The following is a 112,272-nucleotide window of genomic DNA, read 5'->3' as shown; positions in this document are numbered from 1 at the left end:
GGCTGTCGCACTCGGCAACAGCGGCACCGGCTACGAGAGATTGGGCAGCAGCACATCGATCTCCTAGCAGCATTGGGAACGGACAACAGCCCGAGCCCAGCGCATGGACGGGCCTGGTTGCACGTGTTCTGGTGAGCCCCCAGCACAGGGAACCAGCAACGCCCGCCAGGAGACCGCCATGGCCTATGAGCACGCCCACCACCTACATCAGCAGCCACGGCCACCCCGCCCAGGCATGAGCTTCGCCCTGGTCAACGGCTTGACCCTCGGCGTACATCTGGTTCTCGCCTGCTCCGCCGAAGACTTCCTCAGCAACCGTGTCTGGGGACAGACGAACGTCGGCATGCTGGCGCTCCTCCTCCAGGTTTTCCTGCTGCTGTGGACGGCGGCGCGGTACGACCGCCGCAAGGACGGACGCGCCCCGTACGAGCAGGACGTGGAGCAGTACTGATGAACGCTGACAACCTGCTCACCGCGCCCAGCCTCCTGGACACCGACACCCGCGCCCTGGTCCTCGGGGGCTTCCTGGCGTTCATCGTCCCCATCTTGTTCATCTGCGTTCTCAGTGGCCCTGAGAGAGACCGGGTCAACGACTTCTACACAGCCAGTCGCAGATTGCGTCCCGTGCGGGGGGCTCTCGTGCTGTCCGGCGTGTACCTGTCCGCGGCCACGGTGCTCGGGACCACGGGAAGCGTCGCGGTCTTCGGCTACGACGGCCTGTTCATCGCCCTGTGCACCCTGCTGTCACTCGGGGTGCTCCTGCTGCTCGCCACTCCCCTGCGCGAGCGCGTCGGCTACACGCTGGGAGACACCTTCGCCCTGCGGACCCCGGGGCCCGCCGTGCGGATCGCGGCCGCCGTCGTGACCTTGAGCGTCTGCGTGCCGTACCTGGTCGTGCAGCTCTCCGGTGCGGGAGTGACCACCACGACGCTGCTTGGGGTGTCCGGTCCGGGCGCGGAACAGACAGCCGTCGTCATGATCGGCCTACTGGTCGTCTGCGCCACGGTGTTCGGCGGCATGCGTGGCACGGTCGTGATTCAGGTGATCAAGACGGTGGTGCTGCTCGGCGCGGCCCTGGCTGTGACGGCCGTACTGCTCCATCGTTTCCACTGGAACACCGACTCCCTGGTCGACGCCGCCGGAGTGGGCAGCGGCCGTCCCGCCGGCTATATGCGCCCCGGCCTCCGGTTCGCAAGCAGCACCGAGCCGGAAGGCACCCTCGACTTCATCGGCCTGATGATCACCATCGTGCTGGGAGCGGCGTGCCTGCCCCACGTCGCCATGCAGCTCAACGCCGCTCCCGACGCGGCCACCGCGCGCCGCACCGTGCGCCACACCATCGTCATCGTCGGCGGTTTCTGCCTCACCCTGGGGCTGATGGGCCTGGCAGCCGCCGCGTTGATCGGAGCCCCGGCGATCATGGCCGCGGATCCGGGAGGCAACAGCACCCTGCTGCTGCTCACCAGCGAGCTGGCGGGCGGCTCGGCCACCGACACGGGCGGGGCAGTGCTCGTCGTCCTGGTTTCGTCCGCCGTGTTCCTCACCACGCTGGCCGTCGTAGCGAGCGTCACCCTGGCAGCCGCGGGGGCGGTCGCCCACGACCTGTACACGCATGTCCTGCGCCGTGGACGCACAACCGAGGGCCGAGAGGTGGCCGCCGCACGACTGGCGTCCGCCGGCGTCGGAGTACTGAGCATCGGTCTGGCGGTCTGGGTCCAGGGATGGAACGTCCTCTTCCTGTCGGCTCTCTCCCTGGCAGTGGCGGCCTCCTGCCTGCTTCCGGCACTGGTGTACTCCCTGTTCTGGAGCGGCTACACGCGAACCGGCCTGCTCTGGACGCTGTACGGAGGCCTGTTCAGCGCCATCGGACTCCAGATCTCCGGCCCGGTCTTCTCCGGAAGCCCCATGTCGCTCTTCCCCGACTGGCACCTCGACTGGTTCCCGCTCCAGACGGTCGCCCTCGTGTCGATGCCGACGGCCTTCCTGCTGGGCCTGGTGGGCAGCAAGGTGGGCAAGCGGCGGGTGCGGCGGGTGCCGGCGGTCGCGGAGCATGCCAGGGCATGAGGTTCTCGGGCGGCCTGCGAAGCATCCCGCAACACCAACACCCGCAACATCGGCGCAACCTGCCAATCCCCTTCCCTTGCACGGCCGTTCACGGCTCAATACCAGGGTTTGAGTGCATCACCTCTGTCCTTCTCAACACCCTGGGGAGCCGACGGCATGTGCAACGACGAACACTCGGCACGACACGCGGGACAACACGCGGGACAACACGCTATGGGTAGACGCGGACTGCTGGTGACGGGAGCCGCTGCGGCGCTTACGTTGGGCACTGTGAGCTTCGCGAACGCCGTCCCGAACCCGGGCAACGGCGAGAACACCGACGACGAACACACCCAGGTCGTACGCGGCACGCTGCCGCCCGGCTCCCCCGACTTCGTCTATCTGCCCGTCGAGATCCCGCTCGGCGTACGCGAGCTCCACGTCTCGTACACCTACGAACGGCCGGTCGTCCCGGCCGGCACCCAGGGCAACGCCCTCGACATCGGCATCTTCGACGAGCGCGGCACCGAGCTCGGCGGGAAGGGCTTCCGCGGCTGGTCGGGCGGCGCTCGTACGGAGTTCTTCATCCGCGCGGACGACGCGACGCCCGGCTACATCCCGGGGCCGGTGCGCCCCGGGACCTGGAGCATCGCACTGGGGCCGTACACGGTCGCGCCGCTGGGTCTCGCGTACGAAGTCACCATCACGCTGCGCTACGGCGCGCCCGGCAAGACCCCGAGCCCGGTCTATCCGCCGGAGCGGGCCAAGGGGCGCGGCCGCGACTGGTACCGCGGCGACTGCCATCTGCACTCCTGGTACTCGGACGGCAAGCGCACCCCCGCCGAGATCGCCGCGCTCGCCCGCGCCGCGGGGCTCGACTTCATCAACACCTCCGAGCACAACACGCACGCCGCGCACCCGCACTGGGCCGACCAGGCGGGCGACGACCTGCTGATCCTCACGGGTGAGGAGGTCACCACGCGCAACGGGCACGTGGTCGCGCTCGGCACCGACCCGGGGACCTTCGTCGACTGGCGCTACCGGGCCCGCGACAACCGTTTCGGCCACTACGCCCGCGTGATCCGCCGCGCGGGCGGCCTGGTCGTCCCGGCCCATCCGCACGCCACCTGCATCGGCTGCAACTGGAAGTTCGGCTTCGGCGAGGCGGACGCGGTGGAGGTGTGGAACGGCGCGTACACCCCCGACGACGAGGTCTCCCTCCAGTCCTGGGACAACACGCTGGTCGCGTCCGTACGCTCCGGACGGCGCTGGACCCCGGCGATGGGCAACAGCGACGCGCACCGCCACCCGGACCCGGTCGGCACCCCGCAGACCGTCGTCCTCGCCGAGAGTCTCACCCGCGACGCGATCCTCGACGGCATCCGGGCCGGGCGCAGCTATGTCGCCGAGTCGAAGGCGGTCTCGCTCGACTTCTCGGCGGCGGGCGGGCGCGGCCAGCACGCGGGCATCGGCGAGCGACTGCACGTCGAGGCCGACGACCCGGTGACGGTACGTCTGGAGGTCACGGGTGCTCCGGACTGCTCGGTGCGCTTCGTGACCGACCAGGGCGTGCTGCACACGGCGGCGCTCGCGGCGTCCGGGACGGGGACGGTTCAGTGGCGTACGACGGCCTCCTACGCGGCGTACGTACGGGCGGAGGTGCGGCACGCGGTGGTGGTCCCAGGTCTGCCGGGCCCGCTCGCCGCCTTCACCAACCCGATCTTCCTCGGCACGTAGATCGGTGGGAACGAATCGCCGGTTCGGCTCCTCTGTGGGGTGACGCATCCGCTCACCGAGGAGGTCCGATGGCCTTGATGGAGACGAACCGGCGTGCCGCCGCGGCTGTGGCGGCCGTACTGACCGCCGACGGACTGCTGCATGTGTTCTGGGCGACGGGCAGTCACTGGCCGGCCGACGACCCGAAGGCCCTCTCGTACGCGGTGCTCGGCATCGACGCACCGTTCACTCCGCCGGTGCTGCTGCCGCTGGCGGCGCTGCTGTTCACGGCGGCGGGCCTGGTGACCGCGCGGGCGCGGCTCGGCCGGTCCCACCGCTGGGGCCGGCTGCTCCATGCGGGGACCGTGGCGGTGGCGGGTGGCACCGCCGTTCGCGGACTGGCCGGTCTGGCTTGGGCGCTCGGGTTTCGCGCGGGGCTCGAAGAAGGCGCGGGCAGCACCTTCTACTGGCTGAACCTGGCGCTCTACACACCGCTGTGCCTGGCCCTGGCGGCCGCGGCCCTGCGCGTGGCGAGGGAGCGGAGTGAGTGACGTCGTAGAGCGTGACTCCGCAGAGCGTGACGAGGCACGGCGGCTGGTGCGCGCTGCCCAGCGCGGCGACACCATCGCGATGAACGATCTCCTCGACGTCCTCACCCCGTACGTGGGCCGTATCTGCACCCCGATCGCGCTCGCCGACGGCCCGGACGCGGTCCAGGAGACGCTGGTCGCGGTCTTCCACGGACTGCGCTCGCTGCGGGAGCCCGCGGCGCTGTACGGGTGGGTCCGGGCAATCGCCTGCCGCGAGGCGGTCCGGGTGGCGCGCAGGTCCGCCCGTGCCATGCCCGCCGACCTCGAGACGCTGCCGCAGCGCGGCGATCCCCAACTCGCCGCAGACATCGGGGACGTACTGACCCGGCTCTCGCCCGAGCACCGGGCCGTGCTCGTCCTGCGGGACATCGAGGGCTTCGACGAGCAGTCCGCGGCCGACCTGCTCGGCCTGCGCGTCGGCACCGTCAAGTCACGGCTGCACCGGGCCCGGGACTCCTTCAGGAAGGCGTGGTCGTCATGACCGTCAACTGGCCCACGGCCGCTGAACTCGACCCGGTCCGTCGACTGTACGCACTGGCTGCGGGGGTGCGCGGCGCCCGCGTCACCGAACGCGAGATCCCCGCGCCGTATGAGGAGATCTGGCCGCTCCTGTCCGACCTGGACGGCGAGCTGGGCCGCCTGGTCCCGGACATGAGCCGCCTCCGGGTGACCCGGATCGACGGCGACCGCGTGGAGGCGGTGGCACGCAGCCGCTTCGGCATGCGGGCCCGCTTCGACGGCGTACGCCGACCCGGCTGGGTCTGGCTCCAGAGCCGCTTCGTCCTGATCGGAGTGGCGGCGACCCCGTCGGCCGACAGGGCTGCGACGCGGGTGGCCTTCACCGGGGGCATCCGCATCCCGGGCCGCGCGGCGCTGGTGCCGGTGGGGGTGGGGCGAGCGGGGCGGAGGGTGCTGGGGCGATTGGCAGCGCGGGCGGGTTCGGGACGGTGAGCAGGTGCGCACACCCGTCACGGGCACAGCCGGCGTGGGCTGCTCCGCGGCGCCTCGCCGAGCCCGGCGCACAGTGGGGAAGGCCTCAGCCGGGCCACACCACCGCCTGCATCTCGCTGTAGGCATGCAGCGCGTACGACCCCACGTCCCGGCCCACACCGCTCCTCTTGAAGCCCCCGAACGGCGCCTCCATATTGCGGCCGATGGTGTTGACCCCGACGCCCCCGGCCCGCAGCAGGCCCGCCACCCGGAACGCCCGCGCCACATCGCCCGACCAGACGTAGTCGAGCAGGCCGTAGTCGCTGTCGTTCGCCAGCGCCACGCCCTCCTCCTCGTCGTCGAAGGGCACGACCACCACCACCGGGCCGAAGATCTCCTCCCGCACCACCCGCATGTCGTTCGTGCAGTCCGCGAAGAGCGTCGGGGCGACGTAGAAGCCCCTCGCGTGCGCGGGACGTTCGCCGCCCGCGACCAGGCGCGCACCCTCCTTCTTGCCCAGTTCGATGTACGACTCGACCCGGTCGCGGTGGGCCGCGGAGATGACGGGGCCGACCACGGTGCCCTGCTCCGCCGGGTCGCCGACCCTCATGTACGTCAGATAGCCGGTCAGCTTCTCGACCAGGAGGTCGTAGATGCCGCGCTGCGCGATCACGCGCGTCGGCGCCGTACAGATCTGACCGCTGTAGAAGGAGAACGTGGTCCCGATGCCCAGCACCGCGGAATCCACGTCCGCGTCGTCGAAGACAAGTGCCGCGCCCTTGCCGCCCAGCTCCATCAGCTGGCGCTTCATACCGCGGCCGCAGACCTCGGCGATGCGCTGCCCGACGGCCGTCGAGCCGGTGAAGCTGACCATGTCGACGTCCGGGGAGTCGACTGCGGCCTCGCCGACAGCGGGTGCGGAGCCGGTCACCACATTCACGACGCCCGGCGGCGCGCCCGCTTCCATCAGGGCCTCGGCCAGGCGGTAGACGGAGAGCGGATCCTGCGGGGCGGGCTTCACCACGACCGTGTTGCCCATCGCGAGCGCGGGCGCGACCTTGCCGGCCGGGTTGGCCCACGGGTTGTTGTACGAGGTGATGCAGGTGACGACGCCGACCGGGCGGCGTACGGCGAGCGCGCCGAAAACGCCCGCCTTCCCCATCGGGCCCGCGGCGTTGATCTGCGGGGGCAGCGCCTGCTCCACCGGCTCAAGCGCGCCCTTCGCATACCGCCGGAAGCGTGCCGCGCCCACCGCGACCTGCATGCCGCGCGCGGTGGCGGTGGTCGCGCCGCTCTCGGCGCGGGCGAGGGCGGCGTACGGCTCGGCCTCGCGCTGGATGATGTCGGCGGCCGCGTCGAGGATCCGGGCACGCTCCTCCGGTTTCGTGCGCGACCAGCCGGTGAAGGCCTCGCGGGCGGCGTCGGCCGCGGCGTACACCTGCTCGCGGCTCGCTTCCGGTGCGAGCCCCACGACTTCCTCGGTCGCCGGGTTGATCACCTCGTAGTGGCCGCCGTCCGGCTCGACCCACTCTCCCGCGATGAACAGCCGTTGTGGGTACAGCCGCTGTGGGTCGTTCACTTGGCCGTTCACTTGGCTGTTCACTTGGTTGACACCGTCCTTGTGTCACGGCCCGAGCGCAGCACCTTGCCCGGCACCGCGCCCGTCACCCGGTCGTCCCGTATCGTCTCGACGCCGTTGACCCGCACCGACACGATGCCGATCGCCTTCGCGTCCAGGCGCGGGCTGTCGCCCGGCAGATCATGTACGAGCGTCGCCGGGCCTGCCTCGATCCGTGCCGGGTCGAACAGGACCAGATCCGCGTGCCAGCCCTCGTGCACACGGCCGCGCTCGCGCAGGCCGAAGAGGCGCGCGGGGTCGTCGGTCAGCATCTTCACCGCCTCCTCCAGGCCGACGAGCTTGCGGCCGCGCAGACAGTCGCCGATGAAGCGGGTGGTGTACGGCGCCCCGCACATCCGGTCCAGGTGCGCGCCCGCGTCGGAGCCGCCGAGCATGACGTCCTCGTGCTGCCAGGTCCGCCGGCGCAGCTCCCAGGAGGCGGGGTCGTTGTCGGTGGGCATGGGCCAAAGGACCGTACGCAGCTCGTCGTTGGCGCAGATGTCGACGAGGCAGTGGAAGGCGTCCTGCCCGCGCTCGGCCGCGATGTCCTTCACCACCCGCCCGCTGAGGCCCTCGTTCTCCTTGGAGTAGGTGTCGCCGATGACGTAGCGGCCGAAGTCGGCGAGGCGGCGGAAGACGCCGGCCTCCTTGGAGTCGGCCCGCAGGAGCATTTCGGCGCGTACGGCAGGGTCGCGGAGTTTCCCGATCCGCTCGGGGACGGGCAGGCCGAGGATCTCGCCCCAGCCCGGGATCAGATTCAGCGCGCAGAAGGTGCCGAGCGACATGTTCATGGGCGTGAGGATCGGCATGGTGAGGGCCACGATCCGGCCGCCGCTCCGGCGGGCGCGCTCACCGGCGATCAGCTGGCGCGGGACGCGCTCGGGGACGGAGGCGTCGATGGTGAGGACGTTCCAGTTCAGCGGCCGTCCCGCGGCCGCGGTCATCCCGACGAAGAGATCGATCTCCTCGTCGCTGAACTGGTCGAGGCAGCCCGCGACGATCGCTTCGAGCTGGGTGCCCTCGTGCTCGGCGACGGCGCGCGACAGTGCGAGGAGTTCTTCCGGCTCGGCATGGCGCGATGCGACGGGTTTGCCGTCTCCGTCGGAGTGGGTGGAGGACTGGGTGGTGGACAGGCCCCACGCGCCCGCGTCCATCGCGTCGTGGAAGAGCCTGAGCATCTCCTCCAGCTGCTCGAGGGTGGGCCGACCACCGACCGCGTCCGGGCCCATGACGTACCTGCGCAGGGCGCAGTGGCCCACCATGAAGCCCGCGTTGACGGCGATCCGGCCGTCCAGGGCGTCCAGGTACTCGCCGAAGGTGTGCCAGTTCCAGGGCGCGCCCTCCTCGAGGGCGACCAGCGACATGCCCTCGACCTTGGACATCATGCGGCGCGTGTAGTCGGCGTCCCCGGGCCGGGCGGGGTTCAAGGGGGCAAGCGTGAAGCCGCAGTTGCCGCCCGCGACGGTGGTCACGCCGTGGCTCATGGAAGGGGTGGCGTACGGGTCCCAGAACAGCTGCGCGTCGTAGTGCGTGTGCGGGTCGACGAACCCGGGCGTGAGGACGAGCCCGGACGCGTCCTCGCTCGTCACGGCCTCCTCGACGACGGTCCCGGGGGCGGCGATGAGGGCGATGCGGCCGTCCCGTATCCCTACGTCGGCGACGTACGCGGGCGCGCCGGTCCCGTCCACGACGGTCGCCGCGCGAATGAGGTGGTCGAGCATGACGGATCCCTTCCGTACGCGGATGGTTCGTGGCCCCGGCCGGGGCGCCACCGCGGCAGGCCGCTGCCGAGGGGGGCTCCGGCCGGGGCGGGGGGCGGCGGTCCGGGAGGCCGCCGCCGGTCTGTGGGCGGGGGGCTTTTCCCCTACCCGCCCTCCCCCTACGGCCTGGCGGCCGTGTGAGGTACCCCCATCCCGTAACTGGGGGCAAGCCCCCAGACCCCCGAGCGCCGGGTTCGCGGCCTCGGGGCTTCGCCCCCTGGACCCCCGAACGCGACCTTCGGCCGCGTGTCCTCAATCGCCGGACGGGCTTGATTTTCCGGCCCGTCCGTTTTGCAATCGCCGGGAGCCTGCTTGTCCGGCCTGAACACAACCTCGGCCGGGCAAATTAAGCCCCTCCGGCGATTGAGGAGCGGGGGTGCGGGGGCGGAGCCCCCGAGATCAGCCCCGCCGGCGTTTGAGGCGCGGGGTGCGGGGGCGGAGCCCCCGAGATCAGCCCCGCCGGCGTTTGAGGCGCGGGGTTCGGGGCGGAGCCCCGAGAACGCGGCACGGAGCCGGGGCGGGGAAAGGGCACGCGCTACGACCCCGACGCCTCGCGGAACCTCGTCGTCCTGTGCACCGGATCCGTGTCGATCTTCGGGATCACATGCTCACCGATCAGCCGGATCGACCTCAGCGTGTCCTCCCGCGAGATCCCGATCGGCAGCCCGAAGCTCAGCTGGTCCGCCCCCGCCTGCTCCCACCGCTTGCACTGGGTCAGGACCTCGTCCGGGTCGCCGCAGATCAGCAGTTCCTCGGCGATGAGGAGTTCGATGATCTCCTCGTTGAACTCGGGCAGGGTCTCCGGCCACACCGGGAAGCCCTCGGGCCGCGGGAACGTGTCGTGGTAGCGGAAGACCAGCGACTGGAGATAGTGCAGCCCGCCGCCCGCGGCGATGCGCACCGCCTCCTCGTGCGTCGGCGCGCAGATCGCCGTCGATGTCACCATCACGTTGTCGTTGACGAAGTCACCGACCGGCTCCGCCTCGATGATCGCCGTCTTGTACTGCTCCAGCACCCACTCCATGTCGGAGACCTTCTGCACGCTGAAGCCGAGGACGCCGAGCCCCTTCTTCGCGGCCATGGCGTACGACGGCGGCGACCCGGCCGCGTACCACATCGCCGGGTGGGACTTCCCGTACGGCTTCGGCAACACCTTGCGCGGCGGCAGCGACCAGTGCTTGCCCTGGAAGCCGACGTACTCCTCCTGGAGCCACATCTTGGGGAATTCGGCGATGGTCTCTTCCCAGAGTTCCTTGGTGTAGTTCATATCGGTCACGCCCGGTATGAACCCCAGGATCTCGTGCGAGCCGGCGCCCCGACCCGACCCGAACTCGAAGCGGCCTTCGGAGAGATGGTCGAGCATCGCGACCTTCTCGGCGACCTTCACGGGGTGGTTCACGGGCGCCAGCGGGTTGAAGATGCCCGAGCCCAGATGGATCCGGTCCGTCGCGTGGGCGAGGTAGCCGAGGAACACATCGTTGGCCGAGAGGTGCGAGTACTCCTCCAGGAAGTGGTGCTCGGAGGCCCAGGCGTACTTGAACCCGGACTTGTCCGCCTGGATGACGTACTCGGTCTCCTCCATCAGCGCCTTGTGTTCGGCGAGCGGGTCGGTCTCGGCGCGCTTGCCGACGTATCCCTGTACAAAGAGCCCGAATTCCACGGGGGTTCACCGTCCCTACGTTTCTGACGTACCGTCAGATCTCTCGATGCCGTCGACTGTTCCACCGCACACAGGCGCCGTCAATACCTGACGGTGAGTCAGAAGAGGGCGACGCCGGCCAGCCAGCCGCCGTCGATGACGAACGGCTGCCCGGTGATGTACGAGGAGTCCTCGCTGCTCAGGAAGAGGGCCAGCCTCGCCACCTCCTCCGGCTGCCCGATCCGGCCCAGCGGCACCAGCTTCTTGTAGAGCTCGGCCACGGCCTCGGGGTCCACGCCGTCCGGATTGCTCATCGGGGTGTCCACCGCGCCCGGGCAGATCGCGTTGACCCGGATCTTCCTGGCCGCCAGTTCGAGCGCGGCGACCCTGGTCAGTCCGAGGATCGCGTGCTTGGTCGCGGCGTACGCTCCCACGCCCGCCATGCCCGTCAGGGCCGTGTACGAGGCGGTGTTGACGATCGTGCCGCCGCCCGCCGCCTCGATCTCGGGCGCGACACTGCGGATGCCGAGGAAGGCGCCGACCTGGTTGACCTGCGTGATGAGCTGGAACTCCTCCAGCGGGGTGGAGACCAGCTCGTTGAAGCGGAGGATTCCGGCGTTGTTGACGAGGCCGTCGATCTTGCCGAAGGCGTCCTTGGCGGCCGCGACGGCGGCGGTCCAGTCGGCCTCCCGGCTCACATCGAGACGGACGTACGCGGCAGTGCCCTCACCCAGCTCCTCGCCCAGTTCTTTGGCCAGCGCCTCGCCCTGGTCGTCCAGCACATCGGCGAGCACCACCTTCGCGCCCTCCGCCGCGAAGAGACGCGCCTCCTGCTCGCCCTGGCCGCGCGCCGCGCCCGTGATGAGGACGACGCGTCCGTCGAGCTTTCCCATGTCACTCTCCTCGGTTCAGGTGCGGAGCAACGTCCGCGGCGAAGGCCGCCATCTGGTCGGTGAGTTCGGTGCGGCTCCGGCTGCGGAACCGGATCTGGATCTGGTGCACGCCCATCGCGGCGTAGGCGCGCAGCGACTCGGCGATGGCGTCGGGCTTGCCGGTCAGGGTGCGCCGCCCGATGTCCCACGTCGCGTCTCCCACATACAGCGGCTCGGTGATGGCGCCGATCTCGACGGGTTCGGTGATGCCCGCTTCTAGGCGCAGGGCCTTCAGCCTGTCTATCTGGGCGGGGAGTTTCGTACGCGGGTCGCCCTGGGGCAGCCAGCCGTCACCGCGTACGGCGGCCCGGCGCACAGCGGCGGGCGAGGAGCCGCCCACCCAGAGGGGGATCCGCTCCTGGACGGGCCTTGGCCGTTGGCCGAGCCCGCTGAAGGAGAACCGTTCGCCGCTGAACTGCGGGTACTCATCCGGCCCGAGGGCGGCCTTCAGCGCGTCGATCGCCTCGTCGAGCACCCGCCCGCGCCCGGCGAAGTCGGCGCCCAGCGCCTCGAACTCCTCCTGCACATGCCCGGCGCCGACCCCGAGGATCAGCCGCCCGCCCGAGAGATGGTCGACGGTGGCGTACTGCTTGGCGGTCACGAGGGGGTGCCGCAACCCCACGACGGCAACATGGCTGAGCAGCAGGACGCGCTCGGTGATCCCGGCGAGGAAGGACAGGGTCGCGACCGGGTCGTACCAGACCGTCGACATGGCTCCGGCGAGCCGCCGGGGGATCGCCACATGGTCGCAGGTCGCGAGGTAGGCGAACCCGGTCCGGTCGGCGGTCCCGGCGATCTCGGCAAGATCCTCGGCGCCGGCGTCGGCCTCCCACGGCTCGGCGTAGATGGTGCTCTGCGACTGGACCGGGAGCTGCATCCCGTACGACAGCCGTCCCTTGGGCAGTACCTGCACATGCACCGCGAAGCCTCCCCTGCCTGAGCTGACGCTTCGTCAATTGTGACGACGGGGGTCATCGTCGTACCTGACGATGCATCAGACAAGGGGTGTGCGCAGGGGCGCCGGAATCAGCTCACTTCCAACCCCAGCGCGGTGGCAATGACGGCAGCCTGCTCCAGATCGATCTTCGCCCCGGCGAGCTCGACGGTCAGAGGGTCGAGCGAGGACAGATCACTGCCTCGCAGATCGGCTCCTGTGAGCTTGGCGCCGCCCAGCATCGCACCGGACAGATCGACCCCGGTGAGGGTCGCCCCCTCCAGCCGGGCAGCCGTGAGATCTGCCTCCCTCATCCGTACACCCTCGAAGACCGCCTTGCGCAGATCGGCCCCCGGCAGCCCGACGAAGGACCAGTCCCCGCCGGCCACCGCGAAGACGTTGAAGGTGCACCGCTGGAAGAGGCTGCCGACGGTCTTGCACTGCTCGAAGCGGGTGTCGAAGAAGGTGCACCCCTTGAAAGTGCAGTTGGTGAACGCGGCATGGGTGTGCCGCGATGCGTTGAACTTGATCCCGGAGAAGGTGCACTCGTCGAAAATGCCGCCGTCGTTGACGACCTCGGTCCAGTCGGAGTCGTAGAAGGTGTGGCGCGCGAATCTCTGCCCGGACAGATCACGCCCGTACCAGTCCTCGCCCCTGACGACGAGCTCCTTGTCGGGGACAGGAGGCTGGTGGGAAAGGGGATCGACATTGGCACGCTCACGCCTGATGGACATACCTCCGATTGAACACCCCGCCACTGACAACGGCCCATCGGGCAGGAACGGCCGGGCTCAGCCGAGCAGGGCGTAGACCGTGGAGGCTCGGGCCGCCACATCCTCGGAGCCCTCGGCCGTCATCGTGATGTCCGCGAACGCCATCCGCTTGCCGAGCTTGGTGATCCGGGCGTCGACCAGCACATCGGCGCCCATGACCGCGCGCTGGAAGGTACTGGACTGCTGCACGGTGGTCATCGGGATGAAGGCACCGCGCGCCGAGGACACGGCGATCACGGTGGCGGTGTCCGCCGCAGCCATGAGGGCCTGCCCGGAGATTCCGCCGCCCTCGCGGGCCAGCCGGTCCGACCACGGCAGCCGCAGCACGGCGTGGAGTTCACCGGCCTCGACGACAGAGAGGCCCAGGTCGAGCACCCAGGGGGCGAAGTTGTCGGCGAGGATCTTCTCGGCTTCGGCGAGGGGCAGCGTCATGTCCCACATGGTGGCGGCGGCACCGACAAATGTCACGGTGAGACCCCCACCACCGTCTCTGCCCGGGCGCACGCGCCGGGAACGCCGGGAGCGCGGCCGGCGCAAAATCGCCAGGGCGCTGGCTCAGGCGCCGGGACGCTCGGGCCAACCGCCAGGGGCTACGCCCCGGGGCCGGGCCACAGCCCGTCCGCCGTAAGCCCCAGCAGCTCGATCGCATTGCCGCGCACGATCCGCTCCACCACGTCCGGCGCCAGGTGGCCCATCTGTGACTGACCGACCTCCTTCGACTTCGGCCACGTCGAGTCGGAGTGCGGGTAGTCCGTCTCGTACAGGACGTTCGCGACCCCGATGGCGTCCAGGTTCTTCAGCCCGAACGCGTCGTCGAAGAAGCAGCCGTAGACATGCTCGGCGAAGAGCTCGGACGGCGGCCGGTGGACCTTGTCCGCCACGCCGCCCCAGCCGCGGTTCTCCTCCCAGACCACGTTCGCGCGCTCCAGGATGTACGGGATCCAGCCGATCTGGCCCTCCGCGTACATGATCCTCAGGTTCGGGAAGCGCTCGAACTTGCCGCTCATCAGCCAGTCGACCATCGAGAAACAGCAGTTGGCGAAGGTGATCGTCGAACCGACCGCCGGCGGGGCGTCCGCCGAGGTGGACGGCATCTTCGAGGACGAGCCGATGTGCATGGCGACCACCGTCCCGGTCTCGTCGCACGCCCGCAGGAGGGGGTCCCACTCGTCCGTGTGGATGGAGGGGAGGCCGAGGTGCGGAGGGATCTCCGAGAAGGCCACGGCCCTCACTCCCCGCGCCGCGTTGCGGCGGACCTCGGCCGCCGCGAGCTCCGCGTCCCACAGGGGGATCAGCGTGAGCGGGATGAGGCGGCCGTGCGCCTCGGGACCGCACCACTCCTCGACCATCCAGTCGTTGTACGCCCGCACGCCGAGCAGCCCCAGTTCGCGGTCCTTGGCCTCGGTGAAGGTCTGGCCGCAGAAGCGCGGGAAGGTCGGGAAGCAGAGCGCGGACTGGACGTGGTTGACGTCCATGTCGGCGAGGCGCTCCGGCACGCTGAACGAGCCCGTACGCATTTGTTCGTACGTGATGACCTCGAGCTTGATCTCGTCGCGGGAGTAGCCGACGGCGGTGTCGAGGCGGGTCAACGGGCGATGCAGATCCTCGTACACCCACCAGTCGCCTATCGGACCGTCGTCCCCCTTCGCGCCCATCACCGGGGCGAACCTGCCGCCCATGAAGGTCATTTCCTTCAGCGGCGCACGGACGATGCGCGGGCCGATGTCCCGGTACTTCGACGGGAGCCGGTCCCGCCAGACGTTGGGGGGCTCAACCGTGTGGTCGTCCACCGAGATGATCTTCGGGAAGGTCTCCATGTACTCCACCGTAGCGCCGATCTGACGGTTCGTCAGCTAGCAGGAACGCGGGCAGCGACCCCGTGGATTCAACTATAAACCCCGTTTATACACCGTGTGTATAGTTCGATGGCGCACCACCCACGACATCGAGGGGGATATTCGGCATGCCCGAAAACAGCACAAAGTCCAAGGTCACCGCCATGGTGGTGGCCGTGGCCTCGCTCGCGTTGACGCTCGGTGGCTGCTCCATGGAGACCACCTCGCCCGGCGCCGCAAGAGAACAGGCGGCATCGGATGCCAAGCCGCACTCCCTCTCCGCCTCCGCCTCCGCCACCGACTGCGAGAAGGCCAAGTGCATAGCCCTGACCTTCGACGCCGGGCCTGGCAAGGACACCCCGAAACTGCTCGACACCCTGAAGGAGAAGAAGGTCCACGCGACCTTCTTCCTGCTCGGCGAGAACCATGTGCTCAAACACCCCGACGTCGTACGGCGTATCGCCGCCGAGGGCCATGAAGTGGCCAATCACACCTGGTCGCACCGCCGGCTCGACGAGCTCGACGCCGAGGAGATACGCGACGAGCTCTCCCGTACGCAGGACGCCATCGCGAAGATCACCGGCCGCAGGCCCACCCTGATGCGTCCTCCGCAGGGCCGGATCAACGACGACGTCACCAAGGTCAGCCGGGAACTCGGCCTCGCCCAGATCCTGTGGAGCGCCACCGCCAAGGACTACTCCACCACCGACTCCGAGCTCATCAAGAGCCGGATACTCGACCAGGCCGGGCGCGACGGCATCATCCTGCTGCATGACATCTACGACGGGACCGTGCCCGCGGTCCCCGGAATCATCGACGAGCTGAAGAAGCGCGGCTACACCTTTGTCACGGTGCCGGAGCTGCTCGCGCCCGGGAAGGCCAACCCCGGTGAGGTGTACCGCCCTTGAGCCTCAGGGGCAGTGAGCCCTTGAGCAGGCTCGGGGGAAGCCGTGGAGCGGACCGGTGAAGATCGTCATAAGTGGTTTAGCCGACAACCGGACGCGGGCAGGGGGCGAGGTGGAGGTGCCCCGCTGCTGACGGGGCCGCCCCGCACAGGGCAGACTGTCGAGGGCGATACCGGCAGTTCGGGGGCAGGGGGCAGCTATGGACCGTGACAGCGGGCCACGAGTACCGGAGCAGCGCGCTCCAGTGCAGGGCGGCGTCATTGACCTGCGCTTCAGTGTGCTCGGCCCGGTGCGCGCCTGGCACGGCGGGGAGAGCCTGCCGTCCGGGTCGCCGCAGCAACGTGCCCTGCTGGCCGCGCTGCTGCTGCGCAACGGCCGTACCGCGACCGCCTCCGAGCTGATCGACGCGATCTGGGGCGAGGACCCGCCGTCGCAGGCGCTCGCCGCCATCCGTACCTACGCATCCAGGCTGCGCAAGGTCCTCTCCTCGCAGGCCCTGGTCAGCGAGTCCGGCGGCTATGCACTCAGGGTCAGGCGCGACTCACTCGACCTCGCGGTGGCACAGGAGCTCGCCACCGGGGCGGAGAAGGCGCGCGCCGCCGGGGACCGCGGACAGGCCCGCGTCCTGATCAACAAGTCGCTGGGGCTGTGGGACGGCGAGCCGCTGGCCAATGTGCCGGGGCCGTATGCCGAGAACGAGCGCGCCCGACTTGAGGAGTGGCGGCTCCAACTCCTGGAGACCCGGCTCGACCTGGACCTGGAGGTCGGCTGCCACGCGGAGGCGGTCTCCGAGCTGACCGCGCTCACCGCCGCGCACCCGCTGCGCGAGCGGCTGCGTGAGCTGCTGATGCTGGCTCTGTACCGCAGCGGACGGCAGGCCGAGGCGCTCGCCGTGTACGCCGACACGCGCCGGCTGCTCGCCGAGGAGCTCGGCGTCGACCCCCGGCCCGAACTCGCCCAGCTGCAGCAGCGCATTCTGCAGGCCGACGCGGAACTGGCCCGCCCGAGCGAGGAGCGCGCCTCGGCCCCGCAGGTCACCCGGCCGGCGCAACTGCCCGCCACTGTCCCGGACTTCACCGGGCGCGCCGCCTTCGTACGCGAACTGGGCGACCAGCTCGCCACCGCAGAGGGCTCCGTCATGGCCGTCTCGGCGCTCGCGGGCATCGGCGGTGTCGGCAAGACGACTCTCGCGGTCCATGTGGCACACGAGGCCCGGCCGCACTTCCCGGACGGTCAGCTGTACGTCGACCTGCAGGGCGCGGGCAACCGCGCGGCGGAGCCCGAGACCGTACTCGGCGCCTTTCTGCGCGCGCTCGGCACCGCGGACTCGGCCATTCCGGACACCCTCGACGAGCGGGCCGCGCTCTACCGCTCGACGCTGGACGGCCGCCGGATTCTCGTACTGCTGGACAACGCGCGTGACGCCGCCCAGATCCGGCCGCTGTTGCCCGGCACGGCGGGCTGCGCGGCCCTGATCACCAGCCGGGTCCGGATGGTCGACCTGGCTGGGGCGCATCTGGTCGACCTGGATGTGATGTCGCCGGATGAGGCGCTGCAGCTCTTCACCCGGATCGTGGGCGAGGAGCGGGTCACCTCGGAGCGGGAGGCGGCCCTCGATGTGGTCGCGGCGTGCGGTTTCCTGCCGCTCGCGATCCGTATCGCCGCGTCCCGGCTCGCGGCGCGGCGTACCTGGACGGTCTCGGTGCTGGCCGCGAAGCTGGCGGACGAGCGCCGCCGCCTCGACGAACTCCAGGCCGGAGACCTCGCGGTGAAGGCCACCTTCGAACTCGGCTACGGCCAGCTGGAGCCGGGCCAGGCCCGCGCCTTCCGCCTGCTGGGTCTTGCGGACGGCCCCGACATGTCGCTCGCCGCGGCCGCGGCCATACTCGACCGCCCGCTCCAGGAGACGGAGGATCTGCTCGAAGCCCTGGTCGACACCTCCCTGCTGGAGTCGGCGGCGCCGGGCAGGTACCGCTACCACGACCTTGTCCGTCTCTACGCGCGTGCATGCGCCGACCGGGACGAACACCCGCCGGTGGAAAAGGAGTTGGCGCTTTCGCGACTCCTCGACTTCTATCTGGCGACGGCGGCGAAGGTGTACGCCATAGAGCGCCCCGGCGACCGGCTTGTGGACCATGTGGAGCCCACGGCGCACAAAGGGCTGGTCTTCGCGAACCGGCACCAGGCCCAGGACTGGCTCTACGCGGAGGCGAACTGCCTGCTGGCGAGCGCCCGGCAGGCCTCCGGCGGCGCACGGCTGCGGTTCGCCGTCGACCTGCTGTGGGCGGCCCAGGACCTGACCGAGTCGGGCGCCAACTCCAAGCTGTACGAAGCCGCGGCGCTCTCCGCCCGAGACGCGGCCCGCGCCGCCGGCGACGTCCGTACGGAAGGGCGCGCGCGTACCTCACTGACCAGCGTCCATCTGGTGGCCGGCCGCTACGAGGAGGCAGACGAAGAGGCCACACAGGCGGCTGCGCTCGCGAAATCCGTCCACGACCCGGCGCCCATCTACTGGTCGGACAACGACCGCGGAATCATCGCCTTCAACCAGGGACGCCACGCGGAGGCCGAGGGGCATCTGGGCCGGGCGATAGAGGGCTCGCGCGCCGACGGGAACCGGCCGCACGAGGCCAGCGCGTTGTGCAATCTCTCGCGCATTCACCTGTCCCTGGGGCGCACGTCCCAGGCCATCACCATGGCCGAGCAGGGCGTCGAGATCTACGACCGCATCGGACACACCCTGCGGCTGGCCAACGCCCGCTACGCACTGGGGGTCGCGCTCACTCACGCGGGCCGCCACACGGAGGCCCTTGAGCAACTTCTCGAGGCCCTGGAGAGGTTCGAGACGAACCGGCAGCGGCTGTGGGAAGGCACCACACACTTCCGAATCGCACAGGCCCACCTCTCGGCCCGCCGCTCCACGCGTGCCGCCCAGCATGCCGAGCAGGCGCTCGCGATCGGCTGCATCGGCGGCGACCGGACCCGGGCCAATGTGCTCACCACGCTCGGCCGGGCTCTGGACAGCCTGGGCCAGGCCGACCGCGCACGTGCCTGCTGGCGCGAGGCGCTGTCCCTGCACGAGCAGTCGGGTGCGGCGGAGGCCGAGGAGGTACGTGGCCTGCTCGCCCCGCTCAGTGCGGCGTGACGGCTCGCGTGACGGCTCGCGTGACAGCTCCCTGCCAGGACGTTCATCGAATGTTTATGCTCGTCCGACATGCTCCATAGCAGTCGATCCGTCGCGTCGGGGGGCAGTCGGATCACCTGGGACCTACACCTCAGCGGGGGGTGAGCCGGTCCCCCGGCCTTCTGTCCGGCGACCCTCGGGGGAGTTGCCGGGCAGAAGGCCACCTTCGGTAAAGTCGGGCAATCCCATGGGGGACAGAAAGATGAGCAACACCGAGAAGAAGCCAGAAGAGTTCACCACGATGGACCACCACACACCTGCGCCGCCCGTGGACGGTCTCACCACCATGGACCACCACACGCCGGCCCCGCCGTCGGGCGCCGCCATCGTGCAGGACCACCACACGCCCGCGCCGCCGGCTGACGGCGTCACCACCATGGACCACCACACCCCGGCCCCGCCGGTCGACGGTGTCACGACCATGGACCACCACACGCCGGCCCCGCCCCTGGACGGCGTCAGCACGATGGACCACCACACGCCGGTCCCGCCGAAGGGCTGATCAGGACTCAACTCGACGGGGTGCGGCCGCGACGGCGCGGAGGGGAGCCGTCGCGGCCGCGGCATGTCCGGACCCGAACCGGGGAGAGCGGCGCCCGGCAAGGAGCCGCACGTTCAGGCCCGCGACCGCGACCGCAGTTCCCTCTTCAGCACCTTCCCACTCGCATTCCTCGGCAGCTCGCTCACGAACTCGACCTCCCGCGGCACCTTGTAGTTCGCCATCTCCCGCCGCGACCACGCGATCAGATCGTCGGCTGTGAGCGTCGAGCCCCGGTGCCGTACCGCGTACGCCTTGCCCACCTCGCCCAGTCGCGCGTCAGGGACGCCGATCACCGCGATGTCCGCGATATCCGGGTGCAGGCCCAGCAGTTGCTCTATCTCGGCCGGGTAGGCGTTGAAGCCGCCGACGATGAACATGTCCTTGATCCGGTCGGTGATACGGAGATTGCCCGCCGCGTCCAGCACGCCGACGTCGCCGGTGTGCAGCCACCCCTCCTCGTCGATGACCTTCGCCGTCTCCTGCGCGTCCTCGAAGTAGCCCTGCATCACATGGTGTCCGCGCACCAGCACCTCTCCCGGTTCGCCGGGCGGAGCCTCGACGCGGACCTCCGTGTCGGGGATCGCACGGCCCGAGGTGGCCGCGATCGTCGCGGGGGCGTCGCCGCGGCGGCACATCGTGACGATGCCGCTCGCCTCCGAGAGGCCGTACGCCGTCAGCACCGTCGCGATCCGCAGCTCGCTGCGCAGCCGCTCGACCAGCTGCAGCGGAACGACCGCCGCGCCCGTGACCACGAGACGCAGCGCGGACAGATCGTGCTGGTCGCGAGCCGGGTGGTCGAGCAGGGACTGGTGCAGCGTCGGCGGTCCCGGCAGCACCGAGATGCGCTCGGAGGCGATGTTCGCAAGCACCGTGTCCACGTTGAAGACCGGCTGCGGCACCATCGTCGCGCCCCGCGTCAGACACGCGATGATGCCCGCCTTGTAGCCGAAGGTGTGGAAGAACGGGTTCACGATCAGATAGCGGTCACCCTCGCGCAGCCCCGCGAGCTCGCTCCACACGTCGTAGCAGCGCAGCGTCTGGGCGTGGGTGATGACGGCCCCCTTGGGGCTGCCGGTGGTGCCCGAGGTGAAGATGATGTCGGAGGGGGCCGAGGGGTCCACCGAGTCGGCCCGGATGCGTACTTCGGCGGCCGAGACGCCGTCGCCGCCCGCCAGGAAGTCCTTCCAGGTGCGGTAGTCCTCGGGCGCGCTGTCCGCGAGGACCACGACCTGCTCCAGATGCGGCAGATCCACCTCCGCGCGGCGCAGCGAGGCGACGTACGAGGTGCCGAGGAAGGTGCCGGTGACGAAGAGGAGCCTGGCGCGGCTGCGCCGGAGTACGTACGCGGCCTCCGTGCCCTTGAAGCGGGTGTTCAGCGGCACCAGCACCGCCCCGGCCGTGACCGCGCCGAGTGCCGAGACGATCCAGTCGAGGGTGTTCGGGGCCCAGATGGCGACCCGGTCGCCCGGTTCCACTCCGGACGCCATGCACGCCGCGGCCGCGCGCTCGACGCGCTCACCCAGTTCGCCGTACGAGACGCTGGTGCGTCCCTCGACGACGGCCTCCCTGCCCCCGTACCGTCCGGCGGCGCTCCGCACCAGCCTCGGGATGGTGCCCCACTCCAGATCGCCGCGCATCGCAAGCCCTCCTGCCGTCCCCGCAGTAGCCGACCCAGTAGCTGACTCAGTAGCTGACTACCCGTCAGATTAGCTGTACCCTCCCCCACATGGCGAGCCTCAAGGACGCAACCGCGATAGCCGGGATCGGACAGACCGCCTTCGCGAAACAACTCCCCGAATCCGAGAAGACCCTGGCCTGCCGGGCCATCCTCGCCGCGCTCGACGACGCGGGCATCGACCCCTCGGAGGTCGACGGCTTCGCCTCGTACACGATGGAGGAGACGGACGAGGTCGAGATCGCGAAGTCCATCGGCGCCGGTGATGTGACCTTCTTCGCCAAGGCCGGCTACGGCGGCGGCGGTTCCTGCGCCACGATCGCTCATCTCGCCGGGGCGATCGCGACCGGACAGGCGAGCGTGGGGGTCGCCTGGCGATCCCGTAAGAGGGGCTCGGGACCCCGCCCCTGGAAGAACACCGCCGTCCAGCTCCCCACCCCCGGCCAGTGGACCCGCCCCTTCGGGCTGCTGCGTCCCGCCGACGAGATCGGCATGCTGGCGCGGCGCTATATGCACGAGTACGGCGCCACCCGCGACCATCTCTTCAATGTCGCCCTCGCCTGCCGCAACCGCGCCAACCAGAACCCGGCCGCGGTGATGTACGAACGGCCGCTGACCCGCGACATGTACATGACCTCGCGCTGGATCAGCGAGCCGCTCTGCCTCTTCGACAACTGCCTGGAGACGGACGGCGCGCTGGCCTGCGTGATCGTCGGCGCCGAGCGCGCCCGTGACTGCCGCCGGCCGCCGGTGTACGTCCACTCCGTCGCCCAGGGCCTGCCCGCCCAGCACCACGGGATGGTCAACTACTGGAACGACGACCCGCTCACCGGGCCCGCCTGGACGGGCGCCCGACAGCTGTGGAAGCAGGCGGACTTCGGCCCGCAGGACGTGGACGTCGCCCAGATCTACGACGCCTTCACCCCGCTCATACCGCTCTCGCTGGAGGGCTACGGCTTTTGCGGGCGGGGCGAGGGCGCGGCCTTCACCGAGGGCGGCGCGCTGGAGATCGGCGGCCGGCTGCCCCTCAACACCGGCGGCGGCGGCCTGAGCGAGGCATACGTACACGGCTTCAACCTCATCAACGAGGGCGTGAAGCAGCTGCGCGGCAGCTCCACCGCGCAGGTCCCGGACGCCACGACCTGCCTGGTCACGGCGGGCGAAGGAGTGCCCACTTCGGCCCTTCTGCTGAGGAGTTGAGATGCTGACACCGCTGGTCGACGAGGACGGCGCCCCCTTCTGGGAGTACGCCGCACAGGGCGAACTGCGCGTCCAGGCCTGTGCGTCCTGCGGCGAGCTGCGCTTTCCGCCGCGGCCCTGCTGTCCGCACTGCCACTCCTTCGACAGTCAGTGGCGCAGGATGAGCGGCCGCGGCCGCATCTGGTCGTACGTACTCCCCCATCCGCCCCTGCTGCCGGCATACGCCGCCCAGGCCCCGTACAACGCGGTCGTCGTCGAACTCCTGGAGGCCCCCCGCATCCGCCTGGTCGGCAATGTGGTCGCGGCGCCGGACGCCCCGCTCAACTCGGTGGACCCCGCGCGGCTGCGCATCGGCGCCGGGGTCAAGGTGGCGTTCACGACGCTCGCGGACGGCGGCGTCACGGTCCCGCGCTGGCTGCTGGAGCGGGCATGAGTATCCGGGTCGAGGCCGTCAAGGAGACGGGGGTCGCGCTCGTCACGCTGGACCGGCCCGAGAAGCACAATGCGATCGATCTGCAGATGGCGGACGAACTGGCGGCTGTGTGGCGGGGGTTCCGCTTCGACGACACCGTACGGGCGGTGGTGGTGACGGGCGCGGGCACCAAGGCGTTCTGCACCGGCATCGACCGCTCGGTGGACGTGCCGCAGCCCTCGTCCCCGTACACGATCGACGATCCGCTGATCGCGATCGGACCGAAGGCGAACGACCTGTGGAAGCCGGTGATCGCGGCCGTGGAGGGGATGGCCTGCGGCGGGGCCTTCTATCTGCTCGGCGAGAGCGAGTTCGTGGTGGCTTCGCGGGAGGCGACGTTCTTCGATCCGCACACGACGTACGGCATGGTCAGCGCGTACGAGACGATCTATCTGGCGCAGCGGATGCCGTTCGGCGAGGTGGCGCGGATGGCGCTGATGGGAACGGCGGAACGGATCTCCGCGCGGCGGGCGTACGAGACGGGCCTGGTCTCGGAACTGACGGACCCGGGCGAGGTTGCGCGGGCGGCGGTGCGGGCGGCGGAGGTGGTGGCGTCGTACCCGACGGAGGCGGTGCAGGGGACGGTACGGGCGGTGTGGGCGTCGCGGGAGGCGGCGAGGACGCAGGCGCTTGGGCTTGCGCCGCACTTGATTGCGCTCGGGAACGTGTCGCCTGAGCGGCAGGCGGCGCGGTTCGCGGGGCGCGGGAGCGAGTACCGGCTGCGGTGACTTTCGGTGCGCCCTTCGGGCGTGTCCTCAATCTCCCCCCAGACAGCAGCCCGTTCGGCGATTGAGGACTGGGGGGCTGGGGTCTGTGCGCGCTGGAGCCGCCGCCGGTCAGGGAGCCGGTGGAACCGCCCGACGTGGTGGTGTCGTTGTCGTGGCTGCCACCGCTCGTGCCGCCGCTGCTGCTACTGCTGCTGCCTCCGCGGCTGCCGCCGTGGGAGTCGCGTCCGTGACGGCCGTCGTACCAGTCACGGAAGGGGCCCGTACGGCGGCCGTCGCCTCGATGAGAGCGGGGATGGAGCCGATGATGGTGCGGACCACCGCCGACGCCCGACTCGATGTGCCGCTCTCGATCACGACGCTACGCCCGGACGGTTCGGGTTGCCATAGGGAGCGGCTCGCATCCCGGCTGCCCGCATATCGGCTAGCGCGCCCCGCCCCTCCCCGTCGCCGTGCCCTTAACCGCGTCCAGCGCGTACACACAGCGGTCCTTGCTGCACGCGTACACCACACCGCCATCGGCCACCGGGGAGCCCGTGATCTCGCCGCCCGTCGCCAGCTTCCAGCGGAGCTGGCCGCCGCTCGCGTCCAGCGTGTAGAGCACATGGTCCGCGGAGCCGAAGTGGACCCGGCCGTCCGCCACCACCGGTGCGCCGATGACCTCCCCGCCCGCGGCGAAGCGCCACATCGGGGTGCCCGTCACCGCGTCCAGGGTGTAGAGCGCGCTGCCGCTGCCGACATGGACGTTGCCGGCCGCGACGAGGACCGGTTCGGTGGACTGGCGCGACTCGGTGGCGATGCGCCAGCGGTCCTTGCCGGTCGTGGCGTCGAGCGCGTACACCGTGCCGAGGTAGTCGGCGAGGTAGACACCGCCGCCCGTCACCGCCGGCCCCGGTGCGAAGACCGGCGGCGAGAGGAACACCGCGGGCGACTCGAAGTGCCAGCGGACCAAGCCGTTCGCGATGTCGATGGCGAGCACCCGGGTGCCGGCCGAGACGTACACATAGCCGTCGGACGCGGGATGCACCCGGACCGGCACATTGCCGCAGGACGCCGCGTCGCCGACGGGGTACGACCAGCGCTCGACGCCCGTACGGGCCTCCAGCGCGCGCAGCCTCGCGTCCTTCCACACGTACACCGTGTCGCCGAAGATCGCGGGCCCCGCCTCCGGGGTCTCGAAGTCCGACTGCGCCCCGGTGGTCTCCCACAGCTTCTCGCCGTTGGACGCCTCCCAGGCCTGTACGCCACCGCCGCGCGTCCCGGTCAGGACGGTGCCGCGGTCGACCTTGAGGGAGTACACCCAGGCGTCGGTCCCCAGCCGCCAGCGTTCCTGGCCGTTCGCCGCGTCGAGCGCGTACAGCGTCGGCCCGTCCGAGGCGTGGATACGGCCGCCGGCGACGGCCATCGCCCATGCCACGTCCCTGGTCTTGAACTGGCGGCGGCCGCTGCCCACGTCCAGGGCGTGCACCTCGAAGGAGGTGACGTACAGCAGATCCCCGGCGACGACGGGCGTGCCCCAGACGTCGTTCGACATCCGGAAGCGCCATGGGCGCCAGTGTCCCGCCGCCCCGTCCGGGGGCGAGGCGGGCGGCGGCACGGGTGTCGGGGCGGGAGCAGGGCCGGGTGGGGGCAGGGGGCTGGTCACGGCCCCGTCGCCGTTCAGGCCGCCGGGCGGGCGGATCCAGCCGGTCGCGGGACCGGCCTCGGCGACCGCGCTGCGGCCCGGGTCGGCGACTCGGGGGCCGGGTCCGATCGGGACCTTGGCGCCGGGCAGCCGCACCGGTCCGGCAGCCGCGGGCGCGGCCACGGGTGAGGGCGCGGCCTGTCCCGTACGTGGGTCGCTGCCACCGTGCCACGCGGAGTCCCAGTCGGCGCCGCCGGGCCGGGGCGGCTGCTGGGGAGCGGGCGGGGCGGGCTCGGCGGGGCGCTGCACGGGGGCGGGAGCGGGGGGCCGTCCGCCGCGGCGCAGTTCGATCATCGCGGTGGCCCGCTGCGGCAGCCATGCCGATGCGGTCCCGCTGTCGTCGCTGCCGGAGGAGAACAGATGCGGGGCGAGCTGCGCCTGAAGATCCTCGGGCGTGGGCCGCAGTCCGGCCTCCATCTTCATGCAGGACTCGATCAGCGGCCGGAGCTCGTCGGGCAGCCCCTCCACGTCCGGGCCCTCGCGCAGCAGCATGAAGACCGTCTCGACCGGGTTGGCGCCGTGGAAGGGGGCGTGCCCGGTCGCCGCGAAGACCAGCGTGGAGCCGAGCGAGAACACATCGCTCGCGCCGGTCACGCTGCGCGAGTCGCGCGCCTGCTCCGGCGACATGTACGCGGGTGTGCCGACCGCGACATTGGTCATGGTCAGCCGGGTGTTGGAGACGCCGGACGCGATACCGAAGTCGATGACGCGCGGCCCGTCCTCCACGACCAGCACGTTCGACGGCTTGAGGTCGCGGTGGACGAGGCCCGCGCCATGGATGGACTGCAGCGCTTCGGCGATGCCGGCCGCCAGCCAGCGCACCGCCTGGGCCGGCATCGGCCCGCACTCATTCACTATTTCCTCGAGGGAGGGGGCAGGCACATACGCGGTGGCGAGCCAGGGCACGGCCGCCCGCGGGTCGGCGTCCACCACTGCCGCCGTGTAGAAACCGCTGACGGCCCGGGCGGCTTCCACCTCACGGGTGAAGCGGACACGGAACAGCTGGTCCTCGGCGAGCTCGGTGCGCACCGTCTTGATCGCCACCCGGCGGCCGGACGCCGACCGGGCGAGATAGACCAGCCCCATGCCGCCGGCACCGAGCCGTCCCAGTACCTCGAACGGACCGATCCGTCTCGGGTCATGCTGCGTCAGCTGCTCCATACCTGCCTGCCACCTCCCCGTACGGGCCCCAGATCGAAATGGAGCCCGTCCATCACAGCCCCGTGCAGCGTCTCACCACCGAGACCCTCGGCGGTGCAGCGTCTCACCACCGAGACCCTCAGCGGTGCGCCCCCTGATTCTTCCTGTCTCGGGCGACGGTTGCGAACCCGGGGGCGGATCGGGGTGTCTCACCCGGTTTCGGGCACGGGCCGGGAGGCGGAATGGTTCAGCCGCGCGCCTCCAGACGCCCGCTTCCGCTTTTCAGGCCGTCTTGGCCTCGGCCTCCGGTTCCGGCTCCGGTTCCGGTTCCGGTTCCGGCTCCGGTTCCCGTTCCGACTCCTGTCCCGGCACCGCCGCGGACTGCGCCTGCGGCTCGGCGAGCACGGCGAAGGAGGCCCCCTGGTTGTCGGCGAGCACGGCGATGCGCCCGTACGGAATATCGAAGGGCGGCGCCTGGACCCGGCCACCGAGACGGGTGACGGCAGCGGCCGTCTCGTCGCAGTCGTCGACGCAGAAGTAGATGAGGAAGTGGCCGGGCATCTCGGCCGGGAAGGCGTCCGTGATCACGCTCCGGCCGCCGATGGCGGTGTCCTCCCCCGGTTTCGTACCGGCGGGCGACCACATGCGGAAGTCGACGGAGGCGTCGGACAGGTCCGTCCCCTGGAAGCCGAAGACGGACTCGTAGAAGGGGTCGACCCGCTCCTTGTCCCGCGAATAGACCTCGGTCCAGCAGAAGGAGCCGGGCTTGCCCTGCTTCTCGAACCCGTCCCGGTCACCCGGCTGCCAGGCCCCGAAGACCGCACCACCCGGATCGGCGGCGACCACGACGGTGCCGGAGGTGCCGACGGGCTGCCGGTCGACGATCACCTGACCGCCGGCTTCCCTGATCTTCCCGACCAGGGCCGTTGCGTCGGAGGTGGCGAAGTAGACGCCCCAGACGGTGGGCATCCTGCCGTCACTCTTGGGCACCAGGGCGGCGACAAGTTTTTCGTCGCTGTAGGCGTCGAACTGCAGCCCTTCACCGTGACGGAAGGTCCAGCCGAACAGCTCACCGTAGAAGCGCTTGCCCGCCTCTACGTCAGGGAGCGCGGCATCCACCCAGCACGGCGTGCCCTCTGCGAATGCGGCCATGGACGTGGTTCCTTCCCTGTGCGGGATATGGGGGTACCTCCCACGGCCGCCAGGCCGCAGGGGGAGGGTGTGGTGCCCGTCACACTCAAGCTAGCGGGGCGGGGCGCGGGTCGCAGGGGATCGAGTCGAACGGTTGTTCACTTGTCCGGACAATGAGGCATCCGCGCTCCAGCGTCGGCGCCAAGAATCGTTGACTTGTCCACGAAAGTTATCCACAGGCTGTTGATAACACTATTCGTGCACCCCATTTGCAGTCGGCCGAATCGCGCGCCGATCACCCCTCGGTAAGCTGACGGCATGACAGGACAAGTACGCACCGTCGACGGCCGAGTGGCCGGGCGACGCGGCCAGGCGACGCGGCAGAAGCTGCTCGACTGCCTCAGCGAGATGCTCAGCTCCTCGCCGTACCGGGACGTCAAAGTCATCGACGTGGCCCGGAAGGCGGGCACTTCGCCCGCGACCTTCTACCAGTACTTCCCGGACGTCGAGGGCGCGGTCCTCGAGATCGCCGAGGAAATGGCCAAGGAGGGCGCGGGATTGACCGAACTGGTCTCCGGCCGCTCCTGGGTGGGCAAGGCGGCCTGGCAGACGTCGGAGGAACTGGTCGAGGGCTTCCTCGACTTCTGGCGCCGCCATGACGCGATTCTGCGGGTGGTGGATCTTGGGGCCGCGGAGGGGGACAAACGGTTCTACAAGATCCGCATGAAGATCCTGAACTCGGTCACCAACTCTCTTTCGGACGCAGTGAAGGACCTGCAGTCCAAGGGCAAGGTGGACAAGGACGTGAGCCCGGCGGCGGTTGCCGGGGCGCTCGTGGCGATGCTGGCGGCGGTGGCGTCGCATCAGAAGGGGTTTACGACGTGGGGCGTGAAGCAGGCTGAACTGAAGCCGAATCTGGCGCTGTTGGTGAATCTGGGTATCACCGGTAAGAAGCCGACGAAGTAGCTGCGCGCGCCTGCGCCGAGTCCTGTCATGCCGACGGCGGTCCCTGCGGGGGGCGCCGTCGGTGCTTTTTCCCCACCCCGCCCTCCCACAGGGCTCCGCCTGGGTGGGGGTGCCCCCGGCTGCGGCCCGGGCCCCCGGGGTACAGGGGCGAAGCCCCTGCCTTCCCTCGGCGAGCGGGGGAAAGGCCCCGGCACCCCGCGGACATCCCAGACGCCCCCCGCGCGCGGCCACGCCACCGCGTGTGTGGTCTTTATTCGCCTCGCCAGATGTTGTCGAAGGCCGCCCCCTCGATCGCTCGCCGTTGCCGTTCGGCCTCCAATTCCCGCACCGCGTCATGGACGGCGGCGAGCACTGTCGCCACGGCGTCGTCGGCCACACTCGGGGAGTTCCCAGTCCGCCTGTCGTCGATTCCGACGGCCGCCGCAAGGACGGCGAGGATGGGCTCATCTGATGTCCAGCGGTTCGCCGCCAGGCGGCGATCGAGCGAATCGACCAGCTCCGTCTGCCCGGTTCGGGACAGCCCCCAGCGGCGGCGTCGTCCCCGAGTGAGCTGCCCTTCCGCCTCAAGAACGGCCAGATAGGCAGCGGACAGGCCGCGGCCTCTGCGCCAAAGCCAGTCGCCCACCGACTCGTACGGCGCCTGCCGGGCGAACGACGACGCGGCCTCCTCCAACAGGCGATCAGCTATTGCCGGCCGATAGCCCGGCACGATGTGATCGCCTTCCAGCGTGACGGCTTGGGCATCCAGGAGGTCGATCAGCTCGGCCCCGGCGAGCGCAAGCGACAGCTCGCCTCGCTCCGGAGGAGGGCTGGACGCCATGTCTATGGCAACGATCAACAGGTCCCGCGGTGTGGTCATGAATGGCTCCACCTCACCTCAAGAAGCCGGAGGCGAACGGCGTCGTGCGAATGGTGGACCTCGGCCCGTCGGCGACACTCCCGTACACGAGCTTACGGAGCGAGAACGGCAGCTGCATCCCAAGTGTCGGGGGTGCAGGGCCCAGCCCCGCATGACCCAGCGGGGAAGCGCTACCGCCGCGTGAGGCGGAACACGCGGATTTCGCGGGAGACCCGGGCCTGGTACGTCGCGTACGGCAGCCAGAACGTCAGCGCCTCCCGCCACACCGTCTCCCTTTCCCCTTCCCCGGACTTGAGCAGCCGCGCGTGGACCGCGATGGCCTCGCCCCTCCAGTTGATCTCCGCATCGGGGTGCACCAGCAGGTTCGTCGTCCAGGACGGGTGAGCCTCGCGGCCGAAGTTGGATCCGATCAGGATCCAGCCTTCCCCCGACGGCATGCACGCCAGCGGCGTAACCCTCGGCAGACCGCTCTTCGCGCCACGGGCCGTCAGGACGACCCCCGGGAGCATCTGCGCGCTCAGCAGCACGCGCCCCCGCGTCAGCCGGTGCACCGTACGGTCCAACGCCGGGACGAAATGCGGCGCGATCTTCGCGAAGGCGCGCGTCGAGGAGATCTTCTGGACGAGACGGACGCCAGGAGGCATCAGACCCTCACCTCCGCCGCCGCAAACAGGCCCGCCGCCTCCGCCGCCCGCCCGCGCAGCCGGTGCACCGGGCCGAAGAGCAGCTCGTCCCCCGCCGCCCGTTTGAAGTACAGATGCGCCTCGTGCTCCCACGTGAAGCCGATGCCGCCGTGCAGCTGGACCGCCTCCCCCGCAACCACCCGCAGCGCCTCCAGGCACTGCGCCAGCGCCAGGCCGCCGGCCTCCGGCGGGTCCCAGGCCGCGAAGTACGCCGCCGAGCGGGCCGCCTGGATGCGTACGTACAGATCCGCCAGCCGGTGCTTGACCGCCTGGAAGGAGCCGATCGGCCGGCCGAACTGCTCGCGCGCCCCGACGTACTCCACCGTCCGGTCCAGGGCGCTCGCCGCCGCGCCGACCGCCTCCGCCGCCAGCAGGGCCGCGACGCCCGCCCCCGCCGAGGCCAGCGCCCCCGGCACGTCCGCCGCGTCGTCCGCGCCCAGCAACTGTGCGGCGCAGTCGCGCAGTTCGATACGGGCCTGCGGCCTCGTCTCGTCCAGCGATGTCTGCCGCACCCGCGAAAGCCCCACCGCGTCCGCCGCCCGGACGAGGAAGAGCAGCGTACGGCTGCGCGCGAAGCCACCCGTGTGCGCCGCCACCACCAGCAGCTCCGCGCTGTGCCCGTCGAGGACCTGCGCGGCCTCCCCGTACAGGAGCCAGGACCCGCCCTCGTCCGGGCGCGCCTGAACTCCGCCGGCCCGTCCGCCGCCCGCCCACTGTCCCGACCTGTTGTCGCCACTCAGCCCGAGCGCCCGCGCCAGGCTGCCGCCGGGAACGGCGAGTGCGCAGGTCAGCGAGCCGTCCGCGATACGTGGCAGCAGCTCGTCGCGCTGCGCGGCCGTCCCCAGCGCTGTGATCAGCGGCGCCGCGAGCCCCGCCGTGGCCAGCAGCGGCGACGGCAGCAGCGCCCGCCCGGTCTCCTCGCAGGCGAGGGCAAGCTCGGTGAGGCCGCAGCCCACGCCCCCGTACGACTCGGGCAGCGCGAGCCCCGGCAGGCCCAGCTGTTCGGACAGCTGCGCCCACAGCCGCGCGTCGTACCCCGCGGCGGTGCGGACCGCGGCCTTGACCTCGTCCGGGCCGGACCGTTTGGCGAGCAGTTCGCGCAGGGTGCGGCGGATCTCGTCCTGTTCCGCGGTGAAGGCGGTGTCCATGGGATCCCCTCCGATCTGACGGTCCGTCATGTTAGAAGGAGGAACCCCATAAACACAGAGGCGCGTTCAGCAAACATCTCCGGGAGCCGCCGCAGTCGCCCGCAGCAGATCCTGTACGAGTTCGTAGTCGATCGACTCCGTACGCCGGAACCGCAGACACCCCCTGCCCATGTCCTGGTCCGCCAGCCGCTCCTCGAAGCCCTCCCGCACGTCCGGCCGCATCAGATAGAAGGAGACGTACTGCTTCTGATTGGCGAAGGCGATCTCCGGCTCACCACCTTCGCGGCGATAGCAGGGCATGCCCCACGCCATCACCTCCTCGTACCCCACGAGCTGCGTGCGGCACAGCTCCCGGATCCGGATCAGGGCCGTCAGCCGGTCCTGCTCGGCCACCTCGGCGAGGTAGGCGTCAACATCTTCGGCGGCACTTCTGGGCATACACCTCACGCTATCTGATGTACCGTCAGATCCATGCCTTCCACTCCGCGCAAGGTCGCCGTCGTCGGCATATCCCTCTCGGACTGCGGCCGCGTCGACGGCCCGACGCCCTATGCCCTGCATGCCCAGGCCGCCCGCCGCGCACTCGCCGACTCCGGCCTGCACCGCTCGGTGATCGACGGCTTCGGCTCCGCCGGACTCGGCACACTCGCCCCGGTCGAGGTCGCCGAGTATCTCGGCCTCAAACCGCGCTGGATGGACTCGACCGCCGTCGGCGGCGCCACCTGGGAGGTCATGGCGGCGCACGCGACCGACGCGATCGCCGCCGGGCACGCCAACGCCGTGCTCCTCGTCTACGGATCGACCGCCCGCGCCGACATCAAGGCCCGGCGGCGCACCTCCAACCTCTCCTTCGGCAGCCGCGGACCGCTCCAGTTCGAGGTCCCGTACGGGCATACGCTCATCGCCAAGTACGCGATGGCCGCCCGCCGCCACATGCACGAGTACGGCACGACGCTGGAGCAGCTCGCGGAAGTCGCCGTCCAGGCACGGGCGAACGCCGCTGCCAATCCGGACGCGATGTTCCGTGAGCCGATCACGGTCGACGAGGTGCTGGACGGGCCGGTGATCGCGGATCCGTTCACCAAGCTGCACTGCTGCATCCGCAGCGACGGCGGCTGCGCGGTGCTGCTCGCCGCGGAGGACTACGTGCCGGACAGCGCGAAGGACCCGGTGTGGATCCTCGGCACCGGTGAGTACGTCTCGCACACCACCATGTCGGAGTGGGAGGACTTCACCGTCTCCCCGGCGGCGGTCTCGGGCCGCCTCGCCTTCGAGCGCGCGGGCGTCTCCCCTGCCGACATGGATATCGCCGAGATCTATGACGCCTTCACCTATATGACGCTCGTGACGCTGGAGGACCTCGGTTTCTGCGCCAAGGGGGAGGGCGGCCCGTTCGTCGAGAAGGGCCGGCTGCGGCGGGACGGCGAGCTGCCGGTGAATACCGACGGCGGCGGCCTGTCCGCCTGTCATCCAGGGATGCGCGGGCTGTTTCTGCTGGTCGAAGCCGTACGGCAGCTGCGCGGCGAGGCCGGCGGCCACCAGGTGCACAAGGCGGACGGGAGCACGCCGCGGCTGGCGGTGGCGTCCGGCACCGGCGGCTGGTTCTGCTCGTCCGGGACGGTGGTGCTGGGCCGGGACTGAGGCCCCCGGGGGCCTGGAGCGGATGGACATCGTGACCGCGGTGAACGGCGCTCACACAGGGGCGTACGGGCAGCGAGTGAACTGACTCCCCTTTCATGCCGTCTGGGCTCCTAGGGGGAGTCTTGGAGCAGCCGCTCAACCAGGGCCGTGATCAGCTCGGCCGCCTGCTCCTTCGGGAAGACGTCGGGCAGCGTGAGGCGCTCCACCACCAGCCAGTTGGCCGCCAGATAGATCATCCTGATCGCGTCGGCGTCGCCGGGCAGACCGGAGGCCAGATGGTTGGCGACATTCGCCTCGACGTCCTCGCTGACGCGTTCGGTGAGCAACGCGCGCAGCTCGGGGCGGCGGGTGGCCTCCAGCCGCAGTTCGAGCAGGGCGAGGTATCCGGTGCGGAAGGCCGTGACCCGCTCCACCACGTCGCGCACCAGCTCCGCGGTCCGCGCGGCGGTGGCCGGGCCGGTGAACATGGCCTCCATCGTTGCGTCGTCGGGGCGCAGCCGCTCGTAGATGCGGCCGCCGGCCTGGTTGAGCAGATCGTCGCGGTTGGCGAAGTAGTTGGACGCGGTGCCCTTGGGGACCTCGGCCTCGGCGTCGACGGCCCTGAAGGTGAGGCCGCGGGCGCCCTCCCGGGCGAGCACTTCGATGGCCGCGTCCACCAGCGCCGCGCGCCGGGCCAGGTTCTGCCTCATCTGCGTCCTCTCGATCACCGCACCCGGGCTGATGCCACGCACTCGGACTGATACCACTGTGAGTGTAGTACTTTGCCCGTATGGACAACGATCGGCAGGACACCTTCCGCAAGCTCCTGCATGCACAGCGGGTTTGGGACACCACGCTGCCCGCCTTCGACCCGGCCGCCGCGCCCGCCGGCCCGCTGCCGCTCTTCCACCGGTGGTTCGCCGAGGCCGTGACCGCGGGCCAGACCGAGCCGCACACCATGACCCTGGCCACCGTGGACGAGCAGGGGCGTCCCGACGTACGCACGCTGATGCTGCACGACGCGGACGAGCGCGGCTGGCACTTCGCCTCGCACGCCACCAGCGCGAAGGGCCGGCAGCTGGCCGCGCATCCGGAGGCCGCACTGGGCTTCTACTGGGCCGCACAGGGCCGCCAGATCCGCGTCCGCGGCCGGGTGACGGCGGGCGGCTCCACGGAGAGCCAGGCCGATCTGCACGCCCGCTCGACGGGCGCACTGGCCGCCGCGCTCACCGGTCGGCAGAGCGAAGTCCTGGGCTCCCAGGACGAGTTGGAGACGGCGTCACAGGCAGCGTGGGAGCGTGCGCAGGCCAAGCCGGACGCGCCCGTGCCCACCTGGACGCTGTATGTGCTCCAGCCGTACGAGGTGGAGTTCTTCCAGGGCGACGAGCGCAGGCAGCATGTCCGGCTGCGTTACCGGCGCGAAGGGGGCGCCTGGGTACGGGAGTTGCTCTGGCCCTGAGCCGGGCGGCGGAACACCGGTATCATCTCCGCGCCCTCCCCGGCCTTGAAGGCGACCACCAGCTCCATGCCGATGCTCAGCTCGCTCTCCGGGCAGCCGACGACTTCGGTCATCATCCGCGGCCCCTCGGCGAGATCGACGACCGCGGCGGTGTACGGGACGCGGTCACCGAAGGGCGGCAGGTCATTGCGGTGCACGACGGACCAGGTGTAGAGCGTGGCACGGCCGCTCGCCCGCTCCCATTCGACGTCCTCGCTCCAGCAGTGCGGGCAGAACTCGCGCGGATAGTGGTGGGCCTTCGCGCAGGCGCGGCAGCGGCGGATCAGCAGCCGCCCGTCGGCCGCGGCGTCCCAGAACGGGCGGGTGAAGTCGTCGACCTCAGGCTTCGCGGTCATCAGAAGAGCCCGATCGCGCTGTCGAGGGACCAGGTCTGCCAGGACATGGCCACGAGGGCGACGAACGATATGAGCGCCATCATGGCGTTCTGCCCCTGTTCCGCCCAGTCGTGGATCATCAGAATGAGATAGAGCAGATTGAGGAGCAGCCCGCCGACGAGGGCGATCGGGGTCAGGAAGCCGACGATCAGACCGAGACCGAGGGCGAGTTCGGCGTAGACGACGATGTACGCCATCGCTTTGGGGCGCGGCTCGACCACTGCCCTGAAGCCGTTCTTCACCGCCGGCCACTTGTGCTTGCCTGCGACGTCGGCCGCCCAGGCGATGCCGGTGCCGCGCTCGAACCAGCCCTTCTTGTCCTTGTGGCGCCAGCTCTCCAGCCACCACAGGCCGAGACCGATGCGCAGGACGGCGAGCCATTCGGCGCCGGTGAGCCAGACGGTCTCCATCCGGAACTCCCTCTCTCCACTTTCTGACGGTACGTCAGTTCAGCGGATGCGGCGGTGCGCGCGCAAGGGGTCTGCATGCGTGATCGATTCGCAACCGATTCCCGTCTTGACTGAGACCCATCAAGTAATCAGGTGATTACGCTCAGGTTCATGGCGGACGAACAGGACATCGACCTCACGAACGACCGGCCCGTGTACGTCATCGGCGGCGGCCCGGGAGGTCTCGCGGCAGCCGCGGCGCTGCGTGAGCACGGCATACGGGCCGTGGTGCTGGAGAAGTCCGAGTCCGTGGGAGCGTCCTGGCGCCGCCACTACGACCGGCTGCACCTGCACACCACCCGGAAGCTTTCCGGGCTGCCCGGGCTCGCGATGCCGCGGTCTTTCGGGCGCTGGGTGTCCCGGGACGACGTGATCCGGTACCTGGAGAAGTACGCGGAGTTCCACGAGCTGGAGATCGTCACGGGCGTCGAGGTGTCCCGTATCGAGCAGTCGGGCTCCGGCTGGCTGCTGCACGCGACGGGCGGCCGGCAGCTGACCGGGCGCGCGGTCGTGGTGGCCACCGGCTTCAACCACACCCCGCGGCTGCCCGACTGGCCCGGCCGGGACACGTACACCGGGCAACTGCTGCACGCGGGCGAGTACCGCAACGCCGCGCCGTACGCCGGCAAGGACGTGCTGGTCGTCGGCGTCGGCAACACGGGCGCGGAGATCGCGGTCGACCTGGTGGAGGGCGGCGCGGCGCGCGTCCGCCTCGCCGTACGGACGATCCCGCACATAGTCCGCCGCTCCACCGCGGGCTGGCCGGCCCAGCGCACCGGCATCCTGGTCCGCCGGCTGCCGGTACGAGTGGTGGACCGGGCAGGCGGGATCATGAGCCGGATCTCCGTCCCCGACCTCACCGAACGGGGCCTGCCACGCCCGGACACGGGCCTGTACTCCCGGGTCCGCGAGGGCGCGATCCCGGTCCAGGACGTGGGCCTGATCGACGCGGTCCGCTCCGGCACGGTCGAACCGGTCGCCGCGCTGGAGTCCTTCGACGACGGCAAGGCGGTCCTGGCGGACGGCACCCGGATCTCCCCGGACACGGTGATCGCGGCGACGGGCTACCGCCGGGCACTGGAGGACCTGGTCGGCCACTTGAACGTCCTGGACGAGCGCGGCAGACCCCTCACCCACGGCCGCCGCACGCCGGCGCAGGCGCCGGGGCTGTACTTCACCGGGTTCACGAACCCGATCAGCGGGATGTTCCGCGAGCTGGCGATCGACGCGCGCAAAATCGCCAAGGCGCTGTCCAAGGGCTGAATCGCGCCGTCTCCAGAGTGCCCCGGGCGGGTAGTCAATCAGCATGAGCCCGTTCCGCCCCGGCGCCGAATCCGCGGGCCCCCGCCAGGCTTTGCGTGCAGGGATGTTCCTGACAGGTCGTCAGTTCTGTAATCTGACTATGCGTCAGTAACTTGGCCAACGAGCAGGAGCGGGGCTCAGCGATGCTTGGATCTACTCACGGCACCCTCACCTCCGACCTCCGCGCGCGCGTCGTGGCCTGCGGCGAGCACCCCCGCAATGCCGTCCATGACACGACTTCGGTCACCGCGACCGACGGCGATCTGGACGTCAGCGGGCGGCCGCTGTACGCCCCCGTGCCCGATCTCGACCGGTTCTTCCGGCCCGCGTCCGTCGCCGTCGTCGGGGCGTCCGACGGTGACGGGCGGCCCAATACCGGCATCACCCGGCAGCTCATCGACTGGGCCGAGCGCGTCGGGGCGCGGCTCCATCCCGTGCATCCCTCCCGCGCGAGCGTCTTCGGCCTGAGCTGCGTTCCCTCCGTCGGAGACCTGCCCGAACAGGTCGATCTGGCCGTGCTGCTCGTCGCCGACCCGCTGCCCGTCATCGAGGAACTCACCGAGGCCAAGGTCAAGTTCGCCGTCGCCTTCGCCTCCGGGTACGCCGAGACCGGGGCGGAGGGCGCGGCCGCCCAGGCGCGGCTGGCGGCCGCGGTGGGGCGGTCGGGGTTGCGGCTGCTCGGGCCGAACACCAATCTCAACGCCTTCGAGAAGTTCCGGGACGACCTGGAGGGCCCGGCGATCGCGCTGATCACCCAGTCGGGGCACCAGGGGCGGCCCATCTTCACCATGCAGGAGCTGGGCGTACGGCTCTCCCACTGGGCACCCACCGGCAACGAGGCCGACCTGGAGACCGCCGACTTCATCTCGTACTTCGCCGAGCGACCCGAGGTCGGGGCCATCGCCTGCTATGTGGAGGGGCTCAAGGACGGCCGTTCCTTCCTGCTCGCCGCCGACCGCGCGGCCCGGGGCGGGGTCCCGGTCGTCGCGGTCAAGGTCGGGCGGACCGAGACCGGGGCGCGGATGGCCGCGTCGCACACCGGCAAACTGACCGGCGCGGACCAGGTCGTGGACGCGGCGATGCGACAGTTCGGCGTGATCCGGGTGGACGGGCTCGACGAACTCCAGGACACCGCCGCCCTGTTGGCACGAGCCCGCAGGCCCGTGGCTGACGGGGTCGTCGTCTATTCGATCTCGGGCGGCACCGGCGCGCACTTCTCGGACCTGGCGACCACGGCGGGGCTGCGGCTGCCGCGGCTCTCCGAAGCCAAGCAGGCCGAGCTGCACGAGTGGATACCGGAGTATCTGAGCGTCGCGAACCCTGTCGACAACGGCGGGCACCCGGTGGGCGACTGGCGCGGTCGCAAGATCATCGACGCGATTCTGGCAGACCCGGCCGTCGGGGTGCTGATCTGTCCGATCACCGGCCCCTTCCCGCCGATGAGCGACAAGCTGGCGCAGGACCTGGTGGACGCGGCCGAGGCGACGGACAAGCTCGTCTGCGTGGTGTGGGGGTCGCCGCTGGGCACCGAGGAGGCGTACCGCGAGACGCTGCTGGGGTCCTCGCGGGTCGCCACGTTCCGTACGTTCGGCAACTGCATCACGGCGGTGCGCGCCTATCTGGACCACCACCGGTTCACCACCGGCTACCTCTCGCCCTTCGACGAGGCACCGCGCACCGCCTCCCCCTCCTTCCGCAAGGCGCAGGCATTGATGCGTCCCGGCAAGCAGCTGAGCGAGCATGCGGCCAAGTCGCTTCTTCGGGCGTACGGCATCCGCGTGCCGCGCGAACAGCTGGTGACCAGCGCGGCGGCGGCGGTCAGGGCCGCGGGCCTGGTCGGCTACCCCGTCGTCATGAAGGCGTCCGGGACGCAGCTCGCCCACAAGACCGAACTCGGCCTGGTCAAGATCGGGCTGACCTCGGCGAGCCAGGTCCGCGACGCCTATCGCGAGCTGACCGACATCGCCCGCTTCGAGGGCGTCGACCTGGACGGAATCCTGGTCTGCCAGATGGTGGAGCGAGGCGTCGAGATGGTGGTCGGTGTCACCCAGGACGCGCTGTTCGGGCCGACGGTGACGGTCGGGCTCGGCGGGGTGCTGGTGGAGGTGCTGCACGACGCGGCGGTGCGCGTTCCGCCCTTCGGCGAGGACCAGGCACGCGCGATGCTCGGCGAACTGCGCGGCCGCGCCCTGCTCGACGGGGTCAGGGGCGGGCCGCCGGTGGATGTGGACGCTCTGGTGGAGGTCGTGCTGCGGGTCCAGCGGATGGCGCTGGAGCTGGGCGACGAACTGTCCGAGCTGGACATCAATCCCTTGATGGTGCTGCCGCGGGGGCAGGGCGCGGTGGCGCTGGACGCGCTGGCGGTGTGCCGATGAGTTCGGACGTGCTCCACCGCGTGGAGAACGGCGTCTCGTGGGTCACGCTCAACCGGCCCGATGCGATGAACGCGGTGACGTGGGACCAGCGGGAGCGGATCATCGCGCTGCTCGCGGACGCCTCCGCGGACCCCTCCGTGCGGGCGGTCGTGATCACCGCCACCGGCAAGGGCTTCTGCGCGGGCGCGGATCTGCGCGGGGCGCCGGTGGCCGGTGAACGCGTGGCCGGAGACGTCGCCCGTACGATCCGGCTCGGTGCGCAGCGGCTGATCTCCGCCGTCCTGGACTGCGAGAAGCCGGTGATCGCGGCGGTCAACGGCACGGCGGCCGGCATCGGCGCGCATCTGGCCTTCGCCTGCGACCTCGTACTGGCCGCGGAACCTGCCTCGTTCATCGAGGTGTTCGTACGCCGGGGGCTCGTCCCGGACGGCGGCGGGGCGTATTTGCTACCGCGGCTGGTGGGGCCGCAGCGGGCGAAGGAGCTGATGTTCTTCGGCGACTCGCTGCCGGCGTCCGATGCGGAGCGGCTCGGTCTCGTCAACCGGGTCGTCCCGGCCGATGACTTGGCGAAGACGGCGCGCGAGTGGGCGGAGCGGCTGGCGGCCGGCCCGACGCGGGCGCTCGCGCTGACCAAGCAGCTGGTGAACGCGTCACTGGACGCGGACCGGGCCATGGCGTTCGCGGCGGAGGCGGCGGCGCAGGAGATCAATATGACGACCCGGGACGCGAATGAGGGCGTGGCGAGCTTCGTGGAGCGCCGCACGCCTCAGTACCGCGGGCTCTAGCCCCAGCGGGTTCCTCGAATTCTCCGGCAACGCGCCCTGCCCCAAGCGGGGTTGGGCACAGAGTTGTTGCATTCCTGACATGCTCCCGCCATGCTGTACCCGCGAGTAGATCTACTCGTGTAGATCACTCTGTGCCACCGCTCACACGCTCCATCCGAATGCGACCCAGAATCCCCCCACTCGCTTCAGGAGGACCCCTTGAGCAGTAGACGTGCACGACCCAAACTCCTTGCCGGTGCCATCATTTCCGTCACCTGCCTGGCCACCGTCCAGCTTGCCGCGTTTCCCGCGGCAGGTGCCCAGGCCGACACCGCGGCGGCTGACCGGGCGACCGCCTCGGCCCCGTCGTCCCGCGCAGCAACGTCGGCCGCGGTCAGCCGCATCGAGGACCGTGCCGCCCGGGCAGTCGCCGTTTCGCTCGCCGACGCGGGTTGGCGCTCTCAGGTGCGGGACGCTGCCGTGACCGATAAGCAATTGGATCTGCGCGCCCTGACCGGCCGGGCAGCCGCGGCGCAGGCCGGCAAGCGCCTCGCATCCTCATTGGTCTCGGCCGATCGGCAGATCGTCGCCGCCAAGGGCCTCGGCGCGGGCACCGGCTCCCTGCTGCGCCTGCGCCTGGGCGCGGACTCGATGCGCAAGGGCTTAAAGGCGGGCGCCGCCCCGCTCGTCGCCGCCGCCTCGGCCGACGACCACGCCAGGACGATTACCGCGTACGACAGCCGTGGCGCCGCCCACACGCTGGACGCGCGCAAGGCGCCCGACCGGCCCGTCTATGTGCTCGACATCGACGAGTCCAAGGCCCTTGCGGCGGGCATGAAGGTCATGCGCCAGGAACTCGACAAGCACGGCCTGAACGCGCCGCAGGCGAGCACCGCCGGTGCGGGCTTCTGGACCACGCGTATCACCGGCGTGGAGCTCTCGGACGACGAGGAGCCCTGGATCAAGGGAGACGCCGAGATCTACTCGCTCGTGACCGGCTTCGGGCTGGACGGCAAGGTGCGCGTCGACCCGGTCCAGATGCCCTATCTGGACAACGACGGAGTTGCCTACCACCCCAACCAGATCCTGGTGAACTGGTCCAACTACAAGTACAACCTGGCCGACGCCGTGATGATGGAGGAGGACGGCAGCACCAACTACCGCGACCTCGCCAAGGCCATCGCCGGAATCCTGCTCACCATCGCCGACCAGGGCACCTACATCCCCTTGGTGAACGCGGTCCTGGATGCCATTCCCGACGACTGGTGGACCGACGACCCGGACTACGTCGACTCCTGGTACACCCTGGCCAAGAACGACACCGGCCGCCGCGACGGCGCCCGCGCGAATGGCTGGATGACCCTCGAGCCGTACTACGTCCAGGGGTTCTGAGACCTCGCCCGACCCCTCCGCTCGCAGCCTTGGCTCTGAGGCGCTTGCTGTGACGGCCCCTGTGGCCGGCCGATTGTCTGGCCACGGGGGCCGATTGCGCCCCAGCTCACCAGTCGCCTGAGCTCTGAGCGCGGGCCGCGCCGAGACCTTCCCATCTGACGAACCGTCAGGTTCAATGGAGGTGTGATGGGACACGCAGGGATGGCGGCCACCGCCGTCCGATACCTCAGGTCCGTGGGGGCTCCCACGGCCACGGACCCGGCCACCGCCCCGGTCGGCGAGCCCTTCGACGTGCTGCCGCGCCCCGACCTGCGGGCCGTTGGGGACGACGAGCGGCCTCCGGTCGAGCCCGGTGAATTCCGGCGTGTGCTGGGGCACTTCGCGACCGGGGTCACCGTCGTCACGGCGTACGACGAGGACGGGCCGGCCGGATTCGCCTGCCAGTCCTTCGCCTCCCTCTCCCTCGACCCACCGCTGATCGCCTTCATGGTCGCCCGTACGTCGACGACCTGGCCGCGCATCGCCCGCGCCGGGGCCTTCTGCGTCAACGTCCTGGGTGCGGAACAGGGCGAGCTGTGCCGGGGCTTCGCGGTCAGCGGTGCGGACAAGTTCGCGGGGGTCACGTACAACCGCGCTCCGGTCACCGGGGCGCCGCGCCTGGACTCCGTACCGGCCTGGATCGACTGCACGATCCAGACGGTGCACACGGGCGGCGACCATCTGATCGTGGTGGGCCGGGTGGCGGCACTGGGCGCGGTGGACGAGGGTGCGCCGCTGCTCTTCCACCGCGGGAAGTTCGGCCGCTTCACGCCCTAGGCGTACGGCTACCAGTCCTCCGTGGTGATCAGCCGGCCGCCCCCGGTCTCGATCCGCACCGTGCCCCTGTCCCCGTACGCGGCGTGGCGCCAGGCCGCGAACGCGGTGGCCACCCGGTGACCGCTCTGCGTGTCGTCCGCCGTGTAGGAGACGGTGACCACGGCCTGGTTGACCGCTCCCACCTTGCGGACCTTCACCGTGTCGAACGCCAGGCCGTCGTCCGCCTTGGTGCCATGGGCGGCGAGGTGATCGCGGAAGTCACGGGTCATGACGAACCATGTCGCGGACGAGCAGGGGTCATCCGCGGTGTCGTCCGTCGTACGGTCCGGCTGCTCACCGGTGTCCTCGTCGGTGGTCTCCTCCGGTACGCCGCTGTCCTCGTCCGTCGGCTCCTGCGGCTCGCCCGTCTCCTCGTCCGTGGTCTCCTCCGGTACGCCCGTGTCCTCGTCCGTCGGCACCTGCGACGCGTCCCACTCGTCGTCACTCGTGTCGTCCGTCGTGCAGTCCGGCCCGGCGGACGAGGACACCGACGGGGGCGCTGCCGCCCCCTCGGACGTCCGGCCGCCCGCCTGCTGAGAACCGCACCCGGCCAGGACCGCGCAGCACAGTCCGGCCACCGCCACCTGTGCGGCGGCCCGCGTCATCGACTTCGTCCTCATCGAAGCACCCCCCTTGCGTGCAAGAGGGGATCAAGCTGCCCCAGGTTGCCTCCCGGTCGAGGTCAAACGGCCGCCGGCGACGCGAACTCGGGCCGGCGGCGGATCACCAGCGCCATCAGCGCCGCCGCCGCGCACAGTGCGCCCGATGCGTACCAGACCATGTCGTACGAGCCGAACACGTCCCGCGCCAGGCCGCCGGCGAAGGCCACCAGCGCCGCGCCCACCTGGTGCGAGGCCAGCACCCAGCCGAAGACGATCGCGCTGTCGTCGCCGTAGTGCTCTCGGCACAGGGCGATCGTCGGCGGGACCGTCGCCACCCAGTCCAGGCCGTAGAAGACGATGAAGAAGATCATCGGCGGGTGGACGGACGGAGCCAGCAGCATGGGCAGGAAGAGGAGGCTGATGCCGCGCAGGGCGTAGTAGACCGCCAGCAGACGGCGTGGAGAAAAGCGGTCGGTGAACCAGCCCGATGCGATCGTGCCGACGACGTCGAAGACGCCGATCACCGCGAGGAGGGACGCGGCCGCCGTGATCGGCATGCCGTGGTCGTGGGCCGCGGGCACGAAGTGGGTCTGGATCAGGCCGTTCGTCGAGGCGCCGCAGATCGCGAAGGTGCCCGCCAGCAGCCAGAAGGGGCCCGTGCGGGCGGCCGAGAAGAGCACCGTGACCGCTCGGCGGGCAGCGCCCGGCATCGGTGCGGGCTTCGGGGTGAACTCCTTCGCGCCGTACGGGGCGAGCCCCACGTCCGCCGGATGGTCACGCAGCAGCAGCCACACGAAGGGCACGACGGCGAGGGCGGCGAGGGCGACCGTGATCGACGCCGGGCGCCAGCCGTGCTGCTCCACCAGCCAGGACAGCAGCGGGAGGAAGATCAGCTGGCCGGAGGCGGACGCGGCCGTCAGGATGCCGGTGACCAGGCCGCGGCGTTCGGTGAACCACCGGTTGGTGACCGTCGCCGCGAAGGCGAGTGCCATCGAGCCGCTGCCGAGGCCGACGAGCAGGCCCCAGTAGAGGATGAGCTGCCAGGACGAGGACATGAAGACGGTCAGGCCCGAGCCCAGAGCGATCACCGTGAGGGCGACGGCGACGACGCGGCGGATGCCGAAGCGGTCCATCAGCGCGGCGGCGAAGGGCGCCGTGAGGCCGTAGAGCGCGAGATTCACCGAGACCGCGAGGCCGATCGTGCCGCGCGACCAGTGGAACTCGCTGTGCAGCGGATCGATCAGCAGACCCGGCAGGGAGCGGAACGCGGCCGCGCCGATGATCGTCACAAAGGCCACCGCGGCGACGAACCACGCTCGGTGGACCCGGCCGGTTTGGCGGCGGGCGGCGGTCGGAGTGCTGTCCTGAGCGGGTTCCTGGGCGGGGAGTCCGGTTGTCTGCGTCACGCCACACAGCATCCGGTGGCGTGTTCACGTCGGGCGAGTGGCCCGAGGGACAGCGTTCGATAGGATCGGGCCATGAGTGAGTTCGTGAGACATCGGGTCGTCGTGCTGGCGCTGACCGGGCTGCTCCCGTTCGAGCTGGGCATCCCGCACCGGATCTTCGGCCGCGCCAAGGACGCTGACGGCAGCCCTCTGTACGAGATCGTCACCTGCTCTGTCCGGCCCGGCCCCGTCCGTACGGACGCCGACTTCGACATCCACGTCGCGCACGGGCCTCAGGTGCTGGCCACCGCGGACACCGTCGTCGTCCCCGCCTCCTACGAGCTGGGCCCCGTCTTCGAGGAGGGCCGGCTCACCGACGAGCTGGCCGCCGCGCTCTCCCACATCCGGCCCGGCACCCGCATGGTCGCCATCTGCACCGGCGGCTACGTCCTGGCCGCCGCCGGCTACCTCGACGGCCGCCCCGCCACCACCCACTGGTCGTCCGCCGAGCACTTCCAGCGGCTCTTCCCGTCCGTCAAGGTCGACGCGGACGTCCTGTTCATCGACGACGGCGACGTGCTCACCTCGGCGGGCGTCGCGGCCGGGATCGACCTGTGCCTGCACATCGTGCGCCGGGACCACGGCACGGCCGTCGCCAACGAGGTCGCGCGCCGTACGGTCGTACCGCCGCACCGGGACGGCGGGCAGGCGCAGTACATCCACCGGCCCGTCCCTGAACCGCAGTTGGCGACCACGGCCACCGCACGGGCCTGGGCTCTGGGACGCCTGAACGAGCCGATCCAGCTGCGCGACATGGCCGAGCAGGAGTCGATGAGCGTACGGACGTTCACGCGCCGCTTCCGCGAGGAGGTCGGCGTCAGCCCCGGGCAGTGGCTGGTGCAGCAGCGCGTGGAGCGGGCCCGGCACCTGCTGGAGTCGAGCGACCTCTCGGTCGATCTGGTGGCACGGGACTCGGGCTTCGGCACCGCGCAGTCGATGCGTCAGCATCTGCAGGCGGCGCTCGGTGTCCCGCCGACGGTCTACCGGCGCACGTTCCGTACCGGCAGCGGGAGTTCGTGACGGATGGTCAGAAGGTGAGGACGCCGCGCGCCACCCGGCCGTGATGGGCGTCGTCCGCCGCCTTCGCGAAGTCCTCGATCGGATAGGTCTCGGTGACCAGTTCGTCCAGCAGCAATCGGCCCTGCCCGTACAACTCGGCATAGAGCGCGATGTCGTGCTGCGGGCGCGAGGAGCCGTAGCGGCAGCCGAGGATGGACTTGTCCAGGAACATGGCCGCGGGCACGAAAGACGCCTCGGCCGTCGCCGAAGGCATGCCGAGCAGGATCGCCTGCCCGTGCCGGTCGAGCAGTTCGATCGCCTGCCGGATCAGAGCGACGTGCCCGACGCACTCGAAGACATGGTCGGCGCCGGTCGGCAGGATCTCCCGTACGCCCTCCGCCGACGCGAGGAAGTCCGTGGCCCCGAACTGCCGGGCCATCGCCTCCTTCGCCGGGTTGGAGTCGACGGCGACGATCCTGGATGCGCCCGCGATCCTGGCGCCCTGCAGGACGTTCAGCCCGATGCCGCCCGTCCCGATGACGACGACACTCTCGCCGCGGTCGACCTTCGCGCGGTTCAGTACCGCTCCGACACCCGTCAGCACGCCGCAGCCAATCAGCGCGGCGGAGGTCAGCGGCAGGTCGGCGGGGATCTTCACGGCCTGGACGGCCTTGACGACAGTGCGTTCCGCGAAAGCGGAATTGGCGGCGAACTGGAAGAGCGGTTCGCCGCCGCGGGAAAAGGGCTGCCCGGGCCTGCCGATCGCCTTGCGGCACATGGTGGGGCGGCCGCGGTCGCAGTCCGCGCACGCGCCGCAGTTGGCGAGGGTGGAGAGCGAGACATGGTCGCCGGGCGCGACATGGCGGACGCCCGCGCCGACCGCCTCGACGATGCCCGCGCCCTCGTGCCCGAGGACGACCGGGACGGGGAAGGGGATCGTGCCGTCGATCACGGACAGATCGCTGTGGCACAGCCCGGCGGCCGCGACGGCGACCAGGACCTCGCCGGGTCCCGGGTCCCGTATCTCCAGATCGTCGACCACCTGGGGCTTTGTGCCGTCGAAGACGACGCCTCTCATCTCGGCTCCCTCGGTAGGCCGAGCACCCGCTCGGCGATGATGTTGCGCTGGATTTCGTCCGAGCCGCCGTAGATCGTGTCGGCGCGGGTGAAGAGGAACAGGCGCTGGAGGGCGTCGAGTTCGTACGGCTTCTCGCTGCTCCAGTCGCAGGGGCCGGCGGCCGCGTGCGCACCACGCACGGCCATGGCGAGCTCGCCGAGGCGCTGGTGCCAGCCACCCCAGAGCAGTTTGGCGACACTGGGGGCGCCGGGGTCGTCGGCGGGTCCGCCCAGGGTGCGCAGGGCGTTCCAGCGCATGGTGCGGAGTTCGGCCCACTGGCGGACGAGGCGTTCCTTGAGTACGGGGTCGTCGGCGGCGCCGTTTGCCACGGCCAGGTGGATCAACCGGCTCAACTCCTCGGCGAAGCCGATCTGTTGGGCGAGGGTGGACACCCCGCGCTCGAAGGCGAGCAGGCTCATGGCGACGCGCCAGCCGTTGCCCTCGCCGCCGACGAGATGCTCGGCGCGGGCCTCGGCACCGTCGAAGAAGACCTCGTTGAACTCGCTGGTGCCGGTCATCTGGCGGATGGGCCGTACGTCGACACGGCCCGGCTGGTCCATGGGTACGAGGAGGAAGGAGAGGCCGTGATGGCGCTGCGAGCCGGGCTCGGTGCGGGCCAGTACGAAGCACCAGTCGGCGTCCTGTGCGAGGGAGGTCCAGATCTTCTGCCCGCTGATCCGGTACGTGTCGCCCACGCGGACCGCGGCGGTCCTGATCCCGGCGAGGTCGGACCCGGCGCCGGGCTCGCTGTAGCCCTGACACCAGAGTTCGTCGCCGCGCGCGACGGCGGGCAGGAAGCGGTCCTTCTGCTCGGTCGTGCCGTGGGCGATGAGGGTGGGCGCGAGGAGGTTCTCGCCGATGTGCCCGACGCGGGAGGGGGCGCCGGCGCGGGCGTACTCCTCGGCCCAGACGACCTGCTGGGTGAGGCTGGCCCGCCGGTTGCCGTAACCGGGCTCGTCCCATCCGATCCCGATCCATCCGGCGGTGCCGAGTTGGCGCTCCCAGGCGCGGGGGGTGGCGGTGCGGGTCAGGTGCGAGGTGAGCCAGGCGCGGGCGCCGTGGCGGAACGCGTCGTCGACGGGGCCGAACTCGAAGTCCACGTTGTCTCCTAGGAGTTGTGTTCCCCCGCCCCGCCTCTTCCCGTAACTGGGGGGCAAGCCCCCAGACTCCGGCGGGGCTTCGCCCCGGACCCCGTATGCGACCTTCGGCCGCATGTCCTCAATCGCCGGACGGGCTGAAATTCAGCCCCGTGGGGGTCCCCCCGGACGGAGTCTGGGGGAGTTTGAGGCGCGGGGGTCCGGGGGCAGCGCCCCCGGTTACGGGATGGGGGTACCTCCCACGGCCGCCAGGCCGTGGGGGGAGGGCGGGGCGGGGTGGGGTGAAGCCCGCCGGAGGCGACCGAGGCGCGGCCCCGTCACGCGTTCGGGCGGGCGCCCGATTCCGCCGCTCTCGACATCTCCTCCAGCCGCGCCAGCATCGGCATCGGATCCACCCCCACCGTCCCCGGCAGAAAGTCCGCGATCTTCTCCGGGCTCCAGCCGCCCTCCGCGTACCCCGCCCGCAGTTCCCTCGGCTGTGCCCACACCGCGATCTTCGGGCCCGCGATCGTGTACACCTGGCCCGTGATCCGCTCCTCGCGAGCCCGGTCGGAGAGCAGATAGACGACCAGCGCCGCCACGTCCTCCGGGTCGCCGATCTCCTTCAGTTCCATCGGAACGTTCGCGGACATGCGCGTACGGGCCACCGGCGCGACCGCGTTCGCCGTGACGCCGTACTTGTTGAGGCCCAGCGCCGCGCTGCGGACGAGCGAGATGATGCCGCCCTTCGCCGCGGAGTAGTTGGCCTGCGCGACCGACCCCTGATGATTCCCGCTGGTGAAGCCGATCAGCGTTCCGCCGCCCTGCTTGCGCATCACCGCCGACGCCGCGCGGAAGACCGTGAACGTGCCCTTCAGATGGGTGGCGACCACCGGGTCCCACTCCTCCTCCGACATGTTGAAGAGCATCCGCTCGCGCAGGATGCCGGCCACGCACACGACTCCGTCGATCCGCCCGTACTCCGCGAGCGCGACGTCCACCAGACGCTGGCCCCCGGCCATCGTGGAGATGTCGTCGGCCACCGCCACCGCCTCGCCGCCCGCCGCGACGATCTCCTTGACGACCGCCGACGCGACCTCCGACGTCGGCTCACCGCCCTCGATGGAGACGCCGTAGTCGTTGACCACGACCCGCGCACCCTGTGCCGCCGCTGCCAGTGCCACCGCCCGGCCGATGCCGCGGCCGGCACCCGTCACGGCGACGACCTTGCCTGCCAAGAAGTTCCCCACGTCCGGCCCCTTCCCGCGGTTTCTGACGGACCGTTAGATTCTACGGTCAGTCAGATACTCGAGCACAAGCCCCAGGAGGCCCGATGTCACTCCCGGCCGAGTTCCACGAGATCGCCAAGCGCGTGAACAACTGGGGGCGTTGGGGCGCGGACGACGAGATGGGGACGCTGAACCTGATCACCGACGCGGTGGTCAAGGACGCCACCGCCTGCGTACGGAGCGGACGCCGCGTACCCCTCGCGCTGCCCCTCCACCAGGACGGCATCCAGACCGGCCTGATCCCCGGCCGGGTCAACCCCCTCCACACCATGGTCCAGATCAACCAGGAGCTCTTCGGGCCCGGCACCGTCGCCACCAGCGACGACGCCGTGACCATGGGACTGCAGGCCGCCACTCACTGGGACGCCCTGACCCATGTCTCGCACTCGGGGAAGATCTACAACGGCCGTCCCGCCGACACCATCACGCCGCACACCCGCGCCCGGTTCAGCGGCATCGACAAGGCCCCGTACGTCGTCTCACGCGGGGTGCTGCTCGATGTCGCGCGCGCCAAGGGTCTCGACCGGCTGCCCGGCGGCCATGCGGTGACGCCCGAGGATCTGGACGAGGCAGCGGCGTTCGCCGGTGTGACCATCAGGTCCGGCGACATCGTTCTCGTACGGACCGGGCAGATCCAGGTCTGCCTCGCCGGCGACAAACACGGCTACGGATATCCGTCCCCGGGGCTGTCCGTCCGTACCCCCGAGTGGTTCCACGCCCATGATGTCGCCGCCGTCGCCAACGACACCCTCACCTTCGAGATCTTCCCGCCCGAGATCGAGGACCTCTGGCTGCCCGTGCACGCCCTCGACCTCGTCGAGATGGGGATGCTCCAGGGCCAGAACTGGAATCTGGAGAACTTGTCCACAGCCTGTGCACAGGAGAAGCGGTACGCGTTCCTGCTGTCCGCGATGCCCGAGCCGTTCGTCGGTGGAACCGGAACCCCCGTTGCCCCGGTCGCGATCCTGTGAGGGCGCACCGCCCACGGTGCGGTGGCGAAACCGCCCTACGGTGCGGTGACAAAAACCGCCCTACGGCGCGGTGGCGAAACCGTGCACCGCTCGCTCGTACACAACCTCCTGCGCGCCTCTGTCCACCTCGCACCAGATGGACTTGCCCGCGCCCTCCGGCTGCCAGCCCCACCGGTCGGCGAGTCCGTCGACGAGCTCAAGCCCTCGGCCGTTGGTGTCGTCGCCCTCCGCGTGCCGCGGCCTGGGCGGGCAGGCACTGATGTCGGCGACCTCCACCCGGACGGTCCCGGCCTCCGCCACCCCCGCGCCGAACAGCATCCGCAGCACAGCCGGACAGCCGGTGTGCACGACCGCGTTGGTGACCAGTTCCGAAATCAGCAGGATCAGCGTGTCGGCCAGCGGCTCGTCGTCCCCTATCCCTGACCCGAGGAGCCGTGAACGGGCCCACCTCCGAGCGCGTCCCACCTCTGCCGGGTCGGGCCCGACCTCCAACTGAACCTGAAGCACCTGCACCGCTCACACCATCCGAACCGGCGGACACATCGCCTCGCGCCTCGACAAGGTCCTCGACCAGGTCACCGAACGTGACTTCCTTGCGAGACAGCATGGTTGACGTACAGTCACCGCAACAAGCGCTTCGGGCATATTCCAGCGCGAAGGAGTACCCGTGGTGCATACTGTGCGACGCACGTTGCGGGGAGTCGAACCGATGCTCGGAACCCGTACTCCCAGGGCGCGAACAGCACGCTCTCCCGGGCCTGGAGCTGCCGCACAGGCAACACCGTGAGCACCCTGCTTCGGAACCACTCGCATCCCACGGAGAGTACCGGAGCACGACCCCGACTCCGGGCCGTGACAAGTCGCTCGAAGGACACAACCCGGTATCGACGCACAGTGACGCTTCAGAGTGCTGAGGCCAAGGCATCTGCCTGAATCTCCTCCGCCTCCGCCACGGTCAGCCACATCTGCCCGCGCAGCCACGCCCGCTTGAGATGCAGATGGACATCCGCCTCCCAGGTGAAGCCCATTCCTCCGTACACCTGGAGGCAGTCGCGCGCATTGCGGACGGCTGCCTCGTCGGCGAGCAGTTTGGCGCCGGCGATCTCGGTGAAGTCCTCGGTGACGGCCGCGGCGTAGACGGCGCTGCGGGCGACCTCCGTACGTACGAGCATCTGGGCACACAGATGCTTGACCGCCTGGAAGCCGCCGATCGGCTGCCCGAACTGCTCGCGCTCCTTGGCGTACCGCACGGCCGTCTCGGTGGTGCGGGCGGCGCTGCCGAGCTGCTCGGCGGCGGTGAGGAGGATCGTGTCCGGACGCGGCGGCGCCTTCGGCCCCGGCGAGATTCGGTGCAGCGGGGTGAGCGGGTCGAGGGAACGCACCGGCCGGGCGTGGGGCAGGTCCTTCGGGTATCGCTTGCGCATCCCGTCGCCATGGATCACCAGGGCCGCGTCCGCATCCGCGAAGTGCGGTATCAGGGCGTGCAGTTGGGTGGCGCAGGTGACCACACATGTGCCGTCCGCCGCCTCCGGCATCCACTCGGCGGCCACCTGGGTCGCCACCAGCGGGCCGTTCAGCAGCGCCCGGCCCGCCTCCTCGAAGAGCAGGACCGCCTCGGGCAGGCCGAGCCCCGCTCCGCCCTTGCCCTCGGGCAGTCGCAGCGAGAAGAACCCGGCCTCGCCGAGCTCCCGCCACAGCTGCCGGTCGACCGTGCCCTCGCGGTCCACGGCGGCCCGCAGGGCGTCCCGCCCGAAGCGCCCGTCCAGCAGCTCCCGTACGCCCCTCTGCAGTGCGCGCTGGTCGTCGGTCAACCGGAAGTCCATCAACGCCCCTTGGGCAGGCCGAGTATCCGCTCGGCAACGATGTTCCGCTGGATCTGCGAGGTGCCCGCAGCGATGGTGTACGAGAGCGAGGAGAGCCGGTCCGCGGTCCACTGCCGGTCGAGGTCGAAGGCATCGGGCCCGAGCACTTCGGCGGCCGTCTCGTACAGCTGCTGGCGCGCGTGCGAGTAGCGGAGCTTGAACACCGAGCCGCCGACGCCGGGCACCGACCCCGTCTGCTGGGACTCGCTGACATTCCACTGGATCAGCCGCCACAGCGCGGAGAACTCGGCGTGCAGACGGCCCAGCCCCCGGCGCAGCAACGGGTCGTCCCAGGTGCCGTTCTCGCGCGCGGCGGCGGCCAGTTCGCCGAGCGTGCGTCGGCAGGCGACGACCTCTCCGACGAAGGCCGTGCCGCGCTCGAAGGAGAGGGTCACCATCGTGACGCGCCAGCCGTCGTTCTCCGCGCCGACCCGGTTGGCGACCGGCACCCGGACCTCGTCCAGGAACATCTCGGCGAACTCCGCCGACCCGGCGAGCGTGCGCAGCGGCCGGACGGTGACGCCGGGCGCGTCCATCGGCATCGCGAGCCAGGAGATGCCGCGGTGCCTCGGGGCATCCGGGTCCGTACGCACCAGCAGCTCGCACCAGTCGGCGACCTCGGCGTGCGAGGTCCAGATCTTGGCACCGGTGACGACGTACGCATCCCCGTCCCGCACGGCCTTCGTACGCAGCGACGCCAGGTCCGAGCCCGCATCCGGCTCGCTGAAGCCCTGACACCAGATCTCGTCCCCGCGCAGGATCGGGTCCAGCCAGCGCCCCCGCTGCTCGGCCGTGCCCTCGGCGGCGATGGTCGGGCCCGCGTGCAGCAGACCGACGAAGTTCGCGCCGACGTAGGGCGCGCCCGCCCGCTCGGTCTCCTCCAGGAAGATCAGCCGCTGGGTCGGGGCCGCCTCCCAGTGGACGTCCGCGTACCCGGCGTGGTACAGCATGCGCTGCCAGCCGGTGTCGTACGCCCGGCGGCCCGGCCAGTCGAGCGGATCGGGCTTCGCGGGCAGCTTCGGCAGCGAGAGCGCCAGCCACTCGCGCAGCCGTGCCCGGAAGTCCTCTTCCTCTTCGGTGTACGTGAGGTCCATCAACGGTCCAGGTCGAGATCGAGCATCCGGATCGCGTTGCCGCGCATCAGCTTGTAGACGGTCTCGTCGTCGAGGCCCTTGACGTGGTCGAGGGCGACTTCCCTGGTGTGCGGGAAGGTCGAGTCGACATGCGGATAGTCGGTCTCGAAGGTGGCGTTGTCGCGGCCGACGACATCCAGCGAGGCGACGCCGTGCTTGTCGCGGAAGAAGCAGCAGAACATCTGCCGGTAGTAGTACGTGGACGGCGGCTCGGGGATCAGATCGCGTACCCCGCCCCAGGCCCGGTGCTCGTCCCACACGTCGTCGGCGCGCTCCAGGGCGTACGGGATCCAGCCCATCTGGCCCTCGCTGTACGCCAGCTTCAGCCGCGGGAACTTCACCAGCACACCGCTGAACAGGAAGTCCATCATCGAGGCCATGGCGTTGTTGAAGCTGAGCGCGGCCTGCACGGCGGGCGGCGCGTCCGGGGACGCGGCGGGCATCTGGGAGCTGGACCCGATGTGCATGTTGACGACGGTGCCCGTCTCCTGGCAGACCGCGAAGAACGGGTCCCAGTACCCGGAGTGGATCGACGGCAGCCCGAGATGGGTCGGGATCTCGCTGAAAGTCACGGCCCGCACGCCGCGCTCGGCGTTCCGCCTGATTTCGGCGACCGCCATGTCGATGTCCCAGAGCGGGATGATGCACAGCGGTATGAGCCGGCCGCCGCTGTCGCCGCACCACTCCTCGACCATCCAGTCGTTGTAGGCGCGTACGCAGGCGAGCGCGACCTCCTTGTCGTGGGCCTCGGCGAAGGTCTGCCCGCAAAAGCGCGGAAAGGTGGGGAAGCAGAGGCTCGCCTCGACATGGTTGAGGTCCATGTCCTTGAGACGTTCCTTGGGGTCCCAGCAGCCGGGCCGCATCTCGGCGCGGGTGATGCCTTCGAGCGTCATGTCGTCGCGGTCGAAGCCGACGGCGGCGATGTTGCGCTTGTACGGGAACGTGAGGTCCTCGTAGATCCACCAGTCGGTGGGCGGGCCGTCGGGATCCATCGTGATCCGGTACTTCCCGCCGACGTAGGCGAGCTCGCCGATTCCGGCGGTGAGCGGCTTGGGGCCGCGGTCCCGGTACTTCGCCGGGAGCCAGGTCTCGAAGAGGTGGGCCGGCTCGATCACATGGTCGTCGATGCTGACGATCCGAGGAAGTTCGGTCATGGTGTCCCCTCCGCCGTGCCCTGAATCCGAGGCTGAATCCGATGAGTGAATCTGGTGAGTGAATCTGATGACCCGTCAGAAATCAGGCTAGCTCCGCACCCCTGGACCGACAAGGCGGTGAGCCCTACGCTCTCCGCACGATCTGACTATCCGTCAGCAACGGAGGGGTACGGCATGAGCGAGACCGCATACGCCTTGGGCGAATCGCGCACGCTCTGGGAACTCGTCCGGCGCAGGGCGGCGCTCACCCCGGACCGGCCGGTGTTCATCCAGGACGAGCGCAGTCTCACCTTCGGCGCGCTGCGCGAGCGCTCCGAGCGGGTCGCGGCCGGGCTCTACGAGCTGGGCGTGCGGCCCGGCAACGTGGTGGCCTGGCAGCTGCCGACCCGGATCGAGACGGCGCTGCTCTCCTTCGCGCTGGCCCGCATCGGAGCCGTACAGTCGCCGGTCATTCCGTTCTACCGGGACCGCGAGGTCGGGTTCGCGCTGCGGGAGTCGAAGGCGTCGTTCTTCGCCGTGCCGGGCACCTGGCGGGGTTTCGACCACGCACGCATGGCACACCGGCTGGCGCTGGAGCTGCCCGAGCCGCCCCTGGTCTTCGACGCCTACGACACGCTGCCGGACGGCGATCCCGCGGTGCTGCCGCCACCGCCCACGTCGGGTACGGACGTGCGCTGGATCTACTGGACCTCGGGCACCACATCGGACCCCAAGGGCGTGCTGCACACGGACCGTTCCCTGATCGCGGGCGGGGCGTGCCTGGCGCACGCGCTGCATCTGTCGGCCGACGACGTCGGCTCGATGGCCTTCCCCTTCGCGCACATCGCGGGGCCCGACTACACGGTGATGCTGCTGCTGTACGGCTTCCCGGCGGTGATGTTCGAGCACTTCGCGCTGCCGGATGCGCTGGAGGGTTATCGCAGGCACGGGGTGACGGTGGCGGGCGGCTCGACCGCGTTCTACTCGATGTTCCTCACCGAACAGCGCAAGCAGCCGGACCGACGGCTGATTCCCAGCCTGCGGCTGCTGGCCGGGGGCGGGGCGCCCAAGCCGCCGGAGATCTACCACGCCGTCGTACGCGAGATGGGCTGCCGGCTCACCCACGGCTACGGCATGACCGAAGTACCCATGATCACCATGGGCGCCCCCGACGACACGGCGGCGAACCTGGCCACGACGGAGGGGCGGCCGCCTGCGGGCATGGAGATCCGCATCGTCGACGGCGAGGTACGGCTGCGCGGCGAGGCGGTGTGCCAGGGCTATCTGGATCCGACCCAGACGGCAGAAGCGTTCGACGGGGAGGGCTTCTTCATCACGGGCGACCTGGGGCATGTGACCGAGTCGGGCCACCTGGTCCTGACGGGACGGCTCAAGGACGTGATCATCCGCAAGGGCGAGAACATCTCGGCGAAGGAGATCGAGGACCTGCTGCACGAGCACGCGGGGGTGGCGGATGTGGCGGTGATCGGGTTGCCGGACGAGGAGAGGGGGGAGCGGGTGTGCGCGGTGGTGGAACAGGTTGAGGGAGCGGAGGAGTTGACGCTCGAAAGCGTGACAGCGTATTTGCGGGGGCGGGGGTTGTCGGTGCACAAGCTGCCGGAGCAGCTGGAGGTGGTGGCCGCGTTGCCGCGTAACGACACCTTGCGGAAGGTACTGAAGTACAAGCTCCGCGAGCGGTTCTCCTGACGGTGCTGCGCCGCCGCCCAGGCGAGAGCGCTCCGCCTGTCAATGCTCGGGGCCCTGCTCTCAGCGCCGCCAGGACGGCTGAGTCGGTGGGACCGTGCCTGTTCGCTCAGCTCGCGTCCTTCTCGATGGCCTCGAAGATGTCGGCGTCCGTCTCCTGCTGCCAGGCTGGAAGGTCAGGCCAATCGGCCACGTAGCCGGGCTTCGGGGCCTCGAAGTGCTTGAACATCTGCGCGGTCCAGCACATCGCGACGAACCGGCTCTTCTGCTCTCGGGACAGCCTCGCGGTGCGCCCGTTGCTGATCTCGATGAACTGGCGGACCTGCTCGTAAACGGCCCCGGCCGCTTCGCGCTCCCACTGCGGTGTGTCGTCCCAGGGAGTGACGTATCCGGCCTTCGGTTCTCCGGGAAAGTGCTCTTGTACGCCGGCGATCCAAGCCTCGCGGAACAGTCGTGCGCCCTCTTCGTGCGACATGGGTAACCCTCCAGTCACGTCGTTGTCAGCGCGCTGATCTCGGCGTCCAGCTCCGCTACGCGCGCGTCCCGGCTGAGCGAGCCAAACTCGGCTCTCAGGCCGTGGAGTCTACGGGCCAGGTAGCCTGACGAGGTTTCTTGAGCGAGTTGCAGGGCCTCGCGTCCGAAAGCGATGACGTGATCGGGGTCGCGTCGCTTCGCGCCGATCGATGCCAGGTCGGTCAGGACAGCTCCGCGGCGGCGGAATGAATGTCCTTCGGCGAGTGCGCCTTGCTCCAACGCGGACTGCAACGCTTGTTCCGCAAGATCGAGCCGCCCAAGCTGCACGTACCGAGCTCCTCGCTCCTCGGCCAACCGTGTTCCGTCGAAACGAAGCCAGCCGCCGTTGTTGCTCCCCACGGCCAAGTCCCGAACGCGTTCCGCCTCGTCAAGAGCGCCCTCGCACGCGGAAAGGTCGCCCATGCCCGCATGGGCCTCTGCCTGCACCGAAGCGACCCAATGCCGGGTTGACAGCGAGCCGTCTCCTCGCCTTGCCACTTGCGCAGCGGCGGAGAGGGTGTCAGCGGCTTGGCGATAGCGACGTTCGTGGACGTCGAGGTACGCATGCCTCACCAGCGCGCAAGCCCAGAGGTCATAGGCCCCAGCGTCTTTGCTCGCTGACGCGGCCACTGTGTAGGAGGCGGCGGCGTCGGTGAACCGGTTGCTGTCGAAAGCCAGCTCCCCGGCGAGTTGGAACAGGTCGCCGGCAGCACCGCACAGACTCTCGACCTCACCGACCGGTCGGTTCCGAAGCGTCCTGCTCAGTGCGGTGATCTGCCCGCTCACGATGGGTTGCATCGAACCCTTCGATCGAGCGAGCTGGTAGACCTGCCACAGGTGGCTGTTCATCCGCAGATAGTCGCCCGACATGCCGCGCCCTGAGCCGTCGCACAGTTCCTCGGATTCGTCGGTGGGCAATGCGGCGAGTGCGCCAGTGACGGCTATCGCGCGCAGGAAATCGCGTCGAATCATGTCGTCGGTGTCCCTGGGGCCTTGGTGATCACTCAGCGGTAACCCTGCGGCCTCTTGGGCGGGAGTTCGTGACTCCGACACCAGGCCGTCAAGTGCGGCAAGGTCAAGTTGCAGTACCTCGGCCATCCTGGGGCGTAACGGGGGCTGAGGCTCAGACTTTCCGCTCTCCCAGCGACCGACCGTTGTGCGGTCAACACCCAGCGCCTGGGCGAACGTCTCCTGACTGTAGCCCAGCGCTTTTCGCCTCTCTGCCAGGCTCAACTGGTCCTCCTCACAGACCCATTTGCGCTCGATCAGAGTGTTTCCTGGTGCAGCACATGTGCATCAAGAGTGCCGCATGAACGCCGTGGAGTCGGCAGCGTCATGGCGGTTTGCTGGAGCTGTTCGTTCAGACGCCTCACAGCAACGAGGGCTACCCGATGGAGACGCAGACGAAGCGGGACGGCGGCCTGTACATGACGACCAGACCTGGTATCGGCGAACTTGGCCGGGACACGGCCAGCGGACGTATCGGTGTCGTCATGGGCGAGATTGGCGGCCGTGTGCAGATACGGCCGATGCGCGGTGGCATTGAGTGGGATGCGATGCCCGACAAGGTCGTGCCACTCAGTGCGCGGGAGGAGCTGAGTGCACGCCTGGCCGTGAAGAACAACAACAGCCGGGTCGGTCTGTGATGGCTGTCATCGGCCGGTACGCCGGGGTGCTGTTCATCATCTGCATCAGCGGCTCGTGCGGCCTGGTGCTCGGAATGGCCCTCGGCACCAGCCATTAGACCGGTCCGCCCTGGACGGGTGCCGACTACGGCTCCCCCGTCCCCGTTCAGGGCGGGCCATCCAAGCCCGCTCCCTGTCGTCTATGAGCCGAGCTCGGCGCCGGGAGCGGGACGCAACTTCCAACGCACCGCCACAACCAAGGGAGATGTACGCATGACGGCAACGACGAACGACCAGAAGACCGGCCGCACGGCGGCTGGTGAGGAGCTGTGCGAAAGCCTCGCCCATTTCGTGGTCATCCACAACGGCGAGACGCCTGAGCGTGCCGAGCGGATCGCGGACCAGGCTGTCGCCTTCCTGGTCGTCGCGGCCACCGCCACCGTCCCGATGGTTCCGTCCGACGATGTCGACCTCGGCCTCCACGCGCTCATCCTGCACACGAGGGAGTACGCCGAGCTCTGCGAGACGCATGCGGGCCGCTTCCTGCATCACAACCCGAAGCCGGGCGGAGGTGCCCGTGACCCGAAGCTCGTCGCTGCGTCGGCGCACGCGATGAAGGCCGCCGGATTCATGGTCTTCGATGACCTGTGGACCGTGAACGGTGAGAACTTGGCGCAGTGCGACTCGGACTGCGGCCGGCCCTACGGTCAGGCGTAGCCCTCGGCAACAGCGATGCGGCCGGCCTCTGCTTGGGGTCGGCCGTGCCCGTGTGGAAGGAGAAGCGACCTTGTCCGGCTCAACCCCTGCACTACCGCTCGTGGTGCTCGACGCGCTCATGCCCACGACTCAGCGCCTCGTGCTCAACCGCCGGGGCTCCACGGTCTGGGACGTGGACGGCGACCGCGGCCGGTACGCGGTCAAGCTCGGCCATCCGATCGACGCTACGGCCGAGTGGCCCGCCCAGCCCTGGACGGCCCTCGCACCCGCGCGTGAAGGTGCTGTTCTGCATCGCCTCGGCTTCGGTGAGATCGCCTACGGCGAGTGGGAGCGCGGGACGTGGAACATCCAGCCGTGGCACGAGGGGCCTGACCTGTACCGGCTGTGGGAGCCGTGCCGCGCCCAAGGCTCGTCCATCGAACCGCACACCAGCGTCGCACTGTCCTGCGTCGATGCCCTGGCCGAACTCCACGCAAAGGGATGGGCTCACGGCGATGTGCAGCCCGCCCACTTCATCGTCGGTCCGGAGCGGACGCATCTCATCGACCTCGCCCTGGCCCGAGGCGGGCACGTGCCCGAGGGCTACGACTTCCCGTTCCGCGGATGCCTCGTCCACTACGAGGCACCGGAGATCTCACGTAGCGTGCTCGACACCGGGGAGGCTGAGGCGACGCAGGCAGCAGACGTCTACGCCCTCGGCGCGTCGCTGCTCATCTCCGCAACAGGGTGGCGAGCAGTCGAGTACCCGGATGACGCCCCGCGCCCCGTTCAAAGAGAGGCAGTCGCGAACGGCCGACGTCGGCCCGTGACAGTGCCCGGCGTACTGGGCGAAGTGATCGAGGCGATGCTCAGTCATGCACCCGAGGAGCGGCCCACCATCTACGAGGTGGGCAAGGCCCTGAGCTGAGTGCCGCGACTACACCGATGCCTCAGTGCCGCTGATTGGCGGCTGAATGGGCGAAACCTGATCGGTCCATCGGCGCGACCCGTCGAATGAGCCGGGAACGGACCACGCGGCACCGCGCCGCGCGCACGGCGACCGGTCAGCCGGCGGCGGCCAGGCGGCGCCGAAGTTCCTCCTCCGAGACGTCTTCCATGTGGGTCAGAAACACCCACATGTGACCCGAAGGGTCCTTGAGGATGACGGTGCGGTCGCCGTGGAACATGTCCTTCGGCGGCTGGAGGATCTCGGCACCGGCGGCCTCCGCGCGCTCCGCCAGGCTGTCGACGTCCGGCACGAAGACATGCAGCGTGACGGACGTGCCTCCGCCGAGCGAGGCCGGCGCGGCGAAGGAGGCGGCCTCCGCCTCGTCCACGCTTGCGTCGCCCAGCATCAGGACCGACCGTCCGACGGTGATCTCGGCATGCAGAATCCCGCCTCCAGGAGCGTCGATCCTGAAGTCCTCACGGGCGCCGAACGCCCGCTGGTAGAAATCGATCGCCGCGCCCGCGTCGTCGACCATGATGTGCGGGATCACGGCATAGCGGTAGCGGTCGGGGATCTCGATGTGGGCTGCGCGCTCGGTCATGAGGAACCTCCTTGAAAGGCACCGCTGGTCGGTTCCTGCGGCTCTGGAAGGAACCTAGAAGCTCAAGTTTGGTTGAGGTCAAGCGTCGATGCGGCGCCGCAGGTGCCTGCCTGCAGGCCTTGCCCCGCCAACCCGGCAGTCATCGGCCGCACGCTTGACCTTCACGCATGGGTCAATCCCTAGCGTCGTCGGCATGGACGCATCTTCGAAGAGCACAGCATTCCCAGACGGCTCCGGCACCCACCGCACCGGCCTGGAGGTCCGGCTCGTCGCACGGCCCAAGGGCCTGCCCGCTCCCGGTGACTTCGAGATCACCGAGGTCGTTGTCCCCGATCCCGCGCCGGGTCAGGTGCTGGTCCGCAATCTGTTCATGTCGCTCGACCCCGGCATGCTCATGCTGATCGCGGGCGAGCCCGGCCTGCCGATGCCCCGCTACGAGGTCGGCGAGGTGATGTACGGCGACGCCGTCGGTGAGGTGGCCGCCTCCGCGGATCCGTCACTTCGCGAAGGCGACCTGGTGATGCACCGGCTCGGCTGGCGCGAGTACGCCGTGGCGCAGGCCGGGCTGTTCCGCCGCGTCGACCGGGACGCCTACCCGACGCCCTCCACGTACCTGGGCTTCGGACTGGTCGCCTACGTCGGGCTCATGGACGCGGCGGAGCTACGGCCCGGCGACACCGTCTTCGTCTCCAGCGCGGCGGGGGCGACCGGAAGCATGGCCGGCCAGATCGCCCGGCTCAAGGGAGCGGCCCGGGTGATCGGCAGCGCCGGATCGCGGGACAAGGCCGCCTATCTGACCGGGAAACTCGGGTTCGACGCGGCCTTCGACTATCACGACGGCCCGATCACGGACCGGCTGCGCGAGGCCGCACCCGAAGGCATCGACGTCTATTTCGACAACGTGGGTGGGGAACAGTTGCGCGCGGCGATCGAGCTCATGAACCCGCATGGACGCATCGCCGTGTGCGGAGCCCTGAACCGGCTCAGCAAGGCCGGTCCCGACGACGGGCCCGGCGATCTCCTCAGTGTCCTGGGCAAACGCCTCACCATCCGCGGTTTTACCGTGGGCGATCACCTTGAGCGCGCTCCGGAGTTCGGCGCGCAGTTCCGCACCTGGCTGCGGGAGGGCGCGATCGTCTACGACGAGACGTTGATCGATGGGCTGGCCAACGCACCGCGGTCCCATCGCTGTGCGCCGACGGCTTCGGCGTCGGCGCACAGCGGGTGGCTGAGCTGGAGGACCGAATCGCGATCCTCGCGCAGCTGCGCGACAGTCTCGTCCACCGGATGCCCTGGCTGGCAGCACCGGATGGCAGCGCGGCCGAGAAGCAGTCGGCCCCCCGGCGCCCTCTGGAGGCACCCCCCATGCCCGCCAAGGCATAGGGGGCCCTGTCCACACTTGAGGGCGCATCTGGGGCGGAACCCACAACGCGGCGGAGCCGCAAGTCGACACAGCGGGATGGGACAGGGGGGCTCGTCAGGCCTACGGCTCCGGCGTGACGAAATACGACGCGAAGCCCGCCAGGATCTCCTCCTCCGTGATCCTGCCGTCCCCATCCGCGTCCAGCGACGTCGACGCCACCGACGCAACCCCCGGATCCACCCTCAGTACCCTCAGCACCCGCTCCGCCGCGGACGGCGTCACTCCGCCGCCGTCCTCGTCGGCGATCGCGATCACCGCATGCAGGAAAGGCCGGGCGATCTCGGCGAATCGCTGGGGATTGTCACGCAGTCTCTTCACCGCGCCCGTGATGAACTCCTGCCGGGTGACCCGCTGGTCCCCGTCCACGTCGGCGATCCCGGCCATGCCCTGCCAGAACGCCTCCGCACCGCTGTACAGGGCCTGGCCCTTGTCGCAGCGGGCGGTCGTGGAGAACTCGGCGAGCAGCGCGGCGGCCGCCCCGCTGAAGTCCTCACGGTCGATATAGCCGTTGCCGTCCTGGTCGAAGGCGGCGAAGCGGGAAGCGATCTTGCGCTCGTACTCTGCGCTGTCCATGCGGGGAGCGTACGGCCCCGAGCGATGACGCGTGCAAGTACTCCGCCAATTTACGTGGTGACGACATTCGCAAGGAGCCCGGGTGAACCCCCGGTAATGCCCCGGCGACGCTCGGCGACGCCTGTCACGCCGACAGCGGCCGGGCCGCGTCGTCCGTGGCCGAGCCCACCTCCGCGTACACCTCGAACAGGCGCCGTACCCCGAGCGCGGCCAGTACCCGGTTGACGTGCGAGCCCTCCTCCGCACCGCGGGCCGGGAGTATCAGCCGGAGCCGGCCCTGGCAGGAGCGCAGCAGCCGTCGGGCGGCCACCAGCACGCCGACGCCGCTGGAGTCGCAGAAGAGCACCTCGGAGAGGTCGAGCACCAGATCGCGGTGACCGACGGCGACGGCATCGTGGACATGCTTGCGCACGACAGGCGAGGAGACGAGATCGAGCTCGCCGCGGACGTGCAGCACCGTCCACGCGCCCTGCCGGGTCGAGTCCACCTTGAGCATCACGACCGGACCTCTCCTCCCGCCGGTCCGAAAGTGCCACGGCCGTGTCGAGCGGCCGCGCAGGCACATTCGGAAGCTGCCGTTCCTCCCGCCCCTGCCCGCCCTCTCGGCCATGAAACACAAACCCCACTCCCTACCATCCGGGCCCGCCTCAGGGGGCGCACTTGACGTAAAGGGGCGTGCGTTCGTTGCCACTCGCATTACATTCGAGGGGGCGACATGCACTGGGAACAGGCGTTGGGGGCCGTATGGCAAAGAACACACCGCCGCGATGGGACCGCAAGATGCAGCAGCGGCTCGCGCGGGGAGAGGCCGCCGCGCTCGGAGAGTTCTACGACAGGTTCGCCTCTCTGGTACACATGCTCGCCCACCGTGTGCTCGACGACGACCAGGCCGCCGACCAGGTCACCCGTGAGGTCTTCGGCTACATCTGGGAGAACCCCGACTCCTACGACCCCAAGCAGGGCTCGATGCGCTCCTGGGTGGCCAAACTCACCAACAACCAGGCCGTGTACCGGCTGCGCCAGACCGAGGCCGCGGCGCTCGCGAAAGGCGGCGAGGGCACCACGGAGGAGCTGGAGCAGAAGGTGCGCAGGGCGGCGGTCGCGGCACGTGCCGACTACATCGTCACCTCCATGCCCGCACCACTGCGGGCGGCCCTGGAACTCGCGTACTTCCAGCGCAGGGACTACCGCCAGACCGCGGCCGACCTCGGGGTCACCGAGGACGAGGCCCGGCGCCGGCTCCGTCTCGGCCTGCAGCTCCTGTCCACCGCCAATACGCGCCCGCTGGAGGGCTCGTCCCCGCCCGGATACGGACGCTCCTTGTGAGCGGGCCCTGGGACAGCGGCCGCGGAACCGGCCGCCCCGGCGACGACGACGGCCACGACGAGGCACGGGGCACTCCGCGCATACCGGGACCGCGGTCGGCGGCGGACAATCTCGACGCCGCCCGGCTGGTTCCGCTCCCGCCGCAGCCCGCACCGGAGCCGGTGGCGCCCGCCGACCTGCCCGCCAAACCGCCCGCCGAGCCGCCCGTCCCCCAACTCCCCTCCCACAGCGTGCTGAAGTCCCTGCTCGGCGCATGGGCCCTGTCCGCATGCTCCGCCGAGGAGACGGCGGCCGTCGAGGCACACCTCGGCGAGTGCGCGCCCTGCGCGGAAGAGGCCCTGCGGCTGCGCGACGCGGTCGGCCTGCTGCACACCGACCGGGATCTGGACCTCGACCCGCTGCTGCGCTTCCGGGTCCTCGAGAACTGCCTGGGGCGCAGGCCCGCGCGTATCCCCGTGCCGGCGTGGGCGAGCGCGTACGACGCCGAGACCGCGCGACTCGACGCGCTGCTGCGGGACATCGGCGAGTCGGAGTGGCACGCGCCGGTGCGTCTGAAGTGGTTCGAGGGCGAGCGGGCGGTCAGCCGCCGAACGACCGTGGCCGGGGTGATCGGCCATCTGATGACCGTCGACGGGCTGGTCGCGGGCGCGCTCGGCCTGGACGATCCGCTCGGTGCGAACGCGCCGGAACTGCCGACGGAGCGCACGGAGGCGTTCTGGGACGCCGACCTGTCGCACACCGCGGCCGTCCGCGAGCCGTGGCGCGAGCAGAGCCACACCCTTGTGCGCACGGTGTCCTTCGCCGGCCGTGGAGTGGCCGAACTGTCCGTCTCGTACGGAGACTTCGCCCTGCCGCTGCAGGACTCCCTGCTCGACCGCGCCTTCGAGTGCTGGATCCACGCGGGCGATATCGCGGACGCGGTGGACTATCCGTACGAGCCACCGAGCGGCTCCAATCTGCACCGGATGATCGACCTGGCGGCCCGGCTGTTGCCTGCCGCGCTCGCGGACCGCAGACGGGCGGGCCTCGCGGGCCCCGCCAAACATCTGGTGGTGCCCGGTACGCCGGGCCGCTCGCTGCATCTGGAGGTCGAGGGCTCGGGCGGCGGAAACTGGTACATCGCCCTGGACTCCCCGGCGGCCGTCGGCTCCGCGGACGAGGCGGTGGCCCAAGTGGCCTTGGACGGGGTGGAATTCTGCCGCCTGGTGGCGGGCCACGTCTCACCGGAGGAGGCCGCGGCGGGCCAGGACGGCGACCGGGAGGCGATCAGGGACGTGCTGTTCGCGGCGGCGTCGCTGAGCAGGCTGTAGGAAGCGCGGGGAGCCCGCCGGCGCCTCGACCGACGCCTCACCCTCCGGTGCCAATGCAGTTGACGCTCCCCGATGCGCACGGGTTTGCTGGGCCAATGTCTGACCTTCGCATCGAGCAGGTGGACGGTGATGCCAGTCTCAAAGACTGGCAGTACGTCCACAACCTGATCATCCCCACTCACTTCCTGTCTCTCGACGAGGTCCGTGAGCGTGTTCGGCGCAACCACCTGGAAATCGCGTATCTCGGCGATGTCCTCGTGGGCTGCTCGACAGTGCGTCCGCCGACGGACGACGCATCGACCGCCACAGTGATCGCCAGGGTGCTCCCCGCCCACCGCGGTCAGGGGTTTGGTGAGGAGATCTACGAACGAGGGCTGGCACAGGCGCGAAAGCTCGGCGCCGACGTGATCGAGACGTGCGTCCTGGCGTCCAACCTGGACGGGCTGCGGTTCGCGCAGAAGCACGGATTCGTCGAAATCGAAAGGTATCTGCTGCCAGGTGACAGCGTGCCCTACATCGACTTGAGGCTGGCCTAGCCAGGTCGCCTTGACCAGGGGATGTCAACCGGCCTACTCCCCGCCCACCGCCACGTTCGGGTTCCCGTCGCGCCCCTGTGGCTTCAGTTCGATCTGGATCGTGTGCGTCGTGTCCCGCGCCGCCGAGCCGCCGCCGCCCGCCGTCAGTACCCCGATGCGCAGCTCCGCCCGGCCGCTGCCCTCCCGTCGCACCTGCACCGCGAACTCCAGGTTCACCTTCTCCACGCTGAACTTGAGGTCGCGCCCCTCGCCGGCCCGCTGCGCCCGTTCCAGCTCGTCCCGGACCTGTCCGATCACCTCGGCAAGCCCGGCCACCGGCGCCTCGTCACGCTCAGCCATCGCGTACCCCGCCTCCTGTAGTTATCGTTGTGCAGTATGAGGGAGCCGTTGCGTACGTCAAACTCGTCGTCGCAAGAGGAGAGTTGGCGGGTCTGTCTCCTCCGTACGCAGGACCGGTCGAGCCGTCCGCTGGGCGCCGGGGTGCTGCTCCCCGGGGGACTGGTGCTCACCTGCGCCCACACCGTGCTCTCCCGCCCCGGCGGCGACGGCGTCCGGACCCCTTTCGACACCGTGTACGTGGACGTGCCCGGCACCGTGGCGCTCGCCCGGAAGACACCGGCGCCCCTGCGCGCCCGGGTGCTGCCTGAGTATCTCGTCCTGCCCACCCCGCACTTCAGCGGCGATCTCGCCCTGCTCAAACTGGACAGCGAGCCGCCGCTGCCGCATGCCGTACTGCACCGCCAGATCCCCGCCCGCAATGAGCCGGTGCACTTCACCGGCTATCCCGAGGATCTGCCGGGCGGCGAGCACCTCGACGCCCGGCTGATGGGGCGCGGCGGGCCCGCGCCCACGCCCGAGTGGGTGCAACTGGACACGGAGGGCTCGCCGTACGTCGTGCGGCACGGCTACAGCGGCGGCGGGGTCGTGCACAGTCGCTCGCGTCGTCTCATCGGCATCGTGGCGCACCAGTTCGGGACGCCGCAGGCGCCGGTGCGCCGGGAGCATGCGTACATGATCCCGACCGAGACCGTGCTGAAGTATCTGCCGCTGGAACGGCTCGGACTCACCGTCACCGGCCCCCGCGCCGTCTCCCGCGATGTCGCGGTCGCCCACGACAGGACCGCGTCCGGGCGGGTGCCCGGGCTGCACCGCAGGCTGACCCGCTGGCTGGACGGCGCGTCGGACACCGATCCAGTCGAGCTGGCCTTCGCGGGCGAGGGGGAGGGCGCGCTGCTGCACACCATCCGCTCGGCCCTCACCCTCGCCGACCGGGAGCAGAGCCCGCCGTCCGCGTCCGCGAGTTCGGCGGGCGAGCCGCAGGTGGGCTCCATCGACATCGCCGTCGACGCCACCAATCGCACCGCCGGGCAGCTCGCCGTGCACGCGGCCGAGCGGATCGGTCTGGAGGGTCGCACGCCGCACGGCACGCTGCTGGAGCAGATCGCCGAGGAGAGCCCGCCTCTCATCGCCGCCTTCCTCGCCATCGACAGGGCCGCATCTCCCGACGAAGAGATCATCGCCCTCCTTCGCGCGCTGCTCGCCCGCGGCGACAGCCGGCTGCTGCTCGTCTTCAGCGATCCCCGCTCCCCACTGCTCGCCCGCGTACGCGCCGAGCTGCTGGAGCCCGAGTGGCCCGAGCGCCGTGCGGACCGGCTCGCCGCGCGCCTGACCCGGCTCGCCGAGGCCGAGCAGCGATTACGACAGCTGCCGGGGCATCCGGGCACGCCGGACCTTCCCGCGCCCCGCCGGCCCGACGCCCGGTCGCCGCGGCTGCGCCGGGAGCTGAGGCAGCTGCGCGCCGGCGGCCCGCTGTACGGCACCCCCGCCCTGCCGCACGCCCTGTTCCGCCTCGCCGTCGATGTCGAGACGGCCCTGCTGGAGGCCGAGGCCGCCGAGCAGGCACTGGCCGGGCCGCTGGGCCCGCGTGAGTTCGTGCTGGAGCCTCCGGGCGAAGGGCTCACCGATCTGCCGTTCGTGGCGGTGCGCGACCCGGATGCGCTGGTGACCGCGCCGACGGGGGCCCATCTGGCCGGCGGCGACCGGCTGCACCAGCAGTACGAGGTGGTGGGCCCGTTCGGCCGGGGCAGCCACGGTCAGGTGTATCTGGCGCGCGATCTGCTGCTCGACAACCGGCCGGTGGCGCTCAAGGGGATACTCGACCCGGGCAACCCGGCCGCCGTTCTGCAGGCGCACCAGGAGCGGCTGCGTCTTGTCAGCCTCAACCATCCGTCCGTCATCCGGGTGGTCAACTACGCCCGCCATCCGTCGACTTCGTCGGAGTTCATCGTGATGGAGTTCGCCGACGGCGCGCCGCTGGAGTGGGTCGCGGCGCGTATCGCCCAGCACCATCCGCCGTTCTCGGGGCCCCGGGTGCGGGAGTTCATCGTCGTGTACGGGCTGCTCATCCTGGACGCGCTCAGCTATCTGCACGACCAGGAGGGCCTTGTCTACGGCGACCTCTCCCCCACCAACGTCCTGCACTGCGGCAACGGCATCAAACTCATCGACGTCGCGGGCGTGCGCAACCCGGGCGACGCCGGACCGGTCAGCCACCGGCCGCCGGAGGCGGGGCCCCTGGGCGAGATGACGACCGCGGGCGACCTGTACACCGTCGGCGCGGTCCTCGGCTCGCTGCTCGACAAGGCCCCGGCGAGCCCCGCCGACCTGGGCACCCAGTCCCTCGAGCGGGCCCTGCGCCGCGCCATGGCACGCGATCCCAAGCGGCGCTACGCCTCCGCCGACGAGATGGCCCTCCAGCTGCGCGGGGTGCTGCGCGAACTGCGCTCGCTGCGGCTCGGCGAGGAGACCTTCGAGCCGTCCCCGCTCTTCGACCCGGCCGCCACCGCCCTGGACGGTCAGCTCGGCAAGGCCCCACCGCTGGTCCGCTGGCGCACCGACGGCAGCCGGGGGCACCCGCTCGGCGCACATGTGCCGGGCCCGGCCGAGGTCGCGGTGGCTCTGCCCGTGCCCAAGCCGGACCGCAAGGACCCCAACTGGAAGGAGCTGCAGCGCACTTCGTACGCCGATCCGGCCGGTCTGCTCCAGCTCAGCGACGAGTGGCTGGCATCGCCCGAACTGCATCTGCTGCGCTGCCGGCTCCATCTGGAGCTCGCCCGAGACCAGTTGCCCCGGCGGGACCAGCAGCTGGTCGCCGCCGGCATGGAGCTCGACCGGGCCGGCCGCCTGCTCGGCGAGCGGGCGGGCTACGACTGGCGGCTCGACTGGCACGGCGGGCTGATCGAACTCGCCCACGGCCGTGTGCGCCCGGCGCTGACCTGCTTCAACGAGGTGTACGACGCCATTCCCGGCGAGTACGCGCCCAAGCTCGCCCTCGGCTACTGCCACGAGAAGCTGGCCGACTCCGCCGCCGACGCGGGCGCCCGGGAGGATCACCAGCAGCAGGCCATGCAGTTCTACGACGCGGTGTGGCGGCGCAACCATGCGCTCGGCAGCGCCGCCTTCGGCCTCGCCCGCATCCATCTCGCCCGCCGCAGCCCGGACCGGGCCCTCGCCTCGCTGGACGGCGTGCCCCCGGACTCGCGGCACCGCACCGCGGCCCGTACGGCGATGGTGCGCATTCATGCCAGCCCGCCCGCCGACGGGAGCGCCCCGACCGTGGCATCGGCGGTGCGCGCCTACGCCGCGCTGCGCCGGCTGGTCAGCCATGAAGGCCTCACCGACCGGCAGGCGTACGAACGGCTCACCGCGGAGCTGCTGGAACTCCTCCTCGAACTGGTGGGCTCCGCACGGGAGACGGATCCGCTGGGCGAACTGCGCGCCTCGCTGCCGCCCGGGGTACCCGTACCGGCCACCGAGCGCCAGTTGCGCGAGCAGCTCTCCGCCGGCTACCGCAAGCTGGCCAAGCAGGTGCCGCGCACGGACCGCACCGAGGACGCGGCGCTCGCGGAGGCGTTGCTCGACAACGCCTACCGGACCCGCCCGCTCGGTCTGACGCACTACCGGGACCGTAATCCCGAACGGGACCGCAGACCGTGGCCACTGATCGCGTGGCTGGTGCGCAGGCCGCGGCTGCGCGGCTCCGGGGAGGGCGCATGAGCGGCCCGGACCGGTCGCGTGCCGCCCTTCCCGCCGCGGACCGGCCGCCGACCGCGCTTCCCGCCGGCCGGCCGGGTGCTGCCCCAGCGCCGAACCGGCTGCGTGCCAGCGTTTCCACCCTTTCCGCCTTTTCCGCGCTTTTCGTGCCGCACCGGCTGCGTCCGGGTCCGAGCCGGCTGCGCCCCGCCGCGGCCCGGGCCCTGCACGCCCTGCGGGGCCTCCTCCCCGCCCTGTGGCAGCGCGCCACGGGCCGCACCGCCGAGGGCGGCCGCCCCACCGCCGCGTTCCTGCGCCGCCGCATGCTGGTGCTGCCCGCGCTCGCCGTCGTCGCCCTCGCGCTCTCGGCGTCCGCCTACGTCGACATCCACGCCCGTACGGAGCGGCTGCGGGACCGCTGCGCGCCCGCGCTGGTGGATCTGGCGCAGGCCAGAACGTCCCTCGAACTGGCGCAGGCCCAGGCCGAGTTACGGCTGCCACCCGGCAAGGACGTCCCTCTTGTCGAGCTCGGCGAGACGTATCGCACCCGGCTGACCGAGGCGTCCCAGAGCCTGGGCCGCGTCGCCCAGTCCCGGGCCCTGCACAAGGACCAGGAACAGGAACTGCGGGTGGTCTCGGGCCTGGTCGTCGCGTACGGGGACAAGATCGCCTGGGCGGACCGGAACCGCAACACCGAGGTGCTGCGCAATGCCGGGGTCGACTACGCCGACGACATGCTGCGCGGCCGCCACACGACCGTCGCCCAGGGCGCCCCGCAGGAGCCCATCTCCATACTCGACCGCATCGCGTCGCTGGAGCGCCAACTGCACCGGGAGGCCCACAACCTGGCGGCCTGGAGCCCGCTCACCCTGGCGGGCGCGGCGGCTGCCGTGCTCGCGGCCGCGCTCTTCGCCTTCGTACTGGTGGGCACGTCGGTCTTTCTGCACGACCGGCTGCGGCTGATCAGCGTGCAGTTGGCGGCCGCTGCGGTACCGGTGCTGCTCACTCCCGTACTGCTGGGCATCGGAGGCGCCGCCGAGCACGGCGCGCAGCAGCGGGTGCGTACGACGGTCGGCGCCCTGAAGACGGTGGCCGCGGACCGTGCGGCCCCACGACGGATCGAGTCCGCGGCACGCGAGGCGGCCTCGGTGATGCGGTCGGCGCACCCCGGCGGCTGGTCGCTCACCGCGGGCATCGTCGTGCCGACGGGCGGCGTGGGTGCCCTCGCCTGCGGCGTGACGCTCTTCTTCTACGTCCGGCCCTACCCGGCCGGCCGCCCCCGACGGAAGTACACGGACGCATGAAGCGCTTGAGGGCACTGCTGGCCTGCTGTCTGCTCACCGCCACCGCCGTGACGGCGGGCGGCTGCTCGGACGCGTCCGAGGAGCGCACCCTGGTCGTCCTCGGCCCGTGGACGGACGGCGAGGAGAAGCCGTTCGTGGCGGCGCTGAGGCACATCGGCGAGCGCACCGGCCGCAGTTACGTCTACAAGGGCACCCGCTCGTTGCGCGAGACCCTGGTCGCCCAGCTCCAGGCGGGCGCCCCGCCGGACCTGGCGATCCTGAGCAGCCCGGGCGACCTCACCGAGTACGCGCGCTCCGGGGACGCCTCTGCGCTCCCGGAGAAGGTGGCGGGGGCCGCGGTCCCGCCCTGGGCCCCGGCCATCACCGTCGAGAACCAGGAGGGTGAGGCCCGGACCCACCCCTACTGGGCGCCGGTGCGGGTGGACCTGAAGTCGCTGGTGTGGAGCCGCCGGGCGAGCGCGGGCAAGAAGCCGGACTGGTGCCTGGGCGTGGGCTCGGGCGCCACATCGGGCTGGCCGGGCACCGACTGGGTGGAGGATCTGCTGCTGCAGCGCGAGGGCCCCGACGCGTACGAGAGGTGGGCGACCGGCCGGACGCCCTGGCCTCAGACCAAGCCGGTCTGGGAGGAATGGGCGGCACTGCTCGCCGCGAACGGCAGGAACGCCCGCGGCCGGGGCCTCGGCAGCGAGGCGCTCGGCGCCTCCTTCGAGCTGCTCGACGACGGCCGGTACGGACTGCTGAACCGCGGCGACTGCACCCATGAGCACCAGGGCTCGTTCATCCGCCGCCACTACGGCGACGATGTCCTGCCCACGCCCACGGCCACCATCCTCGGCACGCAGAAGTCCGGCGAGGGCGCGTACGAGGTCTCCGGCGACATGGCCGCGGTGTTCAAGCCGAGCGCGGCGGCCTGGGACCTGCTCGGCCGGCTCACCTCCCGCGCGGCGCGCGAGGACTGGGCGAAAGCCGCGAAGCCCGGGGAGCGGCCCTACTTCCCGGGCGGCGCGTTCGGCGCCGTACCCCCGTCGGGGAGCACGCGCGCCGTGCAGAAGTTGTTCGACGGGGCCGGCCAGATCTGTCTGGACGCGTCGGACGCGATGCCGCCGACCCTGCGCGACGCGTTCTACCGGGCCGTACTGGAATTCCTCGGTAACCCGCAGAAGCCTGGCCTGCTGGACGACCTGCTCGACAAGCTGGAGGCGGAGCGGAAGCTGCAGCAGCGCGAGGAGGCGTTCGTACTGGACGACCTGTGTGACAACCCGGTCGTCCCGTCGTCGTAGCACCGCGGAACCACCGCCCCAGCACCGCCGAGCACCGCCGAGCACCGCCGAGCACCGCCGTGAAACTAGCCGAAGACGACCGTACGGCGGCCGTTCAGCAGAATCCGGTGCTCCGCATGCCACTTCACCGCGCGCGCCAGCGCCTGGCACTCCACGTCGCGGCCGATCGCCACCAGCTGCTCCGGGGTGAACTCGTGGCCGACCCGCTCGATCTCCTGCTCGATGATCGGGCCCTCGTCGAGGTCGGCCGTCACATAGTGCGCGGTCGCGCCGATCAGCTTCACACCGCGCGCATGTGCCTGGTGGTACGGCTTCGCGCCCTTGAAGCTCGGCAGGAAGGAGTGGTGGATGTTGATGATCCGGCCGCTGAGCTGCTTGCACAGATCGTCGGAGAGCACCTGCATGTAGCGCGCGAGCACCACGAGCTCGACGTTCTCGGCGCGCACCAGCTCGAGCAGCTGCGCCTCGGCGTCGGCCTTGGTGTCCTTGGTGACCGGAATGTGGTGGAACGGGACCTCGTACGAGGCGACGAGCTCCGCGAAGTCCGTGTGGTTGGAGACGACCGCGGCGATCTCGACCGGCAGCGCGCCCGTCCTGGAACGGAAGAGCAGATCGTTGAGGCAGTGGCCGAACTTGCTGACCAGCAGGACGATCCGCATCTGCTGTTCGGCGCGATGCATCTGCCAGTCCATCTGGAAGGCGTCCCCGACGGCGGCGAAGCTGGCCCGCAGCTTCTCCACGGTCACCGGCTTGTCGGCCGAGAAGTGGACCCGCATGAAGAACAGACCCGTGTCCCGGTCACCGAACTGCTGGCTGTCCTCGATATTGCAGCCAGTCATGAAGAGATAGCTCGACACGGCGTGCACGATGCCCTTTTTGTCCGGACAGGAGAGCGTCAGGACGTACTGGTCAGTCATCCCCGTAGAGTGCCATATTCACCGGTCCCGACAGGGCACCGTCCGTCAGGCGGACCGCGTCATGATGCGGAGCACATCGAGCGAGCGCGGCGGGGTGTCCGGGTCCTCGCCGTCGTTGACCGACAGCCGCACATGCGCGTCGCGGGCGGCGCGTACGGCCTCCGGCCAGCCATGATGTTCGATATAGGCCGATACGGGAGCATCCGCACCGACTTGATGCATGATCCGCAGCACGCGCAGAACGGCTACATCGACGAGGGCCGCCTCGCCGGAGTCGCGGAAGATCGTGCCGACGTACTTCTCGGCGGACCAGTTGTCCAGCCAGGTGTCCTCGACCAGGCGGTAGACGGCGTCGGTGACGTCGCCGTACTCCTCGCGGCCGGCCAGCCAGCACTCCTGATGGAAGACGGGATCGGAAAGCATGTGCAGCGCCGAGCGCACATTGCTGCGCCAGCGCCACCAGGGCATGTCATTGAGCGGCATGCCGCCCATGGTGGAGGAGCGACGGCCGCGACGGGAAGAGGGGACCGAACCTTGCTGCACGACTGCGATCGTACGTTCCCATGCCGGGCGGCCGAACCACCCCCTGGAATTCACCTTCACGTCACTCCTCGTTGAGCAATGCTCACTGCACCGTTACCCGGGAGGAGGAAATGTGGCTGAGCATGACCGGCAGGCGACGTTCCTCCTCCCCCCGCCCCTCCAGGACCTCACGGGTTCGCGCCGTGTGTATGACCGCGACGGCAGCCGTGGCGGCCGGAGCGTCGCTGGTCGCCGGCTGCGGCGTACTCCCTGGGACCACGGGGGGCTCCAGGGGAACCGTCAAGGTGATGACCTTCGCCCCGCAGGAGACCCGGGCGACGAACCTGCCCGGCATGCCCGCGATGGCGAAGGCGTACGCGCGCTGGGCCAAGGCGCAGGGCGGACTGGACGGGCACGAGTTGCAGGTGATCACCTGCAACGAGGAGAACACCACGACGGGTGCGGCCGCCTGCGCCAGGCGGGCGGTGAAGGAAGGCGTGGTCGCGGTCGTCGGCTCGTACAGCCAGCACGGCGACGCGTTCATGGCTCCGCTGGAGGCCGCGGGCATCCCCTTCATCGGCGGATACGGCATCTCCGAGGAGGAGTTCACCAGCTACCTCTCCTACCCGGTGAACGGCGGGCAGGCGGCCCTCCTCGCCGGAAACGGACGGCAGTTGGCGAACGTCTGCGAGCGGGTCTCGCTGGTACGCCCCAACACACTCGCGGGCGACGAGCTGCCCGAGCTGCTCAACTCCGGCCTCTCGGAAGGCAGTCGGCACACCTCGGCGGACATCGTCGCGGAGGAGGACGCGACGGACTACACCGCCCAGGCCAAGCAGGCCCGCAGGAAGGCGGGTTCGACGTCCGGGTTGGGGTCGGCGTCCGGTTCGAGTTCCGGTTCGAGTTCCGGTTCGAGTTCCGCTTCCGGTTCCGGTTCCGGTTCCGGTTCCGGCGACCGTCCCGGGTGCGTCACGGCAGCGCTCGGCGAGCGCACCGAGACCTTCTTCGACTCCTTCCGGCGGCTGCCCGAGGACGGCCGGAAGATCCGGGTCTCCTCCGTCATGGGCAGCGTCGGCCAGCCGCTCATCGACCGCACCGGCGGGCGCAACGGGCCCTTCGAAGGCGCCTACGTCACCGGCTGGTACCCGGACGCGGGCGATGCGCGCTGGAGCGAGATGGAGAAGGTGATCCGCGCCTACGCGTTCGGCGACAACCGGATCGACCCGGCGGACGCGGGCGTGCAGACGACCTGGATCGCGTACACCGTGCTGAGGGCGGTCATCCACTCCCTCGGCTCGGACGACATCTCGCCCGGGAAGATCGCGCGCGCCCTGGACGGCGGGGTGGAGGTGTCGACCGGCGGCCTGACGCCCCCGCTGCGCTGGGAGTACGAGGACATGCTCGGCACGCCCGGCTTCCCGCGGATTGTCAACAGCAGCGTGACGTACCAAGTGGTGCGCGACGGGCGGCTGGTGGCGCAGCGGCCGGGCTTCGTGGACGTCGCGAAGACGCTGGCGAACTCCGTGTCCCTGTAGCCCCTGCGCAGGGGCTACAGGGGACTACAGCTGGTCGGCGCGGCGCTCGGTGAGCTCGTACTTACGGGCGATCGCGTTCCACAGCGCGGAGGCCTCCCGCTTGGCCTTGGTCGCCTCACCGCTGGCACGGTTGGCCTGCGCGGTCTGCCCGGTGTTGCGGGCCTTGCCGCCCTTGCAGCCCTTCTTGTCCTTGACCTGCTGGGCCCAGGCCGCGTAGTGGTCGTCGGCGGACGCGGACGCCTGCCAGGCCTTGGTGAGCGCGGAGGTCAGCTCGGCGTGGCCGGCCAGCTTGTCGACGGCCAGCCCCTCCAGGCGGGTCACCAGACCGCGGCGCTGGTTCGCGGCCCCGCTCAGATCGGCGGCCGCCTGGTCCAGGTTCTGGCACTGCTTGATGCTCTCGACCGAGCGGATGACCGCGCCGCGGCTGTTGTTGCTGTCCGCGAGGAGCTTGTCGAGCGCCTCGGCCTGGGCCTTGGCGGGGTCGGCAGCGGCCTCGGTGCTGTTGTTGGGGGCGGCGGAGGTCGCGGCGACGTTCTTGCCGGCGCCGGGGTCGTCCTGCTTCTCGTCCCCGCCGTACATCACCATGCTGACGCCGAGCCCGAGGACGGCACAGCCGACGACGACGGCCGCGATGACAGGCACGCGGGAGGACTTGCGCTGCTCGGGCTCGTGCTCGGGCTCGTGCTGCTGGGCCTGTTGGTGCTGGGCTTGCTGATACTGGGGCTGCTGGTACTGCGGCCGGGTCAGCCGGGGCGTCTCGAAGCGGGGCAACTGCTGTGTGGAGGCGGGAGTTTGGGCGGTGGGCCCGTCCGTACGGAAGAGACTGTCGAACTCCGCGGGCGGCTGCCGGTCCCCCGGAGCCCCGGGCCTGATCCCGAACGGCGCGGCGCTGGGCGCGGCCGGCACGGGCGCGATGTACTGCGTCGCGTCGGCGTCGGCCGCCGCGCCGGGAGCGGCGCCGAGCCCGGTCCCGAGGAACTGCGTCGCCCCGGCGGGAGCCTCGAGGGGCAGAGCGCCGGGTGCGACGGGAGGGATGAACTGGGTGGCGTCGGAGTCCCCCGGGCCCGCGGCCTGCATCTGCGGCAGCGCCTGCCCCGGCTGACCCTGTGGCTGCCCCTGTGCGGGAAGGCTCTGCCCGTACGCGTCCTGCGGGTGCGAGCCCTGCGGAAGCGCCTGCGCGGGAGCCCCATGAGGCCCCAGCGCCTGCGGGTACCCGCCCTGGGCAGTCTGCCCGTGCTCGGGCAGGGCCTGAGGCGGAAGGGCCTGCGTGTGCGCGCCCTGCGGGCCGAAGTCCTGCGAGCCGAAGTCCTGCGGGCCGAAGTCCTGCGAGCCGAAGTCCTGCGGAGGCAGCCCGTGGCCCGGCAGCCCCTGCGTGATCCCGTCCTGAGGCGGCATCCGGCCGTCCGGTCCCTGCGAGTACGAGGGGCTCTGGTCGGGCAGTCCCTGCGGATACGAACCCTGAGGCAGCCCCTGCGGCGCAGACGGACCCTGCGGAGGCAGCGCCTGGCCCGGAGCGCCCTGCGCGGGCATCCCGTGCCCCTGCTGCGGCTGGGCTCCGTACGGCGGCTGCGGCGGCTCGGGCCAGCCCTGCTGCGAGACCGGTCCACCCGGCCCCTCCGGGCCGCCCGGCGCAGCCCCGGTCGGTGGTCCCCACGGCTGGCCCCACGGCTGGCCGCCCGCCGGAGCCACCTGGGCGTCGGAGACACCCGGTATCCAGGGCTCACTTCCGTCGGCGGGCAGCACGACGCCTTCGTGCGCGGGCCGCGCAGCAGGCAGCTGCTGCTCGTCACCCTGTCCGCTTTGCGTCACCGGGACTCCTACGTGTGGACCTATGGAATCGACGGCTCACGCTACCGGCTGCCTCAGCCGCTCCGCACACACGCGTGACAGCAGTAACAAGACTGCAGCTCAATACGCTGTTAAGGGGCGCACCAAGGGATCACCACAAACCTTCACACTCCCTTCCCCGCCCCTTACGCGCCCCTCCCGCGCCCCCTCACGCCGCCTGGAGCTCCAGGCGCGCACCGAACTCCCGCACCGCCGGCTCGTCCGCGTACGGATCCAGCCGCTGCTGCAGGTCGTCCAGATACTCCGCGCCCCGGCTGGAGCGCAGCCGCCCCAGCAGTTCCACCGCACGCGTGCCCGTATGACACGCCTCCTCCACCTCGCGCTGCTGCACCTGCGCCGTCGCCAGCAGCACGAGCCCGATCGCCCGCCGCCTGGCCCGCGACTCCGGGTGGCCCTCCAGCGCGTGGGAGGCATGGTGCGCGGCCGCCTCCGCCTGGCCCAGGTCGCGATAGCAGTGCGCCAGCTCGTCCGCGAGATAGGCATGGTCGAAGTGGGAGATCCACGCCGGGTCGTCGCCCGCCGCAGGCTCCGCCCGCTCCAGCGAGGCGAGCGCCTTGCCCGCCACCGCGTGGCAGGTGCGGGAGTCCCCGAGCAGCGCGTGCCCGCGCGCCTCCGCGGCGAAGAACATCGCCTCGGCCCGCGGAGTGACCCGCCCCTTCGCCCCTTCCTGAGCGGCCCGCGCCAGCTGTGAGATCTCCCGCGGGTTGCCCAGCTGGGCGGCCAGATGACTCATGGACGCGGCCAGCACATAGCCGCCGTACCCCCGGTCGCCCGCCGCCTGGGCGAGCCGCAGCGCCTGGATGTAGTAGCGCTGGGCGAGCCCCGGCTGGCCGGTGTCGACCGCCATGTACCCGGCGAGCTCCGTCAACCGCGCGACCGCCGCGAACAGTTCACGGCCGACGGCTTCGCGGTACGACCCCGACAGCAGCCCGGAGACGACGCTGTTCAGATAGTGGACGACGACCGGCCGGACATGGCCGCTGCCGAAGCGGTGGTCCAGCTCGGTGAGCGCCGCCGTCATCGCTCTTACCGCCTCGACGTCCGAGACCCCGACCCGCGCCCCCGCCGTGCGCGCCACCTGCGTGTCCGCGCCTGTGATCAGCCAGTCGCGGCTGGGCTCGACGAGCGCGGACGCGGCGACCGCGGACCCGGACAGGAAGTCGCGCCGTCCCACGTCGCTGCGCCACAGCTCGCAGACCTGCTCGATCGCGCCCAGCACTGTCGGCGAGAACTGCAGGCCCACGCCCGAGGCGAGGTTCTTGCCGTTGGCCATGCCGATCTCGTCGATCGTGACCGTGCGCCCGAGCTTGCGGCCCAGCGCCTCGGCGATGATTCCCGGCGCGCGGCCGCGCGGCTGCTGCCCGCGCAGCCAGCGCGCCACCGACGTCTTGTCGTAGCGAAGATCCAATCCCCGCTCGGCACCCACCATGTTGACTCGACGGGCGAGGCCGGCGTTGGAACACCCGGCTTCCTGAATGAGCGCCTGCAACCGTTCGTTCGGCTGTCGGGCTACGAGAGGCCTGGCTGCCATGACTACCCCCTGAGGCCGTGGGTGATCCATGAAGTGATCACTGCCCGGCTGATATACGGAGAATGCAGACTTCGAATGAGTTGGACTGTTATTTCCCGGACGACGTCCACCACGACGTCCGGGTGACGCGTCCACGCTGACGCCCCGTGCGTGTGGCTACCCGCCCGCAGCCGCCCCGCTTCATGCGCGCCCCCGTTCGTGCACCCGTGCGCCCCGCGTGCAGGATCGATGCCCCGTGTCCTCGCCGCCGCTCGCCCGTAACCCGAGGTGACGGCGGGAGTTGAGTGTGTCGTGAATGAGACCATCGGAGTCGAAGAGACCGTCGGAGTCACGGAAGCCGCGCACATCCCCCAGCAGCGCGGTGAGCTGCTGCTGGACAACGCCGTGCGGTATGCGGAGGAGCGGCACTGGGACGTGTTCCCCGGCACTTGGCTGGAGGCTGCGGAGGGCAGGGAACTGTGCTCGTGCGGCAACGCCGACTGCGCCTCGGCCGGCGCCCACCCGACCGGGCCGGACTGGGCGAACCAGGCGACCGGCAGCGGAACGGCGGCACAACGGCTGTGGTCGCAGCAGCCGAAGGCGTCGATCCTGCTGCCGACGGGACGCACCTTCGACGCTCTCGACGTTCCGGAGTCGGCGGGCTTTCTGGCCCTGGCGCGCCTGGAGCGTCTCGACCTGCCGCTGGGCCCGGTGACCTGCACCCCCGACCGCCGGATGCTGTTCTTCGTACTGCCCGGCGCTGCGGTCAAGGTCCCCGATCTGATCCGCACCATGGGCTGGATGCCGAGCTCGATCGATCTCGTCGCACGGGGCGAGGGCCACTACGTCGCGGCCCCGCCGACCCGCATCGGCGGCCATGGCGCGGTGCAGTGGGTCCGCCGCCCCACGCACGCGAACCGGTGGCTGCCGGACGCGGACGAGTTGATCAGTCCACTGGCCTACGCATGCGGGCGGGAGGCGGCCGCCGAACGGGCACGGCGTGGATGAGGAGCGTCCTACATAAGGTGGTCCCGTACAGATGGGCATACGGGGACACCGAAGGGCAGGGCACCATGCCGGACCGGGCAGTTGGAGCCGCAGAGGCGGGCGGAGCGCACACAGCGCCGCCCGCCGTTCGTGTTGAGGGACTGTGGAAGAGGTTCGGCGAGCAGGTTGCGGTCGCCGGCATCGACCTCACGCTCCCCGCGGGCAAGTTCATCGGCCTGGTCGGCCCGAACGGCGCGGGAAAGACGACGACCCTGTCGATGGTGACGGGCCTGCTCCGTCCGGACCAGGGCCGGGTGGAGGTGGTCGGCCACGACGTGTGGCGCGATCCGGTCGAGGTGAAGTCCCGTATCGGTGTACTGCCGGAGGGTCTGCGCCTCTTCGAGCGCCTGTCGGGGCGCGAACTGCTCGCGTACAACGGACGGCTGCGGGGTCTGCCGGGAGACGAGGTCGACAAGCGGGCCGCCCAGCTGCTGGACGTACTCGACCTGGCGGGCGCGCAGCACAAGCTGGTCGTCGACTATTCGACGGGCATGCGGAAGAAGATCGGGCTTGCGGCCGCCCTGCTGCACAACCCCGAAGTGCTCTTCCTGGACGAGCCGTTCGAGGGTGTCGACCCGGTCTCGGCGCAGACGATCCGCGGGGTCCTCGAGCGGTACACGGCCTCGGGCGCGACGGTCGTCTTCTCCAGCCATGTGATGGAGCTGGTGGAGTCGCTGTGCGACTGGGTGGCGGTGATGGCGGCCGGCCGGATCCGTGCGCAGGGCCCGCTCGCCGATGTACGGGGCGATGCGCCGTCGCTGCAGAACGCGTTCCTGGAGCTGGTGGGGGCGAACGGCCGGGACACCGGAGCGTCGCTGGACTGGCTCGGCGGCGGTACGCGTTGAGTACCTCATCCCTGACCTCGGCATCCCGGACCCAGGCAGCTGGGACCTCGGCCTCTTTGACCCCGCTCTTCGTCCGGCTCAAGCTGTCGCTGCTGCGCAACGGTCTGCGCCAGTCGTCCGGCCGCAGGGCCGCGTACATCTCGTCCGTCGTCGTCACGCTGCTGTTCGCGGCGCTCCAGCTGATCGGCCTGATCGCGCTGCGCGGAAACGAGTACGCGGCGTCGGTGGTGGTGCTGCTGACGGCCGTACTGGCGCTGGGCTGGGCGGTCATGCCGCTGTTCTTCCCCAGCGGTGACGAGACGCTGGACCCGACGCGGCTGGTGATGCTGCCGCTGCGTCCCCACTCTCTTGTACGGGCCCTGCTCGCCGCGTCCCTGGTGGGCATCGGACCGCTGTTCACACTGTGTCTTGCGGTGGGCTCGGCGTTCGCGGTCACGCACGGCATGGCTGGGGTCGTGGTCGCGGTCATCGCCGTGCCGCTCACCCTGCTGGTGTGCGTGGCGCTGGCGCGCGCGGTCGCGGCGGCCAACATCCGTCTGCTGACCTCGCGCAAGGGCCGCGACCTGGCGGTGCTCAGCGGTCTGGTGATCGCGATCGGCATCCAGGTCGTCAACTTCGGCGCGCAGCGGCTCGGCGACGCGGGGGGTCTCTCGGCGCTCGACCCGGTGGCGTCCGTGGTGCGCTGGATTCCGCCGGCGTCGGCGATCGGTGCGGCGGACTCGGCGAGCGAGGGCGCGTACGCGGTCGCCGCGGGCCAGTTGGCACTGTCGGCGGTGGCGCTGTTCCTGCTGCTGTACTCCTGGCAGCACAGTCTGACGAAGCTGATGACGGCCCCGGACGGTTCGACGCTGGCCGCGGCCTCGGAGCCGACCCGCAAGGAGTCCGCTTCCAGCTTCCACCACCTGCTGCCGGAGGGCCGTACGGGCACGGTGATGCAGCGCAGCCTGCGCTATGTGTGGCGGGACCCGAAGACGAAGGCGGCGTGGGTGACGGCGCTGGCGATCGGCCTGATCGTGCCGCTGTTCAACGCGCTGCAGGGCACCGGCTCGATCTACTTCGCCTGCTTCGCGGCGGGAATGCTGGGCATCCAGATGTACAACCAGTTCGGCCAGGACACCTCGGCGTTCTGGATGGTGGCGCTGACGATCTCGTCCACGAAGGACGCATACGTGGAACTGCGGGCGCGGGCACTGGCGTTGCTGGTGATCACGCTCCCGTACACGGCGCTGGTCACGATCCTCACCGCGTCGCTCCTCGGCAACTGGAAGGCCCTGCCGGAGGTGCTCGGTCTGTCCTTCGCCCTGCTGGGCGCGATGCTGGCGACCGGGGCGGTCGCGTCGGCGCGCTTCCCGTACTCGATCCCACAGGACAGTGCGTACAAGAACGTCGCCCCGGGGCAGGGCGGCCTGGCCTGGATCTCGATCTTCGGCGGCATGATCTCGGCAGCGGTGCTGTGCGCGCCGGTGATCGCGCTGACGATCTGGCTGCACGCGGCGAACGCCGGCCAGTCGGCGCTCTGGCTGCTGTTGCCGCTGGGCGCGGCGTACGGCCTGCTGATCGGCTGGGCGGGCGTACGGGTGGCGGCACCGCAGACGGCGAACCGGCTGCCGGAGATCCTGGCGGCGGTCAGCAAGGGGTGAGGGCGGGGGCCTGGTTCTACGGTGCCTCACACCCGTGACGTAGCGTCATGGGCATGTCGACGCCGCCTCCCAACCCTTATACGCAGCCGCAGTATCCGCAGCAGCAGCAACCGTATCCCCAGCAGGGGTACGCGCCTCAGCCGCCGTATCCGCAGCAGGGGTCCGCGCCTCAGCCGCCCGCCGGGCACCCGTACGCGCAGCCGCAGCCGCAGCAGTACCCGTACCCGTACCCGCAGCAGTACGGCGGGGGTTGGGGCGCGCCGCCGCCCCCGCCGAAGAACAAGGGCCCGATGATCGCGCTCATCACGGTGGCGTCCATCGCGGGCATCTTCGCCATCTCGTGGTTCGGGAACAACGTCGTCGGCGGCGGATCGAGCGGCACCGGCTTCCCGGCGGCGGAGTACGAGCTGACGCTGCCCAAGACGCTGCTCGACGGAAAGTACAAGCTGTCCGACGACCAGTCCGCCAAACACCAGGAGGAGTTGGCCGGCATGAGCGGGGCCAACGTCCGCGATGCCAAGGCCTCGGTGGCCCAGTACCTCTCCACGTCCGAGTCCGGTGTTCTGATCGTCTCGGGCATGCACGGCCGTATCAAGGACCCGGACAAGGCCCGCACCAAGATCCTTAGCAGTGCCGAGGAGTCGGACGGCTCCACTATCGCCGTACCGCCCAAGGACTTCACTCCGGCGGGCTCGGAAGTAACCATCACCTGCCAGGTGCTGACGACGGAGCAGACGGGCGGCGGCACGAACACGCTCCCTATGTGTGCCTGGGCCGACGCCAACACGAACGTGGCGGTCGGCCTGACCACAGTCCGGATCTCGAAGCAGTCCCCGGAGGAGGTCGACCTCAAGTCGGTGGCGGAGGCGACGGCGAAGATCCGCGCTCAGATGCGCAAGCCGATCGGCTGATGCCTCCTGGGGCCTGTCTTCCATAGACCCCGTAGACCCGTAGACGCGTATACACATTCGCCATACACATTCGCCCGAGCGACGCCCTCCACCGGGATCCGCACACCGAACCGACACAACTCCGCGCCCTCATCACGGCCATGAGGGCCGGCGTGAGGGATGAGCGCCCGTATCTGCGCTCCGCCTCCGCGGGTGCCCCGAACCGGGGCATCCACCCCTCGGAGCGACGGTTTCCAGTCGATGCGGGCCTCACAACCAGGGCGTCGCTCCGCACATCACCGCAGCTCAGACGGTAGTTTTCCGTTGCACCACCGGAAATTGCCCACATGCTGGACACCCTCGCACACCCGCTCCGAGCTGCCCGAACGACCATTCGGTCGCTCCCGCTTGTTCGTATTCGGCCGGAAAAGGGCGATCGATGTGCGCTCACTGTGCGCATGGGCAAGACTCCTGACCGCAATCAACCCCCGAGCGAAGGAGTTTCACAGATGCGTTACATCCGCAACACAATCGCCGCTGCCGCCACCACCGCGGCCCTCGTTCTGACCACCCCGGCGGTCGCCGGCATCGCGCAGGCCCAGCCCGCGCAGCCCACTCAGGCGAAGAGCCTGTACGCGCCCTCCGCGCTCGTACTAACGATCGGCAAGGGTGCGGAGGCCACGACGGCCACCGTCGTGCGCGCCGCGACCCTGAGCTGCGCCCCGCGCCCCGACGGCACCCACCCCTCGGCTGCTGCGGCGTGTACGGAACTGATGGCCGTGGAAGGCAACTTCGCCGCGCTGACCAAGTCGCCGTCGCACAAGCCGTGCACGCGCCAGTGGGACCCGGTCGTGGTCACCGCTCAGGGCGTCTGGCAGGGCAAGCACGTCACCTGGTCGGCCACGTACGGCAACGCGTGCGAGATGGAGGGCAGCCTGGCCCAGGGCGCGGTCTTCGCGTTCTGACCCTGCCGTCCCCTCACGCGATGTTCCACGAGGCCGGCAGCCCACCCCCGCAGAAGACGCACACGAAGTCGTCCTCCCGCACGACGTTGACCTCCCCGCAGACAACGCACCGCCGGAAGACGACCTCGTACGTGAACCCGTCAGGCCGACCGATCCCGACCCGATCCAGCGCCTCGGCAACAGCCGGCCAGGAGTCGAGGTCGGGGCAGTAGCCGGTCGACTGGTTGCTGACCTCGCTGATCGCCCAGCCGTTGCCGCCACGGCTGAAGGCGATCTCCCCGGCACCGATTACCAACCCGCCCCCGGCGCAGGCGACATGCTCACTCCGCCGCGGCGCAAGTCGCAGATCCCCGCCCGCATCGACGACGTAGGTGAACGGCTCCGCCAGTTCCTCGGCAGTCTGTTCCGTGACCCAGTCCTCGAAGCCCCAGGGCGTACGAACGATCCGGCCCCCGCTCCCGGGCCGGACGGCGTCCCGAATCTCGTCGGGCCCGACGTACGCGTAACTCCGCCCGCCGGCCATGCGTCATCCCACCTTCGATGAAGTCCTGGCCGCTCAGGGCGTCAGCACGCCGTCCAGGAACGGCTCAATAGCCGTGCGCCAGCCCTCCGGCTGGTCGTAGTGCACCAGGTGGCCGGCGTCCGCCACTTCCGCGTACTCCCCCCTCGGCAGGACCCGCACCATCTCCTGCGCCTCCGCACGGCCCAGTTCGCCGTCGAGGCCGCGGACCACCAGGGTCGGGCACTGGACCTGGGCCAGTTCCTCCCAGTGCGCGTCGTAGACCCAGGTCTCGCGGGACATGAGCATCTGGCGGCGGGAGAAGACCGGGCGCCAGCCGTCCGCGCGCTCCGCCATGACTTCGGCGAAGAACTCGCCGCGGGAGGGGTTGTGACGCTCCAACCAGGGGTCGTCCTCGCCGAACCACTTGCGGACGTCCGCCAGCGTCGCGAAGGGGACGGGCCAGGAGCGGAACCAGTCGCTCCACTCGCGCTGGGAGGCCGCGCCGAGCGCCGAGGCACGCATATCGCAGATGATCAGGGCGTGGACCAGGTCCGGGCGCTTTGCCGCGACCTGCCAGGCGGTGAGCGCGCCCATCGAGTGGCCGATCAGGGTCACCGGGGCGAGGCTCAGCTGTTCGATGGCGGACTCGGCGTCGGAGACGTACGCCTCGCGGGTGAACGGTCCCTCCGCCGGCTTGTCACTACGGCCGTGTCCGCGCTGGTCGAGGGCGACCGCGCGATGACGCTCGGCCAGCCAGCGGGCCGTGGAGGCCCAGTGTGCTGCACGGCCCATCAGTCCGTGCAGCAGTAATACCCCGGGGGCCTCCGCCTCGCCGCGCCCTTTTGGCGGGTCGGCGAACTCCCAGGCAGCCAGGCGTACGCCCTCAGCTCCGATTACGTCGATGCGCCGCACCATGTGGCCTGGCACCCCCTTCTCTCCCCCAGGTCGTCCTGCCCTATCCAGCCCTGCCAGACTATCGAACCTTTATTCGAAAATGCGGTCTCGGCGCGCAACACCCCTCGTTCGAGTGACCGCGCTCAAGGATTGACTCCCGCCCCCATGGGGAGATCTTCTGCGGGAGGCGGGCCACTCGGGGATGAGGGCCCGTGGGGAATGACCCTGGGAGCTCGGGGCTCCGGGTCAGCACAGGGGAGGACAGGCCCCGGCGCCCATAAGCGCCGGGGCCCTCCTGTGGAGACATGGCTGCGCAGCTGACGTGCTGGACGCGGTGGACGCGCTGTTGCGCGCGCGGGGCGTACGACGGGCGCATCACCCAGTTCCCTCCCCGGCCGTGGGGTCATATGCCTCAGCCACAGCGTGGCACGCGAACCGCCCGGGCGCTGCCATTCCGGGCGGAAAACGGTTACTGGCGGGTGGAAATCGACTACTGCTTGGCCACAAACACATGCGAGGCCACATCAGCCTCAAGTTCCGCGGCCTCCCCACTGCTGCCCACCAGCACTCCGCCCGCGGACTCCGTCACACTCACCACCGAGCCGGGCTGCACGCCCGCCCGCCGCAAGGTGTACATCAGCTGGGCATCCGTCTGGATCGGCTCGCCGATACGCCGTACGACCACGGTCTTGCCGTCCACGCCCGGGTCCAGATCCGCCAGCGAGACCATGCCGTCGTCCAGGAACGGGTCGGCCTCCGCCTTCTCGCCCAGCTCCTCGAGACCCGGGATCGGGTTCCCGTACGGAGACTCCGTCGGGTGGCGCAGCAGCTCAAGCACGCGCCGCTCCACCGCCTCGCTCATCACATGCTCCCAGCGACATGCCTCCGCGTGGACCTGCTCCCACTCCAGGCCGATCACGTCGACGAGCAGACACTCGGCGAGCCGGTGTTTGCGCATCACGCGCGTCGCGAGCCGCCGGCCCTCCTCGGTCAGCTCCAGGTGGCGGTCGCCCGCGACCGTCACCAAGCCGTCCCGTTCCATACGCGCCACGGTCTGGCTGACCGTCGGGCCGCTCTGGTCGAGCCGCTCGGCGATGCGGGCGCGCATGGGCACCACACCTTCCTCTTCCAGTTCGAGGATGGTGCGGAGATACATCTCCGTCGTGTCGATCAATCCGGACATACGTGCCCCTCGATGCTCTGACTCGAAAACAGTCGTGCGCTGGCCCCGACTCAATTCTGACGCATCCCACTGACAACCGTCCCGTGCCGGGGGAAGCCCTTCGGCGACCCGATGCGCAGGGCTCGTCGGGGAGCCCGTATTGACAGGGCAATGGTCCAGACCGCAACGTGATCCGCGACACGGGTATTCCCGCGGTCGTCCATCTGGTCCACCCCCGTGCACCCGTCCGCCACGCGCAGGTGCACGTGCACGCGCACAGGTACCCCTCCCTGTTCCCCATCCCCCGAAAGGGCTCGGCGATGAGCGAGAGCAAGCTGGCCGGTCAGTTCTTCGACGCCGCGATCGGTCTGCTGCAGCGTGCGCGGGACGAAGAAGCGCCGAACATCGCGGCCGCGGGAGTCGCGATCGCGGACACCGTCGCGGCGGGCGGCCGCCTCTTCGCCTTCGGCGCCGGGCACTCCTCGCTGGCCGCGCAGGACGTCGTATACCGGGCCGGCGGCCTCGCCCTGATGAACCTGCTCGCCGTCCCAGGCGTCGTCGGCGTCGACGTCATGCCGGCGACGCTCGGCTCCGCGCTGGAGCGGGTGGAGGGGCTGGCGGGGGCGGTGCTCGACTCCAGCCCGGCGAAGTCCGGCGACCTGCTGGTGATCATCTCGCTCTCCGGGCGGAACGCGCTGCCAGTGGAGATGGCGATGAACGCGCGGGCGCTCGGGCTGAAGGTCATCGGGGTGACGTCGGTGGCATACACGCATGGGACCAGTTCGCGGCATGTGTCCGGGACCTTCCTCAAGGACCACTGCGACATCGTGCTGGACTCGAAGATCGCGGTCGGGGACGCGGAGCTGACGCACGAAGGGATCGAGGCGCCGTTCGCGCCCGCGTCGACCGTCGTCACGAGCGCGCTGATGCAGGCGACGATGGCCGCGGCGGCGGAACAGCTGGTGGAGCGGGGGATCGAGCCGCCGCTGCTGCGGTCGGGGAATGTGGACGGCGGGCATGAATGGAACGGCCGCGTGATGAGCGAGTACGCGGACCGGATCTTCTTCCGTCACTAGCCGGTGCGGGCGGCGTCCTGCTTTGCCCGGGCATATCAAGCCCATCTGAGGGTCCCCCCACACCCGCAGGGCGTGGGGGGCGGGTGGGGGCCCGCCCGCGGTTACGGGAAAGGGCGGAGCCCCGGCTAACAGCTCAGTCCCCCCGTGTCACCCGCGCCAGATCCAGCGCCGCCCCCGCAAGCACCCCCACGCTCTCCGCATACACCGCGTCCGCCCGTTCGAAAGCCGGGCGGCCCTGGCCGCGGAGGAAGGTGAGGACGCCCAGTGTCCGGCCGCGGCTGCGGAGCACCGTGCACAGCGCGTGCACAGCGTCCCGCGGCCACTGGCGCTCCGCCGCCCAGTCACCCTTCGCCCCGGCCGCACCACCTGCCGGCGCGCTCGCGCGGACGGAGCCGTTGCGGTCGGCCGACTGGAGCGCCGGATGGCCCGGCGGATAGCGCACCGGGATACCGCCGCCCGCCACCGGCATGCACGGGCCCGGCGCACCCCGCGGAGTAGCCGCGGCGCGGATCAGCCGCTCCCCGTCCCGCTCCGTCAGATCGATCAGCGCATGGTCCGCGAAGCCCGCCAGCGCGAAGTCGAGATACGCCGTCGCCGCCTCCATCGGGTCCTCGCACTCCGCCGCCGCCCGCCCCGCCCGGTGCAGCTGGCTCGACCGGAAGCGCAGCCGGTCCGCCTCCTGCCCGGCCAGCTTGGACTCCGTCACGTCGTGGAACAGCCACCCCACCCCCAGCGGAACCGGCTCCTCCGCGAGTGGCGAGGCCAGCCGCAGAAAGCCGCTGCGCCAGCAGCGCCGTTGCTCCCCCTGGGACGTACTCAGCGTCACCCACAGATCAGCGAGTCCCCGCGGTGCGCCCTCCGCCAGCACATGATGGAGGGCGCCCTCCAGCTCTTCCACGCCCTGGACGACCAGCTCACCCAGCGGCCGCCCGAGCGGGGACGTACGCCCGGCGCCGAGCGCCCGCGCCGCATGTCCGTTGACGACGGTCGGCCGCAGGTCCACGTCGACGAGTACGACACCCCAGGACGCGTCCTCGAACAGCGCCTCGCTCAGCGCGATCGACCGCTCCAGGTCGATCTGCGCATGCACCTCGCTGAACGCGCAGTACACCCCGGTCGGCTTGCCGTCCGCACCGAGCACCCGAGCCGACTGGGTCCGTACGAGAACGCGCCCGCCGTCCTTGCGCAGCAGTGCGAACTCATGGACCTGCCGCCCCGGCGCATCCATCGCGGCCATCAGCCGCGCCTGCACCTCCCCGGCATCGGCGGTCCGCACCGCCCACCCGGCGAATCCCCGCCGGCCGACGGCCTCCTCGGGCGACCAGCCGAGAATCCGCTCGGCCTCGCGGTTCCAGTGCGTGATCGCGCCGTCGGCGTCGAACGCGCAGAGCGCAGCGTCCATCCCGTCCAGCAGCGCGGCAAGCAACTCCGCCCCGGGCACGGGCGCGGGCTCCTCGGACCCCGCGCCCTCCCGCTCCGGCTCGTCAGGCCCGAGCGCATTGGTGGTCTCACTCTTGGAAGCACTCATCCTGGACCCCCTGCAGGACGCGTCCGCGCGAGGTTATGCACGTCAGATCATTGAACTCGAACGTGACGCAGGACACACCAGGTTCGCGGAAATCGTTGCCTTCCGGAAATCGGCCGCGACTGGACTACACCAACGGCGTTCACTTGTTCGGGATTTTGGGTGCGATCACACATACGAGCGGGATCGGACGACTTCCCGGCAGCCGACGAGGTCGCCGTGGATACCGTCGCTCATGGCGCACTCGGCGAAAGGAGATCACTCGCTCCCGCTCCCTCCGTCGGCGGAGGCGAGCCGAGTGAACAGCCTCAGTCATCCGGATCAGTTGATCAAAGGGAGGTGCCCTTCGATGACTACGTTTCCCGCAGGCGAGCAGACCCACCAGGCTGTGCTTCCTCAGCAGCCTGCTCTGGAATCCGTGGGAGCAGACAACCCCGGGAGCAGGGACGAAACGGCTCACGGACAGCCCGCCACCGCGCGGGCCACCGGCAGGGAACATGGGCGAGGGGAAACCGACGAGCGCAGCACCCGGCCACGTCGGCGTCACGCCGCACAGGCAGAGACCGGAGACGGTGACGTCCCGACACACGGCAATACGTACAAAGGTGGAGCAGGCGCGAGCAGGGTGTTCGTCCTCGCGAACGACGGCCGTCCCCTGATGCCGTGCCACCCAGCACGGGCACGCGAACTACTCGCCAAAGGCCGGGCCGTCGTCGCACGGCAGGCCCCGTTCACCATCCGGCTCAAGGACCGAAGCCGCGCCGATTCCGAAGTCGAGGGCGTACAGCTTCGGATTGACCCGGGCTCCAAAGGCACCGGTATCACGATCACGGACTCGAAGAAGGAGGCCGCACAAGACGGCAAGACGGTGACTGTGAGGCGCGGGCTCGTCTCGGTCGAACTCCAGCACCGGGGCCAACAGATCCACAAAGCAATGGGGCAACGAGCGGGATACCGTCACCGCCGACGCGCGGCCAACTGTCGCTACCGCCCGCGCAGATCCAACAACCGCACTCATCCGCAGGGCTGGCTTGCGCCGTCACTCCGGCACCGTGTCGACACCACTCTCTCCACAGCTGGCCGCCTCTGCCGGTACGCACCCATCACCGAGATCCATATCGAGCGCGTTGCCTTCGACACCCACGCCATGAGCGCGGGCAAGGATCTCACCGCAGCCGAATACCGGAGCGGCACCCTGGCAGGGACCGAGATCCGCGAGTACCTACTCGCCAAATGGGGGCGATCCTGCGCCTACTGCGGGGCCACAGGCGTGCCGCTCAACATCGACCACGTCCGACCACGCAGCCGCGGCGGGTCAAACCGCATCTCAAATCTGGTGCTGGCATGCATCAGCTGCAACCAGGCCAAGGGGGCCACCCCCGTAACCGAATTCCTGGCCCGCCGACCAGATCGCCTCGCAACCATCCTTGAACAGGCCAAGGCACCTCTGCACGACGCCGGAGTCATGAACGCGACCCGCCAGCAACTCGCCTGCGCCCTGGAAGCCCTTGGACGGCCGGTCCACGTGTGGTCGGGCGGCCGCACGAAGTGGAACCGCACAGCCATGGGCCTCAACAAGTCCCACACCCTCGACGCCCTCTGCGTCGGCCGGCTGGATCACGAGAACGGGGACACCATTGTTCGGGTCCCCCAGCAGGTCTCCGTCATCAAGGCCACAGGTCGCGGCGTATACGCCCGTACTACCCCCGACCGGTTCGGCTTCCCTCGTCTTCGGCGTCCGCGCCGCAAGCAGCACTACGGCTTCGCCACCGGCGATCTCGTCCGCGCCACCGTGCCCACCGGAAGGTGGAAAGGCACCTGGACAGGGCGCGTGGCCGTCCGAGCCACGGGTCAGCACAGCCTCACCACGCCGGTGGGCCGCTTGAACGTGTCCCATGTGAACCTACGACTCCTCCAGCGGGCAGACGGCTACTCGTACGCACAAAAACAAGAGGTCATAAAAATCGGTTGAGCCGCTTCCCGAGGGGTGCCTAAGGTGTGATTCACGCTTAGAGAGGAGGTGGTTCGGAAGTGATGTCTTACCGGACAAGCGAGGTGGCTGCGGGCTAACGGCCTGCCGTCGCACTCTGTGCACCTCGGCAGGCCGCCTGCCGAAATTCCAAGCAGTCACCCGACCCGTGGGCCGCCGGTAAGTCCGGCCGGCTCCCTCCGTCTCGTACGGCAGGGACCAAGGCCCACGGGTCGTCTGCGTTCCCGGGCCCCGCTCACGGAGCCAGCCGCTCGACCCGCCACCCCTCATCCGTACGGACATACCGCAGCCGGTCGTGCAACCGGTTCTCGTGGCCCTGCCAGAACTCCACCGTCTGCGCCTCGACCCGGTAGCCGCCCCACTCCGGCGGCACCGGGACCTGTTCGCCCTCCGGGTAGCGGGTCGCCAGCTCCTCGTATCTGCGCAGCAGGTCCTCGCGCGAGCCGATCACCGACGACTGCTCGCTCGCCCACGCGCCCAGCTGCGAGCCGTGCGGGCGGCTGCGGAAGTACGCGACCGTCTCGTCGCGGCCGATGCGGGCCACGGTGCCGTTGACGATGACCTGGCGGGCGATCGGGTGCCAGGGGAAGAGCAGGGAGGCGTACGGATTGGCGTCCAGCTCCCGGCCCTTGCGGGAGGCGTAGTTCGTGTAGAAGACAAAGCCACGGGTGTCGAACTGCTTCAGCAGCACAGTGCGGGACGACGGGCGGCCCTCCGGCGACGCGGTGGAGACGATCATGGCGTTCGGCTCGTGCAGACCGGCGGAGGCGGCGTCCTTGAACCAGTGCGCGAACTGGTCAACGGGATCGGGAGCCAGCTCCGTCTCCAGGAGCGGGGTAGAGCGGTACTGCTCCCGCATGACCGCGGGGTCGTGCGAGTCCGCGGGGTCGTGGGCAGGAGCGAGATCCGGGCGCGGGGCGGCATGGTCGGTCACGGGGCCATCCTGCCTCAGCGGCCCAGTTTGCCCGGCACGGAGTGCCGCTAATCCTTCCCGCCCGAAATGGCGCAGTGTGCCGGATGTCACGCTTCCCCGCATCAGCCGGACCGGACAAAATCTTGGGTCGGGCCACTGTGGCCCCCATACAGCAGGGGATATCGTGCCTGCCTCCCGGCGATTGGGTGACCACCAGCCGCACGGGGCATCACCGGGGTGATTGACCCACACCTGTCGTACACATCTTGAGGAGCCGCCTGATGTCCGACTTCGTACCTGGACTCGAGGGAGTCGTCGCGTTCGAAACGGAGATCGCCGAACCCGACAAGGAGGGCGGCTCGCTCCGCTACCGCGGTGTCGACATCGAAGACCTGGTGGGCCATGTGTCCTTCGGGAATGTGTGGGGGCTGCTGGTCGACGGCGCGTTCAATCCCGGGCTGCCGCCCGCCGAGCCCTTCCCGATCCCGGTGCACTCCGGTGACATCCGGGTCGATGTGCAGTCGGCGCTGGCGATGCTCGCCCCCGTGTGGGGCCTGAAACCGCTGCTGGACATCGACGAGGCGCAGGCTCGCGACGATCTCGCGCGGGCCGCGGTGATGGCGCTTTCGTACGTGGCACAGAGTGCGCGCGGCCAGGGTCTGCCGATGGTCCCGCAGAAGGAGATCGACAAGGCGCAGTCCGTCGTCGAGCGGTTCATGATCCGCTGGCGCGGTGAGCCGGACCCCCGGCATGTGAAGGCCGTCGACGCCTACTGGACCTCGGCCGCCGAGCACGGCATGAACGCCTCCACCTTCACCGCCCGCGTCATCGCCTCGACGGGTGCGGATGTCGCGGCCGCCCTCTCCGGCGCCGTGGGAGCCATGTCGGGCCCGCTGCACGGCGGCGCCCCCTCCCGTGTCCTCGGCATGATCGAGGAGATCGAGCGGACCGGGGACGCGACCGCCTACGTCAAGCACGCACTCGACAAGGGCGAGCGGCTGATGGGCTTCGGGCACCGGGTCTACCGCGCGGAGGACCCGAGGGCGCGCGTGCTGCGCCGTACGGCCAAGGAACTGGACGCGCCGCGCTTCGAGGTCGCGGAGGCACTGGAGCGGGCGGCACTCGATGAGCTGCACAACCGCCGACCGGACCGGGTGCTTGCCACGAACGTGGAGTTCTGGGCGGCGATCATCCTGGACTTCGCGGAGGTCCCGGCGCACATGTTCACGTCGATGTTCACCTGCGCGCGTACGGCGGGCTGGTCGGCGCACATCCTGGAGCAGAAGCGCACGGGACGGCTGGTGCGGCCGTCCGCGCTCTACGTCGGGCCGGGGTCGCGGGACCCGCGCGAGATCGCGGGCTACGAGGACATCTCGAACCTCGGGGGCTGAGCAGGGCCCCGGTCACGCCGGGGCCCGGGGCACGGCCGCCGCCGCTTACGCCGCCGGCTCCAGCAGGTCCGCATGGTGCCGGGCGGCGACCAGCGGGTGCGCCCGCAGCTTGCCCTTGAGCTCGTTGCGGCCGTACTCGGCGAACAGCGGATTCGCCGGGTCCGCGCTCACACCCGGCGCGTGTGCCGCGTACGGGAACGGCAGCGGCTCGATCCGGGCGTCCAGGCGCGGGTTGTAGAAGAACGGCACGGAGAACCGCTCCGTGGCCCCGGGCGGGCTGACCACCCGGTGGTTCGTCGCCTTGAGATAGCCGTTGGTGGCGACCTCGAGGAGCTCGCCGAGGTTGACGACGAACGCACCCGGCAGCGGCGGTACGTCGTGGAAGGCGCCGTCCTCGCGCTCCACCTGGAGGCCGCCGATCCGGTCCTGCTGAAGCAGGGTCAGGAAGCCGTAGTCCTTGTGTGCGCCAACGCCCTGGCCCCCGCCCTCTACGGCGCTGCCCGGGTAGCGCACCAGCTTGAGGTGCAGGTGTGCCCGGTCGCCGAAGACATCGTCGTAGAAGTCCGCGGGTGCGCCGATGGCGGTGAGCAGTTCGGTGAGGAGCTTGTGGGCGACCCGGCTGAGCCGGTCGATCCAGGCGAGCGCGGCGGGGCGCAGCTCGGGCAGGGCGGCGGGCCACTGGTTGGGTCCCTCCAGCCACCAGTACCCGGGCTCGCCGGGGCCGGGGACGCGGGCGGGCCGTTCGGCGCCGATGTCGAGCTGGTCGCGCCAGTCCATGCTGCCGCCGGTGCGCTCGTCTCCGGTGCGCGTGTAGCCACGGAAGTGCGGCGAGTTGATGTTGTCTATGGCGAGGCGGTCCGCCTCGGGCAGCGCGAAGAAGGCCCGCATGGCGGTGGTGAGCGCAGTGGTCTCGGCGTCGGTGACACCGTGCCCGGTGAGCTGGAAGAAGCCGACGTCATGGGCGGCGCTGTGCAGCTGTGCATGCAGCAGGGCCCGGGCCTGGGGGCCGCGGTCGGCGGCCGAGAGGTCGATGACGGGAAGCTGAAGGTACGACATGGATGTGTCCACGGGGTGTGCGTGGTCCCATGGGGCCGCCAGGGGTGGGGCGGGGCCACAGGTGCCGGGGTGGAGAGGGGGCTGTGCGCTGACTCAGAGGGAGCGTCGACAGCCCATGCTCGTGACGCGGACGTAGTCCACGTGGCGGCGTCGTACGAGCAGAAGCATCCGCCCAGGATACTGCGGACCGGCCGGGACGGTGGTGTCCCAGGTCACAGGCGGTTCAGCCCAACCGTCACACGCGGATCAGCCCAACGCGTCGTCCAGCATTGCCGCCCACTGCGCCACCACCCTCCTACGGCGCGCGGCGTCGTCCGTGAGGAGGTTGGCGAGGCCCAGGCCGCGGGCCATGTCGAGCAGCCCCTGGACCGTTTCGCGTACGCCGGGACGCGATTCGTCCACCTCCAGCAGCTGGACGGCGATCCGATGCGTCTCGCGGCCGACCCTGGCCTCCAGCTCGGTGACCCGCGAGTGCAGCTGGTCCTCGTTCGACGCCGCCACCCAAAGGTGCAGCGCGGCCCGGAACAGCGGCCCGGTGTAGAGGTCGACGAGGGCCGCGACGACCGCCGTACGGTCCTGGGTCGGGAGCGCCCGCAGGGCCTGTGAGCGCTCCTCCGCCACATATTCGACCGCCGCCGTGAACAGGTCCTCCCGGGTCGGGAAGTGGTGCTGTGCCGCGCCCCGCGAGACTCCGGCCCGCTCGGCGACCGCCGAGACGGTCGAGCCCGCCCAGCCGTGTTCGGCCAGGCAGGACACCGCGGCTTCGAGCAGCCGCTGCCGGGTGGCCCGGCTGCGGTCCTGCTTGGGCTCCTTGGCCTTCGGTTCCTTGGCCTGCGGCTCCCCGGCCCGCGACGCGGCCCGCGACGTGGCCCGCGACGTGGCCCGCGGCCCCTTGGCGGCGGAGGTCACAACACCCATGCGGGGTCCCGTCGTTCGAGGAAGGACGTCATCCCCTCGCGTGCCTCCGCGGAGGCGAAAAGCGACGCCGAGCGCTGTACAAGATCCTCCGCGTCGCGGTCGAAGGTCTCCAGCACCCTAGCTCCGAGCAGCTCTTTCGAGGCGGCCAGCCCCTGCGGGGACGCCCTGCGCAGCCCGTCGAGCACCGGTGCGAGCGCCGCGTCCACATCGTCCGCGGCGAGCGTGATCAGTCCCGTACGAGCAGCCTCCGCCGCGTCGAAGCGCTCCCCCGTGAGGTAGTAGCGCTCGGCCGCGCGCTGGTCCATCCGCGGCAGCAGCGGCAGCGAGATCACGGCGGGCGCGACCCCGATCCGCACCTCCGTGAAGGCGAAGTCGGCGGCGCTGGCTGCGGCCGCGATGTCGCAGGCACCCAGCAGCCCGAGGCCGCCGGCCCGGACATGCCCGGTGACGCGTGCCACCACCGGTTTCGGCAGCGTGACGATCTGCCGCAGCAGGGCGACGAAGGTGTACGGGTTCGGCGGGGCCTTCAGATCGGCGCCCGCGCTGAACGTGGAGCCGGTGTGGGTGAGCACCACGGCCCGTACGGACTCGTCCTTGGCGCACTCCCCCATCGCCTCGCCGAGCTCGCCGACGAGCCGCGCCGACAGGGCGTTGCGGTTCTCCGGCGAGTCCAGCGTCAGGGTGGTGATGCCGCGCTCGTGCGCGGTGGCGAGAAGCGTCACGTGTTCTCCCTCTTGATCGGCTCCCGGTCCCTCAGTTCACGCCTGAGGATCTTTCCGGAGGCGGCGCGCGGAACCACGCCGGTGAACGAGACACAGCGGATCTTCTTGTACGGCGCGACCCGCTCCGCCACGAAGGCAATCACATCGTCCTCGGTCAGCTCCTCGGCGTCCCGCTGCCGTACGACGTACGCCTTCGGGATCTCGTTCCCGTCCACGTCGTACACGCCGATCACAGCCGCGTCCGCGATGCCCTCGTGGGTGAGCAGCAGCGCCTCCAGCTCTGCCGGAGCGACCTGGAAGCCCTTGTACTTGATGAGCTCCTTGACCCGGTCGACGACGAAGAGCCAGCCGTCGCCGTCGACGCGCCCGACGTCGCCGGTGTGCACCCAGCCGTCCGCATCGATCATCTCGGCGGTCGCCTCGGGCCGGCCGAGGTAGCCCTTCATCACCTGCGGTCCGCGGATCGCTATCTCGCCCTCCTCGCCGACGCCGACGTCCTTGCCGGGGTCGTCGAGACAGACGAGCCGCATCTCGGTCGAGGCGATGAGCTTGCCGACGGTGCCGGGCGGCGGGTTGTCGGCCGCCGGCGGCACCACATGCGTGCCGGGCGACAGCTCGGTCATGCCGTATGCCTGGCCGATGGGCGGGAGCCCGAGCCGCCGGGAGCAGGCGGCGGCCAGTTCGGCGGCCAAGGGAGCGGCCGAGCAGATGACGTAGGTCAGCGAGCCGAGGTCGTACTGCGCGACCGCCGGGTGCTTGGCGAGCGCGAGGACGATCGGCGGGGCGACGTACAGACCGTTGATGCGGTGCTTCTCGATCGCCCCGAGGAAGGTGTCGAGCTCGAAGCGGGGCAGTACGACGACGGTGGCGCCGTTGCGCAGCGGGGCGTTCATCAGGGCGGTGAGGCCGTAGATGTGGAAGAACGGCAGTACGGCGAGGATGCGGTCGCCGGGGCCCATCGGTATCAGCGGATTGAGCTGGGCGAGGTTGGTGGCGATGGAGCGATGGGTGAGCATCACGCCCTTGGGCACTCCGGTGGTGCCGGACGAGTACGGCAGCGCGGCGATGTCCTCGGCCGGGTCGATGGCGATGTCCGGCTCGGGCGCGATCGAGCCGAGCATGTCGAGGACGCTCGCATGCCCGTCGGCACGGTCGCAGACGAAGATCTCCTCGATGCCGCCGACCAGCTCGGCGGCCCTGCGGGCGACTTCGAGGAGGGGTGAGACGGTGACGATCCAGCGGGCGGAGGAGTCACGGAGCTGTTTGGCGAACTCCTCCGCCGTGGAGAGCGGATGGACGGTGGTGACGGTCGCGCCGGCGCGGGTCGCCCCGTAGAAGACGGAGGGATACGCGATGGTGTTGGGGCTGTGCAGGGCCAGCACATCGCCCTTGCGCAGACCCGCGTCGGCGAGCGAGGCGGCGATGCGCCGGTGGAAGTGGTCGAGCTGGCGGTAGGTGATGGTGGTGCCGTTCACGCCGTCGATCAGGGCGATCGTGTCGCCGTACTCGGCGGCTGCCCGGCCGAGCACGGCCTCGTGGATCGGCTCGGTGACGGCCGGGACATCTGCGTACTCGCTGCGGAACACGGTTCCGGGCATGTCGGCCCCCTCGCACTGTGTGGACGGCCAGAATCGCCTCTGTCAGTACGACTTGGGGAGACCCAGGGACTGGTGGGATACGTAATTGAGGATCATCTCGCGGCTGACCGGGGCGATCCGGGCGACGCGGGCGGCGGTGATCAGGGACGCGAGGCCGTATTCGCGGGTGAGGCCGTTGCCGCCGAGGGTGTGGACGGCCTGGTCGACGGCCTTCACACAGGCCTCGCCGGCCGCGTACTTGGCCATGTTCGCGGCCTCGCCGGCCCCGATGTCGTCTCCGGCGTCGTAGAGGGCGGCGGCCTTCTGCATCATCAGGCGGGCGAGTTCGAGCTCGATGTGGGCCTGGGCGAGAGGGTGGGCGATGGCCTGGTGGGCGCCGATGGGTGCCTTCCAGACCTGGCGGGTCTTCGCGTAGTCGATGGCCTTGGCGAGGGCGTAGCGGCCCATCCCGATGCCGAAGGCGGCGGTCATGATGCGTTCGGGGTTGAGTCCGGCGAAGAGCTGGAGGAGCCCGGCGTCCTCTCCCCCACGGCCTTCGGCGTGGGAGGTACCCCCACCGACGAGCGCGTCGGCTGGCAGGTGCACCTCGTCCAGTACGAGCTCGAACTGCTTCTCCTGGGCGTGCAGTTCCATGTCGATCTGCGAGCGCTGGAAGCCGTGGGCGTCGCGGGGGACGATGAAGAGGCACGGCTTGAGCTTGCCGGTCCTCGCGTCCTCGGTGCGGCCGACGATGAGGGTGGCGTCGGCGATGTCGACGCCGGAGATGAAGACCTTGCGCCCGGTCAGGATCCAGCCGCCGTCCTTCTTGCGCGCTGTGGTCGTGATCCGGTGGGAGTTCGATCCGGCGTCGGGCTCGGTGATGCCGAAGGCCATGGTGAGGCTGCCGTCGGCGAGGCCGGGGAGCCACTGCCGCTTCTGCTCGTCGGTGCCGAAGCGGGCGATGACGGTGCCGCAGATGGCGGGCGAGACGACCATCATGAGGAGGGGACACCCGGCGGCGCCCAACTCCTCCAGCACTATGGAGAGTTCGGCCATGCCGCCGCCTCCGCCGCCGTACTCCTCGGGGAGGTTGACGCCGAGATAGCCGAGCTTGGCGGCCTCGGCCCACAGCTGTTCGCGTTCGTATCCGCGTCCGTGGCGCTGTCCGAGCGCGGCGACGGCGGCACGCAGTGCGGTGTGTTCCTGGCTCTCGATGGTCATGACGCGGTGTCCTCCTCCTGTACGACGGCGAGCAGGGCGCCGACCTCGACCTGACGGCCGGGTACGGCGTGGAGCGCGGTGAGGATGCCGGAGGCGGGCGAGAGGATGCGGTGCTCCATCTTCATGGCCTCCAGCCATACGAGCGGCTGCCCCTGGGTGACCTTGGCTCCTTCGGCGAGCCCGTCCCCGATGCGGACGACGGTCCCGGGCATGGGAGCGAGCAGGGACCCGGGCTCGGCCCGGTCCTGCGGATCGGTGAACCTCGGCCGCACGGCGAGCGCGTGCGCGCCGGTGGGGCTGTCGATGTGAATGTGCCCGTCACCGTGATCGGTGACGTGGAAGGGCCGTACGACTCCGTCGATCTCGAGCCGTACGCGGTACGGTCCGGCGTCGACGACCCGCACCCCGGGATCGTCGACCAGCTCGAACCCGCCGCCCCGGGTGGGGCGGTACCGGATCTCGTGCTCGCCGAACGCCTTGGCCTGCGGCTGGGAGGGAAGGTTCCGCCAAGCTCCGGGCCGTGACGCGGCATCGGCGAGTGCGGCGGCAATCGCGGCGTGCCGCTCCCCGTCGGCGGGCGCGGTGAGGGCGTCGAGGTGGCGCTCGTAGAACCCGGTGTCGAGCCGCGCGGAGGTGAAGTCGGGATGCTCCAGGGACCGCACGAGCAGCGCCCGATTGGTGACGGGCCCGTGCACCCGGGCCCGCCGCAACGCATGCGCGAGCCGCCGCACGGCCTGGTCCCGGGTGGGGGCCCAGGCGATGACCTTGGCGATCATGGGGTCGTAGTGCACGCCGATGGAGTCCCCACCGGCATACCCGGAATCGACGCGCACCCAGGGGACGGCGTACACCGGGTCTTTGACGCCCGGGCGGAAGGCGTCGTCGCCTTCATGCCCGCCCGCGCGAAGCGCCGGGCCGCCAGTGGCGGCGAACCCCGCATCCCCGCCCGCGCGAAGCGCCGGGCCGCCCGTGGCGGCGAACCCCGCATCCCGGCCCGCGCGAGGCGCCGGGCCTGTGGCGGCCTCCGCCCCGTCCGCAGGACCGAAGGCATCGCCACCCTCGTGCCCACGCGCGCGAAGCGCCGCGCCCCCAGCCGCCGGGCCGCCGGTGGCGGTGAACCCCGCGTCCCCGCCCGCGCGAAGCGCAGGGCTCCCGGGGGTGTGGGGGGTCCCACCCCTCACGTTCAAGGGCGGGTGGGTGGGAACGACCCCCGGCACGTCCAGCGCGTGCAGCACCCCCGTCTGCGGCGTCCACCCGCTCCCCGGGTCCTCCGCATAAAGCCTCGCCTCCACCGCGTGGCCCCGCGCCCCCGGCGGCTCCGCGGGCAACGCCGCGCCCTCCGCCACCCGCAGTTGCAGTTCCACCAGATCCACGCCGAACACCGCTTCCGTCACCGGGTGTTCCACCTGGAGACGGGTGTTCATCTCCAGGAAGTGGGCCTGGTCGCCGACGACCAGGAACTCCACCGTCCCCGCGCCCCGGTAGTCCGTCGCACGCGCCGCCCGTACCGCCAACGCGTACAGGGTCTCGGTGAGTTCGGGGCTCAGACCGGGAGCCGGTGCCTCCTCGATCACCTTCTGGTGGCGGCGTTGCAGGGAACAGTCACGGGTGCCCAGCGCCCAGACGGTGCCGTGCGCGTCCGCCAGGATCTGGACCTCGACATGGCGGCCGTTCTCGACGTACGGCTCCAGGAACACCTCGCCGTCGCCGAACGCCGACGCCGCTTCGGACCGGGCCGCCGCCAACTCCCCGGCCAGGGAGGCCAGGGAACGGACGATGCGCATGCCCCGCCCCCCACCCCCCGCCGCCGCCTTCACCAGGACCGGCAGGTCGGCCTCGGTCAGGGCCGTGGGGTCGAGGGGCGCGCCGCCCATCAGTTCCTTCGCCCGGGTCTTGGACGCCATCGCTTCGATGGACGCGGGAGGCGGACCGATCCACACCAGGCCCGCAGCCGCCACCGCCCGCGCGAACTCCGCGTTCTCCGACAGGAAGCCGTACCCCGGATGCACCGCGTCCGCGCCCGCCGCGAGCGCCGCCTTCACGATCAACTCGCCCCGCAGATACGTGTCCGCCGGAGCCGCCCCCGGCAGCCGTACCGCCGCGTCCGCCTCCCGTACATGCAGGGCGGTCGCATCCGCGTCCGAGTACACCGCGACCGTCGCGATGCCCAGCTCACGACAGGTACGGAAGATCCGGCAGGCGATCTCGCCCCGGTTGGCGACAAGTACAGAAGTGATCATCGAAGAGTCCTCACATCCGGAAGACGCCGAAGCCGCCGCGCGCGCCTTCGACCGGGGCCGTGTGGATGGCCGACAGACACAGGCCGAGGACGGTGCGGGTGTCGCGCGGATCGATGACCCCGTCGTCGTACAGCCGCCCCGAGAGGAACATCGGCAGCGACTCCGCCTCGATCTGCTGCTCCACCATCGCCCGCAGCCCCGCGTCCGCCTCCTCGTCGTACGGCTGCCCCTTCGCCGCCGCCGACGCCCGCGCCACGATCGACAGCACGCCCGCCAGCTGCTGCGGCCCCATCACCGCCGACTTGGCACTCGGCCAGGCGAACAGGAACCGGGGGTCGTAGGCCCGCCCGCACATGCCGTAGTGCCCGGCTCCGTACGACGCCCCCATCAGCACGGACAGGTGCGGCACGCGCGAGTTCGACACCGCGTTGATCATCATGGCGCCGTGCTTGATGATGCCGCCCTGCTCGTACTCCCGGCCGACCATGTAGCCGGTCGTGTTGTGCAGAAAGAGCAGCGGCACATCGCGCTGGTTGGCGAGCTGGATGAACTGCGCCGCCTTCTGCGACTCCGCGCTGAACAGGACGCCCTGCGCATTGGCCAGCACACCGACCGGATACCCGTGCAGCGAGGCCCACCCCGTCACCAGGCTCGGCCCGTACAGCGGCTTGAACTCGTCGAAGTCCGAGCCGTCGACAATCCGCGCGATCACCTCGCGCGGATCGAAGGGCGTCTTCAGGTCCTCGGGCACGATGCCGAGGAGCTCCTCCTCGTCGTACTTCGGCGGCTCGGCCGGACCCGGACCGGCGTGCGCCTTGCGCCAGTTGAGGCGCGCGACCACCCGCCGCGCCTGCCGCAGCGCATCCGCCTCGTCCACCGCGAAGTAGTCGGCGAGTCCCGACGTACGCGCGTGCATCTCCGCGCCGCCGAGCGACTCGTCGTCGCTCTCCTCCCCCGTCGCCATCTTCACCAGCGGCGGCCCGCCGAGGAAGACCTTCGACCGGTCCTTGATCATGACGGTGTGGTCGGACATGCCGGGGACGTACGCGCCGCCGGCGGTCGAGTTGCCGAAGACGACCGCGATGGTCGGAATCCCGGCCGCCGACAGCCTGGTGAGGTCCCGGAACAGCGCCCCGCCGGGTATGAAGATCTCCTTCTGGGAGGGCAGATCCGCACCGCCGGACTCGACGAGCGAGATGCACGGCAGCCGGTTCGCGTAGGCGATCTCATTGGCCCGCAGCGCCTTCTTCAGCGTCCAGGGGTTGGACGCCCCGCCCCGCACGGTCGGGTCGTTCGCCGTGATCAGGCACTCGACGCCCTCGACGACGCCGATGCCGGTGACCATCGACGCGCCGACCGGATAGTCGCTGCCCCACGCGGCGAGCGGGGACAGCTCCAGGAAGGCCGTGTCGGGGTCGAGCAGCAGCTCGATCCGCTCGCGCGCCAGCAGCTTTCCGCGCCCCCGGTGCCGCGCGACGTACTTTTCGCCGCCGCCCGCGAGCGCCTTGGCATGCTCGGCCTCCAGGGCGGCGAGCCGGTCGAGCATCGCCTCCCGGTGGGCTGCGTACTCCGGTCCCCCGGGATCGAGCGACGACGCGAGCACAGTCACAGCAGTACCTCCGGGATGTCGACGTACCGGCAGCGCAGCCACTCGCCGAGCGCCTTGGCCTGTGGGTCGAAGCGGGCCTGCGCGGCGACGCCCTGGCCGAGGATCCCCTCGACCGTGAAGTTCAGGGCGCGCAGATTCGGCAGAACATGGCGTACGACGGGCAGTGCGGCGGTCTCCGGGAGCAGCGCGCGGAAACGGTCCACGGTCAGCTCGTGGGCGAGCCAGCGCCAGGCTTCGTCGGACCTGACCCAGACGCCGACGTTGGCGTCGCCGCCCTTGTCGCCGCTTCGGGCGCCGGCGATCAGACCGAGAGGTGCGGGTCGCCGGGGCCCGTCGGGCAGTGGCTGCGGCAGCTCACCGGGGTCGTCGAGCGGCTCGACCGCCTGCGTGCGTACGGGAGTCGGCACCGCGATCCTCCCCCAGCCTTCGGCCGGGGGGACCCCCATCTCGCGTCGCTCGCCGTCGGGCAGTACGGCCGTGTGCGTCACCTCGGCCGCGTCGACGTACTCGGCCTCGAACACCCCGTAGGGCGAGCCCTTCCCCGGCGGGGCCGTGACATGGAAACCCGGGTAGCTGCCGAGCGCGAGCTCGACCGCCGCGCCGGTCACTGCCCGCCCGACCTTGTCCGGGTCGCTGTCGCGCACGACGAGCCGCAGATAGGCGCTGGCCCGCTCCTCGGTGTCGCCGTCGGGCCGCTCGGTGCGGGCCAGCTCCCACCGCACCTCGGCCGGGCGGTGCTTGCCGAAGGCGTCCTCCAGCTGGTCCTGCACGAGACGGGCCTTGGCCTCGATGTCGAGGCCGGTCAGTACGAAGACGACCTCGTTGCGCCAGCCGCCGATGCGGTTGAGCCCGACCTTCAGGGTCGGCGGCGGGGCCTCGCCGCGTACGCCGGAGATCCGTACCCGGTCGTCGCCGTCCTGCGTCAGCCGTACGGTGTCGAGGCGGGTGGTCACGTCCGGTCCGGCGTACCGGGCGCCCCCGGTCTCGTACAGCAGCTGCGCGGTGACCGTGCCGACGTCGACGAACCCGCCGGTGCCGTCGTGCTTGGTGATGACGCAGGTGCCGTCGGCGTGGATCTCGGCGAGCGGGAAGCCGGGGCGGCGCACGTCATGGCTGCTGAAGAACGCGTAGTTGCCGCCGGTGGCCTGGGTGCCGCACTCCAGGACGTGTCCGGCGACGACGGCGCCCGCCAGCCGGTCGTACTCCGTCGGCCTCCAGCCGAAGTGGGCGACGGCCGGTCCGGTCACGAGCGCCGCATCGGTGACCCGGCCGGTGACGACGACATCGGCGCCCGCGCGCAGGCACTCGGCGATGCCCGCGCCGCCGAGGTAGGCGTTGGCGGTGAGAGCGCCGGGGAACCGGGCCGCGAGGTCGTCGCCCTCGACGTGCGCGACCTTGACGGGCACGCCCACGCGTTCGGCGAGCGCGCGGACGGCGTCGGCTAGTCCGGCGGGGTTGAGCCCGCCCGCGTTGGCGACGATCTTCACGCCGCGTTCGTGGGCGAGAGAGAGGGTGTCCTCCAGCTGCCTGAGGAAGGTCTTGGCATAGCCGAGGCGAGGGTCCTTGAGCCGGTCGCGGCCGAGGATGAGCATGGTGAGCTCGGCGAGATAGTCGCCGGTGAGCACGTCCAGGGGGCCACCGGTGAGCATCTCGCGCAAGGCGTCGAAGCGGTCGCCGTAGAACCCGGAGGCGTTTGCGATACGCAGCATCCTCAGGCTCCCTGCGGCGCGCGGCCGGGTCCCGCGGGGCCCGCGAAGGCCTGCACGATGTCCAGCCACCGGTCGGCGTCGGCGCCCTCGGCCCGTACGGCGAGGTCGGCGCGGTGCGCGCGCTGGGTGACCAGCAGGCAGAAGTCGAGGGCGGGCCCGGTGACCTTCCCCTGGCCTTCGGCATGGGGGACCCCAGCGGCGTCCTCGGGTCCGTACGCCCAGAGCGTTCCGTCCGGCGCGGTCAGCTCGACCCGGAAGGGCGCGGCGGGCGGCGTCAGTCCTCGTACTCCGAAGGCGTAGTCGCGCGCCCGCACCCCGATGTACGCGACATGCCGCAGCCGCGCGGTGGGTTCGCGTACGACTCCGAGCGCGTCGGCGATGTCCTGCCCGTGCGCCCAGGTCTCCATCAGCCGCCCGGTCGCCATGGACGCGGCGCTCATCGGCGGCCCGTACCAGGGGAAACGGGCACCGGCCGGGGCGGCGCGCAGGGCCTGCTGCAACTTCTCGCGCCCGTCGCGCCAGCGGGCGAGGAGCTGGGCCGGCGGCAGCGCCGCGCCCTCTTCGGCGCCCTCGTCGACGAAGGAGTCGGGCGCGACGAGGGCCTTCTCGACCTGGGCGGCGAAGGCGTCGGCGTCGGTGACGGCGAGCAGTGCGGCGGAGTCGGTCCAGGCGAGATGGGCGATCTGGTGGGCGACGCTCCAGCGCTCGGCGGGGGTCGGTCCCGCCCACTCCTCGTCGCTCAACTCCCTTACCAGCTCGTCGAGTTGATCGCTCTCACTGCGCAGGTCGTCGAGTACGACGGTGGGGTCGGACACGGTGCGCTCCCTCGGGACACGGCGTTGTGTGCCCTGGAGCATGGCAGCGCTACAGAAAACAAGCAAGCACGCTTGCTTTAGATCTGCTGCCCTTCTGGCGCATTCCTGGCCACCTGGGTGCGCACGGCGCCCATGCTCGCGGCGATGACCAGCGCAATCGCCAACGCGTCGAGCGCGGAAAGGGCTTGATGCAGTACGAGGAATCCGGCCGTCGCCGCGATCGCCGGCTCCAGGCTCATCAGCACGGCGAAGGTCGAGGCGGGCAGCCGGCGCAGCGCGAGCAGCTCCAGGGTGTACGGCAGAACGGACGACATCAGCGCGACGGCGAGCCCCAGCCCGAGCGTGGAGGGCACGACCAGCTTGGTCCCGGACTCCGCGATACCGAACGGCAGGCTCAGCACGGCACCGACGCCCATCGCGAGCGCGAGCCCGTCGGCCTGCGGGAAGCGCCGCCCGGTGCGGGCGCTGAAGACGATGTACGCGGCCCACATCGCGCCCGCGGAGAGCGCGAAGAGCGCGCCGACGGGGTCGAGCCGGTCGAAGCCGCCGCCGCTGAGCAGGACGACGCCGCCGAGCGCGAGCCCCGCCCAGACGAGGTTGACCAGCCGCCGGGACACGATCACCGAGAGCACGAGCGGCCCGAGGACCTCGAAGGTGACCGCGGCGCCTAGCGGGATACGGTCGGCGGCCTGGTAGAAGAGGATGTTCATTGCGGCCATGACGGCGCCGAAGGCGACGACGGTGCCCCAGTCGGCGCGCGAGTGCCCGCGGAGCGGGGGCCGGCAGACGACGAGCAGCACGAGGGCGGCGAGTACGAGCCGCAGGGTGACGACGCCGAGGGCTCCGGCGCGGGGCATGAGCAGTACGGCAATGGCCGCGCCGAACTGGACGGACAGCCCGCCGGCGACGACGAGGGCGACGGGGCCGAGGCGGTGGCGGGTGGCGGTGCGGGGCCCGGAGCCGGCCGTGTCCAGGGCTGCGGCGGCTTCCGGCTCGTTGGCGACGACTGCGGTGCGGTGCTCGTCCACCGGAACCTCCCTGGATGCTTTTCGGCCGACGCCCTCCACGCTACGGGTCTTCGAGCGCTCCGTGAAATACCGACTGGGCTGCGGTTATGCTCCACACGCATGAGCATCGAGCTGCGCCATCTCCGCTGCTTCCTGGCCATCGCGGAGGAGTCCAGCGTGACCAGGGCGGCGGCCCGGCTGCACCTCACCCAGCCCGCGGTCTCCCGGTCGCTGGCCGCGCTGGAGAAACACCTCGGCACCCGGCTGGTGGACCGTTCCACCCATCATCTCGCCCTCACCGCGGAGGGCGAGGCCTTCCGCACCAAGGCGGCCGCGGCGGTCGCCGCCTTCGACGAGGCCCTGGACGCGGGCCGACTGGGCGGGTGGCCACGGCGGCTGGGCTAGCGGGGCCCGGTGGACACGCCCGGCGCGGACCTGACGGCGGGGCCGGTCACCCTGCCCCTCAAGATCGTCTATGCCGGAACGGGAATAACCTCAAGTCGGCATGGACGTGGGAAAACAGGCTCCGTAGCGTCGACTTCGGCCGGTCCCGTCCCGGGGGCCGAAGACAAGGGGGCACCATGCCACGAGAGCAACTGACCAGGCTCACCGGCAACGGCAACGGCAACGGCAACGGGGAGTGCGGGGGCGACGACTGCCCCAACGTCTACCGGACCGCATCTGGTTCATTCATCATTCAGGGAGACACGTCGAGCGCCTTCGCTCCAGCGCAGGGAGAAGGGCTTGTCGAGATCCCCGAGGCAGTTCTGAGGGAGGCTGTCCGTGTTCTTGGCTGGTGACGACTGGCGGAACACCTTCGACTCCATGGAGCAGGAGGCATGGAGGCTGGAGACCTTGCCCGTATACCGAGTGGAGCCGGAACGGGACGCGATCCGGCGGTTCATGGCCGGTGAGCCGGTAACCCGCGAGTGGACTCAGCCGTGGTTCGGCCGCATTCAGGGATACGTGGCCAGCGCCCGAACCGTAGGCAGGGTGCACGTCGTGACCCGACCCCTCACGGACTACCTCCGCTTCGAGTTCGACCACTACCGGCACAACGTGGAGGCGGGAGAGGACATCCGAATCCTCGACGTGACCGATCGCCCCAACCCCGTGGCCGGCGCGCAGGACTTCTGGATGTTCGACCGCTCCAAGGTCGTCCTCATGCACTACGAGCCGGACGGTACTCAGATCAGCCGGGAGGTGCACACAGGAAATACGGCACCGTTCCTGGAGTATCAGCGCATCGCCATCGCCGAATCGGTGCCCTTTGCGGAGTACGTGAAGGGCCTTGACGCTTGACCCCGATCAGCTAGGTCAGTCCAAAACCGACCTGGCCGAGCGACTGAGAGAGCTGCGCAGCGCAGCCGGTCTCACGGGAGACCGGCTGGCCAAGCGATGCAACATGTCTCAGTCGCAGATCAGTAAGTTCGAAACGGGGAAGAGGACCCCGAGCCTCGTCGATGTGGAGCGTATCCTTCGGGCGATTGGGGCTCCACCCGAGCTGATTACCGAAGTAACCGCACTGGCCAGGATCGCCAATACCCAGTGGCAGGACACGCGGTCTTCACTGCGCAGGGGTATTGAGAAGCGACAGACGGAGCTCGCCGCCTTGGAGGCCGAGGCGACGACCCTCCGATACTTTCTGCCTGCCATGGTGACGGGACTGCTGGCCACGCCGGAGTACGTGCGGGCGAGCCTGAGCGGCTTCCCGGGCGACGTTTCGAAGACGGTGGCGCGCAAGCTGGAGAGGCAGTCGGTGCTCTACGACACGTCGAAGTTCTTCACGTTCCTGCTTACCGAGCAGGCGGTGAAGTGGGCGGTCGTGCAGCCATCGGCCATGGCCGTGCAGATCGACCGGCTGGTCTCACTGTCGCGCCTCCCCAACGTCCGCATCGGCGTGATCACGCTCGGGACGGGCATACCTCTTGGCCCGATGAACACCTTCACGGTCTATGACGATCGGTTGGCGACGGTGGAGAACTTCACCGGGCGCATGGTCTTTCGAGACTCCCGTGACATAGCGGAACATCTGGAGGTCTTCAGCCTCTTCGAGGAACACGCCCTGTTCCAGGATGCGGCCCGCCAACAGCTCTCCGAATGGGCCGAGTTGTACCGGGCTTGATTTTATGCCGCAACGGGAATCGGTCTGGATTCGTCGCTGATGTGACGGGACCATGGGCGCATGCCGACCAACCAGAGGAATCCGCGCAAGCAGCCCCATGCCAAGGGTTGGCGAATGGACCCCATTCCAAGTCGTCCCGCCTACAAGGATGAAGACGGGAACGTCCGCATTCCCATCTGGCTGACGAAAAACGGTCGGCACACGGCGGACACGGAAATGGTTCTGCTTCCCTCCGAAGCCGAATTGCTGAACGAACGGCTGACCGACGCCATCGGTGACTCGCCGTCGGCCTTGCAGGCGGCACTGCTCCACGCTCACGTCGCGGCCAAGGGTCCCGGCGTCACCCTTGTGTCCAAGGCCCCCCACTCCGCCTGAGACAACGCGCTCAGCATCACCACGACGGCCACGCCCCGTGCCCGTCGGACGACCAGGAAGGCACACCCATGCACAACGGAACCGACCTGTACGCACTCGCCATCGACGGCGCCGCATTCGCCAGGGCCTGCGGCGGCAACACCCATCCCGACGGCGAGTCCTGCGTGACCCTCGCCCGCATCGGCCAGGACGCCTGGGCGCTGGGTGACAGCAAGCAACCGGCCGCGGAGCCGCTGCGGTTCACCACGGCAGAGCTGGACGCGGCCGGAATCGACCCGGCGCGGTTCGGGCTCTCGGCCTAGCGCACCACCCCAGCCGGCCTCGGTCCTCCTCCCCCCGAGGGCCGGGGCCTCCGACCACACAGAACGGGGCGCCAGTTGCACCATCACGGCTATCTGTGGACCGGCCCGAAGCAGCGGTTCGACCAGGAAGGCCTGCGTCGCCCCCCGCACCCCGAGCCACCCCCGGCCGACAGCAGGCCCGAGCTGATCCAGCGCTACCGCGAGGTCGTCGCAGAGTTCCCCGTCAGCGACCTTCCTCCCATCGAGACGGCGCACTGGCTCATGAAGCCCCCTGCTTTGATCCGAGGGACGTGGGAGGAACCGAAGGAGGCCGCGGCCTGGCTGGGCGAGCGGCTGGCCGAGTACGCGCCCCGCTTCATCGCGGACTCGGACCGGGACCGCAACCGGCTCGCCGCCCTCCTCAACTCCACCGCCGAACGTCTGGGTTGGGGCGGCGACGTATCCCTCGGCTGCTACCTCGAACGGCCCGCGTTCCTGTCCCTGGCCCTGGTGACCTGCTCCCCCAACCGCGTCACGCCCGATCACCCTTGCCCCCGCAGCCAGTGACCCGAGTCAGGGATTTGCTGGGGCTGCCGCCTCTCACCGCTTCTGGCGGTGGACGTCTCTCCACACCTGCACCATGTCGGCCGCACACGACGCCAGGAACAACACAGGGACCCAGAAACGGAACGAGGCCACGTCGGGACTGCGCAGCTCGTCGCTCCCCGCCACGACGACCAGCACGGCGAGCAGCCCGACCCAAAGGAGCCGCCGGCGCTGGGCGCGCCGCTTGCGGCCCGGGCCGTCGGCCAACCGGGATGCGTAGATCTCCACATCACCGAATTCCCCCTGAGCCGTCAGCTCCGGTGCCGCGGCCAAGTGGGAGCGTGCTTCGGTCACATGCCCGCGCGCATCCGCCGCCGACATGCCGTGACGTCCGCGCAGCAGCCCGTCCAGGCGCCGGAGCCACGCCTCGCTGTCCCCACCCCGGGCCCGGGCGAACCACCTGTCTGCTGTCCCGTCGGGCAGCCAGTGCGCGCCCACCATCACCACTACCGATGCCGCCAGCAGTACCGGCGCGGGCAGCGAGAACAGTTCGCGTTGGGGCAGCAGGGAAGCGGCAGCGATCCCGCCCACCAGGCCCACTGCGAACGCTCCGATGCACGCCCGCATGGCCGGCACCCGGCCCGCGGTGCGCAGAGCGACCGCCACACAGGCGACCACGGTGGCTGCGGCGAGCGCGCTGACGCTTGTCAGCGTCGCCCACGACACATCGACCCATATCCCGTCGCGGACCCAGCGGATGGCGCTCAGCAGGGCTCCTGTGAACCCGGCCACCGTGAGCCCTGCGGTGAACCGCTCACCAGCCGTCGTACCCGCCAGGTCCACCCTGCTTGTGTGCGCCTCGTCGATGCGTTCGGCCGCAACCGAGGCTGCGTACTGTCGCGGGTCGTCGAACAGGTCCCGCGCCGACCTGCCGGTCTCGGTCACCATCTCGTGGACCTCGGAGAGGGCCTGGTCCGCCAGGCCCTTCTGGGGGTTGTACTTCAGAACGAGTTCGAGTTCGAAGTTGGCAGCCCACGTCTCGTCCTCCTCGCGGGTCCACCGGATGCCTGTATTCACCGTCATAGCCCTTCCCCTCCCGTAAGCGCCGTCACTGTGGTGCTGAAGTCCTTCCAGGCCGTGCGCTGTTCCTCAAGGAGCCTTCGGCCCTCTTCGGTGATGAGGTAGTACTTGCGCCCCGGCCCGGCCTCTCCCGCCGCCCACTGCACCTCGACCGCGCCTTCCTCGGCCAAGCGAGCAAGCGCGGGGTAGAGCGTGGCGGGCTTCACGTTGCCGAGGCCGGCCGTCGACAAGCGGTTCAGCAACGCGTAGCCGTAGCTGGGCCCTTCGGCTTCCAGAACGCCCAGCAGGCAGAGCTGCAGACATGCGCGTACCCACGCCGGGTGAGGTACGGCCACCGGGATCAGCTCCTTCTCGAAATCTCAACTAGTTCGGAAATCAGACTAGTCCAGGAATCGATCGAAGCCAAGCATTGGCCCACAGGAGCGTCCACGGGGACAAGGAGGGACGTGCCCCTGAGCAGCGCACACCCCGGAACGACAAGACCGCGGCCTCCTACGAGGCAGCGGCTTGGCTGACGGGGACTTGACGCCGGGCCGATTCATTCCGTCGGCGTGCCTACCCGTAGGCGGTTGCCGTCAGGGTCGCGCAGCTCGATCTCACGCGCCCACGGGGCGTCCTTCGCCTGTACACCGAATTCAGCAGCGACGGCGTCGACATCACGGACTCGGAGGTAGATCAAAGTGTCGGGGCGGGCATCGTCCTTGTGCTCCGACAAGAACAACCGCACCCGGCCGCGAGCGACCTCCACGAACGCGGGAAACCCCGGATCGAAGCGATGTTCCCACTGTTTGACGAAGCCCAGACGGCCGTACCAGGCGAGAGCCGCCGTGGCATCGTGGACGTGAAGGATGGGGATGACTTCCTCGTTCATGCGACCCGTCTTCCTGAAGATCTTCCCGTTGGCCTCTCCATGCTTCCGGTTGCACACGCGGGGAACGTCGCCCTCGAAGAGGACATCCGACTGCATCCTTGGAACTAGGCAGTGTCCGGCGACCGGTCGTGCGACTGGGCAGTGGCCACGTCGTCGGAGACAGCGGAATGACTGTCCTGAACCGGTGAGGAGGCGCTTGAGGGCCGCCCCCAGCAAGTCGGTTCCGGGCAGGGGTTCAAAGCCGAGCGCGTCGAGAAACGCCGGGCGCCCGGCAGCATCAGGAGGGCGTTCCGGCCCAGGCGGTCAGCGCCTCGCGCCGCTCGTCACGGCGTGCGGCGATGTCGGTGGTGCGCGTGGCCCAGGCGACATGGCCGTCGGGGCGTACGAGGACTTCGGTCACTGGGTCCAGGTCCGCGTGGTCGTTCCGCTCGGTGACGGTGATCGCGGTGACGCGCGAGCCCCACCCCGGCGTGACGGCATCCTCCAGGTCCGGGTCGCCCGCAAGGTTGAAGTGGACGAAGCGGCCCGCGGGGAGCAGGTCGTAGACCCGTGTCGCATCCGACTCGGCGGCGGTCAGCCCGATGTCGGGCATCCGCCGTCCCATCAGCGGGTCGGCCCCAGGTGTCGCAGGCGGATAGACGGTGCCGAGCGCGGAGACTTGTGCGGCGAGAGTGCGGTTGACCTCCGCTATGCCGAGGAGTTCGTTGAGGAGCTTGCGCAGTGCCGCGCCGGGGCGCTGATATTGCCGGACGAGCGTCAGTTCCGCCAGCAGCGTCTGGACCTCGGTGTTCTCGGTGACCGCCTGTCCGACCGGATTGCGCTCCTCGTCATAGCTGTCCAGCAGCCCGGGCGGCGCCCAGCCGTTGACCACGGCGGCCAGCTTCCAGCCGAGGTTCATGGCGTCCTGGAGGCCGGTGTTGAGCCCCTGGCCCGCCGCGGGGAAGTGGATGTGGGCGGCGTCGCCCGCCAGCAGGATGCGGCCGGAGCGGTACCTTTCGGCGAGCCGGGTGGCGTTGCCGAAGCGCGACAGCCAACGGGGCTCGGCGATACCGCAGTCGGAGCCGCAGACCCGGATCAGCGAGGTGCGGAACTCCTCCAGGGTCACGGGCTCGCCGGCAGGCACCCGCATCCGCTCCGGGTCCAGGTAGACCAGCCGGGTCAGACCGCCCTCGAGCGGCGCAACCAGCACACCCCGGGCGCGGGCGGCGCCGAGAACCAGGGGGTCGGCGTCGATCAGCGCGAAGTCGCCGAGCACACCGGTCAGGGTCTCGTCGGTACCCGGGAAGTCGATGTCGGCGGCCTGCCGCACCACGCTGCGTCCGCCGTCGCACCCGACCGCGTATCCGGCGCGCACGGTCTCGACGCTGCCGTCGCGGCCGCGCACCTCCACGTCGACCCCGTCGCCGTCCTGGCTCAGCCCGGCGACCTCGTGTCCGCGCAGGATCTCCACGCCCAGTTCCAGGGCCCGCTCCTCGAGCAGCGCCTCGGTGCGTGCCTGCGCGAGGAACAGGGTGTAGCCGTGCCGGGAGTCCAGCCCGGAGAAGTCCAGCTGGGTGGGGAGCTGGGCGAAGTGCCAGCCGGGCACCGTCCGGCCGAGCGGGAGGAACCGGTCGAGCAGCCCACGCTGGTCCATCAGCTCCACGCTGCGCGGGTGCAGGGTGAGCGCCCGCGAATCCCGCTGCGGTTCGGCGCGGCGCTCCAGGATCCGGGTCCGCA

At 70.5% G+C, this 112,272-nt stretch carries 105 protein-coding genes and 3 pseudogenes (2 of these 108 only partly in view); 51 read left to right on the top strand and 57 right to left on the bottom strand.

Going from position 1 to position 112,272, the window contains the following annotated elements:
* The 7 genes from OG729_RS22530 to OG729_RS22500 all read left to right on the top strand — a co-directional run.
* Nucleotides 1-67: the 3' end of a PucR family transcriptional regulator gene (locus OG729_RS22530; RefSeq protein ID WP_405807855.1), read on the top strand. Its footprint begins 1,232 nt before the window's first position; 67 of the gene's 1,299 nt are visible here — the last part of the coding sequence; its start codon lies off the left edge, out of view; its stop codon occupies nucleotides 65-67.
* Between the two features lie 168 nt (nucleotides 68-235).
* Nucleotides 236-451: a hypothetical protein gene (locus tag OG729_RS22525; protein ID WP_360867700.1), complete on the top strand. Its 216-nt coding sequence runs from the start codon at nucleotides 236-238 to the stop codon at nucleotides 449-451.
* Entirely contained in the window at nucleotides 451-2,064 is a 1,614-nt protein-coding gene (locus OG729_RS22520; RefSeq protein WP_360867702.1) for a cation acetate symporter, read from the top strand. Before OG729_RS22525 ends, OG729_RS22520 begins: the two co-directional genes overlap by 1 nt.
* A gap of 156 nt (nucleotides 2,065-2,220) precedes the next feature.
* On the top strand, nucleotides 2,221-3,780 hold the full coding sequence (locus tag OG729_RS22515) for a CehA/McbA family metallohydrolase (protein ID WP_405807854.1): 1,560 nt from the start codon (nucleotides 2,221-2,223) through the stop codon (nucleotides 3,778-3,780).
* A 68-nt stretch (nucleotides 3,781-3,848) separates the two neighbouring features.
* On the top strand, nucleotides 3,849-4,310 hold the full coding sequence (locus OG729_RS22510) for a DUF3995 domain-containing protein (RefSeq protein ID WP_405807853.1): 462 nt from the start codon (nucleotides 3,849-3,851) through the stop codon (nucleotides 4,308-4,310).
* A gap of 79 nt (nucleotides 4,311-4,389) precedes the next feature.
* Nucleotides 4,390-4,830 carry an RNA polymerase sigma factor gene (locus OG729_RS22505; RefSeq protein WP_405811236.1) on the top strand — a complete coding sequence of 147 codons (441 nt, stop codon included), beginning with the start codon at nucleotides 4,390-4,392 and terminating at the stop codon, nucleotides 4,828-4,830.
* A complete protein-coding gene (locus tag OG729_RS22500; protein WP_405807852.1) occupies nucleotides 4,827-5,300 on the top strand; it encodes a hypothetical protein in 474 nt (157 codons plus the stop codon). The genes OG729_RS22505 and OG729_RS22500 overlap by 4 nt, the downstream gene beginning before the upstream one ends.
* Nucleotides 5,301-5,385: 85 nt before the next feature.
* On the opposite strand, the gene OG729_RS22495 is transcribed toward OG729_RS22500, so the two are convergent.
* The 8 genes from OG729_RS22495 to OG729_RS22460 form a co-directional block, all read right to left on the bottom strand.
* The gene (locus tag OG729_RS22495) at nucleotides 5,386-6,882 is read right to left on the bottom strand and encodes an aldehyde dehydrogenase family protein (protein WP_405807851.1); all 1,497 of its coding nucleotides are present in this window, start codon (nucleotides 6,880-6,882) and stop codon (nucleotides 5,386-5,388) included.
* A complete protein-coding gene (locus tag OG729_RS22490) occupies nucleotides 6,879-8,618 on the bottom strand; it encodes an amidohydrolase family protein (RefSeq protein ID WP_405807850.1) in 1,740 nt (579 codons plus the stop codon). Before OG729_RS22490 ends, OG729_RS22495 begins: the two co-directional genes overlap by 4 nt.
* A 574-nt stretch (nucleotides 8,619-9,192) precedes the next feature.
* Nucleotides 9,193-10,317: an LLM class flavin-dependent oxidoreductase gene (locus tag OG729_RS22485; RefSeq protein WP_360867715.1), complete on the bottom strand. Its 1,125-nt coding sequence runs from the start codon at nucleotides 10,315-10,317 to the stop codon at nucleotides 9,193-9,195.
* 98 nt (nucleotides 10,318-10,415) lie between these two features.
* Nucleotides 10,416-11,189, bottom strand: coding sequence for an SDR family NAD(P)-dependent oxidoreductase (locus OG729_RS22480; protein ID WP_405807849.1), 774 nt, complete (start codon nucleotides 11,187-11,189; stop codon nucleotides 10,416-10,418).
* Nucleotide 11,190: 1 nt separating this feature from the next.
* Entirely contained in the window at nucleotides 11,191-12,105 is a 915-nt protein-coding gene (locus tag OG729_RS22475) for an LLM class F420-dependent oxidoreductase (protein ID WP_405811234.1), read from the bottom strand.
* 149 nt (nucleotides 12,106-12,254) lie between these two features.
* Entirely contained in the window at nucleotides 12,255-12,896 is a 642-nt protein-coding gene (locus tag OG729_RS22470) for a pentapeptide repeat-containing protein (RefSeq protein ID WP_360867720.1), read from the bottom strand.
* A 57-nt stretch (nucleotides 12,897-12,953) separates the two neighbouring features.
* Entirely contained in the window at nucleotides 12,954-13,367 is a 414-nt protein-coding gene (locus OG729_RS22465; RefSeq protein WP_405807848.1) for a PaaI family thioesterase, read from the bottom strand.
* Nucleotides 13,368-13,525: 158 nt separating this feature from the next.
* Nucleotides 13,526-14,752: an amidohydrolase family protein gene (locus OG729_RS22460; RefSeq protein ID WP_360867726.1), complete on the bottom strand. Its 1,227-nt coding sequence runs from the start codon at nucleotides 14,750-14,752 to the stop codon at nucleotides 13,526-13,528.
* Nucleotides 14,753-14,898: 146 nt separating this feature from the next.
* Here OG729_RS22460 and OG729_RS22455 point away from each other — a divergent pair.
* The 4 genes and pseudogenes from OG729_RS22455 to OG729_RS22440 all read left to right on the top strand — a co-directional run.
* Nucleotides 14,899-15,426: pseudogene (locus OG729_RS22455) on the top strand (polysaccharide deacetylase family protein); the annotation flags it as partial.
* A gap of 187 nt (nucleotides 15,427-15,613) precedes the next feature.
* Nucleotides 15,614-15,694: a phage DNA packaging protein J gene (locus tag OG729_RS22450; RefSeq protein ID WP_405811232.1), complete on the top strand. Its 81-nt coding sequence runs from the start codon at nucleotides 15,614-15,616 to the stop codon at nucleotides 15,692-15,694.
* A gap of 180 nt (nucleotides 15,695-15,874) precedes the next feature.
* On the top strand, nucleotides 15,875-18,820 hold the full coding sequence (locus tag OG729_RS22445; protein WP_360867729.1) for a BTAD domain-containing putative transcriptional regulator: 2,946 nt from the start codon (nucleotides 15,875-15,877) through the stop codon (nucleotides 18,818-18,820).
* 241 nt (nucleotides 18,821-19,061) lie between these two features.
* The gene (locus OG729_RS22440; protein ID WP_405807847.1) at nucleotides 19,062-19,361 is read left to right on the top strand and encodes a hypothetical protein; all 300 of its coding nucleotides are present in this window, start codon (nucleotides 19,062-19,064) and stop codon (nucleotides 19,359-19,361) included.
* Between the two features lie 113 nt (nucleotides 19,362-19,474).
* Here the strand turns inward: OG729_RS22440 and OG729_RS22435 are convergent, their stop codons facing one another.
* The gene (locus OG729_RS22435) at nucleotides 19,475-21,037 is read right to left on the bottom strand and encodes a FadD3 family acyl-CoA ligase (RefSeq protein WP_405807846.1); all 1,563 of its coding nucleotides are present in this window, start codon (nucleotides 21,035-21,037) and stop codon (nucleotides 19,475-19,477) included.
* A gap of 89 nt (nucleotides 21,038-21,126) precedes the next feature.
* On the opposite strand from OG729_RS22435, the gene OG729_RS22430 reads away from it, so the two are divergent.
* Genes OG729_RS22430 through OG729_RS22420 form a run of 3 tightly spaced genes read left to right on the top strand, consistent with a single transcriptional unit; the run spans nucleotide 21,127 to nucleotide 23,475 of the window.
* Nucleotides 21,127-22,275, top strand: a complete 1,149-nt coding sequence (locus tag OG729_RS22430) for a lipid-transfer protein (RefSeq protein ID WP_405807845.1) — start codon at nucleotides 21,127-21,129, stop codon at nucleotides 22,273-22,275.
* Nucleotide 22,276: 1 nt separating this feature from the next.
* A complete protein-coding gene (locus OG729_RS22425; RefSeq protein ID WP_405807844.1) occupies nucleotides 22,277-22,708 on the top strand; it encodes a Zn-ribbon domain-containing OB-fold protein in 432 nt (143 codons plus the stop codon).
* Nucleotides 22,705-23,475 (top strand): enoyl-CoA hydratase/isomerase family protein, encoded by a 771-nt coding sequence (locus OG729_RS22420; protein ID WP_405807843.1) that lies wholly within the window; start codon nucleotides 22,705-22,707, stop codon nucleotides 23,473-23,475. Before OG729_RS22425 ends, OG729_RS22420 begins: the two co-directional genes overlap by 4 nt.
* Before the next feature lie 421 nt (nucleotides 23,476-23,896).
* On the opposite strand, the gene OG729_RS22415 is transcribed toward OG729_RS22420, so the two are convergent.
* Nucleotides 23,897-26,317, bottom strand: coding sequence for a serine/threonine-protein kinase (locus tag OG729_RS22415; RefSeq protein WP_360867749.1), 2,421 nt, complete (start codon nucleotides 26,315-26,317; stop codon nucleotides 23,897-23,899).
* 261 nt (nucleotides 26,318-26,578) lie between these two features.
* The gene (locus tag OG729_RS22410; protein WP_405807842.1) at nucleotides 26,579-27,448 is read right to left on the bottom strand and encodes a VOC family protein; all 870 of its coding nucleotides are present in this window, start codon (nucleotides 27,446-27,448) and stop codon (nucleotides 26,579-26,581) included.
* A gap of 297 nt (nucleotides 27,449-27,745) precedes the next feature.
* Between OG729_RS22410 and OG729_RS22405 the strand changes: the two genes are divergently transcribed.
* Nucleotides 27,746-28,393: a TetR family transcriptional regulator gene (locus OG729_RS22405; protein WP_405807841.1), complete on the top strand. Its 648-nt coding sequence runs from the start codon at nucleotides 27,746-27,748 to the stop codon at nucleotides 28,391-28,393.
* Nucleotides 28,394-28,643: 250 nt separating this feature from the next.
* Here OG729_RS22405 and OG729_RS22400 read toward each other — a convergent pair whose 3' ends face one another.
* The 4 genes from OG729_RS22400 to OG729_RS22385 form a co-directional block, all read right to left on the bottom strand.
* On the bottom strand, nucleotides 28,644-29,252 hold the full coding sequence (locus OG729_RS22400; protein ID WP_405807840.1) for a GPP34 family phosphoprotein: 609 nt from the start codon (nucleotides 29,250-29,252) through the stop codon (nucleotides 28,644-28,646).
* A 170-nt stretch (nucleotides 29,253-29,422) separates the two neighbouring features.
* A complete protein-coding gene (locus tag OG729_RS22395; protein WP_405807839.1) occupies nucleotides 29,423-29,896 on the bottom strand; it encodes a nitroreductase family deazaflavin-dependent oxidoreductase in 474 nt (157 codons plus the stop codon).
* Nucleotides 29,896-31,083, bottom strand: a complete 1,188-nt coding sequence (locus tag OG729_RS22390; protein WP_360867763.1) for an acyl-CoA dehydrogenase family protein — start codon at nucleotides 31,081-31,083, stop codon at nucleotides 29,896-29,898. Before OG729_RS22390 ends, OG729_RS22395 begins: the two co-directional genes overlap by 1 nt.
* A 66-nt stretch (nucleotides 31,084-31,149) precedes the next feature.
* Nucleotides 31,150-31,521, bottom strand: a complete 372-nt coding sequence (locus OG729_RS22385; protein ID WP_360867766.1) for a DUF1801 domain-containing protein — start codon at nucleotides 31,519-31,521, stop codon at nucleotides 31,150-31,152.
* Nucleotides 31,522-31,554: 33 nt separating this feature from the next.
* Here OG729_RS22385 and OG729_RS22380 point away from each other — a divergent pair, with 33 nt between their 5' ends.
* Nucleotides 31,555-32,724, top strand: a complete 1,170-nt coding sequence (locus OG729_RS22380; protein WP_405807837.1) for a thiolase C-terminal domain-containing protein — start codon at nucleotides 31,555-31,557, stop codon at nucleotides 32,722-32,724.
* A 110-nt stretch (nucleotides 32,725-32,834) separates the two neighbouring features.
* On the opposite strand, the gene OG729_RS22375 is transcribed toward OG729_RS22380, so the two are convergent.
* The gene (locus OG729_RS22375) at nucleotides 32,835-33,413 is read right to left on the bottom strand and encodes a TetR/AcrR family transcriptional regulator (protein WP_405807836.1); all 579 of its coding nucleotides are present in this window, start codon (nucleotides 33,411-33,413) and stop codon (nucleotides 32,835-32,837) included.
* 80 nt (nucleotides 33,414-33,493) lie between these two features.
* On the opposite strand from OG729_RS22375, the gene OG729_RS22370 reads away from it, so the two are divergent.
* Nucleotides 33,494-34,162: a pyridoxal 5'-phosphate synthase gene (locus OG729_RS22370; protein ID WP_405807835.1), complete on the top strand. Its 669-nt coding sequence runs from the start codon at nucleotides 33,494-33,496 to the stop codon at nucleotides 34,160-34,162.
* Here OG729_RS22370 and OG729_RS22365 read toward each other — a convergent pair.
* Together OG729_RS22365 and OG729_RS22360 are read right to left on the bottom strand one after the other, a co-directional pair.
* Entirely contained in the window at nucleotides 34,114-34,557 is a 444-nt protein-coding gene (locus OG729_RS22365; RefSeq protein ID WP_405807833.1) for a Zn-ribbon domain-containing OB-fold protein, read from the bottom strand. The genes OG729_RS22370 and OG729_RS22365 overlap by 49 nt on opposite strands.
* Nucleotides 34,557-35,006 (bottom strand): DoxX family protein, encoded by a 450-nt coding sequence (locus OG729_RS22360; protein ID WP_405807832.1) that lies wholly within the window; start codon nucleotides 35,004-35,006, stop codon nucleotides 34,557-34,559. The genes OG729_RS22365 and OG729_RS22360 overlap by 1 nt, the downstream gene beginning before the upstream one ends.
* Nucleotides 35,007-35,156: 150 nt before the next feature.
* On the opposite strand from OG729_RS22360, the gene OG729_RS22355 reads away from it, so the two are divergent.
* The 5 genes from OG729_RS22355 to OG729_RS22335 all read left to right on the top strand — a co-directional run bounded on the left by OG729_RS22355 (nucleotide 35,157) and on the right by OG729_RS22335 (nucleotide 41,694).
* A complete protein-coding gene (locus OG729_RS22355; protein WP_405807831.1) occupies nucleotides 35,157-36,308 on the top strand; it encodes a flavin-containing monooxygenase in 1,152 nt (383 codons plus the stop codon).
* 182 nt (nucleotides 36,309-36,490) lie between these two features.
* Nucleotides 36,491-38,722, top strand: a complete 2,232-nt coding sequence (locus tag OG729_RS22350; RefSeq protein ID WP_405807830.1) for an acetate--CoA ligase family protein — start codon at nucleotides 36,491-36,493, stop codon at nucleotides 38,720-38,722.
* The gene (locus OG729_RS22345; protein WP_405807828.1) at nucleotides 38,719-39,507 is read left to right on the top strand and encodes an enoyl-CoA hydratase/isomerase family protein; all 789 of its coding nucleotides are present in this window, start codon (nucleotides 38,719-38,721) and stop codon (nucleotides 39,505-39,507) included. The genes OG729_RS22350 and OG729_RS22345 overlap by 4 nt, the downstream gene beginning before the upstream one ends.
* 198 nt (nucleotides 39,508-39,705) lie before the next feature.
* Nucleotides 39,706-40,878 (top strand): DUF3103 family protein, encoded by a 1,173-nt coding sequence (locus OG729_RS22340; RefSeq protein WP_405807827.1) that lies wholly within the window; start codon nucleotides 39,706-39,708, stop codon nucleotides 40,876-40,878.
* A 201-nt stretch (nucleotides 40,879-41,079) separates the two neighbouring features.
* Nucleotides 41,080-41,694, top strand: coding sequence for a flavin reductase family protein (locus OG729_RS22335; protein WP_405811230.1), 615 nt, complete (start codon nucleotides 41,080-41,082; stop codon nucleotides 41,692-41,694).
* Nucleotides 41,695-41,702: 8 nt separating this feature from the next.
* Here OG729_RS22335 and OG729_RS22330 read toward each other — a convergent pair whose 3' ends face one another.
* Nucleotides 41,703-42,353, bottom strand: coding sequence for a hypothetical protein (locus OG729_RS22330; RefSeq protein WP_405807825.1), 651 nt, complete (start codon nucleotides 42,351-42,353; stop codon nucleotides 41,703-41,705).
* A 62-nt stretch (nucleotides 42,354-42,415) separates the two neighbouring features.
* Nucleotides 42,416-43,741, bottom strand: coding sequence for an MFS transporter (locus OG729_RS22325; RefSeq protein ID WP_405807823.1), 1,326 nt, complete (start codon nucleotides 43,739-43,741; stop codon nucleotides 42,416-42,418).
* A gap of 72 nt (nucleotides 43,742-43,813) precedes the next feature.
* On the opposite strand from OG729_RS22325, the gene OG729_RS22320 reads away from it, so the two are divergent.
* Entirely contained in the window at nucleotides 43,814-44,800 is a 987-nt protein-coding gene (locus OG729_RS22320) for a GlxA family transcriptional regulator (RefSeq protein ID WP_405807822.1), read from the top strand.
* 7 nt (nucleotides 44,801-44,807) lie between these two features.
* On the opposite strand, the gene OG729_RS22315 is transcribed toward OG729_RS22320, so the two are convergent.
* From OG729_RS22315 to OG729_RS22305, 3 genes are all read right to left on the bottom strand, one after another.
* Nucleotides 44,808-45,857: a Zn-dependent alcohol dehydrogenase gene (locus OG729_RS22315; RefSeq protein WP_405807820.1), complete on the bottom strand. Its 1,050-nt coding sequence runs from the start codon at nucleotides 45,855-45,857 to the stop codon at nucleotides 44,808-44,810.
* On the bottom strand, nucleotides 45,854-46,996 hold the full coding sequence (locus tag OG729_RS22310; RefSeq protein WP_405807818.1) for an acyl-CoA dehydrogenase family protein: 1,143 nt from the start codon (nucleotides 46,994-46,996) through the stop codon (nucleotides 45,854-45,856). Before OG729_RS22310 ends, OG729_RS22315 begins: the two co-directional genes overlap by 4 nt.
* Before the next feature lie 314 nt (nucleotides 46,997-47,310).
* Nucleotides 47,311-48,222 carry an SDR family oxidoreductase gene (locus OG729_RS22305; protein WP_405807816.1) on the bottom strand — a complete coding sequence of 304 codons (912 nt, stop codon included), beginning with the start codon at nucleotides 48,220-48,222 and terminating at the stop codon, nucleotides 47,311-47,313.
* Nucleotides 48,223-48,305: 83 nt separating this feature from the next.
* On the opposite strand from OG729_RS22305, the gene OG729_RS22300 reads away from it, so the two are divergent.
* Nucleotides 48,306-49,232: a cyclase family protein gene (locus tag OG729_RS22300; RefSeq protein WP_405807814.1), complete on the top strand. Its 927-nt coding sequence runs from the start codon at nucleotides 48,306-48,308 to the stop codon at nucleotides 49,230-49,232.
* A gap of 60 nt (nucleotides 49,233-49,292) precedes the next feature.
* Here the strand turns inward: OG729_RS22300 and OG729_RS22295 are convergent, their stop codons facing one another.
* The 4 genes from OG729_RS22295 to OG729_RS22280 form a co-directional block, all read right to left on the bottom strand.
* Nucleotides 49,293-49,745 (bottom strand): ATP-binding protein, encoded by a 453-nt coding sequence (locus tag OG729_RS22295; protein WP_405807813.1) that lies wholly within the window; start codon nucleotides 49,743-49,745, stop codon nucleotides 49,293-49,295.
* 389 nt (nucleotides 49,746-50,134) lie between these two features.
* Nucleotides 50,135-51,055 (bottom strand): acyl-CoA dehydrogenase family protein, encoded by a 921-nt coding sequence (locus tag OG729_RS22290; RefSeq protein ID WP_405807812.1) that lies wholly within the window; start codon nucleotides 51,053-51,055, stop codon nucleotides 50,135-50,137.
* Nucleotides 51,055-52,188: an acyl-CoA dehydrogenase family protein gene (locus OG729_RS22285; RefSeq protein ID WP_405807811.1), complete on the bottom strand. Its 1,134-nt coding sequence runs from the start codon at nucleotides 52,186-52,188 to the stop codon at nucleotides 51,055-51,057. Before OG729_RS22285 ends, OG729_RS22290 begins: the two co-directional genes overlap by 1 nt.
* Nucleotides 52,188-53,381, bottom strand: a complete 1,194-nt coding sequence (locus OG729_RS22280; protein ID WP_405807809.1) for an amidohydrolase family protein — start codon at nucleotides 53,379-53,381, stop codon at nucleotides 52,188-52,190. Before OG729_RS22280 ends, OG729_RS22285 begins: the two co-directional genes overlap by 1 nt.
* 174 nt (nucleotides 53,382-53,555) lie before the next feature.
* Here OG729_RS22280 and OG729_RS22275 point away from each other — a divergent pair, with 174 nt between their 5' ends.
* Entirely contained in the window at nucleotides 53,556-55,067 is a 1,512-nt protein-coding gene (locus OG729_RS22275) for a class I adenylate-forming enzyme family protein (protein ID WP_405807807.1), read from the top strand.
* A gap of 106 nt (nucleotides 55,068-55,173) precedes the next feature.
* On the opposite strand, the gene OG729_RS22270 is transcribed toward OG729_RS22275, so the two are convergent.
* Together OG729_RS22270 and OG729_RS22265 are read right to left on the bottom strand one after the other, a co-directional pair.
* Nucleotides 55,174-55,539 carry a hypothetical protein gene (locus OG729_RS22270; RefSeq protein WP_360867846.1) on the bottom strand — a complete coding sequence of 122 codons (366 nt, stop codon included), beginning with the start codon at nucleotides 55,537-55,539 and terminating at the stop codon, nucleotides 55,174-55,176.
* Nucleotides 55,540-55,553: 14 nt separating this feature from the next.
* The gene (locus OG729_RS22265) at nucleotides 55,554-56,810 is read right to left on the bottom strand and encodes a helix-turn-helix transcriptional regulator (protein ID WP_405807805.1); all 1,257 of its coding nucleotides are present in this window, start codon (nucleotides 56,808-56,810) and stop codon (nucleotides 55,554-55,556) included.
* A 194-nt stretch (nucleotides 56,811-57,004) separates the two neighbouring features.
* Between OG729_RS22265 and OG729_RS22260 the strand changes: the two genes are divergently transcribed.
* The 3 genes from OG729_RS22260 to OG729_RS22250 all read left to right on the top strand — a co-directional run bounded on the left by OG729_RS22260 (nucleotide 57,005) and on the right by OG729_RS22250 (nucleotide 58,826).
* Nucleotides 57,005-57,223: a hypothetical protein gene (locus tag OG729_RS22260; protein WP_405811228.1), complete on the top strand. Its 219-nt coding sequence runs from the start codon at nucleotides 57,005-57,007 to the stop codon at nucleotides 57,221-57,223.
* A 252-nt stretch (nucleotides 57,224-57,475) separates the two neighbouring features.
* A complete protein-coding gene (locus OG729_RS22255; RefSeq protein ID WP_405807804.1) occupies nucleotides 57,476-57,919 on the top strand; it encodes a glycine-rich domain-containing protein in 444 nt (147 codons plus the stop codon).
* 70 nt (nucleotides 57,920-57,989) lie between these two features.
* Entirely contained in the window at nucleotides 57,990-58,826 is an 837-nt protein-coding gene (locus tag OG729_RS22250; protein WP_405807802.1) for a protein kinase, read from the top strand.
* A 136-nt stretch (nucleotides 58,827-58,962) separates the two neighbouring features.
* On the opposite strand, the gene OG729_RS22245 is transcribed toward OG729_RS22250, so the two are convergent.
* A complete protein-coding gene (locus OG729_RS22245) occupies nucleotides 58,963-59,448 on the bottom strand; it encodes a VOC family protein (RefSeq protein WP_405807800.1) in 486 nt (161 codons plus the stop codon).
* Between the two features lie 88 nt (nucleotides 59,449-59,536).
* On the opposite strand from OG729_RS22245, the pseudogene OG729_RS22240 reads away from it, so the two are divergent.
* Nucleotides 59,537-60,466 (top strand): annotated as a pseudogene (locus OG729_RS22240) (zinc-binding dehydrogenase); the annotation flags it as partial.
* 119 nt (nucleotides 60,467-60,585) lie between these two features.
* On the opposite strand, the gene OG729_RS22235 reads toward OG729_RS22240, so the two are convergent.
* From OG729_RS22235 to OG729_RS22225, 3 genes are all read right to left on the bottom strand, one after another.
* On the bottom strand, nucleotides 60,586-60,732 hold the full coding sequence (locus OG729_RS22235) for a hypothetical protein (protein ID WP_405807798.1): 147 nt from the start codon (nucleotides 60,730-60,732) through the stop codon (nucleotides 60,586-60,588).
* A 199-nt stretch (nucleotides 60,733-60,931) separates the two neighbouring features.
* On the bottom strand, nucleotides 60,932-61,444 hold the full coding sequence (locus OG729_RS22230) for an EF-hand domain-containing protein (protein ID WP_360867863.1): 513 nt from the start codon (nucleotides 61,442-61,444) through the stop codon (nucleotides 60,932-60,934).
* Between the two features lie 124 nt (nucleotides 61,445-61,568).
* Nucleotides 61,569-61,943 (bottom strand): STAS domain-containing protein, encoded by a 375-nt coding sequence (locus tag OG729_RS22225; RefSeq protein WP_360867866.1) that lies wholly within the window; start codon nucleotides 61,941-61,943, stop codon nucleotides 61,569-61,571.
* A gap of 245 nt (nucleotides 61,944-62,188) precedes the next feature.
* On the opposite strand from OG729_RS22225, the gene OG729_RS22220 reads away from it, so the two are divergent.
* The 3 genes from OG729_RS22220 to OG729_RS22210 all read left to right on the top strand — a co-directional run bounded on the left by OG729_RS22220 (nucleotide 62,189) and on the right by OG729_RS22210 (nucleotide 64,616).
* The gene (locus OG729_RS22220; protein WP_360867868.1) at nucleotides 62,189-62,770 is read left to right on the top strand and encodes a sigma-70 family RNA polymerase sigma factor; all 582 of its coding nucleotides are present in this window, start codon (nucleotides 62,189-62,191) and stop codon (nucleotides 62,768-62,770) included.
* Nucleotides 62,767-64,080: a zf-HC2 domain-containing protein gene (locus tag OG729_RS22215; protein ID WP_405807796.1), complete on the top strand. Its 1,314-nt coding sequence runs from the start codon at nucleotides 62,767-62,769 to the stop codon at nucleotides 64,078-64,080. Before OG729_RS22220 ends, OG729_RS22215 begins: the two co-directional genes overlap by 4 nt.
* Before the next feature lie 95 nt (nucleotides 64,081-64,175).
* Nucleotides 64,176-64,616, top strand: a complete 441-nt coding sequence (locus tag OG729_RS22210; protein WP_405807794.1) for a GNAT family N-acetyltransferase — start codon at nucleotides 64,176-64,178, stop codon at nucleotides 64,614-64,616.
* Nucleotides 64,617-64,649: 33 nt separating this feature from the next.
* On the opposite strand, the gene OG729_RS22205 is transcribed toward OG729_RS22210, so the two are convergent.
* Nucleotides 64,650-64,955 carry a trypco2 family protein gene (locus OG729_RS22205; RefSeq protein ID WP_360867877.1) on the bottom strand — a complete coding sequence of 102 codons (306 nt, stop codon included), beginning with the start codon at nucleotides 64,953-64,955 and terminating at the stop codon, nucleotides 64,650-64,652.
* A 36-nt stretch (nucleotides 64,956-64,991) separates the two neighbouring features.
* On the opposite strand from OG729_RS22205, the gene OG729_RS22200 reads away from it, so the two are divergent.
* Genes OG729_RS22200 through OG729_RS22190 form a run of 3 tightly spaced genes read left to right on the top strand, consistent with a single transcriptional unit; the run spans nucleotide 64,992 to nucleotide 71,232 of the window.
* The gene (locus tag OG729_RS22200) at nucleotides 64,992-68,672 is read left to right on the top strand and encodes a tetratricopeptide repeat protein (RefSeq protein WP_405807793.1); all 3,681 of its coding nucleotides are present in this window, start codon (nucleotides 64,992-64,994) and stop codon (nucleotides 68,670-68,672) included.
* Nucleotides 68,669-69,952, top strand: coding sequence for a hypothetical protein (locus OG729_RS22195; RefSeq protein ID WP_405807792.1), 1,284 nt, complete (start codon nucleotides 68,669-68,671; stop codon nucleotides 69,950-69,952). Before OG729_RS22200 ends, OG729_RS22195 begins: the two co-directional genes overlap by 4 nt.
* On the top strand, nucleotides 69,949-71,232 hold the full coding sequence (locus OG729_RS22190; RefSeq protein ID WP_405807790.1) for an extracellular solute-binding protein: 1,284 nt from the start codon (nucleotides 69,949-69,951) through the stop codon (nucleotides 71,230-71,232). Before OG729_RS22195 ends, OG729_RS22190 begins: the two co-directional genes overlap by 4 nt.
* 65 nt (nucleotides 71,233-71,297) lie before the next feature.
* Here OG729_RS22190 and purU read toward each other — a convergent pair whose 3' ends face one another.
* Together purU and OG729_RS22180 are read right to left on the bottom strand one after the other, a co-directional pair.
* A complete protein-coding gene (gene purU / locus OG729_RS22185) occupies nucleotides 71,298-72,149 on the bottom strand; it encodes a formyltetrahydrofolate deformylase (RefSeq protein WP_360867887.1) in 852 nt (283 codons plus the stop codon).
* Between the two features lie 45 nt (nucleotides 72,150-72,194).
* Nucleotides 72,195-72,641 (bottom strand): SCO4402 family protein, encoded by a 447-nt coding sequence (locus tag OG729_RS22180; RefSeq protein ID WP_360868231.1) that lies wholly within the window; start codon nucleotides 72,639-72,641, stop codon nucleotides 72,195-72,197.
* A 173-nt stretch (nucleotides 72,642-72,814) separates the two neighbouring features.
* Between OG729_RS22180 and OG729_RS22175 the strand changes: the two genes are divergently transcribed.
* Nucleotides 72,815-74,206: an ABC transporter substrate-binding protein gene (locus OG729_RS22175; protein WP_405807789.1), complete on the top strand. Its 1,392-nt coding sequence runs from the start codon at nucleotides 72,815-72,817 to the stop codon at nucleotides 74,204-74,206.
* Between the two features lie 24 nt (nucleotides 74,207-74,230).
* Here the strand turns inward: OG729_RS22175 and OG729_RS22170 are convergent, their stop codons facing one another.
* The gene (locus tag OG729_RS22170; protein ID WP_405807788.1) at nucleotides 74,231-76,015 is read right to left on the bottom strand and encodes a hypothetical protein; all 1,785 of its coding nucleotides are present in this window, start codon (nucleotides 76,013-76,015) and stop codon (nucleotides 74,231-74,233) included.
* A gap of 187 nt (nucleotides 76,016-76,202) precedes the next feature.
* Complete coding sequence (locus OG729_RS22165) at nucleotides 76,203-77,585, bottom strand: transcriptional regulator (RefSeq protein WP_360867895.1); 1,383 nt, start codon at nucleotides 77,583-77,585, stop codon at nucleotides 76,203-76,205.
* Between the two features lie 291 nt (nucleotides 77,586-77,876).
* Here OG729_RS22165 and OG729_RS22160 point away from each other — a divergent pair, with 291 nt between their 5' ends.
* The 5 genes from OG729_RS22160 to OG729_RS22140 all read left to right on the top strand — a co-directional run bounded on the left by OG729_RS22160 (nucleotide 77,877) and on the right by OG729_RS22140 (nucleotide 82,951).
* The gene (locus OG729_RS22160) at nucleotides 77,877-78,572 is read left to right on the top strand and encodes a bifunctional DNA primase/polymerase (protein ID WP_360867898.1); all 696 of its coding nucleotides are present in this window, start codon (nucleotides 77,877-77,879) and stop codon (nucleotides 78,570-78,572) included.
* Between the two features lie 65 nt (nucleotides 78,573-78,637).
* Nucleotides 78,638-79,456 (top strand): ABC transporter ATP-binding protein, encoded by an 819-nt coding sequence (locus tag OG729_RS22155; protein ID WP_360868234.1) that lies wholly within the window; start codon nucleotides 78,638-78,640, stop codon nucleotides 79,454-79,456.
* A 56-nt stretch (nucleotides 79,457-79,512) separates the two neighbouring features.
* Nucleotides 79,513-81,096, top strand: coding sequence for a transporter (locus OG729_RS22150; RefSeq protein WP_405807787.1), 1,584 nt, complete (start codon nucleotides 79,513-79,515; stop codon nucleotides 81,094-81,096).
* 53 nt (nucleotides 81,097-81,149) lie between these two features.
* Entirely contained in the window at nucleotides 81,150-82,007 is an 858-nt protein-coding gene (locus OG729_RS22145; RefSeq protein ID WP_405807785.1) for a hypothetical protein, read from the top strand.
* Between the two features lie 488 nt (nucleotides 82,008-82,495).
* Nucleotides 82,496-82,951 carry a subtilase-type protease inhibitor gene (locus OG729_RS22140; RefSeq protein WP_360867907.1) on the top strand — a complete coding sequence of 152 codons (456 nt, stop codon included), beginning with the start codon at nucleotides 82,496-82,498 and terminating at the stop codon, nucleotides 82,949-82,951.
* A gap of 13 nt (nucleotides 82,952-82,964) precedes the next feature.
* Here the strand turns inward: OG729_RS22140 and OG729_RS22135 are convergent, their stop codons facing one another.
* From OG729_RS22135 to OG729_RS22125, 3 genes are all read right to left on the bottom strand, one after another.
* The gene (locus OG729_RS22135) at nucleotides 82,965-83,474 is read right to left on the bottom strand and encodes a hypothetical protein (RefSeq protein WP_405807783.1); all 510 of its coding nucleotides are present in this window, start codon (nucleotides 83,472-83,474) and stop codon (nucleotides 82,965-82,967) included.
* A 33-nt stretch (nucleotides 83,475-83,507) separates the two neighbouring features.
* The gene (locus tag OG729_RS22130; RefSeq protein ID WP_360868237.1) at nucleotides 83,508-84,368 is read right to left on the bottom strand and encodes an alpha/beta hydrolase; all 861 of its coding nucleotides are present in this window, start codon (nucleotides 84,366-84,368) and stop codon (nucleotides 83,508-83,510) included.
* Nucleotides 84,369-84,837: 469 nt separating this feature from the next.
* Nucleotides 84,838-85,530, bottom strand: coding sequence for a metal-dependent transcriptional regulator (locus tag OG729_RS22125; protein WP_360867912.1), 693 nt, complete (start codon nucleotides 85,528-85,530; stop codon nucleotides 84,838-84,840).
* 299 nt (nucleotides 85,531-85,829) lie between these two features.
* Between OG729_RS22125 and OG729_RS22120 the strand changes: the two genes are divergently transcribed.
* Nucleotides 85,830-86,585 carry an SIS domain-containing protein gene (locus tag OG729_RS22120; RefSeq protein ID WP_405807782.1) on the top strand — a complete coding sequence of 252 codons (756 nt, stop codon included), beginning with the start codon at nucleotides 85,830-85,832 and terminating at the stop codon, nucleotides 86,583-86,585.
* 133 nt (nucleotides 86,586-86,718) lie between these two features.
* Here OG729_RS22120 and OG729_RS22115 read toward each other — a convergent pair whose 3' ends face one another.
* Nucleotides 86,719-88,113, bottom strand: a complete 1,395-nt coding sequence (locus tag OG729_RS22115) for a PAS domain-containing protein (protein ID WP_405807781.1) — start codon at nucleotides 88,111-88,113, stop codon at nucleotides 86,719-86,721.
* Nucleotides 88,114-88,345: 232 nt separating this feature from the next.
* On the opposite strand from OG729_RS22115, the gene iscB reads away from it, so the two are divergent.
* Complete coding sequence (gene iscB, locus OG729_RS22110; protein WP_405811225.1) at nucleotides 88,346-90,082, top strand: RNA-guided endonuclease IscB; 1,737 nt, start codon at nucleotides 88,346-88,348, stop codon at nucleotides 90,080-90,082.
* A gap of 253 nt (nucleotides 90,083-90,335) precedes the next feature.
* On the opposite strand, the gene pdxH is transcribed toward iscB, so the two are convergent.
* Nucleotides 90,336-90,959 carry a pyridoxamine 5'-phosphate oxidase gene (pdxH, locus tag OG729_RS22105; protein WP_405811223.1) on the bottom strand — a complete coding sequence of 208 codons (624 nt, stop codon included), beginning with the start codon at nucleotides 90,957-90,959 and terminating at the stop codon, nucleotides 90,336-90,338.
* A 335-nt stretch (nucleotides 90,960-91,294) separates the two neighbouring features.
* On the opposite strand from pdxH, the gene OG729_RS22100 reads away from it, so the two are divergent.
* Nucleotides 91,295-92,404, top strand: a complete 1,110-nt coding sequence (locus tag OG729_RS22100; protein ID WP_360867923.1) for a citrate synthase 2 — start codon at nucleotides 91,295-91,297, stop codon at nucleotides 92,402-92,404.
* 45 nt (nucleotides 92,405-92,449) lie between these two features.
* Here OG729_RS22100 and OG729_RS22095 read toward each other — a convergent pair whose 3' ends face one another.
* The 10 genes from OG729_RS22095 to OG729_RS22050 all read right to left on the bottom strand — a co-directional run bounded on the left by OG729_RS22095 (nucleotide 92,450) and on the right by OG729_RS22050 (nucleotide 105,245).
* Entirely contained in the window at nucleotides 92,450-93,460 is a 1,011-nt protein-coding gene (locus OG729_RS22095; RefSeq protein WP_360867925.1) for a 2-oxoglutarate and iron-dependent oxygenase domain-containing protein, read from the bottom strand.
* Nucleotides 93,461-93,706: 246 nt separating this feature from the next.
* Nucleotides 93,707-94,378: a TetR/AcrR family transcriptional regulator gene (locus tag OG729_RS22090; RefSeq protein ID WP_405807779.1), complete on the bottom strand. Its 672-nt coding sequence runs from the start codon at nucleotides 94,376-94,378 to the stop codon at nucleotides 93,707-93,709.
* Nucleotides 94,366-95,100 carry an enoyl-CoA hydratase family protein gene (locus OG729_RS22085; protein WP_360867930.1) on the bottom strand — a complete coding sequence of 245 codons (735 nt, stop codon included), beginning with the start codon at nucleotides 95,098-95,100 and terminating at the stop codon, nucleotides 94,366-94,368. Before OG729_RS22085 ends, OG729_RS22090 begins: the two co-directional genes overlap by 13 nt.
* Complete coding sequence (locus OG729_RS22080; RefSeq protein ID WP_405807777.1) at nucleotides 95,097-96,698, bottom strand: 4-coumarate--CoA ligase family protein; 1,602 nt, start codon at nucleotides 96,696-96,698, stop codon at nucleotides 95,097-95,099. Before OG729_RS22080 ends, OG729_RS22085 begins: the two co-directional genes overlap by 4 nt.
* A 42-nt stretch (nucleotides 96,699-96,740) precedes the next feature.
* Nucleotides 96,741-97,898, bottom strand: a complete 1,158-nt coding sequence (locus tag OG729_RS22075) for an acyl-CoA dehydrogenase family protein (RefSeq protein ID WP_405807775.1) — start codon at nucleotides 97,896-97,898, stop codon at nucleotides 96,741-96,743.
* Entirely contained in the window at nucleotides 97,895-100,138 is a 2,244-nt protein-coding gene (locus tag OG729_RS22070) for an acetyl/propionyl/methylcrotonyl-CoA carboxylase subunit alpha (protein WP_405807773.1), read from the bottom strand. The genes OG729_RS22075 and OG729_RS22070 overlap by 4 nt, the downstream gene beginning before the upstream one ends.
* A 10-nt stretch (nucleotides 100,139-100,148) precedes the next feature.
* The gene (locus tag OG729_RS22065; protein WP_405807772.1) at nucleotides 100,149-101,747 is read right to left on the bottom strand and encodes an acyl-CoA carboxylase subunit beta; all 1,599 of its coding nucleotides are present in this window, start codon (nucleotides 101,745-101,747) and stop codon (nucleotides 100,149-100,151) included.
* Nucleotides 101,744-103,456 carry an acyclic terpene utilization AtuA family protein gene (locus OG729_RS22060; protein WP_405807770.1) on the bottom strand — a complete coding sequence of 571 codons (1,713 nt, stop codon included), beginning with the start codon at nucleotides 103,454-103,456 and terminating at the stop codon, nucleotides 101,744-101,746. Before OG729_RS22060 ends, OG729_RS22065 begins: the two co-directional genes overlap by 4 nt.
* Nucleotides 103,457-103,458: 2 nt before the next feature.
* Nucleotides 103,459-104,271 carry a TIGR03084 family metal-binding protein gene (locus OG729_RS22055; RefSeq protein ID WP_405807769.1) on the bottom strand — a complete coding sequence of 271 codons (813 nt, stop codon included), beginning with the start codon at nucleotides 104,269-104,271 and terminating at the stop codon, nucleotides 103,459-103,461.
* Nucleotides 104,272-104,348: 77 nt separating this feature from the next.
* Nucleotides 104,349-105,245, bottom strand: coding sequence for an EamA family transporter (locus OG729_RS22050; RefSeq protein ID WP_405811221.1), 897 nt, complete (start codon nucleotides 105,243-105,245; stop codon nucleotides 104,349-104,351).
* Nucleotides 105,246-105,398: 153 nt separating this feature from the next.
* Here OG729_RS22050 and OG729_RS22045 point away from each other — a divergent pair.
* The 7 genes and pseudogenes from OG729_RS22045 to OG729_RS22015 all read left to right on the top strand — a co-directional run.
* Nucleotides 105,399-105,680 (top strand): annotated as a pseudogene (locus tag OG729_RS22045) (LysR family transcriptional regulator); the annotation flags it as partial.
* Nucleotides 105,681-105,859: 179 nt separating this feature from the next.
* The gene (locus tag OG729_RS22040; RefSeq protein ID WP_405807768.1) at nucleotides 105,860-106,078 is read left to right on the top strand and encodes a hypothetical protein; all 219 of its coding nucleotides are present in this window, start codon (nucleotides 105,860-105,862) and stop codon (nucleotides 106,076-106,078) included.
* Nucleotides 106,062-106,580 carry a DUF6879 family protein gene (locus OG729_RS22035; RefSeq protein ID WP_405807767.1) on the top strand — a complete coding sequence of 173 codons (519 nt, stop codon included), beginning with the start codon at nucleotides 106,062-106,064 and terminating at the stop codon, nucleotides 106,578-106,580. The genes OG729_RS22040 and OG729_RS22035 overlap by 17 nt, the downstream gene beginning before the upstream one ends.
* The gene (locus OG729_RS22030) at nucleotides 106,570-107,403 is read left to right on the top strand and encodes a helix-turn-helix domain-containing protein (RefSeq protein WP_405807765.1); all 834 of its coding nucleotides are present in this window, start codon (nucleotides 106,570-106,572) and stop codon (nucleotides 107,401-107,403) included. The genes OG729_RS22035 and OG729_RS22030 overlap by 11 nt, the downstream gene beginning before the upstream one ends.
* Before the next feature lie 60 nt (nucleotides 107,404-107,463).
* Nucleotides 107,464-107,778, top strand: coding sequence for a hypothetical protein (locus OG729_RS22025; RefSeq protein WP_405807764.1), 315 nt, complete (start codon nucleotides 107,464-107,466; stop codon nucleotides 107,776-107,778).
* Between the two features lie 68 nt (nucleotides 107,779-107,846).
* Nucleotides 107,847-108,080 (top strand): DUF397 domain-containing protein, encoded by a 234-nt coding sequence (locus OG729_RS22020; RefSeq protein ID WP_360867956.1) that lies wholly within the window; start codon nucleotides 107,847-107,849, stop codon nucleotides 108,078-108,080.
* A 75-nt stretch (nucleotides 108,081-108,155) separates the two neighbouring features.
* Nucleotides 108,156-108,626 (top strand): hypothetical protein, encoded by a 471-nt coding sequence (locus OG729_RS22015; RefSeq protein ID WP_405807763.1) that lies wholly within the window; start codon nucleotides 108,156-108,158, stop codon nucleotides 108,624-108,626.
* A 33-nt stretch (nucleotides 108,627-108,659) separates the two neighbouring features.
* Here OG729_RS22015 and OG729_RS22010 read toward each other — a convergent pair whose 3' ends face one another.
* The 4 genes from OG729_RS22010 to OG729_RS21995 form a co-directional block, all read right to left on the bottom strand.
* Nucleotides 108,660-109,688 carry a hypothetical protein gene (locus OG729_RS22010; protein ID WP_405807762.1) on the bottom strand — a complete coding sequence of 343 codons (1,029 nt, stop codon included), beginning with the start codon at nucleotides 109,686-109,688 and terminating at the stop codon, nucleotides 108,660-108,662.
* The gene (locus OG729_RS22005) at nucleotides 109,685-110,020 is read right to left on the bottom strand and encodes a PadR family transcriptional regulator (protein ID WP_360867965.1); all 336 of its coding nucleotides are present in this window, start codon (nucleotides 110,018-110,020) and stop codon (nucleotides 109,685-109,687) included. Before OG729_RS22005 ends, OG729_RS22010 begins: the two co-directional genes overlap by 4 nt.
* A 203-nt stretch (nucleotides 110,021-110,223) precedes the next feature.
* Nucleotides 110,224-110,556 (bottom strand): glyoxalase superfamily protein, encoded by a 333-nt coding sequence (locus OG729_RS22000; RefSeq protein ID WP_405807761.1) that lies wholly within the window; start codon nucleotides 110,554-110,556, stop codon nucleotides 110,224-110,226.
* Between the two features lie 277 nt (nucleotides 110,557-110,833).
* A protein-coding gene (locus OG729_RS21995) for a monooxygenase (RefSeq protein ID WP_405807760.1) crosses the window boundary here: on the bottom strand, nucleotides 110,834-112,272 show its 3' portion. It continues 76 nt past the right edge of the window; only the last 1,439 of its 1,515 coding nucleotides appear in the window; the start codon falls outside the window, past its right edge; it ends in the stop codon at nucleotides 110,834-110,836.

Source organism: Streptomyces sp. NBC_00210 (assembly GCF_045160975.1).
Taxonomy (GTDB): Bacteria; Actinomycetota; Actinomycetes; order Streptomycetales; family Streptomycetaceae; genus Streptomyces.
The sequence above is the reverse complement of the archived record's forward strand: the minus strand, read 5'-3'. Positions and strand labels throughout refer to the sequence as shown.

Coding starts and splice junctions, on each gene's coding strand:
- OG729_RS22525 (WP_360867700.1), top strand. CDS start 236: ATGAGCTTCGCCCTGGTCAACGGCTTGACCCTCGGCGTACATCTGGTT.
- OG729_RS22520 (WP_360867702.1), top strand. CDS start 451: ATGAACGCTGACAACCTGCTCACCGCGCCCAGCCTCCTGGACACCGAC.
- OG729_RS22515 (WP_405807854.1), top strand. CDS start 2,221: ATGTGCAACGACGAACACTCGGCACGACACGCGGGACAACACGCGGGA.
- OG729_RS22510 (WP_405807853.1), top strand. CDS start 3,849: ATGGCCTTGATGGAGACGAACCGGCGTGCCGCCGCGGCTGTGGCGGCC.
- OG729_RS22505 (WP_405811236.1), top strand. CDS start 4,390: ATGAACGATCTCCTCGACGTCCTCACCCCGTACGTGGGCCGTATCTGC.
- OG729_RS22500 (WP_405807852.1), top strand. CDS start 4,827: ATGACCGTCAACTGGCCCACGGCCGCTGAACTCGACCCGGTCCGTCGA.
- OG729_RS22490 (WP_405807850.1), bottom strand. CDS start 8,618: ATGCTCGACCACCTCATTCGCGCGGCGACCGTCGTGGACGGGACCGGC.
- OG729_RS22480 (WP_405807849.1), bottom strand. CDS start 11,189: ATGGGAAAGCTCGACGGACGCGTCGTCCTCATCACGGGCGCGGCGCGC.
- OG729_RS22475 (WP_405811234.1), bottom strand. CDS start 12,105: ATGCAGCTCCCGGTCCAGTCGCAGAGCACCATCTACGCCGAGCCGTGG.
- OG729_RS22470 (WP_360867720.1), bottom strand. CDS start 12,896: ATGTCCATCAGGCGTGAGCGTGCCAATGTCGATCCCCTTTCCCACCAG.
- OG729_RS22465 (WP_405807848.1), bottom strand. CDS start 13,367: ATGACGCTGCCCCTCGCCGAAGCCGAGAAGATCCTCGCCGACAACTTC.
- OG729_RS22460 (WP_360867726.1), bottom strand. CDS start 14,752: ATGGAGACCTTCCCGAAGATCATCTCGGTGGACGACCACACGGTTGAG.
- OG729_RS22445 (WP_360867729.1), top strand. CDS start 15,875: ATGGACCGTGACAGCGGGCCACGAGTACCGGAGCAGCGCGCTCCAGTG.
- OG729_RS22440 (WP_405807847.1), top strand. CDS start 19,062: ATGAGCAACACCGAGAAGAAGCCAGAAGAGTTCACCACGATGGACCAC.
- OG729_RS22435 (WP_405807846.1), bottom strand. CDS start 21,037: ATGCGCGGCGATCTGGAGTGGGGCACCATCCCGAGGCTGGTGCGGAGC.
- OG729_RS22430 (WP_405807845.1), top strand. CDS start 21,127: ATGGCGAGCCTCAAGGACGCAACCGCGATAGCCGGGATCGGACAGACC.
- OG729_RS22425 (WP_405807844.1), top strand. CDS start 22,277: ATGCTGACACCGCTGGTCGACGAGGACGGCGCCCCCTTCTGGGAGTAC.
- OG729_RS22420 (WP_405807843.1), top strand. CDS start 22,705: ATGAGTATCCGGGTCGAGGCCGTCAAGGAGACGGGGGTCGCGCTCGTC.
- OG729_RS22415 (WP_360867749.1), bottom strand. CDS start 26,317: ATGGAGCAGCTGACGCAGCATGACCCGAGACGGATCGGTCCGTTCGAG.
- OG729_RS22410 (WP_405807842.1), bottom strand. CDS start 27,448: ATGGCCGCATTCGCAGAGGGCACGCCGTGCTGGGTGGATGCCGCGCTC.
- OG729_RS22405 (WP_405807841.1), top strand. CDS start 27,746: ATGACAGGACAAGTACGCACCGTCGACGGCCGAGTGGCCGGGCGACGC.
- OG729_RS22400 (WP_405807840.1), bottom strand. CDS start 29,252: ATGACCACACCGCGGGACCTGTTGATCGTTGCCATAGACATGGCGTCC.
- OG729_RS22395 (WP_405807839.1), bottom strand. CDS start 29,896: ATGCCTCCTGGCGTCCGTCTCGTCCAGAAGATCTCCTCGACGCGCGCC.
- OG729_RS22390 (WP_360867763.1), bottom strand. CDS start 31,083: ATGGACACCGCCTTCACCGCGGAACAGGACGAGATCCGCCGCACCCTG.
- OG729_RS22385 (WP_360867766.1), bottom strand. CDS start 31,521: ATGCCCAGAAGTGCCGCCGAAGATGTTGACGCCTACCTCGCCGAGGTG.
- OG729_RS22380 (WP_405807837.1), top strand. CDS start 31,555: ATGCCTTCCACTCCGCGCAAGGTCGCCGTCGTCGGCATATCCCTCTCG.
- OG729_RS22375 (WP_405807836.1), bottom strand. CDS start 33,413: ATGAGGCAGAACCTGGCCCGGCGCGCGGCGCTGGTGGACGCGGCCATC.
- OG729_RS22370 (WP_405807835.1), top strand. CDS start 33,494: ATGGACAACGATCGGCAGGACACCTTCCGCAAGCTCCTGCATGCACAG.
- OG729_RS22365 (WP_405807833.1), bottom strand. CDS start 34,557: ATGACCGCGAAGCCTGAGGTCGACGACTTCACCCGCCCGTTCTGGGAC.
- OG729_RS22360 (WP_405807832.1), bottom strand. CDS start 35,006: ATGGAGACCGTCTGGCTCACCGGCGCCGAATGGCTCGCCGTCCTGCGC.
- OG729_RS22355 (WP_405807831.1), top strand. CDS start 35,157: ATGGCGGACGAACAGGACATCGACCTCACGAACGACCGGCCCGTGTAC.
- OG729_RS22350 (WP_405807830.1), top strand. CDS start 36,491: ATGCTTGGATCTACTCACGGCACCCTCACCTCCGACCTCCGCGCGCGC.
- OG729_RS22345 (WP_405807828.1), top strand. CDS start 38,719: ATGAGTTCGGACGTGCTCCACCGCGTGGAGAACGGCGTCTCGTGGGTC.
- OG729_RS22335 (WP_405811230.1), top strand. CDS start 41,080: ATGGCGGCCACCGCCGTCCGATACCTCAGGTCCGTGGGGGCTCCCACG.
- OG729_RS22330 (WP_405807825.1), bottom strand. CDS start 42,353: ATGAGGACGAAGTCGATGACGCGGGCCGCCGCACAGGTGGCGGTGGCC.
- OG729_RS22320 (WP_405807822.1), top strand. CDS start 43,814: ATGAGTGAGTTCGTGAGACATCGGGTCGTCGTGCTGGCGCTGACCGGG.
- OG729_RS22315 (WP_405807820.1), bottom strand. CDS start 45,857: ATGAGAGGCGTCGTCTTCGACGGCACAAAGCCCCAGGTGGTCGACGAT.
- OG729_RS22300 (WP_405807814.1), top strand. CDS start 48,306: ATGTCACTCCCGGCCGAGTTCCACGAGATCGCCAAGCGCGTGAACAAC.
- OG729_RS22290 (WP_405807812.1), bottom strand. CDS start 51,055: ATGGACTTCCGGTTGACCGACGACCAGCGCGCACTGCAGAGGGGCGTA.
- OG729_RS22285 (WP_405807811.1), bottom strand. CDS start 52,188: ATGGACCTCACGTACACCGAAGAGGAAGAGGACTTCCGGGCACGGCTG.
- OG729_RS22280 (WP_405807809.1), bottom strand. CDS start 53,381: ATGACCGAACTTCCTCGGATCGTCAGCATCGACGACCATGTGATCGAG.
- OG729_RS22275 (WP_405807807.1), top strand. CDS start 53,556: ATGAGCGAGACCGCATACGCCTTGGGCGAATCGCGCACGCTCTGGGAA.
- OG729_RS22270 (WP_360867846.1), bottom strand. CDS start 55,539: ATGTCGCACGAAGAGGGCGCACGACTGTTCCGCGAGGCTTGGATCGCC.
- OG729_RS22260 (WP_405811228.1), top strand. CDS start 57,005: ATGACGACCAGACCTGGTATCGGCGAACTTGGCCGGGACACGGCCAGC.
- OG729_RS22255 (WP_405807804.1), top strand. CDS start 57,476: ATGACGGCAACGACGAACGACCAGAAGACCGGCCGCACGGCGGCTGGT.
- OG729_RS22245 (WP_405807800.1), bottom strand. CDS start 59,448: ATGACCGAGCGCGCAGCCCACATCGAGATCCCCGACCGCTACCGCTAT.
- OG729_RS22230 (WP_360867863.1), bottom strand. CDS start 61,444: ATGGACAGCGCAGAGTACGAGCGCAAGATCGCTTCCCGCTTCGCCGCC.
- OG729_RS22220 (WP_360867868.1), top strand. CDS start 62,189: ATGGCAAAGAACACACCGCCGCGATGGGACCGCAAGATGCAGCAGCGG.
- OG729_RS22210 (WP_405807794.1), top strand. CDS start 64,176: ATGTCTGACCTTCGCATCGAGCAGGTGGACGGTGATGCCAGTCTCAAA.
- OG729_RS22205 (WP_360867877.1), bottom strand. CDS start 64,955: ATGGCTGAGCGTGACGAGGCGCCGGTGGCCGGGCTTGCCGAGGTGATC.
- OG729_RS22200 (WP_405807793.1), top strand. CDS start 64,992: ATGAGGGAGCCGTTGCGTACGTCAAACTCGTCGTCGCAAGAGGAGAGT.
- OG729_RS22195 (WP_405807792.1), top strand. CDS start 68,669: ATGAGCGGCCCGGACCGGTCGCGTGCCGCCCTTCCCGCCGCGGACCGG.
- OG729_RS22190 (WP_405807790.1), top strand. CDS start 69,949: ATGAAGCGCTTGAGGGCACTGCTGGCCTGCTGTCTGCTCACCGCCACC.
- purU (WP_360867887.1), bottom strand. CDS start 72,149: ATGACTGACCAGTACGTCCTGACGCTCTCCTGTCCGGACAAAAAGGGC.
- OG729_RS22180 (WP_360868231.1), bottom strand. CDS start 72,641: ATGGGCGGCATGCCGCTCAATGACATGCCCTGGTGGCGCTGGCGCAGC.
- OG729_RS22175 (WP_405807789.1), top strand. CDS start 72,815: ATGACCGGCAGGCGACGTTCCTCCTCCCCCCGCCCCTCCAGGACCTCA.
- OG729_RS22165 (WP_360867895.1), bottom strand. CDS start 77,585: ATGGCAGCCAGGCCTCTCGTAGCCCGACAGCCGAACGAACGGTTGCAG.
- OG729_RS22155 (WP_360868234.1), top strand. CDS start 78,638: ATGCCGGACCGGGCAGTTGGAGCCGCAGAGGCGGGCGGAGCGCACACA.
- OG729_RS22145 (WP_405807785.1), top strand. CDS start 81,150: ATGTCGACGCCGCCTCCCAACCCTTATACGCAGCCGCAGTATCCGCAG.
- OG729_RS22140 (WP_360867907.1), top strand. CDS start 82,496: ATGCGTTACATCCGCAACACAATCGCCGCTGCCGCCACCACCGCGGCC.
- OG729_RS22135 (WP_405807783.1), bottom strand. CDS start 83,474: ATGGCCGGCGGGCGGAGTTACGCGTACGTCGGGCCCGACGAGATTCGG.
- OG729_RS22130 (WP_360868237.1), bottom strand. CDS start 84,368: ATGGTGCGGCGCATCGACGTAATCGGAGCTGAGGGCGTACGCCTGGCT.
- OG729_RS22125 (WP_360867912.1), bottom strand. CDS start 85,530: ATGTCCGGATTGATCGACACGACGGAGATGTATCTCCGCACCATCCTC.
- OG729_RS22120 (WP_405807782.1), top strand. CDS start 85,830: ATGAGCGAGAGCAAGCTGGCCGGTCAGTTCTTCGACGCCGCGATCGGT.
- OG729_RS22115 (WP_405807781.1), bottom strand. CDS start 88,113: ATGAGTGCTTCCAAGAGTGAGACCACCAATGCGCTCGGGCCTGACGAG.
- iscB (WP_405811225.1), top strand. CDS start 88,346: ATGGCGCACTCGGCGAAAGGAGATCACTCGCTCCCGCTCCCTCCGTCG.
- pdxH (WP_405811223.1), bottom strand. CDS start 90,959: ATGCGGGAGCAGTACCGCTCTACCCCGCTCCTGGAGACGGAGCTGGCT.
- OG729_RS22100 (WP_360867923.1), top strand. CDS start 91,295: ATGTCCGACTTCGTACCTGGACTCGAGGGAGTCGTCGCGTTCGAAACG.
- OG729_RS22095 (WP_360867925.1), bottom strand. CDS start 93,460: ATGTCGTACCTTCAGCTTCCCGTCATCGACCTCTCGGCCGCCGACCGC.
- OG729_RS22090 (WP_405807779.1), bottom strand. CDS start 94,378: ATGGGTGTTGTGACCTCCGCCGCCAAGGGGCCGCGGGCCACGTCGCGG.
- OG729_RS22080 (WP_405807777.1), bottom strand. CDS start 96,698: ATGCCCGGAACCGTGTTCCGCAGCGAGTACGCAGATGTCCCGGCCGTC.
- OG729_RS22075 (WP_405807775.1), bottom strand. CDS start 97,898: ATGACCATCGAGAGCCAGGAACACACCGCACTGCGTGCCGCCGTCGCC.
- OG729_RS22070 (WP_405807773.1), bottom strand. CDS start 100,138: ATGATCACTTCTGTACTTGTCGCCAACCGGGGCGAGATCGCCTGCCGG.
- OG729_RS22060 (WP_405807770.1), bottom strand. CDS start 103,456: ATGCTGCGTATCGCAAACGCCTCCGGGTTCTACGGCGACCGCTTCGAC.
- OG729_RS22040 (WP_405807768.1), top strand. CDS start 105,860: ATGCCACGAGAGCAACTGACCAGGCTCACCGGCAACGGCAACGGCAAC.
- OG729_RS22025 (WP_405807764.1), top strand. CDS start 107,464: ATGCCGACCAACCAGAGGAATCCGCGCAAGCAGCCCCATGCCAAGGGT.
- OG729_RS22020 (WP_360867956.1), top strand. CDS start 107,847: ATGCACAACGGAACCGACCTGTACGCACTCGCCATCGACGGCGCCGCA.
- OG729_RS22010 (WP_405807762.1), bottom strand. CDS start 109,688: ATGACGGTGAATACAGGCATCCGGTGGACCCGCGAGGAGGACGAGACG.
- OG729_RS22000 (WP_405807761.1), bottom strand. CDS start 110,556: ATGAACGAGGAAGTCATCCCCATCCTTCACGTCCACGATGCCACGGCG.